This is a genomic window from Fictibacillus macauensis ZFHKF-1, from assembly GCF_000269865.1.
Classification (GTDB): domain Bacteria; phylum Bacillota; class Bacilli; order Bacillales; family Fictibacillaceae; genus Fictibacillus_C; species Fictibacillus_C macauensis.
Window position 1 is genome coordinate 173,014 of the sequence record NZ_AKKV01000019.1, and the last position, 107,684, is coordinate 280,697.

General features: G+C 41.2%; 113 protein-coding genes and 2 riboswitches (1 of these 115 running past the window's edge). Of the genes, 82 read left to right on the forward strand and 31 right to left on the reverse strand.

Features of this window, described 5'->3' with window-relative positions:
* Nucleotides 1–820, reverse strand: partial view of a polysaccharide deacetylase family protein gene (locus A374_RS02410; RefSeq protein WP_007200583.1) — the 5' portion only. Its footprint begins 11 nt before the window's first position; only the first 820 of its 831 coding nucleotides appear in the window; its start codon is at nt 818–820; the stop codon falls past the left edge of the window.
* Between the two features lie 89 nt (nt 821–909).
* Nucleotides 910–1,383, reverse strand: a complete 474-nt coding sequence (locus A374_RS02415; protein ID WP_007200584.1) for a DUF6143 family protein — start codon at nt 1,381–1,383, stop codon at nt 910–912.
* Between the two features lie 147 nt (nt 1,384–1,530).
* On the opposite strand from A374_RS02415, the gene A374_RS02420 reads away from it, so the two are divergent.
* Nucleotides 1,531–2,997 (forward strand): aldehyde dehydrogenase family protein, encoded by a 1,467-nt coding sequence (locus tag A374_RS02420; protein ID WP_007200585.1) that lies wholly within the window; start codon nt 1,531–1,533, stop codon nt 2,995–2,997.
* Between the two features lie 574 nt (nt 2,998–3,571).
* Here the strand turns inward: A374_RS02420 and A374_RS02425 are convergent.
* The 3 genes from A374_RS02425 to A374_RS02435 are packed head-to-tail and all read right to left on the reverse strand — an operon-like array spanning nt 3,572 to nt 4,980.
* Nucleotides 3,572–3,871 carry a putative quinol monooxygenase gene (locus tag A374_RS02425; RefSeq protein ID WP_007200586.1) on the reverse strand — a complete coding sequence of 100 codons (300 nt, stop codon included), beginning with the start codon at nt 3,869–3,871 and terminating at the stop codon, nt 3,572–3,574.
* A 37-nt stretch (nt 3,872–3,908) separates the two neighbouring features.
* A complete protein-coding gene (locus tag A374_RS02430; RefSeq protein WP_007200587.1) occupies nt 3,909–4,544 on the reverse strand; it encodes a nitroreductase family protein in 636 nt (211 codons plus the stop codon).
* 43 nt (nt 4,545–4,587) lie between these two features.
* Entirely contained in the window at nt 4,588–4,980 is a 393-nt protein-coding gene (locus A374_RS02435) for a MarR family winged helix-turn-helix transcriptional regulator (protein WP_050979705.1), read from the reverse strand.
* A gap of 209 nt (nt 4,981–5,189) precedes the next feature.
* Between A374_RS02435 and A374_RS02440 the strand changes: the two genes are divergently transcribed.
* The gene (locus A374_RS02440) at nt 5,190–5,603 is read left to right on the forward strand and encodes a DUF5391 family protein (protein ID WP_007200589.1); all 414 of its coding nucleotides are present in this window, start codon (nt 5,190–5,192) and stop codon (nt 5,601–5,603) included.
* An 827-nt stretch (nt 5,604–6,430) separates the two neighbouring features.
* Here the strand turns inward: A374_RS02440 and A374_RS02445 are convergent.
* Nucleotides 6,431–7,321 (reverse strand): TetR/AcrR family transcriptional regulator, encoded by an 891-nt coding sequence (locus tag A374_RS02445; RefSeq protein WP_007200590.1) that lies wholly within the window; start codon nt 7,319–7,321, stop codon nt 6,431–6,433.
* A gap of 141 nt (nt 7,322–7,462) precedes the next feature.
* Between A374_RS02445 and A374_RS02450 the strand changes: the two genes are divergently transcribed.
* The 11 genes from A374_RS02450 (at nt 7,463) to A374_RS02500 (ending at nt 20,123) form a co-directional block, all read left to right on the forward strand.
* Nucleotides 7,463–10,576 (forward strand): efflux RND transporter permease subunit, encoded by a 3,114-nt coding sequence (locus A374_RS02450; RefSeq protein ID WP_007200591.1) that lies wholly within the window; start codon nt 7,463–7,465, stop codon nt 10,574–10,576.
* Nucleotides 10,577–10,999: 423 nt separating this feature from the next.
* Nucleotides 11,000–11,218 (forward strand): hypothetical protein, encoded by a 219-nt coding sequence (locus A374_RS02455; protein ID WP_007200592.1) that lies wholly within the window; start codon nt 11,000–11,002, stop codon nt 11,216–11,218.
* A gap of 274 nt (nt 11,219–11,492) precedes the next feature.
* Nucleotides 11,493–11,598, forward strand: a riboswitch (purine riboswitch).
* A gap of 116 nt (nt 11,599–11,714) precedes the next feature.
* On the forward strand, nt 11,715–12,908 hold the full coding sequence (locus A374_RS02460) for a NupC/NupG family nucleoside CNT transporter (RefSeq protein WP_007200593.1): 1,194 nt from the start codon (nt 11,715–11,717) through the stop codon (nt 12,906–12,908).
* Between the two features lie 148 nt (nt 12,909–13,056).
* Nucleotides 13,057–13,815 carry a DUF2087 domain-containing protein gene (locus A374_RS02465; RefSeq protein WP_007200594.1) on the forward strand — a complete coding sequence of 253 codons (759 nt, stop codon included), beginning with the start codon at nt 13,057–13,059 and terminating at the stop codon, nt 13,813–13,815.
* Nucleotides 13,816–13,836: 21 nt separating this feature from the next.
* Nucleotides 13,837–14,190, forward strand: coding sequence for a GIY-YIG nuclease family protein (locus A374_RS20880; RefSeq protein ID WP_007200595.1), 354 nt, complete (start codon nt 13,837–13,839; stop codon nt 14,188–14,190).
* Between the two features lie 214 nt (nt 14,191–14,404).
* A complete protein-coding gene (locus tag A374_RS02475) occupies nt 14,405–15,007 on the forward strand; it encodes a DedA family protein (RefSeq protein ID WP_007200596.1) in 603 nt (200 codons plus the stop codon).
* A 67-nt stretch (nt 15,008–15,074) separates the two neighbouring features.
* Complete coding sequence (locus A374_RS02480; RefSeq protein WP_007200597.1) at nt 15,075–15,713, forward strand: response regulator; 639 nt, start codon at nt 15,075–15,077, stop codon at nt 15,711–15,713.
* A 6-nt stretch (nt 15,714–15,719) separates the two neighbouring features.
* Nucleotides 15,720–16,823 carry a sensor histidine kinase gene (locus A374_RS02485; RefSeq protein WP_040340249.1) on the forward strand — a complete coding sequence of 368 codons (1,104 nt, stop codon included), beginning with the start codon at nt 15,720–15,722 and terminating at the stop codon, nt 16,821–16,823.
* Between the two features lie 106 nt (nt 16,824–16,929).
* Nucleotides 16,930–17,865: an ABC transporter ATP-binding protein gene (locus tag A374_RS02490; protein WP_007200599.1), complete on the forward strand. Its 936-nt coding sequence runs from the start codon at nt 16,930–16,932 to the stop codon at nt 17,863–17,865.
* Between the two features lie 16 nt (nt 17,866–17,881).
* Nucleotides 17,882–18,976: an ABC transporter permease gene (locus tag A374_RS02495; RefSeq protein ID WP_007200600.1), complete on the forward strand. Its 1,095-nt coding sequence runs from the start codon at nt 17,882–17,884 to the stop codon at nt 18,974–18,976.
* Between the two features lies 1 nt (nt 18,977).
* A complete protein-coding gene (locus tag A374_RS02500) occupies nt 18,978–20,123 on the forward strand; it encodes an ABC transporter permease (RefSeq protein WP_007200601.1) in 1,146 nt (381 codons plus the stop codon).
* Nucleotides 20,124–20,176: 53 nt separating this feature from the next.
* On the opposite strand, the gene A374_RS02505 is transcribed toward A374_RS02500, so the two are convergent.
* From A374_RS02505 to hxlA, 3 genes are read right to left on the reverse strand one after another with little or no spacing between them, the layout of a single operon-like run.
* On the reverse strand, nt 20,177–20,887 hold the full coding sequence (locus A374_RS02505; RefSeq protein WP_007200602.1) for a 3-ketoacyl-ACP reductase: 711 nt from the start codon (nt 20,885–20,887) through the stop codon (nt 20,177–20,179).
* Nucleotides 20,888–20,943: 56 nt separating this feature from the next.
* Nucleotides 20,944–21,474 (reverse strand): 6-phospho-3-hexuloisomerase, encoded by a 531-nt coding sequence (gene hxlB, locus A374_RS02510; RefSeq protein ID WP_007200603.1) that lies wholly within the window; start codon nt 21,472–21,474, stop codon nt 20,944–20,946.
* A 5-nt stretch (nt 21,475–21,479) separates the two neighbouring features.
* Nucleotides 21,480–22,112 carry a 3-hexulose-6-phosphate synthase gene (gene hxlA, locus A374_RS02515; RefSeq protein WP_007200604.1) on the reverse strand — a complete coding sequence of 211 codons (633 nt, stop codon included), beginning with the start codon at nt 22,110–22,112 and terminating at the stop codon, nt 21,480–21,482.
* Nucleotides 22,113–22,306: 194 nt separating this feature from the next.
* Here hxlA and A374_RS02520 point away from each other — a divergent pair, with 194 nt between their 5' ends.
* The 3 genes from A374_RS02520 to A374_RS20445 are packed head-to-tail and all read left to right on the forward strand — an operon-like array spanning nt 22,307 to nt 23,800.
* Entirely contained in the window at nt 22,307–22,867 is a 561-nt protein-coding gene (locus tag A374_RS02520) for a chromate transporter (protein ID WP_007200605.1), read from the forward strand.
* Entirely contained in the window at nt 22,864–23,400 is a 537-nt protein-coding gene (locus tag A374_RS02525) for a chromate transporter (RefSeq protein WP_040340250.1), read from the forward strand. The genes A374_RS02520 and A374_RS02525 overlap by 4 nt, the downstream gene beginning before the upstream one ends.
* Nucleotides 23,401–23,410: 10 nt before the next feature.
* Nucleotides 23,411–23,800 (forward strand): hypothetical protein, encoded by a 390-nt coding sequence (locus A374_RS20445; protein ID WP_156793104.1) that lies wholly within the window; start codon nt 23,411–23,413, stop codon nt 23,798–23,800.
* 653 nt (nt 23,801–24,453) lie between these two features.
* Here A374_RS20445 and A374_RS02540 read toward each other — a convergent pair.
* Nucleotides 24,454–24,897, reverse strand: coding sequence for a threonine/serine exporter family protein (locus A374_RS02540; RefSeq protein WP_007200609.1), 444 nt, complete (start codon nt 24,895–24,897; stop codon nt 24,454–24,456).
* A gap of 16 nt (nt 24,898–24,913) precedes the next feature.
* Nucleotides 24,914–25,675 (reverse strand): threonine/serine exporter family protein, encoded by a 762-nt coding sequence (locus A374_RS02545; protein ID WP_007200610.1) that lies wholly within the window; start codon nt 25,673–25,675, stop codon nt 24,914–24,916.
* Between the two features lie 160 nt (nt 25,676–25,835).
* Between A374_RS02545 and A374_RS02550 the strand changes: the two genes are divergently transcribed.
* The 4 genes from A374_RS02550 to A374_RS02565 are packed head-to-tail and all read left to right on the forward strand — an operon-like array spanning nt 25,836 to nt 30,763.
* Nucleotides 25,836–27,305 (forward strand): spore germination protein, encoded by a 1,470-nt coding sequence (locus A374_RS02550; protein WP_007200611.1) that lies wholly within the window; start codon nt 25,836–25,838, stop codon nt 27,303–27,305.
* The gene (locus tag A374_RS02555) at nt 27,283–28,395 is read left to right on the forward strand and encodes a GerAB/ArcD/ProY family transporter (protein WP_007200612.1); all 1,113 of its coding nucleotides are present in this window, start codon (nt 27,283–27,285) and stop codon (nt 28,393–28,395) included. Before A374_RS02550 ends, A374_RS02555 begins: the two co-directional genes overlap by 23 nt.
* Entirely contained in the window at nt 28,382–29,521 is a 1,140-nt protein-coding gene (locus tag A374_RS02560) for a Ger(x)C family spore germination protein (RefSeq protein ID WP_007200613.1), read from the forward strand. The genes A374_RS02555 and A374_RS02560 overlap by 14 nt, the downstream gene beginning before the upstream one ends.
* A 30-nt stretch (nt 29,522–29,551) precedes the next feature.
* A complete protein-coding gene (locus A374_RS02565; protein ID WP_007200614.1) occupies nt 29,552–30,763 on the forward strand; it encodes a right-handed parallel beta-helix repeat-containing protein in 1,212 nt (403 codons plus the stop codon).
* Between the two features lie 50 nt (nt 30,764–30,813).
* Here the strand turns inward: A374_RS02565 and A374_RS02570 are convergent, their stop codons facing one another.
* The 3 genes from A374_RS02570 to A374_RS21245 all read right to left on the reverse strand — a co-directional run bounded on the left by A374_RS02570 (nt 30,814) and on the right by A374_RS21245 (nt 32,228).
* Nucleotides 30,814–31,059, reverse strand: a complete 246-nt coding sequence (locus A374_RS02570) for a hypothetical protein (protein WP_007200615.1) — start codon at nt 31,057–31,059, stop codon at nt 30,814–30,816.
* Nucleotides 31,060–31,791: 732 nt separating this feature from the next.
* Complete coding sequence (locus A374_RS21240; RefSeq protein WP_274517041.1) at nt 31,792–31,914, reverse strand: hypothetical protein; 123 nt, start codon at nt 31,912–31,914, stop codon at nt 31,792–31,794.
* A 182-nt stretch (nt 31,915–32,096) separates the two neighbouring features.
* Nucleotides 32,097–32,228 carry a hypothetical protein gene (locus tag A374_RS21245; protein WP_274517042.1) on the reverse strand — a complete coding sequence of 44 codons (132 nt, stop codon included), beginning with the start codon at nt 32,226–32,228 and terminating at the stop codon, nt 32,097–32,099.
* Nucleotides 32,229–32,646: 418 nt separating this feature from the next.
* Between A374_RS21245 and A374_RS02575 the strand changes: the two genes are divergently transcribed.
* From A374_RS02575 to A374_RS02600, 6 genes are all read left to right on the forward strand, one after another.
* Nucleotides 32,647–33,822, forward strand: a complete 1,176-nt coding sequence (locus A374_RS02575; RefSeq protein WP_007200616.1) for a NupC/NupG family nucleoside CNT transporter — start codon at nt 32,647–32,649, stop codon at nt 33,820–33,822.
* Nucleotides 33,823–33,907: 85 nt separating this feature from the next.
* Nucleotides 33,908–35,188, forward strand: coding sequence for an ArsB/NhaD family transporter (locus A374_RS02580; RefSeq protein WP_007200617.1), 1,281 nt, complete (start codon nt 33,908–33,910; stop codon nt 35,186–35,188).
* A 135-nt stretch (nt 35,189–35,323) separates the two neighbouring features.
* A complete protein-coding gene (locus A374_RS02585) occupies nt 35,324–36,478 on the forward strand; it encodes an acyl-CoA dehydrogenase family protein (protein ID WP_007200618.1) in 1,155 nt (384 codons plus the stop codon).
* A 120-nt stretch (nt 36,479–36,598) separates the two neighbouring features.
* The gene (locus A374_RS02590) at nt 36,599–36,919 is read left to right on the forward strand and encodes a metal-sensitive transcriptional regulator (RefSeq protein WP_007200619.1); all 321 of its coding nucleotides are present in this window, start codon (nt 36,599–36,601) and stop codon (nt 36,917–36,919) included.
* Nucleotides 36,920–36,936: 17 nt separating this feature from the next.
* On the forward strand, nt 36,937–37,146 hold the full coding sequence (gene copZ, locus A374_RS02595; protein ID WP_007200620.1) for a copper chaperone CopZ: 210 nt from the start codon (nt 36,937–36,939) through the stop codon (nt 37,144–37,146).
* A gap of 73 nt (nt 37,147–37,219) precedes the next feature.
* Nucleotides 37,220–39,640, forward strand: coding sequence for a heavy metal translocating P-type ATPase (locus A374_RS02600; RefSeq protein WP_007200621.1), 2,421 nt, complete (start codon nt 37,220–37,222; stop codon nt 39,638–39,640).
* A 532-nt stretch (nt 39,641–40,172) separates the two neighbouring features.
* Here A374_RS02600 and A374_RS02605 read toward each other — a convergent pair.
* Nucleotides 40,173–40,736, reverse strand: a complete 564-nt coding sequence (locus A374_RS02605; RefSeq protein ID WP_007200622.1) for a GNAT family N-acetyltransferase — start codon at nt 40,734–40,736, stop codon at nt 40,173–40,175.
* 95 nt (nt 40,737–40,831) lie between these two features.
* Nucleotides 40,832–41,467: a LysE family translocator gene (locus tag A374_RS02610; RefSeq protein WP_007200623.1), complete on the reverse strand. Its 636-nt coding sequence runs from the start codon at nt 41,465–41,467 to the stop codon at nt 40,832–40,834.
* A 114-nt stretch (nt 41,468–41,581) separates the two neighbouring features.
* Here A374_RS02610 and A374_RS02615 point away from each other — a divergent pair, with 114 nt between their 5' ends.
* Nucleotides 41,582–42,187 (forward strand): VOC family protein, encoded by a 606-nt coding sequence (locus tag A374_RS02615; RefSeq protein ID WP_007200624.1) that lies wholly within the window; start codon nt 41,582–41,584, stop codon nt 42,185–42,187.
* A 45-nt stretch (nt 42,188–42,232) separates the two neighbouring features.
* Here the strand turns inward: A374_RS02615 and A374_RS02620 are convergent, their stop codons facing one another.
* Entirely contained in the window at nt 42,233–43,450 is a 1,218-nt protein-coding gene (locus tag A374_RS02620; RefSeq protein ID WP_007200625.1) for a cytochrome P450, read from the reverse strand.
* 199 nt (nt 43,451–43,649) lie between these two features.
* On the opposite strand from A374_RS02620, the gene A374_RS02625 reads away from it, so the two are divergent.
* From A374_RS02625 to trpE, 3 genes are all read left to right on the forward strand, one after another.
* Nucleotides 43,650–44,432, forward strand: coding sequence for a class I SAM-dependent methyltransferase (locus tag A374_RS02625; protein WP_007200626.1), 783 nt, complete (start codon nt 43,650–43,652; stop codon nt 44,430–44,432).
* 298 nt (nt 44,433–44,730) lie between these two features.
* Nucleotides 44,731–45,234: a GNAT family N-acetyltransferase gene (locus A374_RS02630; protein WP_007200627.1), complete on the forward strand. Its 504-nt coding sequence runs from the start codon at nt 44,731–44,733 to the stop codon at nt 45,232–45,234.
* 149 nt (nt 45,235–45,383) lie between these two features.
* The gene (trpE, locus tag A374_RS02635; protein WP_007200628.1) at nt 45,384–46,892 is read left to right on the forward strand and encodes an anthranilate synthase component I; all 1,509 of its coding nucleotides are present in this window, start codon (nt 45,384–45,386) and stop codon (nt 46,890–46,892) included.
* 497 nt (nt 46,893–47,389) lie between these two features.
* Here the strand turns inward: trpE and A374_RS02640 are convergent, their stop codons facing one another.
* Complete coding sequence (locus A374_RS02640; protein ID WP_040340278.1) at nt 47,390–47,887, reverse strand: peroxiredoxin family protein; 498 nt, start codon at nt 47,885–47,887, stop codon at nt 47,390–47,392.
* Between the two features lie 147 nt (nt 47,888–48,034).
* Here A374_RS02640 and A374_RS02645 point away from each other — a divergent pair, with 147 nt between their 5' ends.
* The 3 genes from A374_RS02645 (at nt 48,035) to A374_RS02655 (ending at nt 50,603) form a co-directional block, all read left to right on the forward strand.
* Nucleotides 48,035–49,093, forward strand: a complete 1,059-nt coding sequence (locus A374_RS02645) for a M42 family metallopeptidase (protein WP_007200630.1) — start codon at nt 48,035–48,037, stop codon at nt 49,091–49,093.
* 82 nt (nt 49,094–49,175) lie between these two features.
* The gene (gene proC, locus A374_RS02650) at nt 49,176–49,976 is read left to right on the forward strand and encodes a pyrroline-5-carboxylate reductase (protein ID WP_007200631.1); all 801 of its coding nucleotides are present in this window, start codon (nt 49,176–49,178) and stop codon (nt 49,974–49,976) included.
* Nucleotides 49,977–50,009: 33 nt separating this feature from the next.
* Nucleotides 50,010–50,603 carry a DedA family protein gene (locus A374_RS02655; RefSeq protein ID WP_007200632.1) on the forward strand — a complete coding sequence of 198 codons (594 nt, stop codon included), beginning with the start codon at nt 50,010–50,012 and terminating at the stop codon, nt 50,601–50,603.
* Nucleotides 50,604–50,698: 95 nt separating this feature from the next.
* Here the strand turns inward: A374_RS02655 and A374_RS02660 are convergent, their stop codons facing one another.
* Nucleotides 50,699–52,234, reverse strand: coding sequence for an oligosaccharide flippase family protein (locus A374_RS02660; RefSeq protein WP_007200633.1), 1,536 nt, complete (start codon nt 52,232–52,234; stop codon nt 50,699–50,701).
* 208 nt (nt 52,235–52,442) lie between these two features.
* Here A374_RS02660 and A374_RS02665 point away from each other — a divergent pair, with 208 nt between their 5' ends.
* The 5 genes from A374_RS02665 to A374_RS02685 all read left to right on the forward strand — a co-directional run bounded on the left by A374_RS02665 (nt 52,443) and on the right by A374_RS02685 (nt 58,536).
* Nucleotides 52,443–53,060 (forward strand): DedA family protein, encoded by a 618-nt coding sequence (locus tag A374_RS02665; protein WP_007200634.1) that lies wholly within the window; start codon nt 52,443–52,445, stop codon nt 53,058–53,060.
* A gap of 48 nt (nt 53,061–53,108) precedes the next feature.
* Entirely contained in the window at nt 53,109–53,723 is a 615-nt protein-coding gene (locus tag A374_RS02670) for a flavin reductase family protein (protein ID WP_007200635.1), read from the forward strand.
* Between the two features lie 161 nt (nt 53,724–53,884).
* Nucleotides 53,885–55,897: a penicillin-binding transpeptidase domain-containing protein gene (locus A374_RS02675; protein WP_007200636.1), complete on the forward strand. Its 2,013-nt coding sequence runs from the start codon at nt 53,885–53,887 to the stop codon at nt 55,895–55,897.
* Nucleotides 55,898–55,984: 87 nt separating this feature from the next.
* On the forward strand, nt 55,985–56,755 hold the full coding sequence (locus A374_RS02680; protein WP_007200637.1) for a DUF4931 domain-containing protein: 771 nt from the start codon (nt 55,985–55,987) through the stop codon (nt 56,753–56,755).
* Nucleotides 56,756–56,907: 152 nt separating this feature from the next.
* Complete coding sequence (locus A374_RS02685) at nt 56,908–58,536, forward strand: long-chain fatty acid--CoA ligase (protein ID WP_007200638.1); 1,629 nt, start codon at nt 56,908–56,910, stop codon at nt 58,534–58,536.
* Nucleotides 58,537–58,588: 52 nt separating this feature from the next.
* Here A374_RS02685 and A374_RS02690 read toward each other — a convergent pair whose 3' ends face one another.
* Nucleotides 58,589–59,410: a hypothetical protein gene (locus tag A374_RS02690; RefSeq protein WP_050979700.1), complete on the reverse strand. Its 822-nt coding sequence runs from the start codon at nt 59,408–59,410 to the stop codon at nt 58,589–58,591.
* 132 nt (nt 59,411–59,542) lie between these two features.
* Between A374_RS02690 and A374_RS02695 the strand changes: the two genes are divergently transcribed.
* The gene (locus A374_RS02695; protein WP_007200640.1) at nt 59,543–60,313 is read left to right on the forward strand and encodes a hypothetical protein; all 771 of its coding nucleotides are present in this window, start codon (nt 59,543–59,545) and stop codon (nt 60,311–60,313) included.
* A 12-nt stretch (nt 60,314–60,325) separates the two neighbouring features.
* Here A374_RS02695 and A374_RS02700 read toward each other — a convergent pair whose 3' ends face one another.
* On the reverse strand, nt 60,326–61,162 hold the full coding sequence (locus A374_RS02700) for a dimethylarginine dimethylaminohydrolase family protein (RefSeq protein ID WP_007200641.1): 837 nt from the start codon (nt 61,160–61,162) through the stop codon (nt 60,326–60,328).
* A gap of 61 nt (nt 61,163–61,223) precedes the next feature.
* Nucleotides 61,224–62,834, reverse strand: coding sequence for a M20/M25/M40 family metallo-hydrolase (locus A374_RS02705; RefSeq protein WP_007200642.1), 1,611 nt, complete (start codon nt 62,832–62,834; stop codon nt 61,224–61,226).
* 195 nt (nt 62,835–63,029) lie between these two features.
* Here A374_RS02705 and A374_RS02710 point away from each other — a divergent pair, with 195 nt between their 5' ends.
* From A374_RS02710 to A374_RS02740, 7 genes are all read left to right on the forward strand, one after another.
* Nucleotides 63,030–63,728, forward strand: a complete 699-nt coding sequence (locus tag A374_RS02710; protein WP_007200643.1) for an ABC transporter ATP-binding protein — start codon at nt 63,030–63,032, stop codon at nt 63,726–63,728.
* Complete coding sequence (locus A374_RS02715) at nt 63,718–65,016, forward strand: ABC transporter permease (protein ID WP_007200644.1); 1,299 nt, start codon at nt 63,718–63,720, stop codon at nt 65,014–65,016. The genes A374_RS02710 and A374_RS02715 overlap by 11 nt, the downstream gene beginning before the upstream one ends.
* Before the next feature lie 203 nt (nt 65,017–65,219).
* Nucleotides 65,220–65,783, forward strand: a complete 564-nt coding sequence (locus A374_RS02720) for a superoxide dismutase family protein (protein ID WP_007200645.1) — start codon at nt 65,220–65,222, stop codon at nt 65,781–65,783.
* Nucleotides 65,784–65,946: 163 nt separating this feature from the next.
* The gene (locus A374_RS02725; protein ID WP_007200646.1) at nt 65,947–66,681 is read left to right on the forward strand and encodes a hypothetical protein; all 735 of its coding nucleotides are present in this window, start codon (nt 65,947–65,949) and stop codon (nt 66,679–66,681) included.
* Nucleotides 66,682–66,738: 57 nt separating this feature from the next.
* The gene (locus A374_RS02730) at nt 66,739–67,818 is read left to right on the forward strand and encodes a copper resistance D family protein (RefSeq protein ID WP_007200647.1); all 1,080 of its coding nucleotides are present in this window, start codon (nt 66,739–66,741) and stop codon (nt 67,816–67,818) included.
* 10 nt (nt 67,819–67,828) lie between these two features.
* Nucleotides 67,829–68,917: an MBL fold metallo-hydrolase gene (locus A374_RS02735; RefSeq protein ID WP_007200648.1), complete on the forward strand. Its 1,089-nt coding sequence runs from the start codon at nt 67,829–67,831 to the stop codon at nt 68,915–68,917.
* A gap of 232 nt (nt 68,918–69,149) precedes the next feature.
* Nucleotides 69,150–70,067 carry a proline dehydrogenase family protein gene (locus A374_RS02740; protein ID WP_007200649.1) on the forward strand — a complete coding sequence of 306 codons (918 nt, stop codon included), beginning with the start codon at nt 69,150–69,152 and terminating at the stop codon, nt 70,065–70,067.
* A gap of 105 nt (nt 70,068–70,172) precedes the next feature.
* Here the strand turns inward: A374_RS02740 and A374_RS20450 are convergent, their stop codons facing one another.
* A complete protein-coding gene (locus A374_RS20450) occupies nt 70,173–70,427 on the reverse strand; it encodes a hypothetical protein (RefSeq protein ID WP_156793108.1) in 255 nt (84 codons plus the stop codon).
* A gap of 183 nt (nt 70,428–70,610) precedes the next feature.
* Here A374_RS20450 and A374_RS02750 point away from each other — a divergent pair, with 183 nt between their 5' ends.
* Nucleotides 70,611–70,808: a hypothetical protein gene (locus A374_RS02750; RefSeq protein WP_007200651.1), complete on the forward strand. Its 198-nt coding sequence runs from the start codon at nt 70,611–70,613 to the stop codon at nt 70,806–70,808.
* 23 nt (nt 70,809–70,831) lie between these two features.
* On the opposite strand, the gene A374_RS02755 is transcribed toward A374_RS02750, so the two are convergent.
* Complete coding sequence (locus A374_RS02755; protein ID WP_007200652.1) at nt 70,832–71,695, reverse strand: hypothetical protein; 864 nt, start codon at nt 71,693–71,695, stop codon at nt 70,832–70,834.
* A gap of 201 nt (nt 71,696–71,896) precedes the next feature.
* On the opposite strand from A374_RS02755, the gene A374_RS02760 reads away from it, so the two are divergent.
* The 15 genes from A374_RS02760 (at nt 71,897) to amyS (ending at nt 86,111) form a co-directional block, all read left to right on the forward strand.
* Nucleotides 71,897–74,293 (forward strand): 3-hydroxyacyl-CoA dehydrogenase/enoyl-CoA hydratase family protein, encoded by a 2,397-nt coding sequence (locus tag A374_RS02760; protein WP_007200653.1) that lies wholly within the window; start codon nt 71,897–71,899, stop codon nt 74,291–74,293.
* A 14-nt stretch (nt 74,294–74,307) separates the two neighbouring features.
* Nucleotides 74,308–75,489 (forward strand): acetyl-CoA C-acetyltransferase, encoded by a 1,182-nt coding sequence (locus A374_RS02765; protein WP_007200654.1) that lies wholly within the window; start codon nt 74,308–74,310, stop codon nt 75,487–75,489.
* A gap of 22 nt (nt 75,490–75,511) precedes the next feature.
* On the forward strand, nt 75,512–77,296 hold the full coding sequence (locus A374_RS02770) for an acyl-CoA dehydrogenase family protein (RefSeq protein WP_007200655.1): 1,785 nt from the start codon (nt 75,512–75,514) through the stop codon (nt 77,294–77,296).
* Between the two features lie 175 nt (nt 77,297–77,471).
* Entirely contained in the window at nt 77,472–77,831 is a 360-nt protein-coding gene (locus A374_RS02775; RefSeq protein ID WP_007200656.1) for an arsenate reductase family protein, read from the forward strand.
* A 72-nt stretch (nt 77,832–77,903) separates the two neighbouring features.
* Complete coding sequence (gcvH, locus tag A374_RS02780; protein ID WP_007200657.1) at nt 77,904–78,290, forward strand: glycine cleavage system protein GcvH; 387 nt, start codon at nt 77,904–77,906, stop codon at nt 78,288–78,290.
* A gap of 60 nt (nt 78,291–78,350) precedes the next feature.
* The gene (locus A374_RS02785) at nt 78,351–78,569 is read left to right on the forward strand and encodes a DUF2553 family protein (RefSeq protein ID WP_007200658.1); all 219 of its coding nucleotides are present in this window, start codon (nt 78,351–78,353) and stop codon (nt 78,567–78,569) included.
* A 183-nt stretch (nt 78,570–78,752) separates the two neighbouring features.
* Nucleotides 78,753–79,091 (forward strand): toprim domain-containing protein, encoded by a 339-nt coding sequence (locus tag A374_RS02790; protein WP_007200659.1) that lies wholly within the window; start codon nt 78,753–78,755, stop codon nt 79,089–79,091.
* Nucleotides 79,092–79,169: 78 nt separating this feature from the next.
* Nucleotides 79,170–79,496 (forward strand): thioredoxin family protein, encoded by a 327-nt coding sequence (locus tag A374_RS02795; protein WP_007200660.1) that lies wholly within the window; start codon nt 79,170–79,172, stop codon nt 79,494–79,496.
* 417 nt (nt 79,497–79,913) lie between these two features.
* The gene (gene sigI / locus A374_RS02800) at nt 79,914–80,663 is read left to right on the forward strand and encodes an RNA polymerase sigma-I factor (protein WP_007200661.1); all 750 of its coding nucleotides are present in this window, start codon (nt 79,914–79,916) and stop codon (nt 80,661–80,663) included.
* Nucleotides 80,664–80,795: 132 nt separating this feature from the next.
* Nucleotides 80,796–81,119 carry an anti-sigma factor domain-containing protein gene (locus A374_RS02805; protein WP_007200662.1) on the forward strand — a complete coding sequence of 108 codons (324 nt, stop codon included), beginning with the start codon at nt 80,796–80,798 and terminating at the stop codon, nt 81,117–81,119.
* 103 nt (nt 81,120–81,222) lie between these two features.
* Complete coding sequence (locus A374_RS02810) at nt 81,223–81,522, forward strand: hypothetical protein (protein WP_007200663.1); 300 nt, start codon at nt 81,223–81,225, stop codon at nt 81,520–81,522.
* A 93-nt stretch (nt 81,523–81,615) separates the two neighbouring features.
* Nucleotides 81,616–81,724: riboswitch (SAM riboswitch) on the forward strand.
* Nucleotides 81,725–81,812: 88 nt separating this feature from the next.
* Nucleotides 81,813–82,841: a methionine ABC transporter ATP-binding protein gene (locus tag A374_RS02815; protein WP_007200664.1), complete on the forward strand. Its 1,029-nt coding sequence runs from the start codon at nt 81,813–81,815 to the stop codon at nt 82,839–82,841.
* Nucleotides 82,831–83,499: a methionine ABC transporter permease gene (locus A374_RS02820; RefSeq protein ID WP_007200665.1), complete on the forward strand. Its 669-nt coding sequence runs from the start codon at nt 82,831–82,833 to the stop codon at nt 83,497–83,499. Before A374_RS02815 ends, A374_RS02820 begins: the two co-directional genes overlap by 11 nt.
* An 18-nt stretch (nt 83,500–83,517) precedes the next feature.
* A complete protein-coding gene (gene metQ / locus A374_RS02825; RefSeq protein WP_007200666.1) occupies nt 83,518–84,336 on the forward strand; it encodes a methionine ABC transporter substrate-binding lipoprotein MetQ in 819 nt (272 codons plus the stop codon).
* A 230-nt stretch (nt 84,337–84,566) separates the two neighbouring features.
* Nucleotides 84,567–86,111: an alpha-amylase gene (gene amyS / locus A374_RS02830; RefSeq protein WP_007200667.1), complete on the forward strand. Its 1,545-nt coding sequence runs from the start codon at nt 84,567–84,569 to the stop codon at nt 86,109–86,111.
* 38 nt (nt 86,112–86,149) lie between these two features.
* On the opposite strand, the gene A374_RS02835 is transcribed toward amyS, so the two are convergent.
* Entirely contained in the window at nt 86,150–86,995 is an 846-nt protein-coding gene (locus A374_RS02835) for a metallophosphoesterase (protein ID WP_007200668.1), read from the reverse strand.
* A 143-nt stretch (nt 86,996–87,138) separates the two neighbouring features.
* On the opposite strand from A374_RS02835, the gene A374_RS02840 reads away from it, so the two are divergent.
* The 12 genes from A374_RS02840 (at nt 87,139) to A374_RS02890 (ending at nt 97,460) form a co-directional block, all read left to right on the forward strand.
* Entirely contained in the window at nt 87,139–87,495 is a 357-nt protein-coding gene (locus A374_RS02840; protein ID WP_007200669.1) for a carboxymuconolactone decarboxylase family protein, read from the forward strand.
* 221 nt (nt 87,496–87,716) lie between these two features.
* Nucleotides 87,717–87,866, forward strand: coding sequence for a YuzK family famiily protein (locus tag A374_RS21550; protein WP_007200670.1), 150 nt, complete (start codon nt 87,717–87,719; stop codon nt 87,864–87,866).
* A gap of 197 nt (nt 87,867–88,063) precedes the next feature.
* Nucleotides 88,064–88,849, forward strand: coding sequence for a Fe-S cluster assembly ATPase SufC (gene sufC, locus A374_RS02845; protein WP_007200671.1), 786 nt, complete (start codon nt 88,064–88,066; stop codon nt 88,847–88,849).
* 21 nt (nt 88,850–88,870) lie between these two features.
* Entirely contained in the window at nt 88,871–90,175 is a 1,305-nt protein-coding gene (sufD, locus tag A374_RS02850; protein WP_007200672.1) for a Fe-S cluster assembly protein SufD, read from the forward strand.
* Nucleotides 90,175–91,395: a cysteine desulfurase gene (locus A374_RS02855; RefSeq protein ID WP_007200673.1), complete on the forward strand. Its 1,221-nt coding sequence runs from the start codon at nt 90,175–90,177 to the stop codon at nt 91,393–91,395. Before sufD ends, A374_RS02855 begins: the two co-directional genes overlap by 1 nt.
* The gene (gene sufU, locus A374_RS02860) at nt 91,385–91,825 is read left to right on the forward strand and encodes a Fe-S cluster assembly sulfur transfer protein SufU (RefSeq protein WP_007200674.1); all 441 of its coding nucleotides are present in this window, start codon (nt 91,385–91,387) and stop codon (nt 91,823–91,825) included. Before A374_RS02855 ends, sufU begins: the two co-directional genes overlap by 11 nt.
* A gap of 110 nt (nt 91,826–91,935) precedes the next feature.
* Nucleotides 91,936–93,333: a Fe-S cluster assembly protein SufB gene (gene sufB / locus A374_RS02865; protein ID WP_007200675.1), complete on the forward strand. Its 1,398-nt coding sequence runs from the start codon at nt 91,936–91,938 to the stop codon at nt 93,331–93,333.
* A 78-nt stretch (nt 93,334–93,411) separates the two neighbouring features.
* The gene (locus A374_RS20885) at nt 93,412–93,564 is read left to right on the forward strand and encodes a hypothetical protein (protein WP_007200676.1); all 153 of its coding nucleotides are present in this window, start codon (nt 93,412–93,414) and stop codon (nt 93,562–93,564) included.
* Between the two features lie 161 nt (nt 93,565–93,725).
* Nucleotides 93,726–94,670 (forward strand): hypothetical protein, encoded by a 945-nt coding sequence (locus tag A374_RS02875; protein ID WP_007200677.1) that lies wholly within the window; start codon nt 93,726–93,728, stop codon nt 94,668–94,670.
* Between the two features lie 182 nt (nt 94,671–94,852).
* Entirely contained in the window at nt 94,853–95,698 is an 846-nt protein-coding gene (locus tag A374_RS02880; protein ID WP_007200678.1) for a DUF72 domain-containing protein, read from the forward strand.
* A gap of 28 nt (nt 95,699–95,726) precedes the next feature.
* Nucleotides 95,727–97,097, forward strand: coding sequence for a bifunctional metallophosphatase/5'-nucleotidase (locus tag A374_RS02885; protein WP_007200679.1), 1,371 nt, complete (start codon nt 95,727–95,729; stop codon nt 97,095–97,097).
* 60 nt (nt 97,098–97,157) lie between these two features.
* Nucleotides 97,158–97,460, forward strand: coding sequence for a YunC family protein (locus tag A374_RS02890; RefSeq protein WP_007200680.1), 303 nt, complete (start codon nt 97,158–97,160; stop codon nt 97,458–97,460).
* Nucleotides 97,461–97,550: 90 nt separating this feature from the next.
* Here A374_RS02890 and A374_RS02895 read toward each other — a convergent pair whose 3' ends face one another.
* Nucleotides 97,551–97,730 carry a hypothetical protein gene (locus A374_RS02895; protein ID WP_040340254.1) on the reverse strand — a complete coding sequence of 60 codons (180 nt, stop codon included), beginning with the start codon at nt 97,728–97,730 and terminating at the stop codon, nt 97,551–97,553.
* Between the two features lie 183 nt (nt 97,731–97,913).
* Here A374_RS02895 and A374_RS02900 point away from each other — a divergent pair, with 183 nt between their 5' ends.
* On the forward strand, nt 97,914–98,870 hold the full coding sequence (locus A374_RS02900; protein ID WP_007200681.1) for a thymidylate synthase: 957 nt from the start codon (nt 97,914–97,916) through the stop codon (nt 98,868–98,870).
* 15 nt (nt 98,871–98,885) lie between these two features.
* Nucleotides 98,886–99,365, forward strand: a complete 480-nt coding sequence (locus A374_RS02905) for a dihydrofolate reductase (protein ID WP_007200682.1) — start codon at nt 98,886–98,888, stop codon at nt 99,363–99,365.
* 51 nt (nt 99,366–99,416) lie between these two features.
* Here the strand turns inward: A374_RS02905 and A374_RS02910 are convergent, their stop codons facing one another.
* Nucleotides 99,417–100,409, reverse strand: coding sequence for a M23 family metallopeptidase (locus tag A374_RS02910; protein WP_007200683.1), 993 nt, complete (start codon nt 100,407–100,409; stop codon nt 99,417–99,419).
* 190 nt (nt 100,410–100,599) lie between these two features.
* Between A374_RS02910 and lipA the strand changes: the two genes are divergently transcribed.
* Nucleotides 100,600–101,496 carry a lipoyl synthase gene (gene lipA / locus A374_RS02915; protein ID WP_007200684.1) on the forward strand — a complete coding sequence of 299 codons (897 nt, stop codon included), beginning with the start codon at nt 100,600–100,602 and terminating at the stop codon, nt 101,494–101,496.
* A gap of 41 nt (nt 101,497–101,537) precedes the next feature.
* On the opposite strand, the gene A374_RS02920 is transcribed toward lipA, so the two are convergent.
* A complete protein-coding gene (locus tag A374_RS02920; RefSeq protein WP_007200685.1) occupies nt 101,538–102,167 on the reverse strand; it encodes a YhcN/YlaJ family sporulation lipoprotein in 630 nt (209 codons plus the stop codon).
* Nucleotides 102,168–102,276: 109 nt separating this feature from the next.
* On the opposite strand from A374_RS02920, the gene A374_RS02925 reads away from it, so the two are divergent.
* Entirely contained in the window at nt 102,277–102,552 is a 276-nt protein-coding gene (locus A374_RS02925) for a YutD family protein (protein ID WP_007200686.1), read from the forward strand.
* 35 nt (nt 102,553–102,587) lie between these two features.
* Here A374_RS02925 and A374_RS02930 read toward each other — a convergent pair whose 3' ends face one another.
* Both A374_RS02930 and A374_RS02935 read right to left on the reverse strand, forming a co-directional pair.
* Nucleotides 102,588–102,869: a hypothetical protein gene (locus A374_RS02930; RefSeq protein WP_007200687.1), complete on the reverse strand. Its 282-nt coding sequence runs from the start codon at nt 102,867–102,869 to the stop codon at nt 102,588–102,590.
* A gap of 95 nt (nt 102,870–102,964) precedes the next feature.
* Complete coding sequence (locus A374_RS02935) at nt 102,965–103,234, reverse strand: DUF3055 domain-containing protein (RefSeq protein ID WP_007200688.1); 270 nt, start codon at nt 103,232–103,234, stop codon at nt 102,965–102,967.
* Between the two features lie 127 nt (nt 103,235–103,361).
* Here A374_RS02935 and A374_RS02940 point away from each other — a divergent pair, with 127 nt between their 5' ends.
* The 3 genes from A374_RS02940 (at nt 103,362) to A374_RS02950 (ending at nt 105,348) form a co-directional block, all read left to right on the forward strand.
* Entirely contained in the window at nt 103,362–103,808 is a 447-nt protein-coding gene (locus A374_RS02940; protein ID WP_007200689.1) for a DUF86 domain-containing protein, read from the forward strand.
* 66 nt (nt 103,809–103,874) lie between these two features.
* Complete coding sequence (locus tag A374_RS02945; RefSeq protein WP_007200690.1) at nt 103,875–104,504, forward strand: helix-turn-helix transcriptional regulator; 630 nt, start codon at nt 103,875–103,877, stop codon at nt 104,502–104,504.
* 76 nt (nt 104,505–104,580) lie between these two features.
* Nucleotides 104,581–105,348 (forward strand): TIGR01457 family HAD-type hydrolase, encoded by a 768-nt coding sequence (locus A374_RS02950; RefSeq protein WP_007200691.1) that lies wholly within the window; start codon nt 104,581–104,583, stop codon nt 105,346–105,348.
* A gap of 132 nt (nt 105,349–105,480) precedes the next feature.
* Here the strand turns inward: A374_RS02950 and A374_RS02955 are convergent, their stop codons facing one another.
* Complete coding sequence (locus A374_RS02955) at nt 105,481–105,978, reverse strand: phosphatidylglycerophosphatase A family protein (RefSeq protein ID WP_007200692.1); 498 nt, start codon at nt 105,976–105,978, stop codon at nt 105,481–105,483.
* A 337-nt stretch (nt 105,979–106,315) separates the two neighbouring features.
* Between A374_RS02955 and yutH the strand changes: the two genes are divergently transcribed.
* Complete coding sequence (gene yutH, locus A374_RS02960; protein WP_007200693.1) at nt 106,316–107,341, forward strand: spore coat putative kinase YutH; 1,026 nt, start codon at nt 106,316–106,318, stop codon at nt 107,339–107,341.
* The last annotated feature ends 343 nt before the right edge of the window (nt 107,342–107,684 follow it).

Sequence of the window (107,684 nt, forward strand, 5' to 3'; positions counted from 1 at the left end):
CTTTTAGCATACCTGCAAACGCAGCTTCAGACATGCCAGGTGAAATTCGCACGCGTGGCAACGTCTGCATGCCATCTTTTTTCATAGCGATTCCTGGGTGAGTCGTAACAGCCATTTTATACCCGGTTGCCTGCGCGAGCGCAACGGTTTGGTCGGTATAGCGTCCAACTGGGTAGCTTAGCATAATCGTTTGTTGATGCATGAGTTTGTTAAAAAGTCGCTTTGAGCGAATCATTTCGTTTTTTTGACGCGCTGGTGCTAACGTATTCAGCTCTTGATGCGCCATCGTGTGACTTTGGATCGAAATGTTAGCGTCCGCCATTTGTTGAAGTTGTTGCTTCGTTAAATGATGATGCTTGCCGATTAAGTCGCCAATCATAAAGACAGTTGCTTTCATGTGGTAGCGTTTTAAGATAGGAAGCGCATCTGTAAAATTATCGCCGTAGCCATCATCAAACGTAATGAGAACTGCTTTTTTCTTTGGTTTCTTATTTTCCGTAAAAACGCGATACGCTTCTTCAGGTGATAACGTCGCATAGTCATGCGCATGCAGCCACTTCATTTGTTTGGCAAATTCCGCTTTTGGAACGCGTAAAGTATTGCCGCTTGAAATGCTGTGATACATTAAAATAGGCAGCTTCGCAGGTCCGTTCGTTGCTTGCCATGACGACGTGTCGATGGTTTTCTTAGCCGGTTCTTTTTTCTGATCGTGAATAGGCGTTGGCTTGGTCACTTTTTGTGAGTGTTGATCTTCTTGGCTGCTACAGCCTGCAAGAACAGAAGTAAGCACAAGGCCGCTAACGATTGTTTGTTTCCACATGATATTCCCTCTCTTTCTTCTTTCATTATAGCGTCCACTGTAAAAAACGCACGAAAAAACAACCGAGGAAAACCCACGGTTGCTTCACGTTACGCAATTTTCACTTCACGCCAAATATAGAATGTCGCACCTTGACTGCATGGCGTGCCGTCTAGGATGGTGTAGAGAAGCCAGCGGTTCGTTCCAGGAGGAAGTATTACAGTGTTGCCTAGTTGTACGCGTAGCGTTTGATACGGACTAACAGGCTCTGTGTCGATAACGACACCGCCTTCTAATGAAATGTTCGTTCCGTACAAAATTTTACTTTTAGGCTGCACTTTGCCGTATAAATTCATATTGCCTGGAACATAACGATCGGACTGATACAACTGCCCTTCTGGTTTGCCAAAACTGCCAGCACTTGCACTTAAAGCGGCTCCTGATAAATTATTTAATGTGACGGTTTGATAATAGACCATGACGCCAGAGTTTTTAGGATTATAGAGAACCGTGTATAAATTCCCGTTTTTATCAAACATGACAGGCTGTGTCGAGCCGATGAAGGAAATTCCTTGCTCTTGCATGCGCATTCTCCCTTTTTTAATAAATAGTCACTTTATCTTATGCAATCGATTGAAAAGCCGTTTCTAGGAAAGGAAAGAATCGCCAGTTAGACAAGCGTTCAAACGGGGTATACTTCAAAAGAATTTATACAAGGGAGTGCTTATAGTATGAATATAGATTTTTCAAAACAATTTATTAATGGTGAATGGGTAAAGGGTTCAAGCTCCAAAACGATGCAAAATTTTAACCCTTACTCTGGTGAGGAGCTCGTTACATTTACGGCAGGCTCAAAAGAAGATATTGATGAGGCGTACCAAGCGGCAGCACGCGCGCAATTGGAGTGGCAAAAAGAGTTGCCACAAAAGAAACGAGCTGTTTTAGAAAAAGCCATCATTGTAATGGAAGAAAATAAAGAAACCATTATTAATTGGATCATCAATGAATCAGGAAGCACGTTTAAAAAAGCAAGCTCCGAATTTGGGAACGCGCTGAATATTATCCGTGAAGCAGCTACGTTTCCATATCGCATGGATGGTAAAATTTCACCTTCACAAACCCCAGGTAAAGAAAACCGTGTGTATCGCAATCCACTCGGTGTCATTGGCATTATCTCGCCATGGAACTTTCCTTTTCATTTAACGATTCGTTCCATTGCCCCTGCGCTTGCTACAGGAAATGCTGTTGTTGTGAAACCAGCTACGGACACACCGGTTACAGGCGGATTAATTTTTGCAAGTATTTTTGAAGCAGCTGGATTGCCAAAAGGACTTTTAAACGTTGTGGCTGGCCGAGGCTCTGAAATTGGCGATGCGGTTGTTACACATCCGGTTCCGCGCTTAATTTCTTTTACAGGCTCAACAGAAGTCGGTCAACACATTGGTGAGTTAGCGGGTCGCGAATTGAAAAAAGCAGCGTTAGAACTTGGCGGAAACAATGTCTTTATCGCGCGTGAAGATGCGGACATTGAACAAGCTGTACAATCAGCGCTCTTCGGAAAATTTTATCATCAAGGCCAAATTTGCATGAGCATTAATCGTTTATTCGTTCATGAGAAAATTTATGATGAGTTTGCGAAACGCTATAGCGAAGAAGTTGAAAAGCTAGTGTATGGCAATCCGCAAGAGAAAACAACGCACGTTGGACCACTGATTAATGAAGACCAAGTTAAGCGCCTATTAAAAGATTTGGAAGACTCCATTGCACAAGGAGCAACGCTTGCTGTTGGTGGAAAAGCGGACGGTAATGTTCTTCAGCCAACCGTGTTAACGCACGTTACGAACGACATGCCGATTGCAGCCAATGAAATTTTCGGCCCAGTCGCAGCGCTGATCCCATTCCGAAATGAAGATGAAGTGGTGGAGATGGCAAACCACTATCCATACGGCTTAAGTGGAGCAGTTCATTCTACGAATATCGAAGCAGCGACACAGCTTGCTCATCGCATTCATACGGGTATGATTCATGTTAATGATCAACCAGTAAATGACGAGCCGCACATGCCATTTGGTGGCGAAAAGCATTCAGGTCTTGGTCGCTTTAATGGCGATTGGGTACTAGAAGAGTTCACAACCGTTAAATGGTTATCTGTTCAACATACGCCACGCGATTATAGTGGCTTTCTAGAAAATAAATAAGGTAGATGAAAATCTGAGCGATGCGTGTATAGGCATTGCTCAGATTTTTTTATTTACATCGTAAGGTCGAGAGTGTGGGAAGTGAGGATAGGTGCATTCGCGCGCAGAAGGTGGTGATTCGCGCGCAAAGGCCTAAAAATCAAGTTTAGGTGGTGTCGATCAAGTAGCTAGAGCACAATTTACATATAAAAGAGGCGGAATTACATAGAAAAAGCAATCAATTTACAGAAAAAAGGTCAAATGAAAAGGAGAAATGCGATCGTATGCAAGATGGGCGCTCGCAAAAGAGTTCCTGATTCACGCGCAAAGGTCCTATATTACGAAAAATCCACAAACGCTCAACCAGTATTTATTAACATAAAATGGTTATTATCCTTAAAAATGGACAATAAGTGATATTACTTATAATGTAGAGGGAATAGGGGGGAATGATCAATGTTGAAATCAGTTTTGGCCATATTAGTAACGATTGTCCTCGTTCTAACGGCCCTTGGAGTTCTCGGCTTTTTCGCCGAATCTAACTAACTAATGAAAAAAAGAGGGAGCGACAGCATCTGTCGTTCCCTCTTTAATATTAGCTGAGTTTAGCTTCTTCGCCAGCAAATACTTTTAATTCAAGTGGTGCTGAAAAGAATTCTTTGGCGTTCGTTACGAACTGTACGAAGTGATCGCTTTTTTCGTGAAGTGCTACAGCTTCAGCGTCGCGCCATACTTCAACCATCATAAAGGCATTTTCGTTCTCTGTGTCTTGAAAAAGGCTGTAAGAAACATTGCCTTCTTCTTTTCGAGAACCTGCAATCATAACGTTTACTTTTTCTAAATACTCTTCTTTAAATTCTGGTTTAACAAAGCTTTTTGCATGAATGATTAACATAAATGTTCATCGTCCTTTCTAGTGTATGGTCTAAAGCTTAACGCCATTGAGCAACTTTTTCAAGTGGAAGGCGTACAGAGTTATAGCCTGTTGTCGCTGCTTTACCAATTGAAATTAACATAACAGGTACATAACGGTTTTTATCCATACCGAATGCTTCCGCGATTTGATCTTTTTCATAGCCGCCGATTGGGCATGTATCATAACCATGAGCACGAGCTGCAAGCATGAATTGCATGGAAACAAGTCCACCATCGATGAGTACTGTTTCGCGGTTAACGGTTGGATCTAGTGTTGCAAAGTGCGATTGTAGTTTACCCATTTGCATATCTTTAATTTCTTGTGGCATGTAGCCAAGTTCTACAGCTTTGCTATAAATTTCTTCACCATATTCGAAGTTGTTTAAGTCACCGAATACGGCAATCATTGCAGAAGATGTTTCTACTTGAGATTGGTTGAATTTTGCAAGTGGTGCAAGTGTTGCTTTTCCTTCTGGGCTATCGATGACAAGAAAACGCCAAGGTTGCATGTTAACAGAAGATGGTGCTAATGTCGCTTCTTCAAGAATTTCTGTCATTTCTTCTTTGCTGATTTTTACCGTTGGATCGTAATGACGAATAGAACGGCGTCCTGAGATAATTTCTTGAAAATCGTTTACTTTTGTTGTATTCATGATGTGAAATCTCCTTTTTTGTATATTAATGGTGCCAACACATTTATCCTTCGATGCGATTTGCATTATCACGTATACGATGAAGCATTGCTAATAAAGTAGGTAGCTCTTCATCTGAAAACCCTTGAAGTAAGTTTGTAACGAACGTATCGCGCTCTCTCCGATAAGCGTCCATTTCGTCAATTCCCTGCTCCGTTAAGGTAACAAGTGTGACGCGATGGTCTTCTGGATTTTTGCGCCGAACGACTTTCTCTTGCGCTTCTAGCTGCTTTAAGTGACGCGTGATGGCGGCAGAATCAATATTTGCCTCTTTTTGAAGAGCAGATTGACTAATTTCGCCATGATCATAAAGCAGATGAAGAAGCTGCAGTCGAGAGGCACTCATACCCGTGCATCGTTCAAACTTTGGGCTAATTAAATGATGAAGCTCTCGCATGAGCTGGACGATGTGTGTTTTTTTTAAGCAAGTAGAATCCGACACGGTTATCGCCTCATTCTTTTCATTGACACCTCAATGATTGATACATCAACTAATATAATAGAATTAAATTTAAAAATCAAGAGAAGAGAACCTTCCTTTTCTTGGATGAAATGAATTATAATCAAAAAGTATAGAGATAAAAGTAAAAAGGGGCGGAACGTGAATTGTTTGGACAACAGCAGAAATTAGTTAGAATCACTGTTCTATCAGCATTATTATTTATAGGATCGTTTCTAGTCGTATCTATTTCACCATTACATGGCGTTATACCGCAAACGACAAAGCTTGGAAGTAACTTGATGTGGCTAACGCTAATTGTTGTGATTCTGCTTTATGTCATTCCCACACTTTGCTATTTTAAAGAAATAAAGCATACGATTGTTGTCCTTGCCTTCCTTTGTGCAGGGGGTTTTATTTGTCATGTATCGATGGGCGTAGTGGCTGTTAATACGCTTCTACTAAAGGGAATGTACTCTTCACTCCTACTGGCGGTTTCGATTGTTAGTTTATTGGCAGCCGGAGTGAACGTATGGTGGTTTAAAATTGCCTTTTATCATTCTTTCGCTGTAAAGCAGTAATGCGACCGTATTATTCTGAAAATTTTAGAACGAATTTCATAAAGAGCTCTTCCGGCAAGAAAGTCCATCATAACGCAAGCTTAATCCTCATTTATAGGTGAAACTAGCACGTTGTAGGACAATGCACCAAGGTTGCTGCAGGGATTTCTCGAATGATGAGGTAAGCTTATAGAACAAGGAACAAATGTTAGATGCATTATTCCGGAAGCCAATACCATTTTGGAATGAATGTTACGAGGACGCAGTAAAGCTGGTCCGTTTTTTGCCAACAAACCAAATGAGAATTTAGTTCATTATGTCGAACAAGGCCTGATTGAAGAGGATTTGTGTACTGGATTTATGATGTGTTCCAGGGCGAATTAGTCTCTAACAAGGTTGTGATATGACGTGCGTGGATTTATCAAAGCAAAGCAACGCGCTCAAGAAGAATACGAGTAAAATACATTTATTCTCAGCTGTATTTTATAACAAACGTTCCTAGAAGAATTGTGTGCTTTCTTCATTTAGCACCTCATCGCCGTCTTTCTTATATCGACTTCGTACAGCGAGTTTTAAAGCAAAAAGGAAAATTTTTTTAGAAGGTGGAGCGACGCTTAGCGATTAAGAGGTGTATGAAGAAGGCAGTCTACAAGGTAGACTAGGCTATTCAGAAGAAAAACGTCGAGCTGTTTTTTCGTTTTTATGTCCGTTAGAAATGCGTCCTATGAACGTAATAGACGCCACACAGCCGACATTTGGGGTATCGGGTTTTATTGTGGGTTGTTTGCGAACGAAGCGTAGTTCGCCGGGTGACTGCCAGAATGATGGTAGTCACCCGTTTTTTTTTTTTACAACAGCTCAATACCTAGGGTCTTCGCTAACTCTTTACGATGAGAATCAAGCGCTTTAACAGCTTTTAATGTCGCTAACATGCCTTGAAAAATCAAAACGTTTGGCTCTTTTTTTTCACTTTCAGCTAAAAGAACGTTTACGACGCTTTGTAGTTCTTGTCGACGAGCAGGTGGTAATGGGAGTGCATGTAGGATGTCTCTCATTTCATGTAGTTTGCTAACGACCTGATTCATGACTGAACGTTCATGTTCATAATGCAAAGTAGAAAAGAGGTGGTCAAGCTCATCGACTGCCACTAATGTTTCGATTGCTTTCTGTTTCATGTTTGCAAATAAACAATCCATACTATGTAAGACGAAATCAGCAAGGTCTTCTGGAGTTAGTAGCGATTCATCGAAAATAAAAATGCGTAAATACGAATTTTGTAAGCCTTGAAAGGAAAGAATTAAATCGCCTACATACGGTTGTGCTTCGTCTCCATAGAGTGCGAGTAAATGTTTTTTTAACCAGCGCATGGAGCGATATTGCATTTCAAGCATGACTTTACGATGTTCTTCATTATGAAGCGCATGCTGTTCTTGAAAATACATCATAATAAATTGTTTATTTTTCGTGATGAGTTCGTAAAGAGCAATCATTTGATTGCGCAACGTTTGCGCTGGTGAGGCTGGTTTTTCGGCTATTTCTTGAAATTGTGTTGCAATTTTTGCTGAAAAATACGTAATTAGCGATGAGATTAATTCTTCCTTCGATGAGAAATAATTGTAAAAAGCCCCTTTCGACATGCCAGCATGCTGCACGATTTCTTGAATAGATGTAGCATGAAAGCCTTTTGAAGCAAAAAGTGTCGCGGCAGCTTCCATTAATTCTTTTTGTTTTGGTTTCATGAACGGTGGTCCCCCCTTAATCATGGCAAAAGAGATAAGTCTTGCATGATTGGAAATGCTACTTTATATTATGTATTATGACCAATGAGTCGTAAATTATCAATATCCGACCGGTCGGTCAGATATGAAAAGGAGATTTGTATGAGCGGAATTATTCGATTTTGTTTAAAAAACAAATTTGCGGTCTGGCTGCTAACGATCTTAGTTGTCTTTTCGGGATTGTATGCAGGTTTGAATATGAAGCTAGAAACGCTACCGAATATTAATACCCCCATTGTATCTGTTTCAGCAGCTTATCCAGGGGCAACCCCTCAAGAAGTTGCAGATTCGGTGACGATTCCTCTTGAAAATAAAGTGAAAAATTTAGCGGGCGTAAAATCAGTTCGTTCCTCCTCTTTTCAAAATGTAGCCTCTCTCCAAATTGAATACAATTTTAGTAAGGATATGGAGAAAGCGAAAGATGAAGTGAAGGAAGCGTTAGCGGACATTGAACTGCCAAAAGACGTGAAAACGCCAAAAGTAACGCGCCAAACGTTAAATGATTTTCCAATCTTATCATTGAGCGTTTCCAATTCTAAGCAAAGCTTACAGGCGTTAAGTAAAACAGTAGAAGATGACCTCATTCCGTCATTAGAAGAAGTAGATGGCGTGGCGGCTGTACAAGCAGCTGGTCAAAGCGCAGATGAAGTTCAGCTGTCCTTTAAAAAGACAGCGTTGCAGCGCTACAATTTAACAGAACAAAAAGTAAAAGACTATGTAAAAGCGAGCAGCAGTTCCGTGCCACTTGGCTTGTATTCAATCGACAAAAAAGAAAAATCGATTGTGATTGATGGAAACAAGAAAACGCTCCAAGCATTGCGTGATCTTAAAATTCCATACACACCAACCCAACAGCAGCAAGCAGCCACCCCTGCGCCCTCAAGTGCACCACCAGCAGCTCAAGCAGCCGTTACCGTACCAACTGTTGCTTTAAAAGAGGTTGCTGACCTTAAAGTGGTAGGGATTACAAAGTCCATTGCACATACGAACGGTCGCCAATCGATCGGTCTACAAATTACGAAAGCGTCGGATGCAAATACGGTTAATGTCGCAGACGCAGTAACGAAAAAGCTGACGCAATTAAAAAAAGAACACGATGGATTAAAAACCGTCACTGTGTTTGATCAAGCAACACCGATTAAAGATTCTGTTTCTACCATGGTGAATAAAGCGCTAATTGGTGGCGTTTTTGCGGTTCTCATTATTTTACTGTTTCTCCGCAATTTCCGCTCAACCATTATTGCGGTTATTTCCATTCCGTTATCGTTATTAATCGCGATCTTAGTGCTCAAACAAATGGATATTTCCTTAAATATTATGACACTAGGTGCGATGACGGTCGCGATCGGCCGGGTCGTAGACGACTCGATTGTTGTCATTGAAAACATTTACCGCCGAATGGCCTTGCGCGGTGAATCGCTAAAAGGAAAAGCGTTAATTACAGCGGCAACACATGAAATGTTTATTCCGATTATGTCGTCTACGATTGTTACGATTGCCGTCTTTTTACCACTTGGCTTTGTTAGTGGCCCGGTTGGAGAGCTCTTTTTACCGTTTGCTCTAACGATTGTGTTTGCACTCGTCGCATCCCTGATCGTTGCGATTACGCTTGTGCCAGCCTTTGCCCATTCGTTATTTAAAAAAGGCTTAAAAGAAAAACACGTCACCCAACCACAAGGTGAAGCAAAACGTGGCGCCTTTACTCGTAGCTATCGACGCCTTTTAAATTGGTCGCTTCAACATAAGCTTTTATCGTTTGGCTTTGCGATTGTACTGCTTGTTGCCAGTTTATTTCTCGTCCCATTAATTGGCGTTAGCTTTTTACCGAATGACAATCAAAAGATGGTCATCGCGACGTATAGTCCAGAGCCTGGGCAAACGCGTAAGGACATCGAACAGCAAGCGAGCAAGGCAGAGCGTATGTTGCTTGATCGCAAACATGTCCAAACGATTCAATACTCGGTTGGTAGCGAAAACCCAATGAATCCTGGCAACTCCAATCAAGCATTGTTCTTTTTAAAGTATGATAGTGATACGCCGAATTTTGAAAACGAACAAAAACGTGTCATTGACGCTCTAAAGAAAACAACGAGTAAAGGTGCGTGGAAAACACAAGATTTCGGAGCAACAGGTGGAAGTAGTAAGCTTGAAATTCAAGTGTACGGAAATAAGAAAAGTGAGATCGAACCAGTCGCAAAAGACATCGAGCGTATCATGAAGCGCAATCACTCGCTGCGTAACGTCGATTCCTCACTTTCAAAAGCGTATGATGAATATACGCTGCAAATGAATCAAAAGAAATTAAGTGATCTCGGTCTTTCCGCTGGTCAAATTGGCATGGAGTTTGCGGGCGGTGGAGACGATGGCGCGCTTACAACTATTAAAAAGAACGGAAAAGACATTGATGTTGTCGTTAAGCGTAAGAAAAAAGCGTATGATGATATTGCTGATTTTACAAAAGAAAAAGTCCAAACACCAACAGGACAAAGTATCTCTTTAGATCAAGTAGCGACTGTCAAAAAAGGTAAAACAGCGAATACGATTACACGGAAAGATGACAAAATTTACGCTAGTGTTTCCGGCGATGTGATCGGAAAAGATGTGAGCGCCGTCTCGTCTGCGCTGCAAAAGAAAGTAGATGCGCTGCACGTAAAGAGTGGCACGTCTGTGAAAATGGGCGGTGTAACAGAAGACATTAATGATTCCTTTAGTCAGCTCGGACTGGCGATGCTAGCGGCTATTTGTATTGTTTACTTTGTACTTGTCGTCACTTTTGGTGGCGCGCTTGCACCATTTGCTATATTATTCTCCCTACCGTTTACGGTCATTGGAGGACTCGTAGCTCTCTATATTGCGGATGAAAGCTTAAGTATTTCCGCAATGATTGGTGCTTTAATGCTGATCGGAATCGTTGTGACGAATGCCATCGTTCTCGTCGATCGTGTCATTCATAAAGAAAATGAAGGCTATACAACACGTGAAGCGTTGTTAGAAGCGGGAACGGTGCGCTTACGTCCTATCCTAATGACGGCGCTCGCGACAATTGGTGCCTTGATCCCGCTAGCTCTCGGCTATGAAGGCGGCGGCCTTATTTCTAAAGGTCTCGGCGTGACTGTCATCGGCGGATTAACGAGCTCCACCTTGTTGACACTCATCATCGTTCCAGTCGTTTATGAATTTTTAAGCAGATGGCGCCGTAAGAAAATAGAAGAATAAGCGCGTAAGAAGAAGACAAGAAGCAAATTGTCTTCTTCTTTTTTTCTGTTATTAGTAGCATCCCTTAAAACGATAGCAAGGGGGGCGCACTATCCAAATACGCCCAAAATATGGAGGACTGATGGGAACGAATGAAGAGGTAGTAGCGTGTCTGCAGTTAATTACTCACGGAAAAAGAACGTATCCACTCATTTTACTTTTGTGGCATAGTGAAGTAGCTCATCTCGTCGAAGCATAGTAAGCTGCAAGCACTGATTACTGTAAGGAAATAAGCGGTTTGATAGCACACGCTGGGTGGAATATTCTTCAATATACGAAGAAACGTTACAAATTTTTCCTTAGGGGCAATGTTTATGAACAGAGAGCATGTTGAGTCTTTAAAAAAAAAGAGCCAAGCAACGAGAAAATAAACGAATTTTCGTATTGTTTATCGTAGTTATTGGAATTGGTGTTTTTTATTGGCCGTCGTTTTCTGGAACGCTGATTACGATTGGTAGATTCTGTGTAGGCACTCTTCTTGTTGGCTTAATGATCGATGGTGTAGTGAATAAAAAAGGATATGAGGCTAGAGGTAAAGAAAGAAATGTTTATATGGTACTAATGTTTGCAGGTTTGTTTCTCGGTATGATGAGTTTGGACTAGGTGAAAAGGGATTGAGGAGAGATGCATGTGAGCGCATCTCTTTTATGGTGTTGTAGCTGAATAATTTATTTCAAAATAGAGTTTCTTTATCAAGCATTGACTACTTCTGATAGAGAGTAGTAGTTAGTTCCTTTTAACTATTTGGTTAGAGATGAGAATAAAAGCAAAGCGTTTGCCAAACCCTATTCGGAGAACACTAGTCTAAAAAATCTTTGAAATTAAAATTTTTACAAAGAAGCATTGTAAAAAAGACATAGGTATATTAAAATGACTTTTATCCTATAAAAAAATTCCTTGTATAAGATCAGTAAAAAGATCGGTCTGATTGTCTCTACCTGGCGGCCGAAAATTGCCAGACTACAGGGAAGTGTGTTGTACATACGCAGCTCTTGTTTGTAAGCTCTTACGTATTCACGCTTTTCTGTCACAGAGATGAAAGCGGTTTACTAAAGGGCTTTTTTCAATGGAGAAAAACACATCAGGGGTGTACAACAACATGTATTTTGTAATGAATTTGTTAGGTGTTCTTGTGGTAATGGGGGTTATCTTTCTCATTTCACCAAACCGTCGCGGCATAAAGTGGAAGCCGATTGCCGTTCTTCTTGTTACTGAAGTTATTATTACTTGGTTTATGTTAGGTACGACTGTCGGAATGGCCATTATTAATAAAATGGCGGCATTCTTTACATGGTTAATATCGTGTGCAAACGCTGGAACCGCTTTCGTCTTTTCATCATCAATGGCTAATAAGCAAGTAGACTTTTTTTTCAGTGCTTTGTTGCCAATTATTTTCATTGTGACATTTTTTGATATATTAACTTATTTTGGAATATTAACATGGTTGATTAATAAAATTGGTTGGGTTATTTCTAAAATTTCTGGATTACCGAAACTTGAAAGCTTTTTTGCAATCCAAATGATGTTCTTAGGAAACACAGAAGCATTAGCAGTCATTCGTGATCAGCTGCTTGTGTTGAAAAAGCATCGCTTACTCACGTTTGGATTGATGAGTATGTCCAGTATTAGTGGATCAATTATTGGTGCTTACTTAACAATGGTACCCGCAACCTATGTTTTTGCGGCGATTCCACTCAACTGTTTAAATGCCCTATTAATTGCAAGCATGTTACATCCAGTGGACGTAACGAAAGAAGATGATGTGGTTTACGTACCACCAAAGGAAGACAAAAAAGACTTCTTCTCTACGATCTCTAACAGTATGCTCGTTGGAATTCGAATGGTTATCGTAATTGTAGCAATGGTGATTGGTTATGTTGCCTTAACGACGTGTCTTAACGGAATTTTAGGATTCATTTATTCAGGTTTAACAATTGAGAAAATCTTCTCCTTTATTTTTAGTCCATTTGCTTACTTATTTGGACTACCAGCAGCGGACGCGCAATATGTGGCGAAGCTCATGGGAATTAAACTAGCAACGAATGAATTTGTAGCGATGATGGACTTAAAAACACATCTACATTCGCTCGCTCCACATACAGTGGCAGTCGTTACAACATTCCTGTCTTCGTTTGCGAACTTCTCGACAGCAGGTATGATTTATGGAACGTACAATTCAATTTTAGGCGATGAAAAATCGGCGATTATCGGAAAAAATGTTTGGAAACTTCTCGTAAGTGGGATGGCTGTTTCACTTATGAGTGCGATGATTGTTGGTCTCTTCGTTTGGTAAAATGAAAGAGTAAGCCCACATGATGTGGGCTTTTTTTTTGCGTTTTTTTACAAATGGCGATTATATCCAGAAATAGGTTGACATTAATACAGACAAAATAATATATTGTTAGTAAATAAGCAAACGTAATTGAAAGGTGTTTGGTAAAGTGGATGTTAATGAAGAGTTTTGGAACTGTGATTTAGAAGATTTAAAACGTGGATATGTTGAGAAACAAGAGCTTTATCTTTGTGTATTGTGCGGTCATACCGTAGAAAAAGGGTTAATCTATCCTGAACAAGAGCTGCTTCTAGAAGCAGAAAAGTATATGAAATACCATATTACGAAAGAACATACATCCGTTTTTCATCACCTCATTAGTTATAACAAAAAACTAACAGGTCTTACGGATACACAAAGCCAAATGTTGCGTTATTTTTATGAAGGAAAAAGTGATGAGGAGATTAAGACAGAAATGGGTGCGGGAAGTACGTCAACCATTCGTAATCATCGTTTTGTATTAAAAGAAAAGGAGCGCCAAGCTCGAATGGCTGTAACCCTTTTTGATCTCTTAAAAGAAAAAGATCACCATGCGCCCTCTGTTCTTGTTCCCCACCAGACGGCTACGATGGTGGATGAACGTTATAACGTTACCAAGGAGGAAAGCCACAAAATGCTTAAGAAATATTTTGATGAAGAAACCAATAAGCTAAAGTATTTTCCTGCTAAAGAAAAGCAAAAGTTAGTCGTATTGCGAGAGATTGCTACCCTATTTACACCGAAACAACAGTATAGCGAAAAAGAGGTAAATGAAATCATTAAGCGCATTTATGATGATTTCGTAACGTTGCGTCGCTACTTGATTGCCTATGGCTTTTTAGATCGAAAAAAAGATGGTAGTAGCTATTGGGTGAAGTCAACCAGTTAATAAGAAAAAGGAGATGGGGTTATGGATCCAAAAAAAGAACGAAAGCAGCTGTTTAAGGAAATGGAAGTAGAGCGCGGCGTTTATACCATAAAAAACAAGCAAAATGGTAAGGTGCTCGTCGTGGCAACACGGAACTTTAAAACGATGAATGGCAAAAGATTTGAGCTGGAAAATGGCTCAAGTACGCATAAAGACTTGCAACATGATTGGCAAACGTATGGTAAAGAAGCATTTGCGTTTGATATTTGTGAAAAGCTACCAAACAACACAGATGCTGCTTTTAATGAAAAAAAAGCATTGCGCGCGCTAGAAGAAAAGTGGCTAGAAAAGCTGCAGCCGTATGGAGAGCGGGGGTATCATAAAGCGTTGGAGTAAGCAGCAGAGAGTGAATAGTAAACAACAGTCAAAACATAATGGACACGTCACTGCTTCTTTTGAAGATCGTCTTTTGAATCGCTAATATAAGGTTTACAAGAAATGAACAATAGTCACTTGAAGTAGCGTCCTCATAAGTGCCGCCTGAGGTTTGAAACCTTATGCGGCTTTTTTCGTACAGAGAGAGTAAGTAGGTATGAGGAGGCTTCTCTGTATGAAAGCGTGGCTATTAGAACAAATCGAGCAGTATGGATATGGCAGTATTTTTCTGTTTATGCTTTTAGAAAATATCTTCCCGCCAATTCCTTCCGAAGTAATTTTAACAGTGGGTGGGATGTTGACAAAAGTATCAACACTTCACATTGGCATCGTAATTCTCGTTGCGACAGCAGGCTCACTGGCAGGTGCTGTTCTATTATATAGAATTGGAATGCTTGTTTCGAAAGAACATTTTCTGAGGTGGATTGCTAAGTATGGCAAGTATGTACGTCTAACGCAAAATGATATGGAGCGAGCCTTTGCGGCTTTTCACAAGTATGGCTATTGGGCTATCTTTATTGGACGCCTACTTCCGCTCATTCGTAGTCTCATCTCGTTACCAGCAGGTATGACGCGTATGCCTTTTCTAAAATTCATCGTATTTACTACCATAGGTACATTGCTTTGGAATAGCGTGCTGATTTCGTTAGGTGCCTTGTTTGGCATCCATTGGGAACGAATCCTACATATGATGGAAACGTATTCGTTGTTTCTCTATGGAATGATGTTGCTCTTGGCTGTGTGGTGGGTCATCAAGCGTTTTAAGAAAAAAGCATAACCTCCATGGAGAAAAAGGAATTTGCAATCTCTGGGAGGAATGTAATGATAGCAAAGGAGAGGTGACTATGAAAATATCTGTCATGATTGCTGATGATAATTCCTTTATTACAGAAGGAATGAAAATTATATTAAGTAGCTATGGCTATTTTGATGTGGTTGCAACGGTGGAGGACGGACAAGCAGCTGTAGCGTACTGTAAACAGCATCCGGTTGATATCGCCCTGTTAGATGTGCGAATGCCGATTATGAATGGAGTGGAGGCAGCAAGACTGTTAACACAAGAAACGAACACAAAACCGATTATTTTAACGACGTTTGATGATGATGAGTACATCGTTGATGCCATTCGAAATGGTGCGAAAGGCTATCTATTAAAAAATACGGATCCGGAGCGCATTTGTGACGCGATTCGCAGCGTTCATCTCGGCAATACGGTTATGCAAGATGTCGTGTTAGACAAGGTGAAATCTAGCTTACAGCCTCAAAAACAAGCGGCGGGTACACCAATTGATATCAAGCTATTTACCGAGCGGGAGCGAGATATTATGGCGCTTATTGCGAAAGGCTATTCTAATAAAGCGATCGCTGGTCAATTATTCATCTCCGAAGGAACGGTGGCCAATTATATTACGTCAATCCTCTCAAAAACAAATTTAGAGCATCGGACACAGATTGCCATTTATTATTTAACAGGATCTCTTTAATAGCTCATGGAAAAATGGGTATTGTTTGTAAAAGGAATATTGCTATTTTATATCGCTGGTAATTACGTGCAAACAGAGGAGGTTCATTACTCCTGGGTTATGGTTTCTTTTTTTGTATATATCGCCTTAAATGTTGCACTGTATTTAGTCGGAAGGTTAAGTCGAATGTTCTTACTACTAGGCTCCATAATCCTTATTGTTGTAGGAAGTATACATGGCTATGCCTTACTGCTCTTGTTGTTACCGTTCTCAGTGTGTGAAGTATTCGATGGAAAAGCACCACATGTGATTGTGCTTCTCGTTGTTTCGCTGCTTCCTTTGTTTTTTTTCGATATAGAGCCTTTCCTATACAGTGCGAGTGCGGCTGGTAGTTGTCTTCTTTGGAAAATGAATACGACGTACTATTGCAAGCTAGTTGCAAACGAACAACAGCTTGATCAGCTGCGGTCCCATGTTCAACGGTTAAACGTGCAAGTGCATGAAAATGAAGAAGATCGTAAGCAATCGCAGTATATGAGTCGATTAGAGGAGCGCAATCGAATTTCGCAAGGCATTCATGATCATATTGGCCATTCCATGACAGGCGCCCTTATTCAAATGGAAGCGGCGAAGACATTAATGATGGTTGATCAGCACAAAGCGAAAGAACTGCTAGATAACGCGATTACAATTTCAAAAGAGGGCATTGAGGATATTCGTCTGACGTTAAAAAACATGAAACCGCCGATTGAACAGCTTGGTGTGCAGCGGTTAAAACAGAAACTAGACGCATTTACAAGAAACACGCATATTAAAACATCGTTCGTATTTAGTGGAAACTTAGACGTGATTTCGGCGTTGCAATGGAAAGTGATTAGTGAAAATGTAACCGAGGCGCTCACCAATGCGCTGAAATACGGCAATGTCACAGAGATTGCCGTTTCTATCACTGTCTACAATAAACTTATTAAAGTAGTGGTGAAAGATAATGGGGTAGGCGCTACGAAACTCATTAAAGGCTTAGGAATTGTCGGCATGGAAGAGCGAGCGGCTTTGCTACATGGTACGGTGATTATCGATGGCAGTGATGGTTTTTCGGTTACCTTATTACTACCTCATGAACGCTCATAAAAAAATCATGAAGTTTTTCATATGAAAAGAGTGAAGGAATGCACTGCCATTTCCTCGCTCTTTTTCATTATACTGTAACTATAATCAAACCATGAGGTGAGAGACGATGAACGTATTAGAATTAAAAAATGTAACGAAAAAATTTGGCGACTTTATCGCTGTAGATCAAATGAATTTGTTCATAAAGGAAGGCGAGATCTTTGGCTTTCTTGGCTCCAATGGGGCAGGGAAAAGCACGACGATTAACTTGATTTCTTCCTTACTACGCTTAAGTGCAGGCGACATTTATTTATTAGGAAAAAATATAGCACAGCACCGTCGTTTTGCAAAAATGAATATCGGTATTGTACCACAAGACATAGCCATTTATGAGGAACTATCAGCCTATGAAAATGTGCGTTTCTTTGCAGGCTTATACGGTTTGCGAGGAACAGAATTAAAGAAGCATAGCGAGGAAGCATTAGTCTTTGTTGGTTTAGGAGATAAAATGAATGCGCTGCCGAAAACCTTTTCTGGAGGCATGAAGCGGCGTTTGAATATTGCCTGTGCAATTGCCCATCGTCCGAAGCTTATCATTATGGATGAGCCAACGGTTGGTATCGATCCACAGTCGCGTAAATACATTTTACAATCGGTCCGCCAGTTAAATGAAATGGGCTGTACGATTATTTATACGACGCATTACATGGAAGAAGTTGAAGAGATTTGTAGCCGTATTGCGATTGTTGATCATGGCAAAATCATTGCAGAAGGAACGAAAGAGCAACTAACGAATATCATTACCGATACGAAAGAAGTATGGATTGAAGTGAAGGCAATCGGTTCTTTTGATGCAGAGGTAGTGAAGCAAATGAAAGGTGTAAACAGCGTCCGGGTGGAAGAGCACGTCGTGCAAATCATATCACAGGCCGAAGTGACGAATTTACATGAAATTCTTCATTATATGATCAGTCAGTCGTTAGAAATCGTTTCGTTAAAAGAGCAAGCACCCAACTTGGAAAGTGTGTTTCTCACATTAACAGGACGCAATTTACGAGATTAAGAGTGGAGGTTAAGAGATGAACATTATTACGATTAGTAAGCAAACCATGCTTCTCTTACTCCGCGAGCCTAAAAGTTTTTTATTCATGCTCGCGTTTCCTCTTGTCATGATGTTAATTTTAGGCTCGGCGTTAGGAAGTGCCTTTAATGAGAAAGTGGATATTGGAACGCTACGAGTCGGCTACCACGTGGAAGGCTCCCCACAAGTAAAGGCTGCGTTTACCCAATTTATGAAAGCAACAGTACAAGACGTACGTTATCAAGAGGTGACTACGACAGCTAAAGGGAAAAACGATGTAAAGCTTGGCAACCGTGACGGTTACGTGGAAGTGAACGATCAGGGCGTCCACTACTATAAAAGTGAGCAGACTACGATTCAAAGCTCCGTGATTGAAGGCATGCTTGCCGCCTTTGCTGATCGTTATCATTTGGCAAAAGAGATTGGTTTATCAGGAGTGAAAGATGAAGTTGCTAATGTAGTCAGTGAAGAATCGCTCACCGCTAAGAAAGCGCCTCGCTCAATGGATTATTATGGCGTCGTAGTAACGACGATGATTACGTTATATAGTGCGATTGGCGCTTCGTTTCTTCTGCGTGGTGAACGAACGCGTAACACAGCGATTCGTTTAGGGGTAGCGCCGATTTCAAAAGGAGAAATCTTTTTAGGAAAGATCATTGGAAGTGTTCTCATGAATAGCGGTATTATTGCTGTTCTCATGATAGTAGGTTCGCTGCTGTTTCATGTGAATTGGGGTGAGCATCTTGGCTATGTGATTCTTGTGCTACTCTCACAAATCGTTTTCGCCGTAAGCGTTGGCGTTGGCGTTAGCTATGTTGTGGCAACAGGGGAAGGAGCGCGGAGTTTACTGCTGATTCTCATCCAAGTGGCGTCGTTTTTTGGTGGCGCGTACTTCAAAATCGATCACCCAGAAGGCTTTATGAATATCCTCGTTCATTTATCGCCGCTTCAATGGGCAAATTCTGCAATCTTATCGGTTATTTATAATGATCAGCTGTCCGCCATTCTTCCTGTGATCAGCTTGAACATAGGTTTAGCGGCACTTTTTCTAACGTTTTCAGCAGTAACGTTTCGAAAACGGGAGGGTTTTTAAGATGAAAGAAATATGGTGGCTCGTTGCTACATCGTTACGCGGTATCATTAAAAATAAGAAAAAGCTTCTCGTTTATTTAGTCGTACCGGTTATTGGCGTTCTCATTGGCTTAGCGGCCTATGGCAATGACGGGCGCTCGTCGTTATCAATCGGTATCGTGAATAATGATCATGGCATACTCAGCGGTGAAACGATCTCTTACTTGAAGAAAACAAATCATCTACAACTCTCAAACATTGCGCCTGCTGCGCTGCAAAAAAAGGTAGCTAATAGTGAATTGGATGGTGCGATTATTATAGATGCGAATTTTACTCGCGATCTTCAGAGCAATAAGATCCCATCTGTAAAAATTATCTCGATTAAAGGTGCAACGGTTACAGCATTTGTAAAGCGAGCGATTAATCAACATGTTCATACACTCATGCAGTTACGGAATGCGAGTAATGGGAACAATGCTACCTTTGAAAAGCGATTAGCTCAGTACAAAGAAAGGTCCTATACACTCTCACAAACAAATGTTGAAAATGTCGGTCAAAACCATAAAATTTCGAATCAAGCAACTGGCTTTCTCTTAATGATTTTGCTAACGGCTGCAGGGGGGTTGTCTGAGCTTATTATTAAAGAACGAGAACGACGTACATTTTTACGCATTATGGCCGCACCTGTTAGTGGCCTTCAGTATGTGATTAGCAATGTACTCGTTAGTATCGTCGTAATGGTTGTGCAAATTGTTATTATGCTCTTTTTCTTAAGTACGGTATTTTCCGTATCACCGGGATTACCACTATGGGAAATGGGGGGAATTCTTTTACTGTTTTCGCTTGCGGGCATCGGTTTATCGCTTACGATTACAGCCTTTTCATCAAGCTCGACGATGGCTAGTGCCTTAAATAATCTCATTTTTGTGCCCACGTGCTTACTGGCTGGCTGCTTTTGGCCGGTAGAAGTAATGCCAAAAGCGATGCAAAAAATTGCTGATTTTCTTCCGCAGCGCTGGGTGTTAGATACATTAACACAGTTACAAAAAGGGCATTCCTTTGCTAGTATCGTTGTAAATTTAGCAGTGATTGCTGCCTTTGCGCTCGCCTTTTTCATGATTGCCTCATATAAGTTTAATCGTAATAACTCCGTTCAAAGTTATATATAAACGAAAAAAAAGGAACGACCGCGTTGCCGCGTCGTTCCTTTTGCTTATAGTGTTTAAGGATTGGTTGACCATAAGCCAGCATTTTTAATGAAAATGCGAGGGTGAAGTTTTAGTTGCGACACCATAAATTCAGCTAAGTCTTCAGGTTGCATAACTTTCTCTGGATTGCCATCTGTTAAGTCTTTCGCAAGATCCGTTGCCACGGTGCTTGGCGTCATCGCACTTACGCGAATGTTATGCTTACGAACTTCCATCATTAACGATTCTGTTAAACCGAGCACAGCAAATTTAGAAGCGCTGTATGCACTCGTAACAGGTGCACCTTTTTGACCAGCTGTAGAAGAAATGTTAATGATGTCGCCGCTCTTGCGTTCAATCATGCTAGGTAGCACAGCATGTGTGACGTTATAAACACCCATTACATTTACTTGTAAAATGTGTTCCCATTCTTCTGGTGAAAGTTCCATAAAGCCGCCGAACTTAGCAATCCCAGCATTGTTAATAAGAACATCAATGGCACCAAGTTCATTTGTAATGTGACTAACGGCTGCTGTAACTGCCTCATAATCCGTTACATCCGCTTCTGCAAGAGAAACGTTAACGCCAAACTCCTTAAGTGCTTGTGCCGTTTCTTCTAAATTGCTCATCGTACGACCGAGCAAGCCAACGGACATGCCTTCTTTGGCAAAGGCAATCGCTGTTGCGCGGCCAATACCACGCCCTGCGCCGGTAATAAGCGCTGTTTTTCCTTGTAGTGATTGCAATTTGAATCCTCCTTTAATTAGTGTTTATGTAGAACAGGGGAATTCCCCTGTTTGTACTACTCTAAATTGGCATGTGTTTGTTTCATACGCTGTTCGGTTATGGAATAACGCTCCATATAGCGAAGAACGACAGCATCAAAGAACAGCAACAGTGTTTGCTCAAAAGTGGAGCCCATCGGTTGCATAGAGGTGTCGTGTACAGGTAACGTTACAACGGCATCTGCATCATTACGCAGTGAAGAGGCTTTTGATGCCGTGACTGTAATAATTCTACCGCCACTTTCTTTTGCTTTCTTTGCCATCAGTTTCAAGCTAGCCGTTTCTCCTGATCCAGAAGCAAACACGATTACATCGTCTTTCGTAAAAGAAGGTGTGGATACATCGCCTACGGTATAGGCTTGTCGACCAAGGTGCATTAATCGCATGCAAAAAGCTTTCGCCATCAGCCCGCTACGTCCTGCCCCAGCAATGAAAATTCTTTTGCCTTCTGTAAGATGATCAATAAATGTATCAAGTTCTTCTTGAGATAGAGATCCTTTTAACTGCTGTAATTCTGAGATAATCGCATCAAACGGAGAGGTAGTCATACCAATTAACCTTGTTGAACCGCTTGTTGGATGCTTGCTGCTGTTTCTGTTGGTTGCTCGGCATTTGTAATACCACCACCAACAATCACAAGATCAGGTTTTGCTGCAATCACTTCTTTAACCGTATCGAGCTTAATACCACCCGCAACCGCTGTTTTTGCATTTTTAACAACACGTTTAATGGTTTTTAAGTCTTCAAATGGATTTTGACCTTCTGCTTGAAGATCATAACCTGTATGAACACAAATATAGTCTACGTCTAACTTGTCCAGTTCTTGTGCACGAGTCGCAATATCTTTAACGGCAATCATGTCTACAAGAATTTTTTTATTATGCTTTTTCGCTTCTTGAACGGCACCACGAATGGATTCATCTTCAGCTGCCCCAAGAATGGTAATAAGATCAGCGCCTGCTTCAGATGCTTTCATCACTTCATAGCCAGCAGCATCCATAATTTTTAAATCAGCTAATACTTTTAATTGAGGGAAGGCGTCTTTCATTTTTTTTACAGCATTAAGACCTTCGTTAATAATAACCGGTGTTCCGATTTCTACGATGTCAACGTGATCCTCGACTTTTTTAACAAATTCAACAGCTTCATCTGCAGTTAGTAAATCAATCGCAAGTTGTAATTCCATGATGTATAGACTCCCTTCGTTTAGATAAGTACTGATTATAACGAGTAAGTTTCTATTTGTGAAATAAAACGCTCAGCATTTGTCTAATTTAGTACGTAGATGGGAGACATTCAGTGCATAGATTCCCTAAATCATTTATAATGTGAAACGAATTAAGAGACTGAACATCTGAAAAAAAGAAGGATTTGATACGCTTGATTTATGTGCAATTATTTATTTCGTTTTTTCGATCGGGCATTTTAGGTTACGGCGGGGGGCCTTCAACAATTCCGCTCGTCCAAAAAGAGGTTGTTCATACGTATAAGTGGATGACGGATGAAGAGTTTGGTGATGTGCTTGCCTTAGGAAATGCGTTACCGGGGCCTATTAATACGAAGATGGCAGGCTATATCGGCTATAGAGTCGCTGGCCTTTTCGGCATGCTTGTAGCCGTCCTGGCAGCAATTTTGCCAACGATTGTTCTAATGATTGTATTATTAAGTTCGCTATTAAAAGTGAAAGATGAGCCATGGGTTCATGGTATTACCCTCGGGGTCTTACCAGTTGTTGCGGTGATGCTCGCTGTTTTAGCATGGCAATTTTTCCAGAGTGCAAAAAAAGGCTTGAGATTGAAAATAAGTCTCCTTCATATTGTCATTACGGTTGGATTGTTAGTAGGCTTAAAGCTACATCCAGCCATCTTAATTATCGTTCTATTAGGCTATGCCTTGTTGGCACCAGTGAAAAAGACGGAAAAAGAAGGTGAGCGCTCGTGATGTATTGGCATCTTTTTCTCGCATTCTTTATTCCTGGCATTCTTGGCTATGGAGGTGGACCAGCGTCTATACCGCTCATTGAAAATGAAGTTGTCGATCATTATCATTGGATGACGGTGAATCAATTTACAGAGGTATTAGCACTAGGCAATGCTTTGCCGGGTCCTATTGCTACGAAAATGGCCGGATACATTGGGTATGAGCAAGGTGGCCTTCTTGGCTCATTGCTTGCTGTAACGGCGACCGTCGCCCCTTCTTTACTTTTGATGATTGTTTTCTTACGTTTAATCTACAAATTTAAGGATTCCCCTCGTGTTAAAAAGATGACGCTTTATGTGAAGCCGACAATCGCTGTATTGCTTGGCGTGATGGCCTATGATTTTTTTGCAGAATCCCTTCATGCCTCAGGCTTATATCAAACAGTCGGTATTGCTGTTGTTGCGTGGTTTTTAATGGAGCGCTTGCGCATCTCACCAGTGTTTGTCATTGTGGCCTCTATCGTGTACGGTGCCCTTTTTCTTGGACATGCCTAACTCATAAAAAATGGCTGGATCATCAGTTTTTGGTGATGATCCAGCCATTTTTTATATCGATTGTTTTACATTCAAGATTCGCGCGCAGGAGTATTCGGTTCGCGCGCAGGAGTCCGGTTCGCGCGCGGGAGCATTCGGTTCGCGCGCAGAGGCCCCACGTTCGCGCGCAGGAGCCCCCGATTCGCGCGCAGAGGTACCACGTTCGCGCGCAGGAGCATTCGGTTCGCGCGCAGAGGCCCCACGTTCGCGCGCAGAGGCCCCACGTTCGCGCGCAGAGGTACCCCGTTCGCGCGCAGAGGTACCCCGTTCGCGCGCAGAGGCCCCACGTTCGCGCGCAGGAGCCCCCGATTCGCGCGCAAACAAGGCAAATCACCTTTCAGAGTATGTGCAAGAGATGTAAAAGAGAGCAAATTAAGATCAAGTGCTTCAAATAGACCAAAATTTGAGCAGAAATAGGTGCAAACTCTTCAATAATTTCAAAAAGAGTGGCTCGCGCGCAGAGGCCCCAGTTCGCGCGCAGAGGCCCCAGTTCGCGCGCAGAAGCCCTCGATTCGCGCGCAGAGGCTCCACGTTCGCGCGCAGGAGTCCCTGATTCGCGCGCAGAGGCCCCCGATTCGCGCGCAGAGGCTCCACGTTCGCGCGCAGGAGTCCCTGATTCGCGCGCAGAGGCCCCCGATTCGCGCGCAAACAAGGCAAATCACCTTTCAGAGTATGTGCAAGAGATGTAAAAGAGAGCAAATTAAGATCAAGTGCTTCGAATAGACCGAAATTTGAGCAGAAATAGGTGCAAACTCTTCAATAATTTCAAAAAGAGTGGCTCGCGCGCAGAGGCTCCAGTTCGCGCGCAGAAGCCCCCGGTTCGCGCGCAGAGGCCCCACGTTCGCGCGCAAAGGCCCTCGCTTCGCGCGCAACAGCCTCAAATTCACGCACAAACAAGGCCAATCACCCCAAACAACGTATGCAATGGATTAAAAAAGCAAGTAAATCGAGATTCAAGCCCTCAATGCGTCACGAAACAGCGAATCAGAGGGAATAGTGTGACCTAAGTCTTTTTTAGTGACTTTTTGTTTGACGTTGTGTTCTCAGTAACAGAGGAACAATCGTCCCTGCAAGCACGAGTCCAAAAGCGATTGCGCCACTCATGAGGAACGTTTGTGAGCCTAGTTGAATGGCTGCATTATAATCGTTCTCAACAAGCTTACGCATCGTATCGTAGGCACCACCTCCAGGAACGAGCGGAATGATCCCAGAAACACTAAAGATAATGACGGGCATACGTTGGAGGCGCGCATACACGTGACTAATGGTTGCAACAATAAAGGAAGCAAGCGCAGTCGCTAAAACGAGATCGAATTGCGAGGCTCCTGCCATCTGCTCGTAAATAACCCATCCAATCATCCCGCAGATTCCACCGGGTATGAGTGCTTTTCGAGGTACATTAAATAAAATACCAAACCCAGCAGAAGCTAAAAAACTCGTCCAAATCGCTTCAATCATAAAAAACCTCTCCTTCTTACAATGTGACAATCACAAAAGCAATGCCTGTTCCGATGGCAAAGGCCGTTAACATCGCTTCTGCACCGAGTGAAAGACCAGAAACAAGGTGACCTGCCATGAGATCGCGAACGGCATTCGTAATGAGAACACCTGGTACAAGCGGCATAACAGCACCGATGATAATTTTATCAAGCTGATTACCGACACCATAATCAACGGCAAGCTTTGCAATTAATCCGATAAAAAAGGCGGCCATTAATTCTGAGAAAAAGCGAACCGATATATAGCGTTTTACACTAACAAAAATACTATAGCCTACGCCACCTGCAACCATTGACGGAATAAAATCATGATAATTGCCTTTAAACATTAAAGTAAAACAACCACTAACAAATACGGCTGCGATAATTTGCATCCAGGCTGGGAATGCAACAGGCTCTTTTTCGATAGTATGAAGTTCTTTTAGCGCATCGACTAGTGGTAACGATTCTTGAGCCACTTTTCGTGAAAGATCGTTAACGAGCGTTACGACGTGAAGATCAGTCGCACGATTGCTAATTCGGGCAATTTTCGTATAATCTCGTAGTTCGCCTCGTTCTCGTAAAGATAAAATGATCGCCGTTGGTGTGACGAATACTTGTGCTGTTTCCGCTCCATAATTCGTCGCCAACCGCGTAATTGTATCTTCTACTCGGTACGTTTCCGCGCCGCTTTGTAACATGAGTTTACCTGCTAATAAACTTACTTCCATAATGCCTTCTATACTATGTGTGTTCATGAAATTCTCCTCTCATGAGCTGTAACAAATGACCACAATCGTTCCTATTTTACACTTTTCCTTGGCACGCGCAAACCTTAAATAAGAAGACTGTATAATTCTTCCCTCGTTCGTTTACCCTACCGTTACATAGAATGAGCGAAGGAAGAGGGAGATTGTAATGGTTCAGTCATCATCAGACATCGAAAATAATAAAGAGCGCTTACTTGAAAATCTTCATCAGCCTAGTGATTTTGCAACGAGAGCCATTACGTTTCAAGGCAAGCGCGGTTTGCTTCTGTACTTAGAATCGGTCAGCGATACGGTGAAAATTCAAAAAAGTATTCTGACCCCATTAAGCAGTAATGAAAAAGCAACCATTGAAGAAACGGTGACGAGCGCAAAAGTGGGTGTGTATACAAACATCAATGAGGCAGCAACGCGTCTGTTAAAAGGTGATTGTTTGCTTCTTATTGAAGGAGATTGCTCCATTTACGCGGCGAGCGCAGAATCGGAAGTTAGTCGGGCGCCAGAGGAACCGTTTAATGAAAAGGTCGTTCGTGGCTCTCATGATGGTTTTGTGGAAAATATGAATCAAAATATTGGGATGATTCGTAATCGGATTGAGGATACAGATCTCGTTTTTAAACAATTTTCTGTTGGCAAGAAAACGAAAACAAAAGTGGTCTTAGCTTATATGGACAGTGTGGTAAATAAAGATATTTTACAAGAAGTAGAGCGCCGAATTGAAAGTATAGCAATTGATATGATTGTAAGTCCGGGATTTATGGTGGAGTTTCTAGAAAATAAATCATTTTCGCCGTTTCCGCAATTTCTACCAACGGAGCGTCCTGACCGAGCTGCGGCTCATATTATGGATGGACGAATTGCCCTTTTATCAGAAGGCACAGCAACTTCTTTAATCTTACCGGTCACATTTATTGCTTTTTTTCAATCACCAGATGACTTTAACTCACGTATTTTATCAGGCTCGTTTTTTCGGCTGTTGCGCATGTTAAGTTTTCTAGTCGCCACAACGTTACCAGCCATTTATATTGCCATTATCGGTTTTCACTTTGAAATTCTTCCTAACGAACTTGTTTTACCTATTAAAGCTTCACTCGAAGGTATTCCGTTTCCACCGATTGTTGAAGCCTTTATTATGGTTTTTACGATTGAATTAATTCGGGAAGCGGGTGTGCGTTTGCCAACACCTATTGGACAAACGATTGGTATTGTTGGCGGTTTAGTCATTGGTGACGCGGTTGTTAATGCTGGTTTTATTTCAAATGTGATGGTGATTGTGATTGCAATTACCGCCGTTGCTTCTTTTACGGTCCCAACTTACGAAATGGGGGCCTCGATTCGTCTACTTACCTTTCCATTAATGATTGCCGCCTCGTTATTAGGTTTTCTAGGCATTGTAATGGGAATGATGATTATTTTATTGCATTTATGCAAATTAGAATCGTTTGGGACACCGTATTTTTCTCCTTTTGCGCCAATTGATTTACAAGGATTAAAAGATTCTATTATTCGTTTTCCGATATGGAAAATGAATCATCGTCCGCGCGATGTACAACCGAAAGATACTGATCAACAACAACGAACGAGAGGATGGGCAAAACGTGCGCCTAAAAAAAGACGATAGCATTACCTCTGCCCAATTTACGTTTTTTTTGCTGCAAACCCAAATCGGGGTTGGTATTTTATCAATGCCCTACAACATCCATCTGATTGCTAAAAGCGATAGTTGGGCATCTGTCATTGTTGCCGGCTGTGTGATTCAGCTTTATTTGTTTTTATTTTATCGCTTAACCGTTAAATATCCGACGTTGTCGCTATTTGATCTAGTCGAAAAGCTGTTTGGGCGCTATATCGGTCGCTTTGTTATCTTTTTGTATATCGTCTTTTTTCTATTAATGGCTGCCTCCATTTTATCGATGTTTTCACAAGTCATCTGTTTGTGGATTTTACCCCTAACCCCACGTTGGCTGCTCATTATTATTATGGGTGGTATCGGCGCGTATGCGGTTCGTGGACCGATTAAAAACCTAGCACGTTTTTTCGTATTTGTTTCCGTTTTACTCATTTTTTTCATTGTTCTTGTCGTGTATGGTTTTTTTGAAGCAGATTATTTAAATGTACTACCCATGGGGAAAGAGGGCTTTATGCCCATTGTAAAAGGGTCAGAAAAGGCGATGTATTCCATGTTAGGATTTGAAGTTTACTTAATCGTAGCACCGTTTGTAAAAGCCAAGCCTTATGAAAAATTAAAAGCCGCTACTATTTCAAACGTATCCGTCACCGCTCTTTATACATTTTTAACGTTTATGTGCATCGTCTTTTTCGGTATAAAAGAATTCGATCTCGTGCCACAACCTATTTTATATATGATTAAATCGTTCTCTTTCGAAGTACTTGAGAGAATTGATTTAGTATTTCTTTCATTTTGGATTGTTTCTGTAGCGACAACGTATATGGGTTATTTACTAGCCGCCGCTAGAGGCATGCTCGCTCTCGCAAAAACACCCAGAAAAGAACATACACCTTTTGTAAAACTAGCACTCATTCCAACCCTATTTATTGCTACGATTCCACACGGTGTTTATGAAGCAGCGACGATGTTAAATGAGATTTCACGTCTTAGTCTCATTTTTGTCTTTCTCATTCCAACGCTACTCGTCATTCGCTCATTCATGGGGAAAAAGAAGGGAGATACTTCTCATGATCATACATAAAAAAATCCTTGTTTTGTTTCTGAGTGGATTACTACCACTCTGTATGTTAACAGGCTGTTGGGATCAACGACTCATTAAAGAATCAAGACTTATCCTCGTAGCAGGTCTTGATGTATTACCGAATAATAAAATAGAAGATACAGTTATATATCCGGTTGTTAATAAAACATCGGGTTCCTCTGGTGAAGTTAAAAGCGTGATGGCATCTTCTTACGGCGTGACGACCCGTGATGCCCGCTTCCGTCTGGATAAAAAAGTATCGCAAAACTTTGATCCTTCCAAAAATCGCGTCTTTCTATTCGGAGAAAAGCTAGCGCGTCAAGATATGTATGCAAGTTTAGATGTGATATATCGCGATCCAAAAGGGGCAGTCAATGCGATGGTAGCGGTTGTGAAAGGGACAGCAAAGGATGCGCTTTCGATTAAGTCCGAAGATTCGCCGTTATTAAGCGTGTATTATCCTCAGTTATTAAGAAGCTCTAGTGAAATTGGATTGTTTAAAATTACTACTGTTCAATCAATCTGTGCTTCAATGTTCGATCCAGGCATTGATTTTGTAATGCCGTATATTAAACCAAATATGAAAACGAAGGATCGCACGAATGTGATTGGAACCGCTCTCTTTCATAAAACAAAAATGACAGGAACGCTGAATGAAAAAGAATCTCTCATGTTAATGCTTTTAAACAAAGAAAAAGCACATTATTCACGCTTTACATTTAAAATAACCAATAAACAAAAAGTAAAAGAAGAGGACTACGTTACCATTACGGTCAATAAACTGAAGAGAGATTGGTCAATTAAAATCGATAAAAATAATCATATTACGGTTCCGATTACGCTTTCGATTAATGCTGCAGTAAATGAACTGCCGAGTGATCATTTAAACAGCCATCAACGCGCCATCAAAATTGAGAAAAAAGTATCAAAAGAAATGACTCAATTAGCTAAAAAAACATTATCAAACTTGCAACAAGCAAATGCTGATATCCTTGGTGTGGGCAAACATATTCGTGCATTTCAAAATGACAAATGGATCAAATTAAACTGGGACAAAGATTACAAAAAGATTACATTTGAACCAAAAGTAAAGGTAACGATTACCCAACATGGCATAATTAACTAGTCACACACAAACATAGGAGGATCGCAGAAGATGAAATCGTTTATTAGTAAGTTTATTTGTGCACTGCTTTTAATTAGTGCATCGACATCGGTACAGGCAGAAGCGAAAGCGAATGCGAAGCCATCGTATACAATTACACCGAACACAAGTCCGATTGATAAAAGTATGAAGAAGTATAGTACGTATAATCACTATACAAAGCACTATTATGTTTTGCGTTCTTATTTAGAAAAACTGGAGAAAACAGGTGGAGGTACGTTAACGTTAAAGGCTGGAACGTATACCATTTCTAATACAGTGTATATTCCATCTCATGTAAAAATTATTTTAGATGGTGCGACGATTAAAAAAGGTGTTAAAACAGGAACAAGCCGTTTTCCAGCTTCGAAATCTATTTTCCAACTCATCGCTCCTTCAAAAGCTGCAAAACATGGTGTGTATGGAAAGTATGATGGAGAAAAGAACATCGCTATTCTTGGTAAGCATAAGGCATCCATTGATTTAGGGTACGCAGATACAACGTTTGCGATTATTGCTGGGCATAACCAAAATGTAACGATTGAAAATATTACATTCCGCAATATGCATAGTGGACATTTTATTGAAATGGATGCAACAAAAGGAGCGCTCATCAAAGGAAATCGCTTCTTAAATTCAGTAGCATCTGTAGATAAAAATAAGGAAGCGATTAACCTTGATACACCGGATCGCTCTACAAAAGGATGGAGTCAAGAATGGAGTAAATTTGACTGCACCGCAAATAAAGATATAACGATTGAAAACAATCAATTTTATAACTTAGATCGTTCAATTGGAACACACAAGTATTCTGGTGGCAGTTATCATGATCATATTGTTGTGAAGCATAATGATATTGAGAAAATGCGCGAAGACGCTATTCGCGTAATGAACTGGTCGCATGCTGAAATCTCCGATAATACCATTCATAATGTAGCAGGTGGAGAAAGTGGAAAGCGGGGTATTTTGGCAAGTGGAGCCATGGATCCAACGTTTAAAAATAATCGGTTTCAACAAGTTGGTCGTCCGATTCAATTTATGGTATGGAAAAATAGTGGACCAGGATCTCAGTATGAAGAAACAGGTAATGATTTATCAAGTGCTAACAAAAAAGCGTTAAAAACGAATGTTGTAAAACAACCCACTGAGAATTTTATTCGCATTAATAAATACTGGAATCAATTTGAGCATCCAGAGAAAATTTATGTACATGTGACACACTAAACAAAAAAGGGACTCGCTTAGGGAGTCCCTTTCTGTTTTTGTTTCTACGATTAAACGAAGAAACCGCCGCCGCCAAATCCAAATCCAGTACCATAACCAAATCCGCAACCGCCACAACCGCAACCGCGTCCGCAACCACCATAACCGCGTCCACAACCGCCGTAACCGCGTCCACAACCGCAACCGCCGTAACCGCCGCAGCCACATCCACAAGAAGAACTTGAAGAACTAGAAGAGCTAGAAGAACTAGACTCCTGACGACACCCACAACCATAACCTTTTCTAAATAAACCCATTCAAATGGCCCCCTTTTAACTTTCACCAGAAGTTGTTCTGGATAGTACATCATATGTAGAAAAGGACAAGATGTACTAGACTTGCGCCTTTAAATACTGTTTATTTTTTTAAAAAATGAAAGAGTGAATACTAGGAGAAGCGTTGTGTGAAAAAAAGAGATCCGTGCAGCGATGCACGGATCTCTTCAATACTATTTTTTATAGCCTTTACAACGTTTGTAGCACCCATGTCCATAACGACCATGACTACCATAATACCCGTGTCTTCCATAAGAACCGTACTTTTTACGACAACATTTTTTTCGTGACATTCCGAATTCCCCCTTTATTATCTAACGACGATACAAAAAGCTTCGTCAGATAATCTAGTATATGATTCTAGAACAAAAGTGGTACTAAACAAATGCGCTACTTTTTTGCGAGAAGTATATAACCGACGGCTCTCGTCTTTTAAAAATTTACTAACAGCCCCCCTAGACTAAGGGGTGAATACATTTAAAGCGTTGCACTCACTCAATAGAGATGAGAGTTTCACTTTGCCGAAGAAAACAACCGTTTCTATAGGTTTTTAAATGCAACTAGCATAGGGCAATTACAAATGAACGGGACTTCGTTATCTGTTTTTTTCTTACTATATAAATCTATCTCCACAAAAAAACCAATCATGTACTTTTTAGAGTACATGATTGGGGATTCAAATTAGCTCAGCTAAAGAGTTGGCTTTCTAGAGAATTAGTCACCACGACGCTCAACGTGACGACGGCCATGGCTTCCATATTTGTATCGGCCTTTACCGCCATAACGACCGTGACTTCCGTAATAACCATAGTTTTTACGATATTTTTTTCTAGACATGAAAATTCCCCCTTTAGATTCCAACGATGTTCCGAAGAAGAATCGCTGGATAATGTAATATATGTTGGTAGAGTTAAAAGGTACTAGTCAAGCGTATAAACAGTCGTAAAATGTATGCTTACCTAGCAATTCTCTTTAACTTGAAAAAAAGACTAAAATCTCAAAGGACTTTAGTCAAGAAGTTATACCCATTTATAGATAAGGTTATTGTAGTTTTTCTCAGATGGTTTTTCGGCAGTAGGGATCACATCAACGACGAGCATTCGATCGCCATCAATGGTTTTTTCGAAAGATTCCCCGATCCATATTTTCATTTCTTTATGCTCCCAAAATCATGTTGAAAGGCAAGAAGAGCATTTTTGGAACAAAGATCAATTTTAACGCCTTGTTTTTGAAGTTTACTAATAAGCTCCTTTAGCTTTTTTGTCATGCTTTCTCATTCCTTTATGATTAGTGTAGGGCCGACCCCTCATTTGATCTTGAGACAAGTATACAAGATATTTTCTCTTATCTACGGCTTTTGAAAAAAATCCCACAAGTGCGAAAATTGCTGTAAAGCTTTCGACATTCTATGTGAATTGTTTCATAATTCCTTTCTTTAATAGCCGTTTCCTTTTGTCTTCAAACCTACTTTGTGAAAAAAATGTCGAATGCCAGCGTTTCATTCATGTATAGGCTGTATTCTTTTAAGAAACATTAAACGTAATGTGTATAAAGAAAGGTTGAGATACCGTGAAGTACCTTGTTTTTATCGTTAGTTTGCTTGTTATTTTCCTGCTTGCTTTTCTCGTAAGTAACAATAAACGGCATATTAAATATCGTCCGATTATCGTTATGCTTGTGTTGCAGTTTATTCTTTCTTACATATTACTGAATACCTCTGCAGGTCTTATTGTGATTCGCGGTGTTTCGCAATTGTTTCAGAAGTTATTGGCCTATGCAGCGGCCGGTGTTAATTTTGTATTTGCGGGTACAGTCAATGAAGGAGCGACGCCATTTTTCTTTAATGTGCTGTTGCCGATCATTTTTATTTCTGTGCTTATTGGGATTGCGCAACATATTCGTCTTTTACCTATTATTATTTCATGGCTCGGCTGGTTGTTAAGCAAAGTAAATGGACTAGGGCGCTTAGAATCGTATAATGCAGTTGCTTCAGCTATTTTTGGGCAGTCCGAAGTATTTATTTCGGTTAAAAAACTACTCGGACACTTGCCGAAGCATCGCATGTATACGCTATGTACATCGGCTATGTCGACTGTTTCTGCCGCCATTCTTGGTGCTTATATGACCTTAATTGCTCCGAAATATGTCGTTACAGCACTCATTCTTAACTTGCTTGGGGGCTTTATTATTGCGAATATTATTAACCCTTACGAAGTGTCAAAAGAAGAAGACATTATTGAAGTTCAAGAAGAGCGGCAAACCTTTTTTGAAATGCTAGGAGAGTACATTCTTGACGGCTTTAAAGTCGCTGTCATTGTTGGCGCTATGTTAATTGGTTTTGTTGCGCTTATTGCGGGTATCAATGATGTATTTGACATCGTTTTTGGTATTAGTTTTCAACGAATGCTTGGCTATGTGTTTGCTCCGTTTGCCTTTATAACAGGTGTGCCACTTGCTGAATCCGTTCGGGCAGGGACGATTATGGCTACGAAGCTCGTATCAAATGAATTTGTAGCGATGCTCGATCTTGGCAAGATGAAGGATTTATCACAACGTAGTATTGGTATTATATCGGTGTTTCTCGTTTCTTTTGCGAACTTCTCCTCGATTGGTATTATTTCCGGGGCGGTAAAAGGTCTTCATGAAGCTAAGGGAAATGAAGTCGCAAAGTTTGGGATTAAATTGCTTTATGGCGCAACACTCGTTAGTCTTTTATCCGCATCAATCGCTGGTTTAATGTTATAATAATCGGAAAAGAGCTGTTTACTTTTATCTTAGTAAACAGCTCTTTATATAGAGAATGAGTCTTAATAGAATAGGGAGTTGTAGCATGGATCAACAAGCAATTATTGCCTTAAGTATTTTTCTGATTACATACGGATTAATCATTTCGGAAAAAGTGCATCGAACCATCGTTTCAATGCTCGGTGGTGCACTGATGGTCATGTTCGGTATTGTTAGCCAAAAATCTGCTATTCACCATATTGATTTTAATACGGTCGGTTTACTCGTTGGGATGATGATCATTGTAACGATTACAGCTGAAACGGGGTTATTTAAATTTATCGCCATTTGGGCAGCGAAAAAAATGAAAGGCTCGCCTATTAAAACGTTGATTGCGCTCGGTTTGATTACAGCTGTTGGTTCTGCGTTTTTGGACAATGTGACGACGGTTCTTCTCGTTGTGCCGGTTACATTTAGTGTAACGCGAAAGTTGAATTTAAACCCGATACCGTTTTTAATGACGGAAATTTTTGCCTCTAACATTGGTGGTACGGCAACGATGATCGGTGACCCGCCTAATATTATGATTGGGAGTGCGGTAAAAGAGCTAACATTTTTAGCGTTTATTGAAAACTTAGCTCTCATTTGTGCCCTTATTTTAGTCGTAACGATTGCGATTTTAGCGCTGTTTTACCGAAAAGGGTTAAAAACACAACCGGAATTAGTAGCACATCTTATGCAGCTTGATGAGAAAAAGGAAATTGTTGATGCTAAGCTCTTGCGTAAATGTTTACTTGTGCTTGCACTTACGATTGGAGGCTTTTTCTCTCATCAGTTTATTCATGTGGAAACAGCAACGATTTCACTAATTGGAGCCTTTCTGCTGCTGTTGTTAAGTGGAGAGAAGTATTTAGAACATGCTCTTGAAAAAGTAGAATGGCCAACGCTCTTTTTCTTTATTGGCTTGTTTGTGATTGTCGGTGGCCTTGTCGATACAGGACTGATTGCCACCGTCGCGCAAAAAGCAGTGGACTGGACCGGCGGAGATGTAACGGCAGCGACGTTTTTAATTCTATGGATGAGTGCAATTGCTTCTGCCTTTGTTGATAACATTCCATTTGTTGCTACCATGATTCCGATGATTAAGGAAATGGGTCATGCGGGTATTACGAATCTTGATCCATTATGGTGGAGCTTATCACTTGGCGCTTGTCTTGGCGGTAACGGTACGTTAATTGGCGCATCAGCCAATCTTGTTGTTGCAGGGCTTGCTAGTAAAGAAGGATATAATATCTCCTTTGTGAAATTTATGAAAATTGGCTTTCCGCTCATGATTGTTTCCATTCTTATTTCTAGTGTGTATGTGTATTTACGTTATTTAGTATAAAAGAAAAAAGCTAGCCGATGCTCTTGTGAGCGTTGTTTAGCTTTTTTTCATGGCGGGAAAAGCAGGAAGTAAGATAAAAGCGTAGAAAAACGATACACTAGATAGGCATTGTTAAAAAAGAGATGTGGTGAAGAAATGGAATTTATAACAACACAATGGCAGGAAAAATGGTTAAAAAGATTAGCGCAGCTTGGTGAACAATTTGCTAAACGAGCACCAAAGCATGATCAAGAAGGAACGTTTCCTTTTGATAACTTTAAAGACTTAAGGGAAGAAGGGTATTTAGCTTTAACGGTTCCAAAAGCATATGGTGGTCAAGAAATCACCTTGCATGATTTTATTTTATTACAAGAAGAATTGGGCCGTTATGATGGTTCGACTGCGCTTTCAGTAGGCTGGCATCTTGGCGTATTAATGGATTTACGAGAAAGCAAAGAGTGGCGTGAAGAGACGTATGAGAAGCTGTGCCGAGCCGTCGTTACAAAAGGGTCTCTTGTCAATCGCGTATCAAGTGAACGTGCTACTGGCAGTCCGACACGAGGAGGAAAGCCAGAAACGACAGCAGAACGAAAAGATGGGAACTGGGTTATTTCTGGCGTGAAAGCTTTTGCATCCATGGCACCTGCGCTTGATTATTTCATTATTACAGCTACCATCCAAGAGACAGGGGAAGTCGGTACGTTTGTCATTCCGAAAGACGTGGCTGGCTTATCTATTGAAGAAAGATGGGATACGCTTGGTATGCGAGGAACGCGTAGTGATGATCTGCATTTGGATCATGTCGTCGTTAGGGAGGATGCGTTTGTCGGGGAAGTAACGAAGCCGAAGCACCCTGTACCTAAAGGTTGGCTGTTGCACATTCCAGCCTGTTATTTAGGAATTGCGCGCGCTGCAAGAGATGAAGCGGTTGCGTTTGCAAAATCATATGCTCCTAATAGTATAGAAGGGACGATTGCAAGCTTGCCAGCCGTGCGCGATAAAATTGGTTTAATGGACCTTGAATTGTTAAAGGCTCGCCAATTTATGTACGGTGTCATTGAACGGTGGGAACAAGCACCCGATCGACGCCACGAGCTAACCGAAGCATTAGCCGCTGTTAAATATATTGCGACGAATAGCGCGCAGAAAATTGTTGATTTAGCGATGCGCGTTGAAGGTGCGCACGGTTTATTCCAAACGTCTCCGCTCCAGCGGTATTATCGTGACGTTCGTGCGGGTTTGCATAATCCGCCGATGGATGATGCTGTGATTGCGCTATTTGCTAAAAAAGCATTAGATGAAGATGAATAGGAAAGAAAAGCGGCTCATTTTGCTCGCTTTTCTTCAATTAATATAGAAAGTAGCACGTAAGATCAATCATTTGCATACCCTAGGGGGGTATGGTATTATGATGACAAAGGAGGTTGGGCAATGGATCATAAAGAACCAAAAGTTGAAGCTCACTGCTCAACAGAACGAAAAAGTCATCACTCCGAAGTAACAAAGACAGGTCTAACCACACGCCTTAATCGAATTGAAGGACAAATTCGAGGAATTAAAGGCATGATTGAACGCGATACGTATTGCGATGATGTGCTTACGCAATTAGCTGCTGTTCAATCCGCTTTAAATGGTGTTGGGAAAATCATCTTAGAAGGCCATATGAAAAGCTGTTTAGTAGAACGTATTCAAGACGGTGAGCTAGAAGTGGTGGATGAGTTATTAACAACGATAAAAAAACTAATGAAGTAAAAGGAAGGAAGATACTAATGGAAAATATTACTTTAAATGTACAGGGAATGTCTTGTGGTCATTGTGTCAAAGCTGTAGAAGGTAGCGTTGGTAAACTTGCAGGTGTTGATACAGTGAAGGTTCATCTAGAAAGTGGGACAGTAGCCATTGCTTTTGATCCAAGTAAAACGTCTCTAGATGAAATTAAAGAAACAATCGACGAGCAAGGCTACGATGTTGTAGCATAAACCAAAACGTGCAGCAATGCACGTTTTTCTACCAGTAAAATATACCCCATGGGGGTATAGGAGGGTGATCTCAATGGGGAAAGAACGTCAATTAAATGTACCGATTACGGGCATGACCTGCGCAGCCTGTGCGACACGCATTGAAAAAGGCTTAAAGAAAGTAGACGGTGTGTCAGAAGCAAATGTGAATTTAGCCCTTGAGCAATCAAGTATTTCATATGATTCTTCCATAACGACACCACAAGCTTTTCAACAAAAAATTGAAGATTTAGGCTACGGTGTTGCGTTAAATAAAGAAGAGTTTGCCGTTACGGGTATGACCTGTGCTGCGTGTGCGACACGTATTGAAAAAGGTCTTTCCAAGCTTAATGGGGTTTTTTCAGCCAACGTAAATTTAGCACTTGAAACAGCCACGGTTACGTATAATGAAAAAGACATTACACCGCGTGAGATGATGCAAAAAGTAAAAGATCTTGGCTATGAAATGACTAAGAAAGAAGGCTCAGAGGAACAAGCAACAGAAAAACGAGAGCAGGCATTGCAACGGCAATCACGCAAGTTTATCATTTCCTTGCTTTTATCGTTGCCATTACTCTGGTCAATGGTTAGTCATTTTTCCTTCACCTCTTTTATTTATGTGCCCTCACTTTTTATGAATCCATGGGCGCAGCTCGTGCTGGCAACGCCTATTCAGTTTGTTATTGGTAGTCAATTTTATGTAGGTGCTTATAAAGCGTTGCGCAACAAGTCTGCCAATATGGATGTATTAGTTGCGCTTGGGACATCAGCTGCTTATTTTTATAGCATATATTTAGCAATTCAAGCAGCGATAGCAGGCGAAGGGATGCCGGCGCTCTATTTTGAAACGTCAGCCATTTTAATTACGCTCATTTTACTCGGAAAATGGTTTGAAGCGAAAGCAAAAGGACGTTCTTCAGAAGCCATTAAAAAATTAATGAATTTACAAGCAAAGACAGCTCTTGTTGAACGGGAAGGTGTTCAACAAAGCATTCCGTTAGAAGAAGTTGTTGTAAATGACATTGTTCTTGTGAAACCAGGTGAGAAAATTCCAGTTGACGGCATCGTACTGCAAGGAACTTCTGCTGTGGATGAATCGATGCTAACGGGTGAAAGTGTGCCGATTGATAAAGCAGAAGGCGCTGAAGTAATCGGCGCAACGCTTAATAAAAACGGCTTCTTAAAAATAAAAGCAACAAAAGTAGGTCGTGAAACAGCGCTAGCGCAAATTATTAAAGTCGTAGAAGAAGCACAAGGATCAAAAGCTCCTATTCAACGATTGGCAGATCAAATCTCAGGTGTATTCGTTCCAATCGTCGTAGGGCTCGCACTTGTTACATTTCTTATATGGTTGCTTTGGGTGCAGCCGGGCGATGTTTCAAGTGCTGTTGAGAAGCTCATCGCCGTTCTAGTTATTGCTTGTCCGTGTGCGCTTGGCCTAGCAACACCTACGTCCATCATGGCCGGCTCAGGACGCTCCGCAGAATACGGCATTCTCTTTAAAGGTGGCGAACACCTTGAACGGACCCATGAAATTGATACGGTGCTGATCGATAAGACGGGAACCGTAACGAATGGTAAACCAGTGTTAACGGATGTTCTTCCTTATTCTTCTCTGTCAGAAGAACAACTGCTGAAGTTTGCAGCAACTGCTGAAAGCCAATCTGAACATCCTTTAGCGCAAGCAATCGTAGAAGGCGCAAAGGCACGTTCCTTGGCAATCGAAGCGCCAACTTCTTTCGAAGCACTTCCAGGATACGGCATTAGTGCTCACATCGAGAATGCAACTTTATTGGTGGGAACGAGAAAGCTCATGAAAGATAACAACATAGATGTCGCAGAAGGGCTTTCTGCAATGGTTGACTTAGAAGAAACAGGTAAAACAGTCATGCTCGTTGCCTATGACGGTGTTTTTGTTGGACTGATTGCTGTTGCTGATACGATAAAAGAAAACAGTAAAGAAGCGGTGGCGCGCTTAAAAGACATGGGTCTCTCAGTTATTATGGTAACAGGCGATAATGGTAAAACCGCCCATGCCATCGCTCAACAAGCGGGCATTGACACTGTAATTGCCGAAGTACTACCAGAAGGAAAAGCCGCTGAAGTTCAACGTTTACAACAAGAAGGACGTAAAGTTGCGATGGTCGGTGATGGCATTAATGATGCACCTGCCTTAGTTGCTGCTCATATTGGAATGGCGATTGGCACAGGTGCCGACGTAGCCATGGAAGCAGCAGATCTTACCCTTATTTCTGGCGATCTTAGAAGTATTGCGGATGCGATCTTTATGAGCAGAAAGACCATTGCAAATATAAAACAAAACTTATTTTGGGCCTTTGCTTATAACGCCATCGGAATCCCGATTGCAGCAGCTGGCTTCCTCGCACCATGGTTAGCAGGTGCTGCTATGGCCTTTAGTTCTGTGTCCGTTGTCTTAAATGCGCTTCGACTACAAAAAGTATCGATTAAACGATAAAAACGAGGCTGGAGCATAAAAAACGGCTTCATCATCATTACTGGTGATGAAGCCGTTTTTTTTGTTGCTTGTTATCTTAATGTAGATTGGCTTGCAATTTCCAGTCGTGAACGCACCGCCTCGATTATTTTTTCGCTTCCATGCGAACGCATGAAAAACAAGAGTATGTGCAAGGAGGACCAATGAAAAGTTAAGTCCTCAAATGCACCGGAAGTTCGAGTAGAATAGAGAGGAAACGCTTTAATAATTGCCAAAAGAGTGATTCGCGCGCAGGAGCCCCTGATTCGCGCACAAACAAGACAAAACATTCCTCAGAGCATGTGCAAGGGATAAAAAAGAGAGGAAATCAAGATCTAAGGTCTCGAATGCGCCAAAAAATTGAGTAGAAATAGCGAGCAAACAAATTAATAATTGCGAAAAGAGTGATTAACGCAAGAGAACCCGATCCGCGCGCAAACAAGACAAAACATTCCTCAGAGCATGTGCAAAGAATTCAAAAAAGAGTCAATCAAGATTCAAGCCCTTTAAAGTGTCACAAAACAGAGTCAGTAGTGTGTCTCAAGTCCTTTTTTTGTGAAATGCATGTTTCATTAGGCGCCGTCGCAAAAAGATAGACGGGCCTATTGCCGATTGTGAGTTCTTTTTCTAGAATCATCCCTATTTTTTTAGCCACTTTTTGCGAAGCGATGTTAGCAGGCTGAATGAGCGAAATGAAGCGTTGTTTTTGAACATGCATCTCGCCATAATTACGCAGCGCTAAAGCGGCTTCCGTTGCATAGCCTTTACCCCAATACTCTTTCGCGATCCAATAACCTATTTCAAATTCCTCTACGCCATGAATTATTTGAGGGACAATTCCGGCATGTCCGACGGAAACGCCGTCTTCTTTTCGAACGAGTACCATCAGCCCCAAGTGAGTGCTCCTGTTATAGGTTTGATAAATCCAGTCTAAAAATTTTTTAGCTCCTATGCGGTCTCTTGGATGCCCATCCCCAATGTATGTAACCATTTCAGGGTTCCCTACCAAGGAATATAGAAAATCAAAATCTTCATCTTGATAGTGTCGAAATAATAATGCATCTGACTGGATGTTCACGATGAATCCTCCTTAGCGGTTTTGTAGTACTGGTTATTTCTGTTAACTAGTATTTAGGATAGCAAAGCACCATCGGAGCGTCTACCGTTAATGGTCTAAAAAAACAAGTGAAAGATGGATAAGCTATTGGTGATGAGCATTTTTATGCCATAGCCAATAAAAACGAAAGCAAAACTAAATTCTACCCAGTGCTGAATTCGTTGAACTACCTGTCGTAAAGCAGCGAGACCGAGGATAGGCAAAATCGTCACATACCATATAGAGTTTCCGATGAGAAAAACAGCAGGTAAAAGCAACGGATCTTCTGCTAATTGCAGCGGTGTCATAAACGAAGGGAAAATACTAATGAAAAATAAGCTTACTTTTGGATTGAGTAAGTTACTCCAAAGCCCCCGTGTATACGCTGTTTTAAAAGAGAGTGTTTCTCTTTGTCCATCAAAAGAATAGTAGCGTTTGCGAAAAAAGAGCGTGTAAAGACTGCGACACCCAAGCTGAAGTAAGTAGCATGCCCCTCCTAGGGATACTAGTAAAAATAAAATAAACGATTCACGGATGAGTGCGGATAAGCCGAGAATGGAGAGTGCTAAATGAAGAAGAAAGCCTGTACGATTCCCAAGCAGGGTCATATATCCATAGCGTGTCCCAAGAGTCAGGGTGTGCTTTGACATTAAAAAGAAATCCGGTCCAGGTGAGACGGCAAGAGCCAGTCCTAGTAAGAAAAAAGAAGTCATCTCATTCTTCCTTTTTTGTTTTTCCTATATGTATGTCCGATAAATAGGTTTCAGACGAAAAAGAAATACGATACGATAGAGAAGTAAGCAAAGATGCAGGCAGGAGTGGACACTTTGAAATTATTTCACTATCATTTCTGGACGGATAAAGTAGAAGAGACCGAACAGTTTTATCGCAAGCTTGGCTTTACGGTCATTGGCCGCCACGCCATGGGGAAAGGCACGATCGTTACGTATCATCCGCCTCTCGATTGGAACGATTTTCGCGAAGAATCCCCACTGTTTCGAATAATAGAAGTAGGTAATGGCGAGGTGCGTATTACGTTTGGAGCGGGAAAAGCGTCACTTTTCGATCATATTGGTTTTCTCGTAAACGCAGATGAGCTGCATAAACTATGTAATCGTGCGGAGGTACTCGGTTGGAAAGTAGCCCGTGGCGAGAGGCGTACGTTTATACATACACCGTACCGTTTTAAATTAGAGCTTCAACTACGGCATGACCTTGTTCAAGAAACAGACATCGCTCTTCGGGCAGTAACCCTAGAAGTGAATGATGATGAGGTAGAACAACAATTAAGACGCCTTTTTAATGGAGAGTTACCAGCAGTAAACATTACAAAAGGAGAACGTGTTCACTTAAAAGAAGTTCATTTTCAAGGATTGAGCGTGCAAGAAAACGATCCTAATGGGGTAAAACTCAAGGGCGAAGAAGCGGAATAAAAAAAGAAGTCTCTTTCCAATGACGAGGAAAGAGACTTTTTGGCGTTAAAGAATGGTTACTTTAAATTCTTTTAAGCCATATACAAACGCACTTTCAATGGGCTCAAGTGTAAAGGAAGCAGCACGTTTGAAGGAAGGAAAGCGTTTGATCCATTCTTCAAGAATAACTTCTGCTTCTAGGCGAGCTAGCGGTGCACCAAGACAAAAGTGAATGCCTTTACCGAATGCTAAGTGGAGATTTGGTTTGCGATCAATGATAAATTGCTGACTGTTCGGGAATTGTTGTTCATCGCGGTTGGCAGAACCAATCCAAGGTACGATGAAATCACCGGCTTTTAACGAGTGACCGTGTAAATCCATATCCTCTTTTACAACGCGCCCCATTGCTTGTACGGGAGAGCGATAGCGCAGCACTTCTTCAATCGTCAGCGGTAATGTTGCTAGCGGATTCTCCTTAATGCGTTCGTACGCCTCAGGAAATTCTGTGAAGCAATAAAAGGCATTGCTAATTAAATTTGTAGTTGTCTCGTTTCCAGCAATTAGCAGTAAAATACAAAAGCCAATCAGTTCATCTTCTGTTAACGTTACACCTTGCTCTTCTGCTTGGAGGAGCACAGAAATAATATCTTCGCCAGGTGTTTCTCGTTTGAGGGCAATCATTTCTTTAAAATAGTGAAAGAGTTCCTTGTTTACACGTTCTTGTTGTTCCATTAGAGCAGAAATTGTTTCTGGCTTGTTATCTTTTGGACCAGCTACAACCCAATCAGACCATTCTTTAAATTTCTCTTGATCTTCAATCGGAACACCTAATATTTCTGAAATAACAATAACAGGTAAAGGATAGGAAAGTTGTTCAACGATATCGACTTCGCTTTTAGGATCAATTTTATCTAGCAACATAGTGGCAATGCGAGCAATGCGTGGTTTCCAATGTTTCATTACTTTAGGTGTAAAGGCACGATTTACGAGGGCGCGCATACTTGTATGTTTTGGTGGATCAATGCCAATCAGGCTACGTTCAAGCGGTGTTTTTTCACTGTCCGCTTTTTTTTGCGAACGGTCGGATGAAAACAAGTCTTTATTTTCAAGGACCATTTTTGACGTTGCATAATCAAAAACATCCCATGCTTCGCGTTCAGAATCCCAGCGGATTGGTGACTCTTTCCTCATTTTTTCATACCATTTAAAAGGTTCATAGCGATCTTCTTTTGTTAAAAGAGCAGATACTTGGCGCATCGTTGGCCGACGTTTCGTAGTACTCACAGAAATAGCCTCCCTCCAAATTTTGGTGATACATCCAAAGCATAATACTAGATAGTGGAAATAACAAAGATTAGCCTATTTTTTTCAAGGAAAACATGCTTAAGTATTAGTTTTACTTATGAACAATAGAGGGAAATTCCTATTTTTCACATTATTTATTTTTGCATATGATAGGCATATAGAGCATGGAGGTGGGAAAATGAATCATAAAAAAGATGTGAAAAAGCAATTTGGACAACAAGCTGATCACTACGTAACGAGCACGGTTCATGCAAATGGTCAAGATCTTGCGCAAATGGTAAACATTGCACGGCCGCAAGCCTCACAAACGGTACTTGATGTGGCGACGGGAGGAGGCCATGTGGCAAAGGCATTTTCTCCAAAAGTAAAAAAAGTGATTGCATTAGATTTAACGAAGAAAATGCTACAAGCTGCGCAACACTTTGTATGCGACACAAGTGGATGTACGAATGTTGAGTTTGTACTTGGAGATGCTGAACACTTGCCATTTGCCGATGAGACGTTTGATATCGTTACTTGCCGCATTGCTGCGCATCATTTTCCGAATGTAAACGCTTTTTTACATGAAGCTCATCGTGTGCTTCGTCCCGGGGGACAGCTGCTTCTCATTGATAATATAGCGCCAGAGCGGATGGAAGATGCTACGCTGTATAACGAAATTGAAAAGATGCGTGATTTCAGTCATTACCGAGCATGGCCTGTTTCTGAGTGGCATGAAATGACGAAGCAAGCAGGGCTGTGTGTGGAAACGTCGTTCGTGTTTGCGAAGCACCTAAATTTCCGAAGCTGGTGTGAACGAATGGGATTAGAAACCGATGCAATGGATGCGATCATGGTGAAAATGAAAGAAGCGCCTAAGACATGGAAGCGAGCATTTGACGTGCAAGAGCAGAATCAGCAAATCACTCGATTTACAGTGAACACACTATTCCTGCAAGCAAGAAAGGATTTGAGACGATGACTTTAAACTTTCATGACAAGCGTTATCAAACATCTTATCAAACATGAGACGATGATGCGACATTGGGTGACAGCTGCTCCTTTTCGTGCACTTGATATCGGGTGGTGCTAAACACGTTACCGGAATTGATTTTTCTCAAGACATGATAGAAGCGGCAAGTGAGTGGCTAAAGAGGGGATAGTGGAATTTCAAATATAATAGGTGAAACAGAATGCCAAGATCAGGGTTCGGACGGTGTGGATGACTGAGAAAGCGGACATTCGACAATTTCCGGGGAAATAATAAGGAGTGAGATGGAGTGGACATTCGCCGTGCTACAGAAAAAGATGCTGCAGGCATTGCAGCTGTGCAAGTATTAACGTGGCAAGATACGTATCAAGGCATTGTAGCTGATGCGTATTTGCAAGAAATGTCGATTGTGAAACGAGAAAAAAAGTGGAAGAAACTCTTAGTAGAACAGAATGATATTGTGTACGTTGCTGTTGATAACGAGCGCATTATTGGCTTTATTTCTGGAGGTAGGAGTCGCTCACCACAAACAATCGATGAGGGAGAATTGTATGCCATCTACATTTTGCCACACTATCAAAAACGTGGAATAGGGTCTTTATTAATGAACCATCTGATTCAAGATTTACAGCACGTGTATGCTGTCATGTTAATTTGGGTTTTGCAAGATAATCCTTCAAAACGTGCTTATGAAAAGCTAGGTGCGGTCAAAGAATATGAACGATGGTTAACGATTGGAGAGCAATCATTAAAAGCGGAAGGATACGTACTAAAAGTAGGGAGGAATAGTTGACAGTTTTCCGACGGTTCGTTATATTGAAACTTAAATTGTAAGCATGAGGTTAAGAGCTGAGTAGAGAGTAGAGCGTAATACAAAGAGCAGAGAAGAGCAGAGATTAGCAAAGCTAATTTCGTCTCTTAATTTGAAGGGATGAGTTTAGAATGATGAAACCTAGCTTAGAAGAAGTGAAGATGCTAGCGAAGGAGTATAACTTAATTCCAGTTAGCATGGAAGTGATGGGTGATGTTCATACCGTCATTGAATTATACAAAACATATCATGACGAAGCATATTCGTTTTTACTAGAAAGTGTGGAGGGTGGTCAACAATGGGCTCGCTATTCCTACATTGGAAAAAATCCATTTATGATCGTTTCCTGTAAAGAAGGAACGACTTCCGTCCTACGTAATCAGAAACAAGAGGTGCACCAAGGTCACCCAATTGATGTTTTAAAAACGCTCCTTAACGCTTATAAAAGTCCCCAACAAGAAGATTTACCTCCATTTACAGGTGGTGCTGTCGGTTATTTTGGTTACGATATCCTACAATATTTTCAACAGATTCCACCACATGCAACCAATCAAAAAAATACAGATGAATTGAAGTTTTTATTTGTGGATGAATTGATTGTGTTTGATCATTTTAAGCATTCTATTCAATTCGTAAGCAATGTTCATATACCAGAAGGTGCTAGCGATCAAGAGATTGAATCCGCTTATGAAGCGGCTCGGCAGGTGATCAACGAAACGATGGATCACATCAATTCAGCAAAAATGAACCATTATCCAAGCGATTTACAACCCATGATCCCACAAGAGGTTCAGTTAGAGAATATACGCTCCAACATGAGCAAAGAAGAATTTTTTGACATGGTTCACAAAGCGAAAGACTATATTGCTGCGGGTGATATCTTTCAAGTTGTTTTATCGCAATGCTTTGAAATGGACGTGACAGCAGATCCGTTAGACGTTTATCGAGTGCTACGGGTGTTAAATCCATCGGCCTATATGTACGTGTTGAAAATGCCAGATGAAGTCATCGTTGGTTCGTCACCTGAATTGCTCGTTAAAGTAGATGGAGATGAAGTGCGAACGCGTCCGATAGCCGGAACGCGACCACGTGGTATGACACCGTTAGAAGATGAGCAGCTAGCACAAGAGTTACTAGCAGACCAAAAAGAAGTGGCAGAGCATTTGATGTTAGTTGATTTAGGACGAAATGACATCGGTCGTGTCTCAGCATACGGAAGTGTTGATGTGGCTAGCTTTATGAAAATTGAAAAATATTCACATGTGATGCACATCGTCTCCGATGTAGTAGGAACATTGCGTAGTGACCAAGATTTCTTTGACGCGCTCGTCTCATGCATGCCTGCTGGGACGTTATCAGGAGCTCCAAAAGTACGAGCTATGCAAATTATTGCGGAACTAGAAAAAGAAGCACGAGGGCCATACGGTGGCGCAATTGGTTACTTATCTTTTTCCGGAAATATGGATTCTTGTATTACGATTCGGACCATTTTATTTAAACATGGAAAAGCTTATATTCAAGCAGGTGCAGGGATTGTAGCCGACTCTGTAGCGCAAAGTGAGTACGAAGAAACGTTCAATAAGGCAAAAGCCCTTTTAAAAGCCATTCAGACGGCAGAAGCTATGCAAGTATCACTATAAAAGAAGAGACTGAGACACAACACTTCCTCTGTCTCGTGGCGCACGCGAGGAATAGACTTGATTGTGCGCGAATCGGAACTTTACTCTTTTCGCCATCATTGAAGAGCTTTTACGTTATTTCTTCTCATTTTTGAGCGCATTTACGAGATCATCTCTTCATTTTTGCTATTTTTCATCCCTTACCTACGTTGTAGGAAGCAATTTACCTAGTCTGCGCGCGAATCGAAGGCTCCTGCGCGCGAACGGACCTGGTCTGCGCGCGAATCGGGGGTTCCTGCGCGCGAACGGACTTGGTCTGCGCGCGTATGGACGGCCCGCGCGCGTTTACAAAGTGCTCTCTACGCCATTTTTGGTGCATTCGATGGCTACTTATATACAGCAAGACAATCTAAAATCAAACGAACGAGCGACATAAAAAAATGGCTTCATCACCGAAACGGATGATGAAGCCATTTTTTATGTGCTAAGGCTGTTTATGTCCTATCCTCTTTTATTTCTTATAATGTTTTTTGAATATATTTAATCGTTTTGCGTAAGTCTTCGGCAGAAGGTCGACCGAAAGGACCAGTTTGTACGGAAATATGAAGGATACGCTTCTCAGGGTCAATGAGGAAAACGCCTGGTTCACCATGATGACCGTGATCTTCATATAATGTATCTTCATGTGTATAAACACCGAAAGCTTTTAGTGCTTCTTCTTTTTCATCATGTAATACTGGGAAACTAATGTGATGATTTTCTTTCAGCTTTTGAAGATTTTCTGGTTGATCTGTAGAAATCGCCATCACATGTGTATTTAACTCTTTGAATACGTGCAAATTTTCTTGCAAGTCTTGAAGCTGCTCGTTACAAACCGGGCACCATTCACCACGGAAAAAGACGAGTAGATGGAAACGGTTATCATCCTTTAAATGATCATGTAGATGAAAGGGTTTATTGTCACTCGTTTGTGCTGTAAAGTTAGGAGCTTGATCTCCAAGTTGTAATTGTGTCATATGCATTGCTGCTACTACTTTGTATAGTAACAGCTTCACCTCGCTTTCATAATTTCTTACTCTACTATTCCTCAAATTTTTTCATTTCAAACATTGTAATAAATATAGATATAATGTCTCATCCTAAGAAGCGAGGATGGTGAGTGTATGAAGCTATTAAAAGAATTAACCGAAGCAAATGGTGCCCCAGGATATGAGGGAGCCATTCGGAAAATTATGAAGCGAGAAATGGAACAAGCAAAAGCAACTATTGTCACCGATCATATAGGTAGTGTGTTTGCGCAGAAGATTGGTGATGAAAATGGACCTAAAGTAATGCTAGCGGGTCATCTGGATGAAGTTGCCTTCATGGTGAGTGAAATAACGAATAACGGGTATTTGCGATTTGTTCCGCTCGGAGGTTGGTGGGACCAAGTATTATTATCACAACGCGTTCACGTGATGGCAAAAACAAAAACGTATACGGGCGTCATAGGTTCGAAACCTCCGCACATTTTAAGGCCAGAAGAACGAAATAAAGTGTATCCGATGCGAGAAATGTTTATTGATATTGGTGCTCATAGTGATCAAGAGGTAGAGGAATGGGGTGTTCGCGTTGGTGATCCGATTATGCCCATTTGTCCCTTTGAAATCCTTCCTGATGGTGATACGATTTTAGCCAAGGCACTAGATAATCGCGTAGGCTGTTATTTAGCACTTTCTGTACTTGCGAACTTACAAAAGTGCGATCACCCGAATGTTGTTTTTTGTGGAGCGACCGTTCAAGAAGAAGTAGGCTTGCGTGGAGCAGCAACTGCGCCGTCGATTATTGAGCCCGAGGTGGCGATTGCCATGGATGTAGGAATTGCTCAAGATGGACCGAGTGACAATGGAAATAAAGCAAAGCTTGGTTCTGGTCCACTTATTACGTTTTTAGATTCATCGATGATTCCGCATATCGGCTTGCGCGATTTTGTCATTGAGGTTGCCAATGCCGAACAAATTCCGTATCAAGTAGATGTATTACTTGGCGGTGGGACAGATGCGGGGCGATTCCATTTGTTTAAAAAAGGGGTTCCTTCCCTCGTAGTAGGGGTAGCTGCTCGCTATATTCATAGCCACGTATCCATGATTAGTAAACGCGATTTAGAGCAAGCAAGTGCACTGTTAACAGCTGTAGTGAAACGATTAAATAAAAAAGAAACAAGCTCATTCATAGATTTTTAAGAAAATTACGTTACAATAGAGAAAAAGGTGTTCATGAGTAATCGAGCGCCTTTCTTTTCATTTTATTTAGACGAGGTGTGCGATGAAAAGAACCTATTTATTTATTGGAGCCGGTCGCATGGCAGCTGCCATGGTCAAAGGTTTAAAGGCCTCATGCGACGATCAGGTTACAATTTATGCTGCTAATTCAGGCAATAAAGAAAGGCTTGAAATCTTCTGTACCGCCTATCAACTTTTCCCTGTGGTAGAAAATTGGACAGATTACATAACGAAAGTGGACACGATCGTTCTAGCCATGCCACCTTCGCAACAACAAGATATTCTACAGCAGTTGGCCCCTTTCGTAACAACGCAGCTTATTATTTCTGTAGCGGCAGGTAAAGGATTACGCGAGATGCAAAAGTACCTTCCTGACCAAACAGCGGTTGCTTGGGTCATGCCCAATACGGCTGCTCAAATCGGACAATCCATGTCTCTTTATACAACGTCTACGATATCAGAAGCGCAAAAAAGTGCATTACACGTATTATTAGAGAGCATAGGGGAAGCTAAAGAATGCAGTGAAGAACAAATTCATACGCTAACTGCAATTACAGGAAGTGCTCCAGCGTTTGTATATGAATTTGCCATGAGTTTAATGGATGCAGCAGGTAATGCTCAGTTAGCTGAAGAAGAATTACAAGAACTCGTTGCACAAATGATTTACGGAGCGGCCATGATGCTTAAAAGTTCATCGTCACCAGCAGAATTACGAGAGGCCGTTACTACTCCTGGAGGGGCAACAGCAGCGGGGCTGGATGTTCTTTACGCAAAGAACTTTCAGAAGGTCATTCATGAGGCAATCCAAGCGACATCTGAGCGAGCACGGATACTCGGAAACTAAGGACGATTGATGTTCTAAAAAAAGAGGAGTTCTATGAGTAAAGATATTTTATCATTTATTGTTCATTATCAGTATATTGGTATCTTTTTAGCACTGTGTTTAGGGATTATTGGGCTTCCCATTCCAGATGAAGTATTGTTAACGTTTTCTGGTTATTTAATCTCGCAAGGAAAAATGGAGTTTTTTCTAGCACTGTTGTTTGCTTTTGCAGGCGCAGTATCCGGTATAACCTTAAGTTATGTGTTAGGTAAAAAGCTAGGCTTACCATTCCTACGAAAATTCGGTCCTAAAATTGGCATACATGAGGATAAAATAGAAGTCACCCAAAAGTATTTTCAAAAGTATGGAAATATCGTGTTACTGATCGGATATTTTATTCCCGGTGTGCGTCATTTATCGGCGTATGTGGCCGGCATATCAGATATGAGCTGGCGTAAGTTTATGTTTTATGCGTATTCGGGAGGTCTGATTTGGGCATCTTTTTTCTTAATCTTAGGCAAGTCGCTTGGAGCGAAGTGGAAGTTAGTAGAGGAATATGCCCGTGAATTTGGTTTATATGCCTTGCTAATTGCTGCTGTTATTGCACTCGTCATATGGCTCATTTATCGAAAAAAACAAAAACGTTAAAAGCATGGCAGAGAATAGTCTTCTCAAGCCATGCTTTTTACATGAATTTCTGTGATCTTACGAGATGTGTAAAATATAAAGCTTTCCAAAAAATATTATTTTTCATGCTTATAAAACAACCGAGTCAGATAAAACGAACTAAGCTTTAAAATATAGTAAGAGCAGAAAAAGAAAGTGCAGGCTGCAAGAATAAGTAGTAATACGGGTGACGTAACATCATAGTGCGTAACGTGTAATAGCTGACAAAAACCTACTGTTAAACTACCAGCTAGCACAAAAAATAAATAATCAAGCAGTTTTGGACGAAAGGATATTTCTTCTATAATCGTGTGGTAGTGCAAAAAAGAAAGCAAGACGCCACTAAAGTTCACAGCGATAATGACCCCGTGAATGCCAAAGGATGTTTGTGTGGCTAACGAAATAATTAATACGATTGAAAGAAGATTAACCCAAATCGTATGTGAAAATACGTCGCGCGCCCGTCCTAATCCGAAAAGAATGGCTTGTAAGGGGGCTAGTAAATAGTGAAAAAGAATAAACGGAGCAAGCAACATGAGAAATTCACCAGCTTGCGGAGAATGATAAAATAATTCAGTGAGCTCATCTGCGAAAAAATACATTAAAATGGAGCACGGAATGCCATACATAAACGTAATGGAAAAAGCTTGCTGAATGCGTTGATGAAGTGCATAATTGTCTTGCTTCGCGCGCGCTTCTGCGATCGAGGGAACGAGTGCTACATACAACGAATGACCGATAAAGCCAGGAAAATAACCAATGGTCATGGCAAAGGCTGTAAGCATGCCATATTGTTTGGTAGCAACAGAAGCAGTAATGCCAGCAAAAATAAGGCTTTGTGTAATGATCATCGGATTAACGGCGGCGCTAAGTGCATTTAAAATCCGAACGCCCGTTGTTGGTAAGCTAACATGAAATAGTTTTTTTAGAATAACGCGCCGCTTAACGAGCGGTACCTCAACGCGTTCCTCAGAGAAGGAGTTTCCTTGTCGTTCCCCGAATAAGAAAGAGGCCGAGAAAAAGAGCAGCGAAACAAGCTCTCCAACCCCAATTCCGATGACAGCAGCGACAACCCGGAAAGCTAATGGCAAATGAGATAACCCTGTGAAAATATAAAAAATAAAGCTTAGTTGGGCTGTTTTTTCTAATAATTGCGCAATAGCGATCGGCTTCATTTTTTGTAAGCCGCTAAAGTAACCTTTCAAAATAGACGTTGTTCCGATGACGGGAACAATTGGAATTAAAGCAAGCAATGGATAGGCGAGTCGAACATCAACAGCGTGTAAGTGTACAAGCAAAAAGGTAATGCCAGCAGCGATCGTAGCAAGCAGCAGACTCAAGGCTAAAATGACGTGAAAAGAGACGGTAACGATCCGAAGCCGCTGTTTATGACTGTGTGCCTCTTCCTCAGCGAGCACTTTTGAAAGTGCTGTGGGAAATTCTAGGGCGGCAATCGTTATTAAGAGCCCAGCAATCGGAAGCACCATCATATAGTAACCCATGCCTTCACTGCCAAGTGAGCGTGCTAATAAAATACTTACAACAAACTCGACAACCTTTGTATACAGCATCGCAAATGATAATATTAATGTTCCTTTTAGAAATTTTCCCATAGTTTCACCCTTATCGACTCCTTGTCTTCTACCAGTATATGAGGACAGGTTGGAAGTAGAAGAAGCAAATACAGAAGAAAAGTCAATGAGAAACGAGGCATAATTTTGTTAAATATTGATTAAATATTATAAAAATATGTAAAAAAAGCAATACAAATGAAAGTGTTTCCGTTAGAATGAAAGCATATTCTAAAATAGTTGGTGTTGTATGGAAAACTTTGTATTAGATATGTTTAATCAGTATGGCTATGTAGCCTTGTTCTTTTTATTGGCATTAGGAATCATTGGATTACCTGTGCCTGATGAATTTTTATTAACGTTCTCTGGTTATGTCGTTTACACAGGAGAAATTTCCTTTACACTTACATTTTGTACGGCTTTTTTAGGAACGGCAACGGGAAGCACGATTAATTACTGGCTCGGACGTCGGTATGGTCTGCCACTCCTTTTAAAGTTCGGTCCGAAAATTCATATTTCAGCAAAGAAAATAGAATTAACGCAACGGTACTTTCAACGATTTGGTAAACCGCTGATTGCTTTTGGCTATTTCATTCCTGGGGTGCGTCATTTAACCGCTTATTTTGCCGGAATGTCTGGTATTTCGTATCGAACGTTTGCCATGTATGCTTATGGAGGTGCGGTTTTTTGGGCGATGCTCTTTATTTCACTCGGTCGCATGGTCGGAGCGAACTGGTATTTAGTCACGAGCATCGTTCATAAAGTAAGCTTATGGGCGATTCCTGTTCTCGTTGTGATTGCAATTGGAGTAATTATCTACTATATAAAAGTAAAAAATAAAAAATCCTATAATATGATAAAAAATTAGCGATTGTTGCCGAAATAGTGTACAAACATAGTAAAAGGAGTTTTTAGAATGAAAGCAATCGATCCTACTACGTTATCAAGTAAAGACAACTATAAATTTTTAATTGGAAGTATCATTCCTCGTCCGATTGCATTTGTAACGACCATTACCGAAGAGGGTGTGGTTAATGCGGCGCCCTTTAGTTTTTTTAACATTGTAAGTGCATCGCCGCCACTTTTAGCTGTCTCGGTTCAGCGCGCAGGAGGAACACAAAAAGATACGGCTCGCAATGCTATTTCGCAACGTGAATTCGTTGTTCACATTTCTGCCGAACACTATGTAGAGGCGATTAATGAAACAGCGGCAGCTCTACCTCCTCATGAAAGTGAGGTAGCGCGCGCGGGGTTAACGACGGTACCGAGTACCGTTGTTAGCGTTCCGGGTATTAAGGAAGCGAGCATTCGCATGGAATGTGTGTTAGAGCAAGCCCTGCCCCTCGGTGAGAGTGAAGATGGAGAGCCAGCCTGTGACTTGCTCATTGGTAAAGTTGTACACTATCATATTACTGAAGAACTATATAAGGACGGAAAAATTGATCCACATGCGCTGAAACCAGTAAGCCGCTTAGCAGGCAATGATTATGCTAAACTTGGAGAGATTTTCACCATTGAACGACCTAGCTAATAGAGGAGCCCGTAAGAATAAGCACATTCTTACGGGTTTTTTCTTTTCTATCTAAAAAACAAGTCGGTGTGTTCCGATACAGAGTAAGAAAGGATTTTAATGAAACATTTCATTATTTCAAATAAATGGATTAAAATAAAGAAGAAGGGGAGGTCGTTTTTTTGAAGCGTGTTGTGGTTGGTGGTTGTTTTTTGTTTGTGTTTCTTTTTTTAGTGAGTTGTAGTGAACGAAAAGAAGCAGAATCGACAATGGAACGATATCTATCGTATTGGCAAGACATGAAATTTGAAAAAATGTATTCTATGCTTGATGAGCGCAGTCAACAAAAAATATCACAAAAGGCTTTTGTACAGCGTTATCGTGTTATGTATAACGAAATGAAGGCGCATCATCTGAAGCTTACACCTATTATTCCGGATGAAGATCCAGCTGAAGACGAACAAGGATACACGGTGTATCGCTATTCTATGAAAATGAACGGTCTTGCAGGAGAATTTACATATAAGAATGACTTGAAAATCATTAAAGAAGAAGGAGAGGACGGAGAAGAGTGGCGGATGGCTTGGGATGAAGCACAGCTCTTACCGCAAATGCAAAAAGGTGATCGTGTCAAGGTAGAGGTGATGAAAGGAAGACGTGGAGAAATTAGAGATCGCAATGGAAATGCAATGGCTGTGAACGGAACAGCTGCGCAAGTTGGTGTGATTCCAAAGGAATTTTCTTCTTCACAACAGATGGAAGCTTTAGCGAAAACGCTGGGCATGACAGTAAAAGATATTAACGCTGCTCTTCATGCACAATGGGTTCAACCTGACTTTTTTGTTCCGCTTAAAGTGCTGGCAGAACGAGATCAGGCGGTTAGAGAAGCAACTGCTATCAAGGGGGTCACAGTACGCTCCGTTGATACAAGAATCTATCCTTTTAAAGAGGTGGCGGCGCATCTCACGGGTTACGTTCAGCCTTTAACAGAAGCGGAACGAACGAAATTAGCGGACCAAGGCTATGAAGGAACAGATGTAATTGGACGAACAGGCTTAGAACGGATGTATGAAAAGCAATTAAAGGGAACAGATGGGGGAACGATTCGGCTCGTTGACAGTGCTGGTAACGAACGGAAAATGATCGCCAAAAAAGAGTCTGTGGACGGTAGCAGTGTTAACTTAACCATTGACATGTTCTTACAGCAATATTTGTATAAACAAATGGAAAACGATATGGGAACAGCGACAGCACTTCATCCGAAAAATGGTGAGGTCTTAGCGTTAATTAGCGCTCCAGCCTATGATCCTAATGATTTTGTGCGCGGTTTAGATCCCGAGAAGTATAAAGCGCTCCAAAAAAATCCAAAGAACATCTTGTATAATCGCTTTGCTGCCACCTATGCTCCAGGATCCACTTTAAAGCCAATTACCGCGGCCATTGGGTTGGAAAAAAAGGCCTTTGATCCTCGCAAAGAAAAAAAGATTGACGGGAAAAAGTGGCAAAAGAAAAGCTGGGGAAGTAAGTACGTGACGCGGGTGGCTACGCCTTCAGCTGTTGATTTAAATACCGCCATGCTTTTTTCTGATAATATTTATTTTGCGCAACTGGCACTAGACATTGGAGCTGAAGAATTTGTGAAAGGCGCAACGTCTTTTGGATTCAATACGGCACTACCTTTTGAGGTTCCTTTATCAACCTCTTCGATAAAAAACAGTGATGTCCCTTCTGAAGAACTATTAGCGGATACAGGGTATGGGCAAGGACGGGTGCAATCGAACATACTCCAATTAAGTTTGGCGTATACCGCATTTGTAAACGAGGGAAGCATTGTTAAACCGCAGCTTCTGTTGCAAAAAAAGCGACAACCAACTTACTGGAAAGAGAAAACAATCTCGAAGGAGACGGCGTCAACCGTTCGCCAAGCTCTCGTAAAAGTTGTAGAGCATCCAAAAGGAACAGCGCATCGGCCTGTTCTTGCTGATTTACCGCTGGCAGGAAAAACAGGCACAGCGGAATTGAAGTCACAAGCCGGTGAAAAAGGCAAGGAGAATGGTTGGTTTATCGCCTTTAATGAAAAGAAGCCAACCTTATTAATTGCCATGATGATTGAAAACGCCCAAAATAGAGGTGGAAGTCATTATGTTGTACCTAAAGTAAAAGATGCGTTTCATTTTTATTTAAAAGAAAAATAGCCAGACAACCTCTTCTGAAAAAAGGGAGAGGTTTTTCGCTTTTGAAATCGAACATAAAATAATGAACAAAGAAAAGGGGGGATAGCTATGCAAACTCATCTTCTTTTTAATATGCAAATGGGTACACAAAAGCCGGAAAGTATTCGAAATACAGAAACAAAATGCCCCTTTTGTGAAGTGGAAAGTTTACGTAACATTATCGACCAAAAAGGGGAGATCATTTGGCTTGAAAATAAATATCCGGTGTTGTCTGATGCTTATCAAACGGTGCTCATTGAAACATCGGAATGTTTTTCCGAGCTGTCAAACTATGAAAGCCATCATTTATATACTCTTCTATCCTTTGGCTTAGAGGCATGGGAATCGTTGTTACAGCAAAAAAAGTATGCATCCGTGTTATTTTTCAAAAATCATGGTCCGTATTCAGGAGGAACGTTACGTCATCCACATATGCAAATTATCGGATTGAAGAAGGCAGACTATCGTGAGCATCTGGCTCCGTATCATTTTGAAGGGATAACGATTGCCGAAGAAGACGGAATTGTCCTGAATTTATCAACAAAACCGAAAATGGGCTTTTATGAATGGAATATCGTGATGAGCGATCGTTCCAAAGAAAAAGAACTAGCTCATTATATTCAGTTTACAGTTCGCTATTTATTAAATGGCTTCAATAAAAAATGCAATAGCTATAATTTGTTTTTTTATCAATTAGACGGGGTAATTGCCGCCAAAATTATTCCCAGGTTTGCCACTTCTCCGCTATTTGTTGGCTATTCTTTACCTCAAGTTGCCAACAATATTGGGGAGATTGCCGAAGACATGAAAATGATTTTCCTTTCAAAAGATAAAAGATAAATAGGTTAAATTTAGCGTTATGAAAAAGAATTTGCGAATTTTGACAAAAATAAAGGAAAAATGTTTAGAAATGTGGAATACAGTAGGTGCGGGGTTTATTGTTTTTTGCAGACGTTTCATAGGCGACTATTTTAAGGAGGAGTTATAACACGATGATGAACATTCCTTTTAGAGTGACAGCGATGATGGAGCATGCAGAAATGTTTTTTCCAAAGAAAACGGTGATTAGCCGAACCGCCTCTGGTGTTCAAACACTAACCTATCGAGAAATCGGCCAACGTACGAGAAGATTAAGCAGTGCATTGAAGAAATTAGGGGTGCAAAAAGGCGACAAGATTGGAACGCTTGCCTGGAATCATCATCGTCATCTTGAAGCGTATTTCGGTATTCCTGGGGCAGAAGCGGTGCTTCATACGATTAACTTCCGACTCTCACCAGAACATGTGGCCTATATTATTAATCATGCCGAAGATCAAGTGTTGATGATTGATCAAGATATTTTACCGCTTGTTGAAGGGTTGAAAGACCACTTACCAGGTGTTAAAGCGTTCATTCTTATGACGGATGAAAAGGAATTGCCAGTATCATCTCTTTCGCCACTGTATCACTATGAAGCGTTACTTGCTGAAGGTGATCCGACGTTTGCTTTTAATCGTGACATTGATGAAAACGATCCGGTTGGTATGTGTTATACGTCAGCAACTACAGGTAATCCAAAAGGGGTAATGTATTCCAATCGTGGAATAGCACTTCATAGTCTTGCATTGGGACACGTTGATGGTGGTAGTGTTTCTGAATCTGATATTTGTATGCCAGTTGTGCCGATGTTCCATGTGAATGCGTGGGGGCTGCCATTTGCTGGTGTATGGTTTGGAACGACGCTTGTCTTACCAGGACCGCAGTTTACACCGAAAATTTTAGCGGAGATGATTGAAACGTATCGCGTGACAATTTCCGGTGGTGTCCCAACCATCTGGCTCGGTCTATTGAAAGAGCTTGAGGAAAACACGTATGATATGTCCAGTTTGCGCTTCTTATTATGTGGAGGTGCCGCCGCGCCTAAAGGCATGATTCGAGCGTTTGAACAAAAGCATAACATTCCTTTTGCCCATGCGTATGGTATGACAGAAACGAGTCCACTTGTGATGATTACGCGGATCAAAAGCTACCAACAAGATTTAGACGATGAAGCAAAACTCGATATTAGAGCGAAGCAAGGGTATGTCATTCCTGGCGTAGAAATGAAAGTTCAAGGCGCAAATGGAGACATCCAGTGGGACAACCAAGAAATGGGCGAACTACTGTTGCGTTCGAATTGGGTAGCTGATTCGTATTATAAGCAAGAGGATCAAAGTGCCTTTGCCGATGGGTGGTTGCATACGGGGGATGTTGTAACGGTTGATGAAGAAGGCGTTGTGAAAATTGTCGATCGAACGAAAGACTTAATTAAAAGCGGAGGCGAGTGGATTTCTTCTGTTGATATTGAAAACGCTCTCATATCTCATCCTGAAGTATATGAAGCCGCTGTTGTGGCCATGCCGCATCCAAAGTGGACGGAGCGACCTATTGCTTGTGTTGTATTAAAAGATGCCTCGAAAAGCACTGTAACAAAAGAGGAAATTCTTGAGTTTTTAGCACCGCAATTTGCAAAATTCTGGCTTCCTGATGATGTGTTATTTATGGAAGAAATTCCGAAAACATCAGTTGGAAAATTTTTAAAACGAGCACTTCGAGATCAAGTAAAAACGTATTACGATCAAATGGAACCAACGCAATCATAAAAAGCATAAAAAAACGCTGTCCCTGGGCGGGTGACAGCGTTTTTTTTTATGCTTATTTTAATGCAACGTCAGTCACTTGCCACGGTGCGGTAGCTTTTGCTTTTTCCACCGTAACGCTGTACGTGTTTTTAATCTGTCCGCCATGCTGTGGATACAGAACAGTTTTCACATCATAGGTGGCTGTTAAATCACTTTGAACACTATGCTTCTTTTTCACTACTTCATAGCGAAAGCCAGCAAGTTGTTTGCCAAGAGGTAACACAGAGATTTTTTGTGTTACAACTGGTGCTGCAAGATCAGGATCTCCCTCTTTTATGGAGGCGAATAACATCGTAATCACTTCTTCAGGAGAGGCTTTCCGTGCATAAGCGAAAAGCGATCCACCGGCTTTTCTAATCATTAGCTGATGCGAAGGATCTTCATGCTTAGATTTATGGGTTGTACTTTGGGAGAAGTGAATGCAAAAGTGACCGGGAAAACCATTTTGTAGTGCACCTTGCCCATGTGGCATACCGTTCATAGAAGCAGCGAGCCAGCGTTCATTCTTTTGAATTAAAATGGCGCGCCTTTTCCAGCTCCACTTCCCATCGTAGAGCTGTTTCATAATCTTCGTATCCCGAACGGTTAGCGGTTGCACGTCAGCGTGCGAGCTGCCAGCACGACGTTGAACATTGAAAGATAAACCTGTTTTCCAATCCGTTACGGTGAATTTACTTCCCCTAGGTAAGATCTCTTGGGCCTCCCGCCAAGGAAGAATGACCCCCTTGCTTGGCACGTTGCTCAAAGGGTATAAAATATCTTGCCCTGCATAGGATGAGGTAGGATCCATAAGCATAATAAGTAGTACTATGCTCCCACTTAATAATCGTTTCACGATGCGAACGTCCCTTCCAATTTTTGATCTCTTTTACTATGCCTAACTTGATCAAAAATATGCTCTTATCACCGTTTGTATGGGTGCCCCATATTATAATGTACATCGTCTGGTTCAAGGGGGTTTCGTAGTGTGATTTATATTGGAGGAAAACCATTCACAACAGCTGAAGAACTACCAAGTTATGCCCAAATGTCTGGGATGCAAAAAGAAATTGCCAAAAAAATATGGCAGAGCAATGAAACGTTTTTCTATGATCATAACCGTCAATTTCAGTTTGAAGTAATTTTGCGAAGTAACACTGTAACTGCCGCACTGGCACTAAAGAAATCTGGCGCTAATTTTGCTACGTTCCGTACAGCTAGCGCTAATAAAGACTACTGGATTGTTACAGGTTATGGGGGCTTACTCATGCGATCGGATGTCAATCCCTCGGACGCTGTTGCTGATATTTTCAATCATGGTAGTCAGTATGGATTTGAATGTACAACATCGATGATGGTCATTCTTTATAAAGCCATTCTCGATACGATTGGTGTGCAGCGCTTTAATCAATTATTTCGTGGTTTATTGCTGTATAGTACCGAGCATGATGAAGATTTACAGTTAACAGCCGTTACACAAGGAGAGTCGATACCGGGGGATCTTCGGTATATTGCCAATCCGGATTTTCATCCTTCAACGCCACAGTGGCAAGGAGAAAACATCATTATGTTAACGGATGGACAATTATTTGGTCACGGTGTCGGTTTAGGCACGTTACCTGAATTTATTGCCATCTTAAATCGTTTTCGCTATCCAGGAGCAGCCACATCTGCGTATTTGACAGCGCAAATTATTCGTCCGAATTTCCGAAGAATGGCAGAGTACGTTTCTCATCCAATTCGTCGTTTACTCGTATAAAAAAACCAGTTCTTAGTGAACTGGTTTCTTTCGATCAAGCGGTAATGTACAGCAGCGAAAAGCACCACCGGACTTAATAATTTCAGATAAATCAACCTCGATCACATGGTAGCCATGATCACGTAGTTTTTGATTGATTTTCTTATTGGCTGGTAAAGCGAATACCGTTTTATTTCCAATCGATAATACGTTCGTTCCTAATGAAAATTGTTCATCTTCTTCAATTGTAATCGTATGAAAGTGGGACGATAAGAATTGCTGTTCCTCTTGAGCAAACGCCTCCGGAAACAGAATCGCTTCATGAGGTGATAATATATTAAAAACACAATCCAAATGCAAATACTTACCGTTAAAAGGAACAGGATGGATATGATAAGTCGGTTCGAGTTGCTGAAGATGGGCGATCGCGTCCTTCGTTGTTCGATCGCTAACACCAATGTAGATCGCGTCGTGACCGAGAACAACATCGCCACCCTCAATGCTGTCGCTTTGTAAATCGTGAATGGAAATATGTTCTTCATTAAGCCACTCTTTTAGAACTTGCTCTTCTCCTTGCCGAATACGGCGTCCCATCTCCGAAATATATAACGTATTACCTATGGTAAAGCCAATATCACGTGTGAATACTTGTTCTGGATATTCTTGGAGTGAAGGTAGAAAATGGACAGAAATTCCAAGGTTCTCAAGTTGATCGGTAAATTGCTTATGCTGAAACATCGCGCGTTCAATATCAATATTTTCTTTCGCGAAATGGCGTTGGGTTTCGTTAATGACTTCACGAATCTCCATGAATTTCGGTTTACATAAAATAACATCTTCTAATGCGTCATATTCACTATAGCAACTCATGAGTAAAGTCCTCCTCAGATTATCTTCTTCTCTTAGTGTGTCAGAAGAGTGAGTGTGACATTCATCCTTTTAAGAGCGTTTCAATTGTATAGGCAATGAGTGCATGTGTTTTCATAAATGATGAAACGTTCAATCGTTCTGTCCATTTATGGGCATCACGTCCTAGCGGTCCCACGTTCATAACCGGCATGGTTAACTGTTTCATCTCTTCTAAAGGCAGTTGATAGCGGGTAGTAAACAACGGCATGTTTGTAAGGAGTGGCGTTAACTCCTCTAACTCATACTGTAAGCCAACGTAGCTTAAATCAGATAATCCTGCAAAATAATGTTGTGTTTGCAAGGAAAGTGCTAACTGATTTTTTGCATAATCTCTTACAGCTGCTGTTGTTTTTGTAATGAGCTGATCATGCGAAGAGCAAATAGCTGGATAAAAAGGTGGTGCGTAAAACAGAACAATCATCGGTGCTTGTTGCTTGCATAAACTTGCTAAATCATAAACAATCTGAATGGTAAGTTCACGGTCATCACTTGAATGGTAGCGTTGTTGCAACTGCTCTTGACGTTGTGCTAAAAATTCTTTGCTGTAGAGTGTTAGCGCATGCTCATAAAGTTCATGAACGGTATAAACTGAAATGGTAAAATCGGGTATCGAACACGGTTGAAGTGCTTGGTAAGCACGTGCGCGTTGTCTGTATAACTGTTCAAGGTCAGAGGCCGTTTGCTCTGCAATTTGCAGCAATTGTTGTGTTACTTCGTGAAGTGGGCGCTCTAAAAGCAAAAGGTTAAAAAGCGTTGCTGCTGCATGGGGAATTTGGACGGAATAATGATCTTTTAAATCTTTTTGCAATAAATTAGTAGGCGGAGGTATAACTTCATCGTCAAATTGTTCGCAAAAAGAAACGTTAAGCTCCATAGCTGTCGTAAGCATCGAGGCCATTAAATTACCGTTTAAGCCAAGAAAAGGCTCGCCTACATGGGTTTCTTGTCCATAGCATAAAAAGCCAGGAAGGACTTTTCCAACGCTGCCTGTATACATATAATGATGAGGATCACCGGGATACCGGGTAAAAGCAGGCTCACCATTTAAGCAAGCTTTATAGCGCAATTGATGACGCTCTTGTAGCATATTTAATACCCCGACAGCGGCAATCATTCCTTTGGAGTTTACCTCTTCATCGGGGACTGAAAGCATAAGAATATTTCCTGGGAAGTTTCCACTGCACGCTTTCTCAATCATTGAGAGATGGAGAGCAACGCCAGCTTTCATATCCATAATTCCGCGACCAAACAACCATTCTTCATTTAGCTCCTCTTTTATAGGAGAGGGAATAGCCTCACTGTTGTAAAAGTGGTGAGTGAGTTCATCGGGGGAAAAAGCAAGGTGCTGTAGCTCTCCGAAATCGTCTACACCTACAACATCAAAATGACTTAATAAAACAATCGTCTCTTTTGAAGGGTCTTGCTGGACGAGTGCAGTAAAAATTTTTCTGCCATCTCCAGTATCATGAAGAGAAGCATGTTCTTTATGTTGCTGGAAATACGGAAGATCTTGCACGTTATCATATAAAAATTCAGCCAGTGTAATTTCCGCACTGTAATTGGTAATACTTGGAATTTGCACAAGCTGTTTTAGAAGCCCTGTGAGTCCTTCTTTATGTTGCCAGCGTTCCATTTCAACATCCTTCTTTCTATTAGCAAGTCTGTACATAAAATTAACGTACACTATTCTATTTCTTAAGAAAGTCTGAAGAACCTTCTTTTCTTTGCTACCATTTCTTAAGAATGTCTGAAGAAATCGTGGGAATCGTTGACAATTGATAGCGCCCATTATACGTTTACACTTGTAAAAAACAGAGGGGGTTACCAGTTGATTACGGTAAAACAGTTAGAACATGAATTTCGCATCGGGAAAAAAGGAAAAGAAACCATCGTTCCTGTACTGCGGGACGTAAACCTCACCGTCAATGCAGGAGAAATTGTTGCGGTTGTCGGACGAAGTGGTTCAGGGAAATCAACATTACTTAATTTAATTAGTGGCTATATAGCACCTGTTCAAGGGAAAATTATGATTAATGGAACGGATGTAACAGGCATGAGCGAAGGCGAGTGGGCTGACTTTCGCTTAGAAAATATCGGCTTTATCTTTCAGAGTTTTCAGCTCATACCAACGATGACCGCTTTTGAAAATGTACAGTTGCCCCTTGTTTTTAAAGGCGTAAAAGAAGTTGACCGAAAAATTCAAACAGAAACGATGTTAAAGAAGGTAGGCTTATGGGAGTTTAAGGATCATTATCCAGGTGAGCTTTCAGGCGGACAGCAGCAACGTGTTAGTATTGCTCGTGCGCTCATTGTTCATCCACCGCTTATTTTAGCAGACGAGCCAACAGGTAGCTTAGATAGTGAAAATGAACGAGCGTTACTTTCCTTTATTCAACAACTGAATCGTGAGGAGAATATTACCTTTCTAATCATTACACACGATGAAGAGGTAGCCAATATTGCTCATCGAAAAATCACAATCAGTGATGGACGTTTAGTAGAAGGAAGTGACACAGATGAGATTTAAAGATCGCTTAGCATTTGTACTGAGCAATATGAAAAAAAATCGGATGCGCGTCTTTATGACCGTGCTCGCCTCAACGATGGGTTGTGCCTTCTTAATTGTGCTTGCTTCGGTTGGGTTTGGTGTCCAGAAGACAGCAGTTGAGGATATTACGGGAGGGCGCTTACTTACTCAAATTGATACTTTTACTACAAGTGAAGAGAAGCCTTTTATAAAGAAAGATATCGATATGATGAAAGAAATCGATCATGTGAAAGCCGTGACCTCACGTCAACGTATTCAAAACGAAGGTAACGTTTCACTTGATGGCTATAGTAAAGATTTATTTGAAGTGTTTGTCCCTGATTTTAAAGATGAACAAAAAGCGGGCTTAGAATTAAGTAAAGGACGCTTTCCACAAGCGGCCAATGAGGTAGTCGTCGGCTATCATTATGGTGAAAATCTATCGAAAGTGCAAAAAAACAAAAAGGAAATAACGTATAAAGCGTCTCTCTATCATAAGACGTTAACGTTAACAATCAAACAAAAAGAAGGTAAAAAAACAAAAAAGAAAACCATCGCCCTTAAGGTGGTCGGTGTTGGAGAAAAGCCACCTAAACGTGTTCAAGAAGGTCAAGAATTGTTTTTAACAAAAGACGTATTGCAAACCATTGAAGCATTTACAAAAACACCGAAAGGCATGAGCAAGAGTGACATCGATCCAAAACATCCGCAACCGTATAATACGTATGACGACGTTAAAGTATATGCCGATGATGCGGAAAATGTAGAAAGTATTGAAAAAGAATTGAAAAAGAAAGAATACGTAGCTTCATCACGTCTTGATTCGTTAAAGGAAATTAATTTTGTTTTCTTGTTCATAAAGATTGGTTTAATTGTTGTTGGTACCGTGGCTGTGCTAATCGCTTCTATTGGGATCTTTAATACGATGACGATGGCGGTTACCGAGCGTACGCAAGACATTGGGATTATGAAAGCCATTGGTGCTCATCCGCGCTCGATTAAACAAATTTTCTTATTAGAAAGTGTCATCATTGGTGGGTTAGGAGCGGTGCTAGGAACGATTATTTCGTATCTCTTTAGCTTTGCTGCCAATGCACTTTTGCCGGTTATTATTTCGACGTTCTTTCAAACAAAAGTACCTGATGATTTTTATTTCTCGTATATCCCACTTTCACTTCCGCTTATAAGCTTTGCTATCTGTTTTGGTGTTACATTGCTTTCAGGGATGCGTCCAGCAAGGCGCGCTACAAAAATCGATGTATTACGGGCATTACGCCGCGATGTGTAATGGCAAATGCTTGCGGAGTCTTCTTTTTTTACAGTATTCTATAGCATGAGACCATGACCGATGCGGTCGCTAGTTAGCTCCATGAATGTAGCCTGTAGATGGAAACAGTCGTTATTTTAGAGGGATTTCTGAATAAAACGTTTAAAACTCCTTCCAGTCGGTCATGACTTATAAGAGCGATGCAATTGAAGGAGGAAATAGGAATGAAAAAGATGAACATGGCACTGCTTTGTGCTAGTGTAAGTGTTGCTTTAGCAGGATGTGGCTCGCAAGAAGATCACAAGTCAAAAGACGCAACGAGCATGAAAGATATAAAGCCAATGACCGTCGACATCGTCGATGCTAAAGGAAAGAAGGCAGGGTCAGCACATTTAAAACAAGTAGCTGAAGGTGTTCAAGTGAAGCTACATGCCAAAGGATTAATACCTGGCCAACATGGTGTTCATTTTCATGAAATGGGTGTATGTGAAGCGCCGAAATTCGAATCAGCTGGCAAGCATTTTAATACGACCCATAAACAGCATGGCTTTGATAATCCAAAGGGCCCGCATGTGGGTGATTTGCAAAATATATCAGCCAATGAAAATGGTGACGCTAAAGGCGATTTCATTGCTACTATGGTTACGCTTGCTCCAGGGAAAAGCAATTCTCTCGTGAAAAAAGGCGGAACATCCCTTGTGATTCATGCGAATGCAGATGATTATAAAACCGATCCTTCTGGTAACTCAGGCGATCGCATGATGTGTGGCGTGATTAAAGAAAAATAAGTGTAATGAAAAAGGAGTAGAGAGGTTTTGTCTCTCTAGTCCTTTTTTTTACAGCCTTCATCCTATAGTAGAATGATTTGTCGTTGACGCATTGTTTGTTTACAATACAGATAGTGGTAGTTAGGGAGAACTTGCTCATAGAAAGGAAGTTAGGTGGAAATCCATGAAGTCGATAGATGATCGCATAAAAAATAGAAATAGCTGGTTTAAAATATTAATTATTAGCTTATTTACGATGGTACTTATGTTTAAAGTAGCAACAGCGAAGTTTTCATTTAACTTTTCTGATTTATTGTCTTTTATTCTCGGTATATTTGCTATTGCAATTTCGGTCTTATTTTATACGAAAGTAAATGAAATAGTGGCAACGCTAGGGGAGCTTACGCCTTCGTTACGTAAGAAAAAGAAGGTGGCGTCATTACCAAGTGTTGATCGCGAAGAAGCGCACAAAACGCTACGTGAGCATCAAGAACAGTTGCAACATATTAAACAAGTGCAAGCTGAAGTAAAAGAAAAGTTAGTCAGCGCGCGGGAGTGGGAACAAGACGATCAGCGCAATTATATTGACTATTTATTGCAAAAAGAAAAGGAGGCAACGGTATTAGAACAGAAGATGAACGAGCTTCGTCACCTCCTTGGAGAGACTGGGGAATTCCCGCTTTCTTCGGGACAAGAGCGGATCACCTCTCTTAATGAACTAGCAAATGTGCTAGGCAAAGATGTCATCTTAAGCGCAACTTTTGATGAGTTAAGTGAACACGTTAAAATTATTTCAAGTTCGATTAGCCCAACGTTACAAGAAGGTATGATTGATTCTGGGTATATTGATGCTGATTTTCAAATGACGCGAAAAGGCTTAAAAGAATTAAGAAGTACAGCTAAAAAGTTAAAAAGGTAAAAAACAGGCTCCAGCTTGGGGCTTGTTTTTTCCGTATGTACATAAGGGGGACGACCTGTGACGATCTTAGCAAAAGCATGCACTTATTTTCTCTTTTCTTTTATCATCGGAACGGTTGTGATCAGCCTTGTCCCGATGCGCTACCGTCCGAGCCTATCTTATTCTAAAAAGTGGCTCGTACGTGCGCTCGTTCTCTTTTTGTTGCTTTCATTTGTTCCTGTACTACAGCTAGCGCTCTCTGTAGGAGAAGATGTAGGCATTTGGCAGGCGCTTAATGCTATTTTATTTACGTTTGCAATCGGAAAAGGATGGTTGTTTCTCGTTTTATTTACGAGTGTATTAATCGGGGTAGTTTCCTTTGGTAACATGGCTACTGATCGCTTTTTAGCAGGAATTGCAACGGTTCTTTGCTTAATGATCGTCGGTGCAGTCGGCTATTCTTCACACGCGGCATCGCTATCACCACAACAAGGTTTTATAGCGCAAAGTCTTCATTTTTTTGCTGTTACAAGCTGGCCGGGGATCTTGTTTGTTGTGAGCTGGTGCTCGCAAGGAAAAGAAGGATTACCTGCCTTTTTCCGTTGGTTTACACCGTTTGCTCTCGTATGTCTAGGTGTAACCGTTGGTGCAGGCATTTGGTTAATGTCATGGATTACACCACAGTATGTGAATGCGTGGATGATGAATTACGGTCAACTCTTACTAATGAAACATATTTTACTCGTAGTCGTCGTTTTTTACGCGCTCGTTAATACGGTGTTTGTAAGAGCTAAGCTAAAGAATGATACGTTTTCGCCCTTTCCGTGGTTGCGAGCTGAAAGCCTCGTGCTCATCGTCATCTTTTTCGTTACAGGAGCGATGAGCGAACAAGAACCGCCTCATCATGGAGAAAAGCTGATGACCGATGAAAAGCCATCTCCGCTATTTTCACAGTTTGCGTCGGTTGTACCAGTTGCTGGCAAGGCGCTTTCCTTACAGTGGAATGTCGAAATGGGCTTGTTTATGTTGTTAAGTGGTGTGTTTTTCGTGCTCTGTTATCAAGCTATGAAAAAAGATGTTCATTATGCTTTCGTGCTCTTGCTATCGCTCTGTGCTGGCGTATTATTGTATGTAAGTATGATGACTGCCGTTCATTAAGGAGGTATGTATGGTGATTGGACTATGGATTGCAGTTTTGTTGCTTCTCTTATTTGGATGGTGGAGCACGTATCGACCGTTTGGGAAGCGCCCTTCCAAAGATCGGAGCGCTCACTTTGAACGTTTACCCTATTATAAGGACGGTCGCTTTTTTAACGAAGAAGATGTTCCGCACAAAACGAGTTTAGCAGTGCAATTTTCTATTTTAAAAGAGTTTCTAAAAAAAGATGAAACACGCAAACCAAGTGAGCCACTTCCGATGGATTTGCCCGATTTTTCCCGCTTACAAGACAACGGGATTAAAGTGATTTGGTTTGGCCACTCTGCCTTTTATTTCGAAATGGCAGGTAAAACGTTTCTTGTAGATCCAATGTTTGGCCGCGCGCCCTCACCCTTTCAGCTTTTTGGAGGCAAACGCTATAGCCATACGCTTCCGTTTCAGTGGAGAGAGCTCCCGGCTGTAGATGTGATTATTCTTTCGCATGATCATTATGATCATTTAGATTATCGTTCTGTGCAGTTGTTAAAAGAAAAGACAAAGCACTGGCTTGTCCCCGCGGGTGTTGGCAGCCATTTAGAGAGATGGGGAATTTCATCACAAATCATTACCGAACGGTGTTGGTGGGAGCAATTGGAGTGGGAAGGTCTTACCTTGATCTGTACGCCTTCTCGTCACTTTTCTGGGCGGAATATCCACGATCGTAATAAAACACTATGGTGTTCGTGGGTAGTGATTTCAGAACAGCAGCGTTTTTTCTATAGTGGTGATGGTGGCTATGGGGCGCATTTTAAGCAAATTGGACAACGTTATGGTCCCTTTGATATTGCCATGATGGAATGCGGGCAGTATGATGAACGTTGGAAAACGGTACATATGTTACCTGAAGAAACAGTGACCGCTTGTTTAGATGTTAAGGGAGCGCGGCTTATTCCTGTTCATTGGGGCGCATTTACCTTATCGCTGCATGCTTGGCAGGATCCAATTGAACGCGTCACGAAAGCGGCTGAACGTCACCATGTACCGCTCATTACACCAAAAATTGGTGAAGCATGTGTGGTTGGCAAGCACGAGCCACATGAAGCGTGGTGGCAAACATAACGATAAAGGTCTCTCTAAAGAGGCCTTTTTTTGATCCAAAGAAAGGAATCTCGCATATAGTAGAGAGAGAGAAGTATAGTTTTTCTTTCGACAAGAAATGTCGAAATTTTTTTAATAATCTATTTCTGTGAAAAAAGTGGTATGATAAAAGCGCATACATTAAAGCGCATACATCATTGAAAGTTCAGATAATTCACATAGTGAAATACTGAGCTATAGGGGGAAAAGGATTATGGAACAGTTGATGAGGGATTTCTTTCTGTTTCTAGCAAAAAACAAAACAATGACAAAGCTCGCCAAAAAATATGGTTTACGTTTTGGGGCAAGTCGTTTTGTGGCAGGTGCTTCGCTAGATAGTTCAATTGCGGCGATTCGCAAATTAAATAGTAATGGCATGCCAGTAACAATCGATCATCTAGGCGAGTTTGTGGATAACGAACTAGAAGCGTTAGAAATGACGGAACATTGTATCGAGGCAATTCAAGCAATTGCTAAAGAAGGGGTAAACTCACAGCTATCGTTAAAACTAACGTCCATGGGTCTTGATATTAGTGACGAGCTTGTCATGGCAAACATGCGCAAGATTATGGAAGCGGCTACAAAGCACAACGTTTTCGTCACAATTGATATGGAGGACCACTCCCGTTGCGAAAAAACAATCGCTATTTTTAAACAACTTAAAAGCGAATTTCCAAATATCTCAACAGTCATCCAAGCGTATCTTTATCGTTCTTTAGATGACGTGAAAGACTTAAATGAATATCATCCGAATTTACGTCTCGTAAAAGGTGCTTACAAAGAACCTGCCGAAGTGGCGTTTCCAGAAAAGACCGATGTGGATGCTAACTATAAAAAACTCATTGAAACGCATTTATTAAATGGAAATTATACGGCCATTGCTACGCATGACGATGAGATTATTGCGTTTGTAAAAGAGTTTGTGAAAAACAATAATATTCCATTGGACCAATTTGAATTTCAAATGCTCTATGGCATTAAAGTAGATCGTCAAGAACAGCTCATGCAAGAAGGCTATAAAATGCGCATTTATGTACCTTATGGAAACGATTGGTACGGTTACTTTATGCGCCGTTTAGCAGAGCGCCCAGCAAACGTTATGTTTGTTTTAAAAGGTGTGTTCGGAAAATAACAAAGCAACGAGGCTGGGACATAAACAGCCTTCGCACATAAAAAATGGCTTCATCATCCGTTTCGGTGATCAAGCCATTTTTTCATGTCGCTCGTTTGTTTTATTTTAGATTATCTTGCGTATATAAGCAGCCATAGAATGCATGCACCAAAAATTGGAGTAAACGCCCACAGGAAGTCCATTCGCGCGCAGGAGGCTTCGATTCGCGCGCAGACCAGGTCCGTTCGCGCGCAGACGAGGTTCGTTCGCGCGCAGGAGCCCTTGATTCGCGCGCAGACGAGGTCCGTTCGCGCGCAGGAGCCTCCGATTCGCGCGCAGACGAGGTTCGTTCGCGCGCAGGAGCCCTTGATTCGCGCACAACCAAGTCAATTCCCCGCAGATGCTACGAAACAGAGGAAGTATTGTGTCCCAACTATAGCCTTTCATAGTGTCGCGCACAAGATCGAAGTGTTGATTTAAAAGGTTTTCGTCTCTTTTTGTTGTAAAGCTGTAAAGTCTAGCATATAATTTGAAGAAACTACCAAAATAGAGAGGCGTGTATTTATGGATGCAGATTTTTTAATTCCAGCGATTGGTGGCATTGTCGCGTTAGTTGCTGCCATTTGGTATTACGCGGCCATCGGTACGAGAATCTCGTCGCAAGAAAAAGAAGCCGGACGTGACCTTACGTATGAGACGAATCCGTTTACAGGTGATGCTGGCGTATCAAATGAAAGTAGTACAACAAAAGGAACTTCCTAGTATTTTAGTTAGGAGGTTCTTTTTTATGGATTAACCTCTCGCCAGAGTGTGACGAGTTGGGCAGCTATATCGTCTATGAGCTTTTGCTCTTTAAAATAATTCAAGTGAGCTAGCGGAGACCAGGATGTTAGAAGGTTCCCACAATTAATTTGCACATCCTTTTTCACCATTTTCTTATACACATCATTTAATGATTGTAGCGGAAAGGCGATAACATCATCTTGATCATAATAATTCAGCCAGCTACCTGATTGAATGTGAGGATAATGGTTTGCAAGCGCAGGAGAAGGAACCGAAATTGGGCGATCTAGCTCTTCATAACGTAACGTCCATAGCGAAAGCGGTGAACCCATCGTATAAAAGTTTACGAGCGTTTCGCCATTTTCAAGCGGTGTATTAGAGCGAATGGCACTAAGAGGAGGAGGAAGTTGTTGTCGTAAATATTGCAAATCATAAAAGTAATTGCTAGCAATAATTGTTCCAAGACTGTGAGATATAACAGTTAACGGTGCACTATCACCAGCCTTATCTCGCAAGTGTTGAAGACCGCGTGCTACTACTTCGTGTATGCGTTCATAGTTCGGATTACTGTGAGGATGAGATGCAGGTTGATAGGCGATAGCATCGCCAAGGAAGCGAATGACAAACTCTCGTAACGACCGGTAATGTAGCTTTGGAGCAGGCGCTAATGATTGCCATAAATCCTCTTCACGCGATTGCAAAACATCACCCCAAAAGACAGGCATGCATTCTAAAAGTGGTGTGTGTGGATGAGATTCATCCAATTGCTCGTGAAACGAACGTGTTAAGGATGTAATAAAGTCATCAGCATATGTTTCGTCTTGATTGCCGATGCCGTGCAGGATGAGAATAGCGAGTTTGATCAAGACAATCCCCTCCGTAATTTAACCAGTATTTCCCTCTATTTTACTACGAAAGATACAATTCTTAAAAGAGAGAAAATTCTTGGTTGTCAAAATTATTAAAATGGATTATGATGGGTATAGAACTAAATAGTAAAAACAGTCATTTATTTTTTGCCTTAAAAATGAATGAGCATTCATTCAATAGTCGGAGGAGGAAAAGATATGGCCATTTCCATTCAAAAGGCTGCAGTACTCGGGTCTGGTGTGATGGGGGCAGGTATTGCTGCACATCTAGCCAATGTAGGGATTCCTACGTTGCTTCTCGATATGGTCCCACGAGAATTAACAGACGCTGAAAAAGCAAAGGGTATTACAGAAGATCATCCCCTGTTTCGTAACCGTTTAACGAACGAAGCAAAAGCGCGCATGTTAAAACAAAAGCCAGCGCCGCTCACTGTAAAGAGTAACTTAGACTTAATTTCTACAGGTAACTTTACAGATGACATGGAGAAATTAAAAGACGTTGATTGGATCATTGAAGTCGTTGTTGAACGCCTTGATGTAAAACAACAAATTTTTGAGCAAGTGGAAAAGTATCGCAAGCACGATTCCATCGTAAGCTCGAATACATCAGGTATTTCCATCAATGCGATGGCAATGAATCGTTCTGAAAACTTTAAAGCGAATTTCTTAGGAACGCACTTTTTTAACCCACCACGTTATTTGAAATTGCTCGAGTTGATTCCAACGCAGGATACAAATCCTGAAATCGTAGCCTTTATGAAAACGTTTGGTGAAGATGTACTAGGTAAGGGCGTTGTTCTTGCCAAAGATACACCGAACTTTATTGCGAACCGAATCGGTACATACGGTCTCATGATTACGGTTCAAGAGATGATGAAGCAAGGCTACAGTGTTGGTGAAGTCGATTCTGTAACAGGACCACTCATCGGTCGTCCGAAAAGTGCAACGTTCCGAACACTGGATGTTGTTGGTCTCGATACATTCGTTCACGTAGCGAAAAACGTCTATGATCAAGTAGAAGGCAAAGAAAAAGAAATTTTTGATATCCCGCCATTCTTAAAAGAAATGGTTGATAAAGGCTGGATGGGAAGCAAATCTGGTCAAGGCTTTTATTTAAAACAAAAATCGGCAAAGGGTGCAGAAATTCTAGAGTTAAACCCAGAGACGATGGAATATAAACCGGTTCAAAAATTAAAAAGTGCTGCCGTTGCGCAAGCAAAACAATTGAAAACAACAGAGCAAAAAGTGAAAGCGCTTTTATATAGTAAAGACCGCGTAGGTGAAATGCTTTGGTCCATTATTAAACCAGTGCTTCTCTACTCTGCAGAAAAGTGTTATGAAATTGCTGATGATATTCATGCGATCGACCAAGCGATGAAATGGGGCTTTGGTTGGGAGCACGGACCGTTTGAGATTTGGGATGCGATTGGCGTTCAAGAATCCGTTAGCCGCATGAAAGAAGAAGGCGAAACGATTCCAGCATGGATCACAACGTTCCTTGAAGAAGGAAACACGTCGTTCTACAGCAAAGACAATGGCAACATTTCCTATTACCACCTCGGGCAATATGTGGCGGTCGTTGAAAATAAAAAGAACATTCACCTTTCTCTCTTAAAAGAAAAAGGAAATGTGATTGATAAAAATAGTGGCGCAAGTTTAATCGACCTTGGCGATGGCGTAGCGTGTCTAGAGTTTACGTCGCCAAACAACGCGCTTGGCTCTGACATTATTGCAATGCTGCATAAAGGGTTAGATGAAGTTGATAAGAACTACGAAGGACTTGTCATCGGAAATCAAGGGAAAAACTTCTGTGTTGGCGCAAACTTAATGTTAATTCTTATGGAAGCGCAAGATGATAACTTCTTTGAACTTGATATGATGGTTCGTCAATTCCAACAAGCGATGGCACGTATTCGTTACAGTGCGAAGCCAGTTGTTGCAGCGAACTTCGGAATGACGCTTGGTGGTGGTGTTGAAATTTCATTGCCAGCTGCAGAAGTTCAAATGTCGCAGGAAACGTATATGGGTCTTGTTGAAGTTGGTGTTGGTCTCATTCCGGGCGGCGGCGGAAACAAAGAGCTACTGCTTCGTCAAATGGAACGTTTACCAAAAGGAGTCGCGTTCGATCATCAAGCGGTTGTCAATAACGTATTCGAAACGATTGCAATGGCAAAAGTGTCAACATCAGCACATGAAGCAGCAAAACTTGGCTATCTTCGTCCGCAAGACGGGGTGTCTGTCAACGGTGACCACCTCTTACACGATGCGAAACAACGCGTGTTAGGTCTTGCGAAAAAAGGGTATGTTGCACCGAAACCTACGAAAATTCCAGTTGTCGGTGAAGCAGGTTATGCGACGCTTTCACTTGGAATTGAAACGATGGGCTTTGGCGGTTACATTTCTGAACACGATAAGAAAATTGCGAAAAAACTTGCTTTCGTCTTAGCGGGCGGTCGCGTACCAGCAGGCACACTCGTAGATGAACAATATTTACTCGATCTTGAGCGTGAAGCATTCTTAAGTCTTGCAGGAGAAGCAAAATCTCAAGCAAGAATGCAACACATGTTAACGAAAGGCAAACCGTTACGTAACTAAAGGAGGGGAAACGTATGCTTAGAGATGCTGTCATTGTTGCAGGTGCGCGTACACCTGTCGGAAAAGCAAAAAAAGGATCATTTGCACAAATGCGTTCAGATGAACTCGCTGCGATTACGATTAAAGAAACTTTAAAACGCGCGGGTGGTTATGATGGTCCGATCGATGATTTAATTATGGGCTGTGCTATTCCAGAAGCAGAACAAGGTATGAACATGGCGCGGTTGATCGGTGCACGAGCAGGACTTCCTAATACGGTTCCTGCCATTACAATCAATCGTTTCTGTTCATCAGGTCTACAAAGTATTGCGTATGGTGCCGAGAAAATTATGCTCGGTCATGCAGAAGCTGTGCTAGCAGGTGGCGCTGAATCAATGAGTTTACTGCCGATGGAAGGACATAACATTCGTCCGAATCCAGAGCTTGTTGAAACCGTTCCTCAATACTATATGGGCATGGGGTATACAGCAGAAGAAGTAGCGCGTCGTTTTGGCGTATCGCGTGAAGACCAAGATGCGTTTGCTGTTCGCAGTCATATGAATGCAGCGCGCGCAATTCAAGAAGGACGTTTCAAAGACGAAATCGTTCCGGTTCCTGTTATTCGTCGCACACTTGGCTCAGATCATAAAGTCAAAGAAACAGAATTTCTTGTGGATACGGACGAAGGCGTTCGTGCGAACACATCAATGGAAGGTTTAGCAAAACTACGTCCGGTCTTTTCAGTAAAAGGTTCGGTGACAGCAGGTAACGCATCACAAACGAGTGATGGCGCTGCATCCGTTCTTTTAATGGATCGTGAAAAAGCGTTGGCAGAAGGCCTCTCACCACTGTTGAAGTTTAGAAGCTTTGCAGTAGCAGGTGTCGCGCCAGAAATTATGGGCGTAGGTCCAGTCGCGGCTATTCCGAAAGCGCTTAAATTAGCGGGTCTAGAATTATCTGACATTGGATTGTTTGAGTTGAATGAAGCATTTGCATCGCAAGCGGTGCAAGTGATGCGTGAACTGAAGCTTCCAGAAGATAAAGTAAATGTCAATGGTGGCGCGATTGCTCTTGGACATCCGCTTGGCTGTTCAGGCGCAAAACTAACGCTAACATTGCTTCATGAAATGAAACGTCGCGGCGAGCAATTTGGTGTTGTCACGATGTGTATCGGTGGCGGAATGGGCGCTGCTGGTGTCTTTGAACTTGTAGGTTAATTTCAATTAGGAGGGAATTAGCATGTCAAATACAATGGAAAAAGTTTTTAAAGGCGGAAGCTTTTTAATTGAGGATATTGAAGCAGCAGATATGTTTACACCGGAGGATTTCACAGAAGAGCATTTAATGATTGCGAAAACAACAGAAGATTACGTGTTGAAAGAAGTTGTACCACAGCTTGATAAATTAGAAGATCATCAGTTTGATGTTTCTGTAGACCTTCTCAAAAAAGCGGGCGATCTTGGCCTTCTTGGTGTTGATGTACCGGAAGAATACGGCGGTTTAGGACTTGATAAAATTTCTTCTTCCTTGATTACAGAAAAGTTTGCGCGCGCGCGTGGTTTCTCGATTAGCCATGGAGCACACGTAGGTATTGGTTCATTGCCAATCGTTCTTTTCGGTAACGAAGACCAAAAGCAACGCTACTTACCCGATCTAGCATCTGGTGCAAGACTTGCGGCGTATGCACTAACAGAGCCAGGATCAGGTTCAGATGCACTTGGTGCGAAAACGACGGCAAAGTTAAATGCTGAAGGCACGCACTACGTATTAAATGGTGAAAAACAATGGATTACAAACTCGGCATTTGCTGACGTATTCGTTGTATATGCTAAAGTAGACGGCGAGCATTTCTCAGCATTTATCGTGGAACGTAACTATAAAGGTGTATCAACTGGACCAGAAGAAAAGAAAATGGGGATTAAATCTTCCTCTACACGTACATTGATTCTTGAAGATGTTCACGTTCCTAAAGAAAATCTTCTTGGCGAAATCGGTCGTGGTCATGTAATCGCCTTTAACATTCTAAACATCGGTCGCTATAAATTAGCAATTGGCTGTATGGGTGGAGCAAAACGCAGCATTGAAGTGTCTGCAAAATATGCAAATGAGCGTCAGCAGTTTAAGAAAAGTATTGGTTCGTTCCCACTGATTCAAGAAAAGCTTGCAAACATGGCTTCGCAAACGTATGCAGCAGAAAGCTCTGTATACCGTACAGCTGGCTTGTTCGAATCTCGTCTAGGTCAATTAAGCGAAGAAGAGCAAAAAGACGGTTTACAAATCGGAAAATCCATTGCAGAATACGCAATTGAATGTTCTCTTAATAAATTCTTCGCTTCAGAAGTACTTGCATATGTAGCAGATGAAGCGGTTCAAATTCACGGAGGCTACGGCTTCATGAGTGAATATGAAGTAGAAGGCGCGTACCGCGATGCACGTATTCACCGTATTTTCGAAGGAACAAATGAAATTAACCGCTTGCTTGTACCAGGTACACTCGTTCGTAAAGCGATGAAAGGTGAGCTTCCACTCGTTGAAAAAGCAACCGCTCTTCAAAACGAACTAATGATGATGATGCCACAAGAAATAGGTACAGAGGCACTCGATCAAGAGAAATACCTCGTAAGTATGGCGAAAAAAGTCATCCTTATGGTTGCAGGTCTTGTTGTTCAAAAGTACGGTCAAAAACTTGAAAATGAGCAAGAAGTACTAGCGAACCTTGCAGATATGATTAGTGAGCTATATGCGATGGAATCAACGGTTCTTCGTACAGAAAAAGCGTTTAATCGCACTGGGGCAGAGCGCCATACACAAAAATTGTTGATGACAGAAGTATTCTGTCAAGAAGCCTTTAACCGTATTGAAGCACATGCAAAAGAGTCGATTATTGCTGTAGAAGAAGGCGATACACTTCGTATGATGTTATCAGCTCTTCGCAAATTAACGCGTCATACACCAATTAATGTTATTAAGAAAAAACGTGAAATTGCAACGGTAGTATTAGAAGAAGAACGTTACGTTCTATAAGCAACCGCAAAAAAACAATAAACCCCGCCCAAGTATTTAAAACTCTCTCGCATGACCTCGGTGTAAAACGCCGAGGTCATTTTTACACTTGAAAAAGAAAGCGCTTTTTTGTTTGGTTTTAGGTTTACCTGGCTACACTATTTTGTGGTACTATGGAAGAGAAGAGGTGAAAGAAATGAGCATCACGTTTTATCAATATCCAAAGTGCGGGACGTGTCAAAAAGCAAAGAAATGGTTAGAAGCGAACCATATTACGTTTGAATCCGTACATATTGTGGAAAATCCTCCTTCAAAAGAGGAATTACAGCAGCTCGTTGCTTTAAGTGGTCTAGACATGAAGAAGTTCTTTAATACGAGCGGTATGAAATATCGCGAGTTAGGCTTAAAGGACAAACTAAAAAGTGCAAGTGAAGATGAAATGTTAGACTGGTTAGCTTCTGATGGGATGCTAATTAAGCGACCAATCGTAACAGATGGAGAAAACGTTACCGTTGGATTTAAAGAAGAAACATTTGAACAGCAGTGGAAAAAGTAAAATAGTTGCTTAACTATAATAAATTTAATATTATAGTTATTATAAATTATAGAAAGCTGGAGGGATCACACAATGAATTTTCCAAAAGATTTACGTTATTCTGAAGAACATGAGTGGGTAAAAGTTGAAGAGGGCAATACAGTAAGAATTGGGATTACTGATTTTGCACAAGACGAGCTAGGCGATATCGTATTTGTGGAGCTTCCAGAAGTAGGCGATGACATTTCCGCAGACGAGCCATTTGGTAGCGTTGAATCTGTAAAAACAGTGTCTGAGCTTTACGCACCAATCTCAGGTAAAGTCGTTGCTATTAACGAAGACCTAGATGATAGCCCAGAGCTTGTTAATGAATCTGCTTACGAAAAAGCTTGGATGATCGTCGTTGAAGTATCTGATACGGCAGAAATCGATAAGTTAATGACAGCAGAGCAATATGAGGAAATGACAAAAGAGGACTAAACATTTTTCCGACGGCATAAGAATTGAACAGTATATTCTATGCGGAAGGAAGTGGCATCCTTGGATCAATCCTTGAAGAAGCATGATATTACGTCAAAAGTATATGGCAAAATGGAAGCCGGGCATCTTGCTTTCTTTCATTGTGGAAAACGAATTGGGCGTATGCACTTCACGGATCAAGGAACGCACTATGCTATGATGGAAGGATTCGTCTTTGAAGGCGATAAATTTTATCAATTATACAAGAATGTTATAATCGACTCTAAGGCGCGTACATAACTAGCCTTCGTTACGAGATCTCCATTATCTGTAGATGATGGGGGTCTTTTTTATTTTTTTTAAATTTATTAACAAATGGTGGAGGATTCTAATAAAATAAAGGGTATTATAGTTAATAACTTCGAAATGTCCCTAAAAATGAGTTCGTATTCCTTGTTTCAGTTCATATAGGAGAGATGAAGGATGGATAAAGTTATTATTGTTGAAGGCAAATCGGATAAAGAAAAGCTCATTTCTATTTTAAAGGAGCCTGTTGATATTATTTGTACAAATGGCACACTTGGATTTTCAAAGTTAGAAGAGCTTGCTATTGAGATAGAGGATCGCGATGTGTATATTTTAGTGGATGCAGATGAAGCGGGAGCAAAATTGCGTAAGATGCTTCAAAGAGAACTACCGAATGCCGAACATTTGTATACGCATAAAATGTACCGTGAAGTAGCCAAAACCCCGCTTATGTATTTAGCGAATATTCTTTTGGGCGCTCGTTTTCTTGTGAAAAAAGAATGCTTAGGATCATGAACGCTCCCCTCTTTTTGGATTATGTGCTCACAATCGTGTAAAATGGAGAGAAAGAGAACAACTACATGGAGTGGGATTATGAAGCACATAGCGAGAGAAGAAATCGGGCAACTCATTCAACAATCCAATGAAGAAACAGTCGCTTTATATATACAAACACCGCTTTGCGGCACATGTAAGGTAGGCAAGCGCATGGTTGATCTTGCGCTTACGGTATATGAAGCAGAACATCCATCACCGCAACTCGGTGCTTGTAACTTAAATGAAGTGCCAGAGCTTGCTGAAACGTACAGCATTACGAGTGTACCGTGTTTGCTTTTTATTAAAAGAGGCATTGCCGTTAAACAAATGTACGCGATGAAATCGGTCGATTATTTGTATGAAAACATGAAAAATTACTTTTAAAAGCCTGAAATTCGGGCTTTTATTTTTTTAGGGGGTATTTTTTAAAAGGAAATGATGGGTGTAGTGGTAAAATGAAACAGAAATATGTTAAAGGGTTTACAGCATGAAAAAGCTGGAATTTACATAACAATACGTAGATTAAGGCACGTATTGCAAGAATTGTGCCTATCACTTTCGAAAACGTTCTAACAAAAGAGATAATTGTTATTTATAAATCATGACAAAAAGATTACAATTGTTATAAGAAGCGTAATATTGTTATACAACTGTATCCTACAAAACAGCAAATCAATGGTATAAATGTATAGGAGAGCTTGATTATTGTTTGCTCCTATTAGCAATTGGGTATAAAGACCTGAAGAGAGAATTTATACCTACATTAGCGAAAATAACAACCTGGATTCAAGAGGTGAATTTATGTCTACTACATTTGTACCGAACATGCCAAACCATACGACATTAGGAAATATTGAAGATAAAGTAATGAAAATTCAAAAAGGTAATCAAGATTCCCTGCGAAATGAATTGATTGAAGCGTATCAGCCATTCATTAAAAAAGTAACCTCCAAAGTGTGTAGTCAATATATTGACCGTACGATGGATGAGTTTAGCGTCGGATTATATGCCTTTAACGAAGCGATTGATCAATATCAAGAAGGCCAAGGAAGCCGTTTCTTATCGTTTGCTGATATGGTTATTCGTCGTCGTGTCATTGACTTTATTCGTAAAGAAGTAAGGCAAAATCGCTTAATCTATTTGCAGCCTGATGAAGAAGATGAAGAAGGTCGCATTGAAGATAGCTATGCAGAACAAAAAGCAGCGATGGATCACTATGAAGAGAAGATCCAAGCAGAAAACCGCGTATATGAAATTGAAGAATATCAAAAGCTTCTTAAAGATTTTGGTTTGAACTTCAAAGTATTAAGTAAACACTGTCCGAAGCATGTAGATGCACGTGAAAATGCAAAAGAAATTGCACGTCTTCTTGTCGAAAATAAAGAATGGTCCTCATTTTTGATGGAAAAAAAGCAACTTCCAATAAAAGATTTACTAAACATGGTCTCTTGCAGTCGTAAAACGATAGAGAGAAATCGAAAGTATATAATAGCGGTATCGCTAATCTACTTAGGTGACTTTAAAGCGTTAAAGTCTTATATTCAGCCTTAATCAAGGGGAAGTTAAACGGTTGTAATTAATTGGAAGCTTGTATCATCTATTTCTTATCCTATTTTTTCTTCGCTTCCGGCCATTAATTACGATACGAAGCAGATCCTTCGCCTAGCAGGAGGGATATGTGGAATGCAACATGGTATTTTATTGGAAGTTAAGAAAGGAAAGGCAACTCTTTTAACAAAGGATGGTTGCTTTGTAACGGTGAAAGTTCCGCGTGGAGCTCATCCGGTCGTCGGTATGGAATATAAAATTTCAAGAGAAAGAAGCCGATTTTGTAAAGTGTTCTTGCCTTCTCTTTCAATCTTATTAGGGGCATTGCTTATATACGTCATTCTATCTGGAATGATTCCATTCGGTCGTAACGAAGCACCTGTTGCGGCCGTTCCCCATTTCTCCTTACAAGCTGTTCAAACAGTAATGATGCACGCTGGAATTCTTCACGTTGCGTGAAATCCGTCGTTCATAGAAGGAAACTGTCGAACAGTTCATCAAGGAATTATATGTTTTCTCCCGAACTTTAGTAGTAATGACTATTGTGAGGGGGATTTTTTTTATGGACAATCATGATTGGGCAACAAAGCTACAATCAACTCCGTGCCTCCAGCCGCTTTTAAATCGCGATTTAGTGCAAATTACGTGCCATAATGAGACATTACATGTAACCTTTATGAATAAGCTAACGCATAAGAAGCGTCTGATCTCCATTTCCGGAAAGCACACAGACTTGCTTGCCCTTTTAAACGGTCACTGTCGCCTTGGGACATTGATTACAGAGCAACGCGTCGTCTATGAAGGATCTTATCGAGATCAGCTTAAAACGGAATCTCTGCTCTATTTAAATCATGAACGATAAAACAGAAAATTTGTTGACATGGTCATACTTCAATGATATGATTCATATCATATTTGAGAAGTTTTATTTCAAAAGTAACCAAAAATCAAATAACACTTATCACGAGTGGTGGAGGGACTGGCCCGATGAAACCCGGCAACCGTTAAGCTTTTGCTTAAAATGGTGCCAATTCCTGCAAAGCAATGTCTTTGGGAGATGAGTTGACTGACATATAAATTTCTTTATGTCCTTCTGCTCATGATAAGCAGAAGGGCATTTTTTATTACACAGAGGGAAAGGAAGCATTCACGTTGATTACATTAAACGCAGTTCGTAAAGTCTTTCAAACGAGAAATGGACCTGTTCAAGCTGTCGATGATATATCGTTACGCATCGAACAAGGTGAGATCTTCGGCATTATCGGTTATAGTGGTGCCGGTAAAAGTACACTCATTCGCATGTTAAATATGCTAGAGCGTCCAAGTACAGGTACGGTTAGTGTAGCTGGGCAGGATTTAGCGGCTTTAAGCAACAAGGCGTTACGCAAAGCGCGCCAAGAAATTAGTATGATTTTTCAACACTTTAACTTGTTATGGTCGCGTACGGTAGCGGAGAATATATCTTTTCCGTTAGAGATTGCTGGCGTATCAAAAGAAGAGCGTAAGAAAAGAGTCGCAGAATTAATTACACTCGTCGGTCTTGAAGGGAGAGGCGACTCTTACCCATCTCAGCTAAGTGGTGGGCAAAAGCAACGTGTCGGGATCGCGCGAGCGCTTGCGAACAATCCAAAAGTTTTACTATGTGATGAAGCCACTTCTGCACTTGATCCGAAAACAACGGATAGCATCTTAAACCTCTTAGTTGAAATTAATAAAAAGCTCGGTTTAACGATCGTATTAATTACGCATGAAATGAACGTCATTCGTAAAATTTGTCATCGAGTAGCGGTGATGGAAAACGGTAAAGTTGTTGAGCAAGGTCCTGTATTAGAACTATTTAAGCGACCGAAGCAACTCATTACAAAAGACTTCTTAAAGCAAGTCGTTGAGCCGGAAGAAACGACCGATATGATTAAGCAATTGGCTAAAGCGAAGCCTGAAAGCAAAATTATTCAACTGAAATTCATTGGTGGGCATGCAGAAGAACCAATCATTACAAGTGTTATTCGTTCCTTTGATGTGTCTGTAAACATCTTGCAAGGTAATGTGTCACAAACACAAAATGGACCGTATGGCACGCTATTCATTCAGCTACAAGGGGAATACTCAGAAATAGAGCGTGCGGTAGCCTTTATGCATGAGCAGCAAGTCGAAGTGGAGGTGATGGCATATGCTGACTAATTTATTTCCGCATGTTGAGTGGGATGCCATCTTAGATGCCACGTATGAAACGCTTTATATGTCGGCCGTTACGATTTTGGCGACATTTATTCTCGGTCTGATTCTCGGACTCGTTCTCTTTTTAACAGGAAAAGGAAACATGTGGCAAAATCGCTTTTTTAATGGCATTATTGCAGCGGTCATTAACGTGTTTCGTTCCATTCCCTTTATTATTTTAATTATTCTGTTGCTGCCATTTACGAATGCGATTGTAGGTGACATTATTGGTGCAGATGCTGCTCTCCCGGCACTCATTATCGGGGCGGCACCGTTTTATGCGCGCATGGTTGAAATTGGCCTTCGTGAAGTGGATCGTGGTGTTATTGAAGCCGCGCGATCTATGGGAGCAGGCGCAGGGCAAATTATTTTTAAAGTATTAATACCAGAAAGTTTACCAGCCTTAATTTCGGGCATAACGGTCACTGGGATCGCCATTATCGGCTATACCGCAATGGCGGGTATTGTTGGCGCAGGTGGACTTGGTAATATGGCCTATTTACAAGGATTCCAACGAGATCAAACGGATGTTACGTTCGTAGCGACCGTCATCATACTAGTGATTGTGTTTGTGATCCAAATTATTGGAGATACTGTTACACGTCGCTTAGATAAACGCTAACTAATAGGAGGAATGAGAGTGAAGAAGGTAGTAACGATTGCATTGGTATTATTGTTAACAGCAGCACTTGCTGCGTGTGGCGGCAGTAAAGATGGTAAGATTGCAGATGATAAGATTAAAGTAGGTGCTTCTAACGTCCCTCATGCGGAAATTTTAGAAGCTGCCAAACCACTGCTAAAGAAAAAAGGAATTGATCTAGAAATTACAACGTTCCAAGATTATGTTTTACCTAACAAAGCACTTGCACAAAAGAAAATTGATGCTAACTATTTTCAACACATTCCATATTTAGAACAAGCGATGAAAGATCATAAAGATTATAAATTCGTCAATGCAGGGAAAATTCACCTTGAACCGATGGGTGTGTATTCTAAAAAATACAAATCGTTAAAAGAATTACCAGAAGGTGCAACCGTCATTATGAGCAATAATATTGCTGAACAAGGTCGCATGCTCATGTTGCTTGAAAAAGGTGGGCTCATTAAGCTTAAAGCGGGTAAAGGTGTAAAAGCAACGTTAAAAGATGTTGCCGAAAATCCGAAGCATATTAAATTTAAAGCAAATGTGGATCCAGGCTTATTGCCAAAAGTGTACAAAAACGAGTCTGGCGATGCGGTTATCATTAATACGAACTATGCAATTGATGCGGGCTTAACACCGAAAAAAGATGCAATTGTATTAGAAGGTTCAGAATCACCATTTGCGAATATTATTACTGTTCGTAAAGGCGATCAAAAGGCAAAAGCGGTTAAAGCACTTGTTGAAGTGTTACACTCTAAAGAAATTCAAGATTTCATTAAAGATAAATACAAAGGTGCTGTATTACCTGCGAAATAAGCCGTTGAAGAAAAGCTTACATCTACGTGATGTAGGCTTTTTTTGCTGATTTAGGAAAATTAACCAGATCAGTAGGGGAATAGACCTGCCGTAAAGTAGCCCCATTAAGAGACGAGAACTATTGTACTGTTTTATTTTTGCCGTATTTAAGGAACATGCTCTATATACAGCGAAGATTGTGCTTTTGTATAGTATGATGTAATCGCTTTATCACCAAGGAGGAACTCAGGATGAAGAACACTTCGAAATGGATGGTGTCGGCATGCGCATTGGCGCTAACGTTTGCACTACCACTATCAAGTAACACTGCACAGGCAGCCGCCAAACAAAATGGAACGATGATGCAATACTTTGAATGGTACATACCTAATGATGGTCAACAATGGAACCGTCTAAAAGACGATGCGAACCATCTAGCGGACATTGGCATATCCGCAGTCTGGATTCCCCCAGCATACAAAGGAACCTCACAAGAAGATGTGGGCTATGGTGCCTATGACTTATACGATTTAGGGGAATTTAATCAAAAAGGAACGGTTCGTACGAAATACGGTACGAAAGAACAGCTGCAAGCAGCCGTCTCCGCACTTCACGGCAAAGGAGTTAACGTTTATGGTGATGTGGTTATGAATCATAAAGGCGGCGCTGATCGTACGGAAGAAGTGAATGCAGTAGAGGTGAACCCTGATAATCGCAATCAAGAAACGTCAGGTGAATACAAAATTAAGGCGTGGACGGGCTTTGATTTTGACGGTCGAAAAGGAAAGTACAGCGATTTTAAATGGGGCTGGCAACATTTTAACGGCACAGATTGGGATGAAGAGAAGAAGATAAAGCGTATTTATAAATTTCGCAGTACGGGAAAAGCATGGGATGAAGAAGTGTCTCACGAGTTTGGCAATTACGATTACTTAATGTATGCCGATATCGATTATGATCATCCTGACGTTGTAAAGGAAATGAAAAAATGGGGCAATTGGTACGCAAAAGAATTGAATTTAGATGGCTTTCGAATGGATGCGGTGAAGCATATAAAATTTTCCTTCTTAAAAGATTGGGTGAATGACGTTCGCTCCCAATCTGGCAAGGAAATGTTTACCGTCGCTGAATATTGGCAAAATGATCTAGGGGCCATTGAAAACTACTTAAATAAAACCGGCAATCAATCTGCTTTTGATGTGCCATTACACTATCAATTTCAAGCAGCTTCCTCTTCCAATGGCAACTTTGATATGGGGAAATTAGGAGAAGGAACGCTTGTGAAAAGCCGTCCTGACAAAGCGGTAACCTTTGTCGAAAATCATGATACACAGCCAGGGCAAGCACTAGAATCCTCGGTACAAGCTTGGTTTAAGCCACAAGCATATACGTATATTTTAACGAGAGACGCTGGCTATCCGGACGTTTTTTACGGCGATCTTTATGGTACGAAAGGTTCTTCAGGTCGAGAAGTACCTGCGCTACAAAAAAAGCTTGAACCGCTATTAAAAGTACGGAAAGAGTTAGCGTATGGTAAACAACACGATTATTTTGATGATCATAATATAGTCGGCTGGACGCGTGAAGGTGACAGCGAGCATGGCAAGTCAGGACTCGCTTCTGTCATTACAGATGGTAAAGGCGGCACAAAGAAAATGTTTGTTGGTACTCAACATGCTAAGCAAGAATGGTATGACATAACCGGCAATGCTACAAAGACAGTTACGATTGATGGAGACGGTAACGGTGAGTTTTCAGTTGGCGATGGCTCGTATGCTGTCTATGTACAAAAGTAAAGCTAGCAGCCCCCTCCGTTATTGAAGGGGGCTTTTTACTATGATCCTTGAACGAGCGTAAGAACCGTGATTTCTGGACGACACGCGAAGCGCACAGGAAGATGTGTCGTGCCGAGGCCGCGATTCGTATATAAAAACTTTGGCTCTGATGGATGTTGATAAAGGCCACTATGAAAGGCTTTTCCAAGTTTGGATGTTACGAGTGGACCGTAAAATGGTACACATACTTGCCCACCGTGACTATGGCCGGAAAGCTGAAGACTAATGTTATACTTCATGCTTACTTTAAAATAATCAGGTTCATGAGCAAGCAAGATGGTGCAGCTTTCATCGGGAATGCCGTCCAAGGCTTTTTCAATGTCGGCGGTACCTTCAAGATAGTCATCTAGTCCGGCAAGATAGAGAGTATCTTCGCCGCGGTCGATGTGTGTATGCTCGTTCACTAAACATGTAAACTGCGCTTCTTGTAATAACGAAATTCGCTCATCGTCTGGTGCTAAATAGTCGTGATTTCCCCAAACGGCAAATTTTCCGTAAGGTGCAGAAAGCTCCTGAAAATAAGGAATGCATTTCCTCGCCGCTTTAATGGAGCGAGCTGAATTAATAAAGTCACCTGTAAAAACAATAAGATCAGGTTTTTGTGCTGAAATGGCTGCAACAATCTTTTTAACATGACGAGCTTTCACTTGATAGCCAATATGCAAATCACTGATATGTACGATGGTAAAAGAGTGAAAGGCTTTCGGTAATATTGGAAGCGGCACGGTCACTTTCTTTATGTCATACCAATGCGGCTCGATGCACGTAGCATAAACGAGTGCTGCTCCCGCAACACCTGCTAGTGCCCCGGTGGCTATTCCGCCTTTACGCCATGATGAATTCATACGATGTTTGCTCCTTTCCCTTTTCTTCTATCAGTATATTCTTATTGTGAAAAAGAAGTAAGAAATAAGTGTCGTTTTCGGATAAAAACATACCTCGGCGTCATACTAAAGAAGATCATTACAATCGTAGGAGGAAACCAATCATGGAACAACAATCAACCAATGCGCATTTAATTCGCTATAAAGAAGGACTTGGGAAATATACAGAGCATATGCCAGAGCTTGCGCATTCCTTTAATGAATTTACACGCAATTGTTTTAAAGCAGGCGAAGTGAGTGAAAAGCAAAAGCAATTGATTGCACTGGGCATTAGCATTTATTCACAAGATGAATATTGCATCATTTATCATACAAAAGGTAGCCTTGATCAAGGTGCAACCCCGAATGAAGTGTTAGAAACGGTAGGAGTGGCAGCAGCCTTTGGTGGCGGGGCAGCCATGAGCCAAGGAGTGACGCTCGTTCAAGAATGTATCGAGCAATTTAATAAACCGATGCATTAATGAGATCGTGCTCTCTCTTGGAGCATGTAGGAGGAAAGAGGAGGATCTATCGCCTATTTATTCCACTTACTGCTGTAGGAAGATGACGCTTGTTATATGGTGCTGTATGCCAATTGCTGGTGAGCTTGTCCTTCTGTTACGATACAAGAGTTGTAGCGTTCAAGCAAAAACGGAAAGGATGATTCATTATTCACCAGATTAAAACGAATCATACAGCGGAAATGGAGAAAGCGCTTCATAAAGCACACGGCATTGGGTTTGCAGAGTACGAGCGAAGTCTCACCAAGCGAATTGACGTTGAAGTAGAACGCCAAAAAGAGTATGTAAAAAGCTTAGAAATATCACATGAAATGCAGCGGAAAATTTTATAGTATAATAAAGAAAGAATCAGCATTCGACAAAAGGAGTGCTGATTTTTTATTTCAATACGGTCTACCGGTTGAAGATAAAATAAATTTGTTATAATATTAGAATGAGAATAAATTGAGAATGGGAATAGGAAACGATTTTCATTCTTGTTCACATTAACAATATATTTCACGAGAAATATGAGATGGAGGTCATTTTTATGTCTACACCAAATTTAAAGATTGAAAACCTACGTGTTTCGATTGAAGACAAAGAAATCATCAAAGGTCTGAACCTTGAAATAAATGGTGGCGAAATCCACGCAATCATGGGGCCAAACGGTACAGGGAAATCAACGCTTTCCTCTGCACTTATGGGACATCCGAAATACGAAGTAACAGAAGGTACGGCAACAATGAACGGTGAAGATCTACTTGATATGGAAGTAGACGAGCGTGCGAAGTCTGGTCTCTTCTTGGCAATGCAATACCCAAGTGAAGTAAGCGGTATTACGAACGCAGATTTCCTACGTTCAGCAGTTAACGCACGTCGTGAAGAAGGCGATGAAGTTTCTCTTATGAAATTTATTCGTGAGCTTGATAAAAAAATGGACGTTCTTGAAATGGATAACGCGTTTGCACACCGTTATTTAAATGAAGGATTCTCTGGTGGAGAAAAGAAACGTAATGAAATCCTTCAATTAATGATGATTCAACCGAAAATTGCGATTCTTGATGAAATCGATTCAGGTCTTGATATCGATGCATTGAAAGTCGTTGCAAAAGGTGTAAATGAAATGAGAAGCAATGACTTTGGTTGCTTAATCATCACGCATTACCAACGTCTACTAAACTACATTACACCTGATAAAGTACACGTAATGATGCAAGGACGTATTGTGAAATCTGGCGGCCCTGAATTGGCTCAGCGTCTTGAAGCTGAAGGCTATGACTGGATTAAAGAAGAGCTTGGAATCGAAGACGAAACTGTAGGCCAAGAAGCGTAAGCAAGTTAGGAGGGTTTGTCCATGTCAGTAGAAACTTCTTTTAAATATGACAAAGAATACGTAACAAAGTTCTCACAAAGCCGTCAAGAACCACAATGGCTGTTAGAGCTTCGTGTAAAGGCAGCAGAGCTTGTGAATCAGCTTCCAATGCCAAAACCAGATAAAACAAAAATCGATAAATGGAACCTTACAGAATTTAACCACGTGAGTGCAGCAAATGTTACAGCAGGTGGAGAGCTTCCTGAGAAGGTTCAAGCGTTAATGCCAGAAGGAGAGCAAGCTGGTAACTTGCTTGTTATCCAAAATGGCCAAACGGTTCATGTATCCCTTACTGAAGAGCTTGCTGCTCAAGGTGTGATTTTTACGGATCTTGCGACAGCAGTTGAAAAGCATGGTGAGCTTGTACAAGCATACTTCATGAAAGAGGGCGTTGCTGTTGATGAGCATAAGCTTACAGCACTTCATGCAGCGCTAGTAAGCAATGGCGCCTTCCTATACGTTCCAAAAAACGTTGAAGTAAGTGCACCACTGCAAGCGATTTACTACAGCGACGATGCAAGCGTTGGACTTGTGAATCATGTGATTATCGCAGCAGAAGATAACAGCTCTGTCACGTATGTAGAAAACTATCTTTCTACAACAGGTGAAGAAGAAGCGGTTGCGAATATCGTTTCAGAAGTATTTGCTGGTGCTGGTGCGAAAGTTGTGTACGGAGCGGTTGATAATCTTGCAAAAGGAACAACAACGTACGTAAACCGTCGTGGTCGTGTTGGGCGTGATGCACGCATTGAGTGGGCGCTCGGTCAGCTAAATGACGGCAACACGGTATCTGATAACACCACACACCTTGTCGGTGATGGTTCGTTTGCTGATACAAAAACAGTGAACATCGGTAAAGAAAACCAAAAGCAAAATTTCGTAGCACAAATTTTCCATCATGGTAAAAATTCAGAAGGCTACATCTTAACACACGGTGTGATGAAAGATGAAGCTACCTCTATTTTTAACGGCATTACAAAAATTGAGTACGGCGCAACGAAATCAAATGGTGAGCAAACAGAACGCGTGTTAATGCTTAGTGAAAAAGCACGTGGCGATGCGAATCCAATTCTATTGATTGATGAAGATGACGTGACAGCAGGACACGCCGCTTCCGTTGGTCGTATTGATCCGATTCAATTATTCTACTTAATGAGTCGCGGAATTTCTAAGGCAGAAGCAGAACGCTTAATCATTCACGGGTTCTTAGGACCAGTTGTGAAAGAAATGCCATTAGAATCTGTGAAAAACCGTTTAGTAGAGGTTATTGAAAGGAAAGTTAGATAATGAACGCACATGAAGTAAGAAAGCTGTTTCCAATCCTGCATCAGGAAGTCAATGGAAAACCGCTTGTTTACTTAGATAGCGGTGCGACTTCCCAAAAGCCAGCTTCCGTTATTGAGGCGGTTGACGCGTATTATCGTGGCTACAACTCGAACGTTCATCGGGGCGTGCATACGCTCGGAACGCGAGCGACGGATGGGTATGAAGGGGCGCGCGAGAAAGTGCGAGCGTTCATTAACGCCAAATCAACACAAGAAATCATTTTTACAAGAGGGACAACAACGTCCATTAATACAGTTGCTGCTAGCTACGGACTTACGAACGTAAGTGAAGGTGACGAAATTGTCATTACGCCAATGGAGCATCATAGTAACATTATCCCTTGGCAACAAGTGGCGAAGAAAACGGGTGCCACGTTAAAGTACATTCCGCTTCAAGCAGACGGTACGATTGCGCTTGCTGATGTGGAAGAAACGATTACCGAACGTACGAAAATCGTATCTGTGATGCACGTTTCTAACGTGCTTGGTACGATTAATCCGGTGAAAGAAATTGCGGCAATTGCGCATCGCCATGGCGCGATTATGGTCGTCGATGGTGCGCAAAGTACCCCTCATATGAAGGTGGACGTTCAAGATTTAGATTGTGACTTTTTTGCTTTTTCTTCTCATAAAATGTGCGGTCCAACAGGAATCGGTGTACTTTATGGAAAAAAAGCATTGCTAAATGCAATGGAGCCGGTTGAATTCGGTGGAGAGATGATCGACTTTGTTGATTTATACGAATCCACGTGGAAAGAACTACCTTGGAAATTTGAAGGTGGTACACCGATTATTGCAGGTGCAATTGGTCTTGGAGCAGCGATTGATTTCCTCGAGGAGATCGGTCTGGATGAGATTGAAAAGCATGAGCATGAATTGGCACACTATGCGATGGAGCAATTATCAGAAGTAGACGGCATTACCATTTACGGACCGAAAGAACGTGCTGGTATTATTACGTTTAACATTGACGATGTTCATCCGCATGATGTTGCGACCGTGTTGGATGCAGAAGGAATTGCGGTTCGCGCCGGTCATCACTGTGCACAGCCATTGATGAAATGGCTCAATGTCTCAGCGACAGCGCGCGCAAGCTTTTATTTATACAACACGAAAGAAGAGATCGATACTTTTGTTAAAGGATTGGTCACAACAAAGGAGTATTTCGGCCATGTCTTCTAATTTAGATCAGCTTTATCGTCAGGTCATTATGGATCATTACAAAAACCCTCGTAACAAAGGGACACTTGCAGATGATGCTGTAACGATTAACATGAATAACCCGACGTGTGGGGATCGCATTCAACTTCATTTGAAAGTAGAAGACGGAAAAATTGCAGAGGCGAAATTTGACGGCGAAGGCTGTTCCATTTCACTTGCTTCTGCTAGCATGATGACGCAATCGGTTAAAGGATTGTCCGTCGATGATGCGATTAAGCTTGCTCATGTGTTTTATGAGATGATGCTTGGTAAAGAATATGATGAAGAGGCGCTTGATCTTGGTGATATTGAAGCACTACAAGGCGTTTCTAAGTTCCCTGCACGCATTAAATGTGCGACACTAGCTTGGAAAGCAATGGAAAAGGGTGTCGGACAAAACGAAGCAGAGTAATAGGGAGGAAGACGAAGGGTTCGTCTCCTTGTTTTCCTATTGTGCTATGCTACAATAAGAATGATCGTGCTCTTGCACTACGGGTAGATCCTTTAAGGAGGTTTTTAACGATGGCTAAAAAAATGCCAGAAATCGGCGAATACAAATATGGTTTTCGCGATAAAGACGTTTCCATTTTCCGTTCAAAACGCGGATTAACGAAAGAAGTAGTAGAAGAAATCTCCAATATGAAAAACGAACCAGAGTGGATGCTTGACTTCCGTTTGAAATCTTTGGAGCAATTTTATAAAATGCCAATGCCTCAATGGGGCGGTAACTTAAAAGACTTAAACTTCGATGATATTACGTACTATGTAAAACCATCTGAGAAGTCTGAAAAGTCATGGGATGAAGTACCACCGGAAATTAAAGCAACGTTTGATAAGCTTGGTATTCCGGAAGCTGAGCAAAAATACCTTGCGGGTGTTTCTGCGCAATATGAGTCTGAAGTTGTGTATCACAACATGAAAGAAGACTTAAGCGATCTTGGTATTTTATTTACAGATACAGATACGGCGCTTAAAGAGCACGAAGAGATTTTCAAACAATACTTCGGCACAATTATTCCGCCGACTGATAACAAGTTTGCTGCACTTAACTCGGCTGTATGGTCTGGTGGCTCCTTCATTTACGTACCAAAAGGTGTGAAATGTGATACGCCACTTCAAGCTTACTTCCGTATTAACTCTGAAAACATGGGTCAATTCGAACGTACGCTGATCATTGCGGATGAAGATAGCTCTGTTCACTACGTAGAAGGTTGTACAGCTCCTGTTTATTCAACTAACTCACTTCATAGTGCGGTTGTTGAAATCATCGTTAAGAAAAACGCCTATGCGCGTTACACAACGATTCAAAACTGGGCAAACAACATTTATAACCTTGTTACAAAACGTGCGGTAGCTGAAGAAAATGCAACGATGGAATGGGTAGATGGCAACATCGGTTCCCGTCTAACGATGAAATATCCAGCGGTTATTATGAAAGGCCGTGGCGCAAAAGGGACGATTCTTTCCATTGCGATTGCAGGGAAAGGTCAACACCAAGATGCAGGTGCGAAAGTTGTTCACCTTGCACCAGATTGCTCATCTACCATCGTATCTAAATCAATTTCTAAGCATGGTGGTAAAGTAACGTATCGTGGGATTTCTCACTTTGGACGTCGTTCAGAAGGCTCTAAATCCAATATTAAATGTGATACATTGATTATGGATAACCAGTCTACATCTGATACAATTCCATACAATGAAATCTTAAATAACAATATTACACTTGAACATGAAGCAACGGTTTCTAAAGTATCTGAAGATCAATTGTTCTACTTAATGAGCCGTGGTATTTCAGAACAAGAAGCAACAGAAATGATCGTAATGGGCTTCATCGAGCCATTTACGAAAGAACTACCGATGGAATATGCGGTAGAAATGAACCGTCTCATCAAGTTCGAGATGGAAGGTTCAATCGGTTAAGACCGTATGCAGAAGGCGAACTTTTTATAGTTCGTCTTCTTCTATTTTGGTAGACGATATGTAAAGTAGGTGGGAAACGTGGGTAAATATCAATTAGATCAAAAAGGTAAAGTAGCTGTGGCAAAATATCATGAAAAAAATCAACCTGTTAAAGGTGATAAAAAGGAACGCCTTGAAAAAATGCGTGCAGCATATTTGAACAAAAAGCAAAAACAAGCAGAGCAAAAATAGTGTTCTGTACTAACCCGAAGAACAGCTTTTAATCAGAGCTTGTTTCTTCGGGTTTTTAGTTGCAGGAAAAAAGTAGTCTATAGCGGAATAGTACAATGAATAAGCAGCATGGCATTCGACGTAATCTGTGAGAAAACGAATGATGCTAAAGGGGAGATCGTATGGGTGCAAATTTCATAAAAGAAGGCTTTAAACGAGCAATAGCATTTATACCAACATCAGCACGACCGCTTGAAAAAGCACGGTTTCACTATTTATTTGCAGGTGGAAGTAATCAAGAAGTTATTTCTGCTTTAAAAACGTATCAAAATGAGGACGGTGGCTTTGGTCATGGTATTGAACCTGACTTTAGGATGCCGCTGTCCTCGCCGATGGCGACTTGGGCAGCAGCTCAGCTTTTATATGAATGTGGTGCGACAGCACAAGATCACATCATACAAACGATGAAACGCTATTTGCTCGCAACAATTGATGAAGAAACCGGCATGTGGCCTACGGTGTTACCACAAAACAATGAGTATCCGCATGCGCCGTGGTGGCATTGGTCGCCCGATGCGCAAGCGCAATGGATGTTTAACCCTAGCGTGGAATTAGCAGCTTATTTAGTTCATTGGTCAAAAGCGGACAGTTCCGAGGCAGAAGTAGGTTGGCAAATCATCCATAAAGCTGTTCAGTCGCTAATGAAGCGAGATACGATGGATTTTCATGAAGTCAATAACTATCAGCAGTTTTTACGCATCATATCCCCTCATCTTGCAACATTCGAAAGAGAGAGTCCCTATTCCTTAGAAGAAGTTTCACAGAAAATCATAAGGCTAGCTAAGAAGTGTGTCGATCTTAATCCAACCACGTGGAACGAAGGCTATAAACCGTTGCCGTTAGATTTTATCGATCGTCCTGACCATCCTTTATGTACTGTGTTTGGTTCACTCGTGGAGGAGAACTTTTCATTTTATCGTGAACAAATGAATACAGAAGGTGTTTGGGACATTTCATGGAGCTGGGGAAATGGTGAAGAGGACGCTGAACAGGCAAGACGCGAATGGCAAGGCATTCTTGCCATCAATCGCTATAAAAAGTATCAAGCATTTGGGTATTTGGCGTAAAGCAGTGATAGTGAAAACCCCCTCTTTCAATGGAAGAGGGGGTTTTACAACGTGCATGCGGGAGCTCATTTGAAAGTACTGTTCCTGTTCTTCTTTTGTTATAATACTAGAATATATACATAACGGCGGTTTAGTTTACTTTCCGTAATGACAGGTATAGACTTCTAAAGAGAGGTGTTTTTATGATATCAATCGGTGTAACTGGCTGGGGCGATCATGATTCGCTATATCAAGCAGGAACACGGTCGACAGATAAATTAAGAACATACAGCAGTTATTTTCCCGTTGTGGAGGTTGATTCGTCTTTTTATGCAATTCAACCACAGCGAAATTACGAGAAATGGATCAAAGAAACACCTGATAATTTTTCTTTTATCGTCAAGGCGTATCAAGGCATGACGGGCCATGCACGAAGTGAGGTACCGTTTTCTTCGCATAAAGAAATGTTTGATGCCTTTAAAGAGTCGCTGCAACCGTTGTTGGACGCGCATAAGCTCAAAGCCGTCCTCTTTCAATATCCACCGTGGTTTCAATGTACGAAAGAAAATGTACAAATACTACGTACGACGCGTCAAATCATGGGAGATTTACCACTTGCCTTAGAGTTTCGTAATCAGACGTGGTTTACGGAGGAGCGTAGAGAGGCGACACTATCCTTTATGAAAAGTGAAGGGTGGATTCATACGGTGTGTGATGAGCCCCAAGCAGGACAGGGCTCTGTACCAATCGTAGCGGCAACGACATCAAAAGAAATGGCACTCGTGCGCTTACACGGACGAAACGTGCATGGATGGGTCAATCAAGGACAGCCTAATTGGCGTGATGTTCGTTATTTATATCGTTATAATGAAAAAGAATTGTTACAATGGCAACAGTATGTGGAACAATTACAGAAAGAAACGAAAGACGTGGTCGTTCTTTTTAATAACAATTCAGGTGGCGATGCGGCAGATAATGCCCGCTCCTTCATTTCCATGCTTCAGATTGAATATGATGGACTATCGCCACGACAAATGAACTTATTTTAAGAAACCCCGTTAGCAAGTGAGGACTCCTATGACAAAAACAGTAACTATCTATCATACGAATGACATTCATAGTCATTTTGAAAATTGGCCAATAATCGTTCAAAACATTCATCAAGCAAGAGAAGAAGCCGAGCAAGCTGGGTCTTCTTTTCTTTATTTCGATTGTGGAGATTTTTTAGATCGAGCGCATCCGCTAACAGAAGGAACGCTCGGAACAGGCAATACGGAGCTCTTAAATGGAGCCGCTGTTGATGCGGTCACGATCGGCAATAACGAGGGCATTACCCTCACGAAAGAGGAGCTTAACCAGCTGTATGATAAGGCGTCGTTTCCGATTCTTGTTAGCAATCTGTTTCAAGAAGATGGCACGCGACCCGCATGGGCACAGCCGACGAAAATCTTTCATACAAACGGTTTAAAAATTGGTGTCACAGGGGTTACGGTTAGCTATCCTGATTTCTATGGATCGTTAAATTGGAAGGTGACGGATCCCTTTAGTGAGCTCTCCACCATTTTGCCTAATCTTCGCGCAACGTGTGATCTTGTCATCGTACTGTCTCATTTAGGGTTACGTGATGATGAAAAGATGGCAGCGATGTTTGACGGCATCGACGTAATTCTTGGTGCTCATACACATCACGTTTTGCCCCAAGGGAAGACCGTTGGCACCACACTGATTGCGCAAACGGGAAAATACGGACAATATGTAGGTGCCGTAACACTCGATATAAATGAGACAACGCTACAAAAAAAAGCTACGCTTATTGCGTTAGACAACTTAGAACGCGACCCTAGCACGGTTGCGCTCCTAGCTCAGCAAGAACAGCGGGGTCAAGAACAATTGCAAGAAGTTATTACGGTTCTAGAAGAGCCATTAACAGTGTCGTGGACAGCGCCTTGTCATTTCTCACAACTTATGGCTGATGCTTTGAGCGAATGGTGTGAAGAGCCGATCGCAATGATCAATGCAGGTGTGCTTCTGCAAGGGTTGCCAGCAGGCCCTGTTACAAAAGGGGATTTACATCGCATCTGCCCACATCCCATTAATCCTTGTATCGTTTCATTATCTGGTCGTGAGCTGCAGGAAACGATTAGCATCGGACTAAGTGAAGAAATGATGACAAAAGAAGTGAAAGGCTTTGGCTTTCGAGGGGTTATGATGGGAAGGCTCGTTTTTACGGGTATTGAGGTAGATGAAGCATTGTTACAAACAGAGCCTGACCGCAGCATTACTGTACGTGGTAAAGCGTTACAGCCTGAGGCTACGTATCAGGTGGCGCTTTTAGATATGTTTACTTTTGGTAAGTTATTTCCAGCCGTTGCACAAAGTCATATGAAACAATTTTTATTGCCAGAAACGCTACGTGACTTGCTAGCTTGGAAGCTACAAAAAAGATAAGCAGGGCATTTCACCCCTTTTTTCCTTTTGTCATAGTATGGTGAAAAGGAGAGGGAGTCTATGGTGAAAGAGTATCCTGTCATCATTGAAGGTAGATCGTTTACAGCGGTATCTGTGGAGCTGCCTAAAACAACGTTGTTAGCTGTTTATAATGACAAAGGCTACATTATGTGTGGTGCTCTTGATGTGGCATTGTTAAATAAACAGCTAGGCAGCCGAAAGATTGTTGCTGGGCGCGCCACGGGCGTGCGAACAATTGAAGAATTAATGGAGGCGCCGCTTGAATCGGTAACGACAGAGGCGGAGGCACTCGGCATTTATAAAGGCTTACAAGGCAAGCAAGCACTTCTCTTAATGCTCTAACGAGAAAAACGAACGTTATGTGGCACATGGTTACGTCTACCAAAAAAGGTAACCGTCATGGCATCCACACATCCGTTCGTTTTTCTGTTATTATTTATAACGACGTTTCGTTACAGCTAAAGAGAAGAAATTTACGAGTAACACGTACGTAAGCATCATAATGCGTTCGGTATTCTGTAAATAAATATAAACAAGTAGTAAATAGGATCCTGTGATCAAACAAGCTACTTGTAAGCAGTACATACCTGTAAGAAACTTCCGGAAATCCAAGGACATCCCCCCTGTATTTCAATCAAAAGTTAACCTCAAAGATAGTATAGCAACGTTTGATCAAAAAGGGGATACATTTCATCAATTGTAATAAATTTGATATAAAAATTTAGTTATTACCAATTGAAGAGGAATCATCTTAAAAAACAAGAACTACTTAACAGCGGGAAAGGAGGTTCGCTTATGAATCAAGCGGATCACACATATTTACAGCTATGTCGTTACATTTTAGAAAATGGTACAAAAAAAGAAGATCGAACAGGAACAGGTACACTTAGCATTTTTGGGTATCAAATGCGCTTTAATTTACAAGAAGGTTTTCCTTTACTAACCACAAAGCGAGTGCCTTTTCGTTTAATTGCGAGTGAGTTGTTATGGTTTTTAAAAGGAGATACGAACGTACGCTATTTACTGCAACACAATAATCACATTTGGGATGAATGGGGCTTTCAAAAATGGGTCACTTCCTCTGATTATGATGGACCTGACATGACGAATTTTGGTCTTCGCAGTCAAGAAGATGAGGCTTTTAAAGCGATTTATGAAGCGCAAATGCAACGTTACCAAGAAAAAGTTCTTCATGATGATGACTTTGCGGCACTTTATGGTGACTTAGGCAATGTATATGGCAAGCAATGGCGGAGTTGGGAAGGCGCCAATGGCCAAACGTATGACCAAATTCAATACATCATTCAAGAAATAAAACGAAATCCAGACTCAAGGCGATTAGTATGTTCCGCTTGGAGTGCCTCTGACCTAGAGCATCAACAACTGCCTCCGTGTCATTATGCGTTTCAATTTTACGTTGTAGATGGGAAATTAAGCTGTATGTTTAATATGCGGTCAAACGACGTTTTCCTTGGGTTGCCATTTAACATTGCTTCCTATGCACTGTTAACGCATTTAATTGCTCATGAGTGTCAATTGGACGTTGGCGAGCTGATTTATACGGGTGCGGATGTACACATTTATAGCAATCATATTGAGCAAGTTCAAACGCAACTAACACGTGATCCAAAAAAATTGCCCACACTCACAATAAAGCCAGGAGTTGCCTCCATTTTTGACGTTGAACTGGATGATCTTCAGTTAAACGATTATGACCCGCATCCAACGATTAAAGCAAGTGTTGCTGTCTAAAGGGGAGTTGAGCGTATGATTACATTTGTTGTAGCGATGGATCAAGAGGGGCTGATTGGAGTAGATAATGAGCTTCCATGGCATTTGCCAGCTGATTTACAGCATTTTAAAAAAGTAACAATGGGCAAACCCATTGTTATGGGACGAAAAACGTATGAATCCATTGGACGGCCCTTACCTGGGCGTGAGAATATTGTTATGACTCGGCAACCATCTTATCACATTCCGGGCTGTACGATCGTTCATACGCTAAAAGAGGTGTTAGAGCGAGACGAAGAGGTGTGTGTTATTGGTGGTGCCCATTTATTTCAGCAATTTATGCCCTATGTAGATGAAATGTATATTACGGAAATAGAAGAAACGTTTGAAGGGGATACATACTTTCCTGAGTTTGCTCCGTCACAATGGGAATTGTTGAGTGAACAGCAAGGAATTACTGATGAAAAAAATGTGTATCCTCACCGTTTTTTACACTATAAAAAGAAACAGCGATAAAGAAAAAGTTCCCATTCTAAGCGCAGAGTGCGCATAGGTTGGGAACTTTTCTTATTTTTTCAGGCGTTCTTGTCGTTCCCACACCTTTAACGAGGGATACGGATCAAAGGCCCACTCTGTATACCCGTTATCACGATACATTCCATAATGTAGATGTGGCGGGAATTTCCCAGATGTTCCTGGGGGACCGTAGCCGCTAGAGCCGACATACCCGACAATTGTGCCAGGCTTAACGATATCGCCTTTTTGTATGTCTTTATGGAAACTAGAAAGGTGAGCGTAGTAATGATAAATATTGTTAATATCTCGAATGCCAATGCGCCAGCCGCCAAAGCGATTCCAGCCTTTTGTTTCAACAACCCCATAGGAAGCTGCTTTAACAGGAACACCGTAATCAGCAAAAATATCAGTGCCTTCATGGATGCGACGCCCTCCATATCCTCTACGAGCTCCCCAAGTATCTCGATAGCTATAGTTGGCGTGAAGAGGAACGACGAAAGAATGATCATGAAGCGCAACAGTTCCATACGTCTTATACACACTTGCATTTTGCATAATCATGCTGACGGCCTTATCTCGTTTATAATAATTCCATAAGCCAATTGCAACGTTTTCTTTGTCAAAGCCATAAGGCATGAGTTTCTTGGCAAAGGAATACAGAAGATCTTCATCATCATCGGGATTTGCGATGCCGTCATTGTTGCCATCAAGACCCACGCCACCGAACAGCATAATGGATTGTGGATTGCGATCGGTAAGCACTGGATTAAGAGGACCTACCCATTGTAATCCAGAAAAATATATACCGATGACACCAGTGGGTTTGCCTTTTTCTCTGCTCGTTAACCGGATACTACGCTCATATTGATCAACTCCTGCGTAATAGTACCACGGAATCGAGGTAACAGTTTCCATTTTTTTGTACAGTGCGAGGCGCTGCACATCGGTCGGGCTATAGGTTCGTTGTTGCGCTAACGAACGGTGAGGATGTTGAGCGCACAACGATCCGAGCAAAAGGATCATAACGATACACTTTTTTAACATGGTGAAGCCACTCCTTTTTCACTGCATTCATATCTTTAGTTTGGTTTACAATGCGTTTTTCATAGGAGAAAAATGATGGAAATATTCGTGATTGGAGTTTTCGCTTCAGTTATGTTAAAGTTTTTAATGTATCTCTATTTTTAGTATACAGAGAAACTGTATATAGGAAGATGAATTGGAGTGAGCTGGATTGGCTAATAAGGAAGAACACATTCGTAAGCCGGAATGGCTGAAAATAAAACTAAACACAAACGATAACTACAAGGGCCTCAAGAAAATGATGCGCGAGAAAAAGTTACATACTGTTTGTGAAGAGGCACGATGCCCGAATATTCATGAATGTTGGGCTGTAAGGAAAACGGCTACATTTATGATTTTAGGGGACGTTTGTACACGTGCTTGCCGTTTTTGTGCGGTAAAAACAGGTTTACCAACTGAACTTGACCTACAAGAACCAGAACGCGTTGCTGAATCTGTTGAGCAAATGGGCTTAAAGCACGTGGTTATTACAGCAGTAGCTCGTGATGATTTAAAAGACGGAGGAGCAACTGTTTTTGCGGAAACTGTTCGTGCAATTCGTCGTCGCAATCCGTTTTGTTCAATTGAAGTATTGCCATCTGACATGATGGGTGTTGAAGAAAATCTGCAAACATTAATGGATGCGAAGCCAGATATTATGAACCATAATATTGAAACGGTTCGTAGCTTAACGCCACGTGTACGTGCGCGAGCAACGTATGATCGTACGCTTGAGTTCCTTCGTCGTGCAAAAGAAATGAATGCAGCAATCCCAACCAAATCAAGCATCATGATTGGTTTAGGGGAAACGTGGGAAGAAATTATTGAAACATTTGATGATCTTCGTGCAAATAATGTTGACATCGTAACAGTAGGTCAATATTTACAACCAACGAAAAAACATTTAAAAGTTAAAAAATATTACCATCCTGATGAATTTGCTGAATTGCGTAAAATCGCACTAAGCAAAGGATTTAAACATTGTGAAGCAGGACCACTCGTTCGTTCGTCTTATCATGCAGACGAGCAAGTGAATGCAGCTGCAAAAGCAACACAAGCACAAGCATAAAGAAACAAAGCCGGACTTCCGTGAGGAAAATCCGGCTTTTCTTATTTCATCATCTGCTCGTTTGTTTTTTCGCCTTTCGTTTCCCCATTTGGATTTTCACCAGGGCTCACATCATGTCCTTGAGGCGCTTTTTTCATTTGAGAAATAAGTCGTCCAATGGCACCATCAACGTTTTCGGTATGATTTTGAATGGATTTATATTGCCCAAGCTTACCAATCATTCCTGGTTGATCGGAAACGTACACGTGGTAATAACGAGGGACAACAGAAAAGGCAGCTTTTTTAACATTATCGGCCATGTACACTCGATTTTTGTTGCTTGTTTTGTAGGCCATAAACACTTCTTCATCTGTTACAAATACGGCAACGTCCAATACATTAGGATAGCGAATCGCATTGTCCGCGATAATTTCAGCAAGACGTTGACGGTTAATGGTTGCTAATTTATGAGATGGTAGTGGTTTTTTATTATCGCCTTTATATTCGTGGCGCACAAAGCCAAAGTGACCATCCATTCCATCTGGAGAAAGTTTGTTTTGAGGCGTGCCGTTTTTATAGCTAACATTGGAAAAACGGTAGCCTTTTTCTTCTTTTTGTGAAGCATCACGGTTACATCCTCCCAATAGGAGCGCTATGGCACAGCTTGCTGTAAGTAAGATTTTTTTGTTCATTGTAATCACCTCCTACCCTTAGGGTGACCGTTTCTGTGCTTTTTTTCTCATGAAATTGTTGGCTGTAAATGAAAAAGACGTGGTAAAATAAAGGAAGAGAGGTGAAATCATGATTTGTATTGGAGATTTATGCTACGAAATACTTGAAAACAATAAAGAGGCGTTTAACGAAGAACAATTTAAAGCGCGCTTTAGTGAAATCCTACATAAATACGATTATATTGTTGGTGATATCGGCTACGAGCAATTACGTCTTCGTGGTTTCTTTGAAGATAGCCATGATAAAGCGACGTATGATACAAAAATAAGCACATTGCCTGAATACGTTTACGAATATTGTAATTTTGGTTGTCCGTATTTTGTCTTGAAAAAAGTGCGATCATAAGAAAAACCGGGGTGTGATTTCCCCGGTTATCGTTCTTATTGAACGTCATCATACGGTGCTTCTTGATCCTCGCTCGGATCGTCATGTGTCGGATGAGCACCGGGATATTGACGTGCCATGCCTGCGTGCAGCGTTTTATTTTCATAATTAAAGGCGCTGTAACTGCGTTGATTCGGTTCCCATGGTGTAGATTTCCCGAGCTTTACGACAAGGGGAGATCCATAAGGCCCTTCTGGAAAGTCTTCAGGTAACACATAACGGCGCCCTGTCTCCACGTTAGAAAAGTCAGTGTACGTTTCTTCGTCTTTATCGTACAACAAGATCAGTCCTTTCAGGCATTGAATTTAAGGATGGTAACCATCCTGTCTTTACTGTGCCCAGTTTCCCAATACAAGTTGTATAATTTTTTTTATCAAAACGTTTCATATAAAAATTCTCTAAGCTCTTGGGCATCGCGTTCGCTCAATTGAAAGGCATGCTCTAAATAGCCTTCTTCATTTAAATCATCTTCCCCAATTATAGCAAAACGATTGCCTTGAATATCAAGGACTAAGCTTTTTCCGTAATAGCGATCGCTCTTAATAATCGCTAAGTCAAAGCGCGCTTCTTCTCCCATAAAACTTACAAATCGTGTTTTCGTGTCCACGGTATCATCATATAGAAAAAAACGTTCATTACTCACGGTTTTTTCCTCCTTTACGTTACAATAGAATGTCCTCATTTATCATAGCATGGCAATGGAATGATTCCTAATAATTTTGTGATTTGTGATACACTAGAACTGATATTGCAGAAAGCAGGGTGTGAATATGTATTTTGTAGATCGAACAAAAATAGAACAAACATTAGTTCATATGGAAAATCTTTTGAAAGCGGTTGAATCGCTTAAAGAATGTACAAGTACAATCGAACAATTAGCTTTAGAGCGTGCCACTCATATTGTGATTGAGAGCATGATGGATGTCGGGAATGCAATTATTGATGGATTTATTATGCGTGATCCTGGCAGCTATGAAGACATTTTAGATATCTTTTGGGATGAAAAAGTGCTGACAGAAAGTGAAGCAGCCTCCTTAAAGCAAGTAGTTAGCTTGCGAAAAATGCTCGTGCAACAGTTTATTGACGTAGATCATGCACATCTTCAAGAGGTGCTTACAAAGCAAGCATCAGCGCTATCTACGTTTTCAAGCAGTGTGCGCCGTTATTTAGAAAAAGAGCTAGGACCAGTCAGTGCCTTCTTACCTGAAAACCATTAATAAGAAGCGATATATTATACTTTTATAATAAAGTACTGTACAATGTGGGCAGGAAGGTGATGTTTGATGGCAATGGCTAAAAACACCTCTACCCGTTCAGTGATTGTACAAATGCTTAAACGCCAAAAAGATTTAACGGTAACGCAGATGGCAGGTGAATTAGGCGTAACCGAAATGGCAGTGCGCCGACATTTGCATGCCCTTGAAAAAGATGCGTTAATTGAAGCAACGCTTGTTCGTCAGCCGATGGGACGTCCACTTAGTGTGTATCGTCTATCAGAAGAAGCGGAGGAACAATTTCCGCGCAACTATGCAGGGCTTACGTTAGAATTTATGCAAGATTTTCAAGATATCGCGGGTAATGATGTGGTCGATGATTTATTTGCTCGTCGTGAAAGCCGCTTATATGAACAATACGCTCCACGAATGGCTCATACTACGTTTGAAGATCAAGTAGCTGAACTGACCGCAATTGTGAATGAAGCAGGTTATATGGCTGAATGGGAAAAAACAGACGCACATTATGAAATAAAAGAATTTAACTGCCCGATTGCAAAAGTGGCAGATCACTATGAACAAGCTTGTCATTGTGAACTTTCTCTTTTTAAGAAGCTCTTAGGAACGACTCGCGTTGAGCGAACCGAATGCTTAGCAAAAGGTGGTTCATGTTGTAAGTATAGAATAGCAGCAGAATAAGACGGTAATGGAAAACGCGGCTTCTTAATTGAAGTCGCGTTTTAGTATCATGAATGAAAAAAAGGAGTGATTCCTGTTGAAAACATACAACGGTTATTTAATTGATTTAGACGGAACAATGTATCGAGGAACAGAACGAATTCTAGAAGCGGTCCAGTTCGTCCAAGCACTCAATGTGCGTAATATTCCATACTTGTTCGTCACGAACAATTCTTCTAAAACAAAAAAACAAGTTGCTGATGTGCTAGCTTCCTTTGAAATTCCGGCTAGTGAAGAGCATGTGTACACAACAAGCATGGCCACAGCCAACTACTTGGAGCGCTTAAAGAAGCAAGCCTCTGTATACTGTATTGGTGAAGCGGGTATTCAAGAGGCGCTACAAGAAAAGGGCTTTACGTTCACAGAAGAGCGTCCAGACTTTGTTGTCGTTGGAATCGACCGATCCATCACATATGAAAAATTAGCTAAAGCATGCTTAGCTGTCCGTGCTGGAGCAACATTGATCTCGACAAATGGTGATATTGCATTACCAACGGAACGTGGCCTATTACCTGGTAATGGCTCTTTAACGTCTGTTATTAGCGTTTCTACAGAAACAAAACCAACGTTCATCGGTAAACCAGAGCCCATTATTATGGAAATGGCTTTAGAGCAACTTGGAACGAAAAAAGAAGAAACACTAATGGTTGGTGATAATTACCAAACCGATATTCTAGCTGGGATTACGTCAGGCATGGATACGCTGCTCGTCCATACCGGTGTTACGACGAAAGAGCACTTACAGCACATTGAAGTGCAGCCAACCTATACGGTAAATGGGCTAGATGAATGGAAGTTGAAATAGAAAATCCTACGTTCTCATCCTTACAAAAGGGTGAGGGCTTTTTTTTTGGGATCGTTTAAAACACCACAATGGGTACGCGTTAAAGGGAGTGATAGCGAATAATTTTCTGAGCGCTTCCACACTAAAGAATATTTATTCGGAATTAGCGGCTCGATGGGCAAGGCGACTAGACGCTGCAGCTGCAATGGCACCAACAATATCATCAAGAAATGTATGCACTTTTCCTGTTGATTTATCATTCAATTTCTCAAGAATACCAGGTTTTTGTTTGTCAATAAAGCCGTAGTTCGTAAAGCCAATCGAACCATAAATGTTAACGATAGAAAGCGCAATGACTTCATCAATGCCATACAGACTTTCATCATTAGCTAGTATATCTTGTAGGGGACCGTCAATCAGCTTTCTTTCTGCCATTAAATCAAGCTGAATGCCTGTTAAGATGGCATTTTGTACTTCACGCTTTGCGAGGACACGTTCCACATTTTCGAGGCAAACAGATAATTCTAAATGAGGATGATAAGGTACTTGGAGAAAGTAGACGAGTTCCGCGATATCTTTTAACGTTACACCGCGTTCGCTTAACATGCGCATAGCGGTGTCGTGAATGTTGACGATTTTTTTCTCTTTCATAGAATTCTCCTTTAATGATGCATTTTAGTGTGCTATAGAATGGGGAGCATCTCTTTACTAACATTTCCAATCCTGCATAAAAAATAACCATCACTCCAAAACGTATGCTTATTCTACTGTTTAATGGTAGCAAATAAGAATGTATTTGGCGTGTAGTGGAAAAGGACTCCTCTCTGATCTTTGGAGAATAAGACAGTTTACCGTGGGCTTTCTGCTATAGTGGTCGTCAAAGTATATGTGCTTATCGCTAAGATATGAGTTGTCGGCAAGTTTTGTTAACGAAACGGGCTATTAGGTCATAGACTATAATTATTGAATAAAGCAGGGGTGGAGCGCCATGTTTGAACGTGATATCTTTCACCATTATCAGCTATATTGTGAAAACAAATGTACCATTCATAATTACCGTTACTTTGAATCAAATGGTGATCAATTTGTAGTCGTGCCGAAGAAGAAAATGACAATTGATCGCATTGAAGAGCTTCTTTATTATGGAGATTACTTACAGTATCGAGGCGAAAGAGGGGTAGCGGAGCTTTGTCCTACCTTAACAAATATGCCAAATGCGCATGTGGATGGGGAGCCAGTATTGTTGTACCGGTTGGCACCATGGGAAGATACGCGTGAAGAGCGACGTGAACTTGGAGAGGAGCTTGCACTGTTTCACCGTAATGGCAAAGGTGTACCATTGCCTCCCTATCCGACAGAAAGTATTTTATTTGGAAACTGGGCACCACTTTGGATGGAGCGGGTTGACCGTGCGCGTGAACAATATCATAAAGTATTTTTGAAGCCGGTTAAAACGGAATTTGATCAATTATTTTTAACCACCTTTCCGTATTATGAAGGAATATCGGAAAATGCGATTCAATATATCATCGATTATGAAATGGAAGATGCTCCGCGTGAGGAGTTTGTGCCAACCATTTGTCATGATCGGTTTCAAGTGACCTCATGGTTGCAGCGAGATAATGATTATGTAAAGTTGCCGACTGGTTGGGTCGTTGATCATCCTGTTCGCGATTTGGCAGAGTGGATTCGCTCCCTTGTATTTCAACCGTCTTTTGAACCAACAGCCATTGTTTCGTTTTTAGATGAGTATGAAAAAGTGACGCCCTTAAATCGCGAAAATTGGCGGTTGCTTTATGGTCGTTTGCTGTTTCCTGTTTGGTATTATGACTTTTTGGAAACGCATTATGAAAATGAATATGATTTTGGGAAAAAAGCAAGTGAACGTGCGTTTTTATCGTGCTTGCAGTTAGAAGAGCAAAATGAGGCGTTTTTGCGGTCATTTTTCCCGATGATTGGCTTGCGTGCCGAAGAACATTATATACCGCTTGTTGATTGGTTAACCCCTCTCTAAGCATAGAAACTTGGAATTCACTATTTCCTCTGTTTTGTGACGCGTGCGAGATTGACGTGGTTGCGCGCGATTAACTGTGGTCTCCGCGCCAACTGGGAATCTTGTGCGCTTTACTCTTTTTTCTATCATTGAAGAGCTTTTACGCTATTTTTTCTCATTTTTGAGCGCATTTACGAGAGGATCTCTTCATTTTCTCTATTTTCATCCTTTGCCTACGTTGTTGGAAGCAATTTACCTAATCTGCGCGCGAATCGAGGGCCCCTGCGCGCGAACGGACCTGGTCTGCGCGCGAATCGAGGGCCCCTGCGCGCGAACGGACCTGGTCTGCGCGCGAATCGAGGGC

Excerpts from the sequence above, each read along its gene's own strand:
- A374_RS02880 (WP_007200678.1), top strand. The coding sequence starts at position 94,853 with ATGATATCAATCGGTGTAACTGGCTGGGGCGATCATGATTCGCTATAT.
- A374_RS02480 (WP_007200597.1), top strand. The coding sequence starts at position 15,075 with ATGAAAATATCTGTCATGATTGCTGATGATAATTCCTTTATTACAGAA.
- A374_RS02420 (WP_007200585.1), top strand. The coding sequence starts at position 1,531 with ATGAATATAGATTTTTCAAAACAATTTATTAATGGTGAATGGGTAAAG.
- A374_RS02590 (WP_007200619.1), top strand. The coding sequence starts at position 36,599 with ATGGATCATAAAGAACCAAAAGTTGAAGCTCACTGCTCAACAGAACGA.
- A374_RS02720 (WP_007200645.1), top strand. The coding sequence starts at position 65,220 with ATGAAAAAGATGAACATGGCACTGCTTTGTGCTAGTGTAAGTGTTGCT.
- A374_RS02955 (WP_007200692.1), bottom strand. The coding sequence starts at position 105,978 with ATGAAAGAGAAAAAAATCGTCAACATTCACGACACCGCTATGCGCATG.
- A374_RS02625 (WP_007200626.1), top strand. The coding sequence starts at position 43,650 with ATGAATCATAAAAAAGATGTGAAAAAGCAATTTGGACAACAAGCTGAT.
- A374_RS21240 (WP_274517041.1), bottom strand. The coding sequence starts at position 31,914 with ATGTCTAGAAAAAAATATCGTAAAAACTATGGTTATTACGGAAGTCAC.
- A374_RS02750 (WP_007200651.1), top strand. The coding sequence starts at position 70,611 with ATGGATGCAGATTTTTTAATTCCAGCGATTGGTGGCATTGTCGCGTTA.
- A374_RS02910 (WP_007200683.1), bottom strand. The coding sequence starts at position 100,409 with ATGTTAAAAAAGTGTATCGTTATGATCCTTTTGCTCGGATCGTTGTGC.
- A374_RS02740 (WP_007200649.1), top strand. The coding sequence starts at position 69,150 with ATGGAACAGTTGATGAGGGATTTCTTTCTGTTTCTAGCAAAAAACAAA.
- trpE (WP_007200628.1), top strand. The coding sequence starts at position 45,384 with ATGATGAAACCTAGCTTAGAAGAAGTGAAGATGCTAGCGAAGGAGTAT.
- A374_RS02585 (WP_007200618.1), top strand. The coding sequence starts at position 35,324 with ATGGAATTTATAACAACACAATGGCAGGAAAAATGGTTAAAAAGATTA.
- A374_RS02775 (WP_007200656.1), top strand. The coding sequence starts at position 77,472 with ATGAGCATCACGTTTTATCAATATCCAAAGTGCGGGACGTGTCAAAAA.
- A374_RS02835 (WP_007200668.1), bottom strand. The coding sequence starts at position 86,995 with ATGAATTCATCATGGCGTAAAGGCGGAATAGCCACCGGGGCACTAGCA.
- A374_RS02475 (WP_007200596.1), top strand. The coding sequence starts at position 14,405 with ATGAAAGCGTGGCTATTAGAACAAATCGAGCAGTATGGATATGGCAGT.
- A374_RS02700 (WP_007200641.1), bottom strand. The coding sequence starts at position 61,162 with ATGAGTTGCTATAGTGAATATGACGCATTAGAAGATGTTATTTTATGT.
- A374_RS02540 (WP_007200609.1), bottom strand. The coding sequence starts at position 24,897 with ATGATTGAAGCGATTTGGACGAGTTTTTTAGCTTCTGCTGGGTTTGGT.
- A374_RS02435 (WP_050979705.1), bottom strand. The coding sequence starts at position 4,980 with ATGCGAGAGCTTCATCATTTAATTAGCCCAAAGTTTGAACGATGCACG.
- A374_RS02665 (WP_007200634.1), top strand. The coding sequence starts at position 52,443 with ATGGAAAACTTTGTATTAGATATGTTTAATCAGTATGGCTATGTAGCC.
- A374_RS20445 (WP_156793104.1), top strand. The coding sequence starts at position 23,411 with ATGGCTGGATCATCAGTTTTTGGTGATGATCCAGCCATTTTTTATATC.
- A374_RS02905 (WP_007200682.1), top strand. The coding sequence starts at position 98,886 with ATGATTACATTTGTTGTAGCGATGGATCAAGAGGGGCTGATTGGAGTA.
- sufD (WP_007200672.1), top strand. The coding sequence starts at position 88,871 with ATGTCAGTAGAAACTTCTTTTAAATATGACAAAGAATACGTAACAAAG.
- A374_RS02725 (WP_007200646.1), top strand. The coding sequence starts at position 65,947 with ATGAAGTCGATAGATGATCGCATAAAAAATAGAAATAGCTGGTTTAAA.
- A374_RS02660 (WP_007200633.1), bottom strand. The coding sequence starts at position 52,234 with ATGGGAAAATTTCTAAAAGGAACATTAATATTATCATTTGCGATGCTG.
- sufU (WP_007200674.1), top strand. The coding sequence starts at position 91,385 with ATGTCTTCTAATTTAGATCAGCTTTATCGTCAGGTCATTATGGATCAT.
- A374_RS02685 (WP_007200638.1), top strand. The coding sequence starts at position 56,908 with ATGATGAACATTCCTTTTAGAGTGACAGCGATGATGGAGCATGCAGAA.
- hxlA (WP_007200604.1), bottom strand. The coding sequence starts at position 22,112 with ATGGAATTACAACTTGCGATTGATTTACTAACTGCAGATGAAGCTGTT.
- A374_RS02485 (WP_040340249.1), top strand. The coding sequence starts at position 15,720 with ATGGAAAAATGGGTATTGTTTGTAAAAGGAATATTGCTATTTTATATC.
- A374_RS02560 (WP_007200613.1), top strand. The coding sequence starts at position 28,382 with ATGATCATACATAAAAAAATCCTTGTTTTGTTTCTGAGTGGATTACTA.
- A374_RS02940 (WP_007200689.1), top strand. The coding sequence starts at position 103,362 with ATGTATTTTGTAGATCGAACAAAAATAGAACAAACATTAGTTCATATG.
- A374_RS02765 (WP_007200654.1), top strand. The coding sequence starts at position 74,308 with ATGCTTAGAGATGCTGTCATTGTTGCAGGTGCGCGTACACCTGTCGGA.
- A374_RS20880 (WP_007200595.1), top strand. The coding sequence starts at position 13,837 with ATGGATCCAAAAAAAGAACGAAAGCAGCTGTTTAAGGAAATGGAAGTA.
- A374_RS02805 (WP_007200662.1), top strand. The coding sequence starts at position 80,796 with ATGCAACATGGTATTTTATTGGAAGTTAAGAAAGGAAAGGCAACTCTT.
- A374_RS02565 (WP_007200614.1), top strand. The coding sequence starts at position 29,552 with ATGAAATCGTTTATTAGTAAGTTTATTTGTGCACTGCTTTTAATTAGT.
- A374_RS02890 (WP_007200680.1), top strand. The coding sequence starts at position 97,158 with ATGGTGAAAGAGTATCCTGTCATCATTGAAGGTAGATCGTTTACAGCG.
- A374_RS02425 (WP_007200586.1), bottom strand. The coding sequence starts at position 3,871 with ATGTTAATCATTCATGCAAAAAGCTTTGTTAAACCAGAATTTAAAGAA.
- A374_RS02820 (WP_007200665.1), top strand. The coding sequence starts at position 82,831 with ATGCTGACTAATTTATTTCCGCATGTTGAGTGGGATGCCATCTTAGAT.
- hxlB (WP_007200603.1), bottom strand. The coding sequence starts at position 21,474 with ATGACTACCTCTCCGTTTGATGCGATTATCTCAGAATTACAGCAGTTA.
- sufC (WP_007200671.1), top strand. The coding sequence starts at position 88,064 with ATGTCTACACCAAATTTAAAGATTGAAAACCTACGTGTTTCGATTGAA.
- A374_RS02450 (WP_007200591.1), top strand. The coding sequence starts at position 7,463 with ATGAGCGGAATTATTCGATTTTGTTTAAAAAACAAATTTGCGGTCTGG.
- gcvH (WP_007200657.1), top strand. The coding sequence starts at position 77,904 with ATGAATTTTCCAAAAGATTTACGTTATTCTGAAGAACATGAGTGGGTA.
- yutH (WP_007200693.1), top strand. The coding sequence starts at position 106,316 with ATGTTTGAACGTGATATCTTTCACCATTATCAGCTATATTGTGAAAAC.
- A374_RS02580 (WP_007200617.1), top strand. The coding sequence starts at position 33,908 with ATGGATCAACAAGCAATTATTGCCTTAAGTATTTTTCTGATTACATAC.
- A374_RS02705 (WP_007200642.1), bottom strand. The coding sequence starts at position 62,834 with ATGGAACGCTGGCAACATAAAGAAGGACTCACAGGGCTTCTAAAACAG.
- A374_RS02550 (WP_007200611.1), top strand. The coding sequence starts at position 25,836 with ATGGTTCAGTCATCATCAGACATCGAAAATAATAAAGAGCGCTTACTT.
- A374_RS02655 (WP_007200632.1), top strand. The coding sequence starts at position 50,010 with ATGAGTAAAGATATTTTATCATTTATTGTTCATTATCAGTATATTGGT.
- A374_RS02875 (WP_007200677.1), top strand. The coding sequence starts at position 93,726 with ATGGGTGCAAATTTCATAAAAGAAGGCTTTAAACGAGCAATAGCATTT.
- copZ (WP_007200620.1), top strand. The coding sequence starts at position 36,937 with ATGGAAAATATTACTTTAAATGTACAGGGAATGTCTTGTGGTCATTGT.
- proC (WP_007200631.1), top strand. The coding sequence starts at position 49,176 with ATGAAAAGAACCTATTTATTTATTGGAGCCGGTCGCATGGCAGCTGCC.
- A374_RS02415 (WP_007200584.1), bottom strand. The coding sequence starts at position 1,383 with ATGCAAGAGCAAGGAATTTCCTTCATCGGCTCGACACAGCCTGTCATG.
- A374_RS02610 (WP_007200623.1), bottom strand. The coding sequence starts at position 41,467 with ATGACTTCTTTTTTCTTACTAGGACTGGCTCTTGCCGTCTCACCTGGA.
- A374_RS02840 (WP_007200669.1), top strand. The coding sequence starts at position 87,139 with ATGGAACAACAATCAACCAATGCGCATTTAATTCGCTATAAAGAAGGA.
- A374_RS02490 (WP_007200599.1), top strand. The coding sequence starts at position 16,930 with ATGAACGTATTAGAATTAAAAAATGTAACGAAAAAATTTGGCGACTTT.
- A374_RS02500 (WP_007200601.1), top strand. The coding sequence starts at position 18,978 with ATGAAAGAAATATGGTGGCTCGTTGCTACATCGTTACGCGGTATCATT.
- A374_RS02645 (WP_007200630.1), top strand. The coding sequence starts at position 48,035 with ATGAAGCTATTAAAAGAATTAACCGAAGCAAATGGTGCCCCAGGATAT.
- A374_RS02640 (WP_040340278.1), bottom strand. The coding sequence starts at position 47,887 with ATGACACAATTACAACTTGGAGATCAAGCTCCTAACTTTACAGCACAA.
- A374_RS02920 (WP_007200685.1), bottom strand. The coding sequence starts at position 102,167 with ATGAACAAAAAAATCTTACTTACAGCAAGCTGTGCCATAGCGCTCCTA.
- A374_RS02770 (WP_007200655.1), top strand. The coding sequence starts at position 75,512 with ATGTCAAATACAATGGAAAAAGTTTTTAAAGGCGGAAGCTTTTTAATT.
- A374_RS02945 (WP_007200690.1), top strand. The coding sequence starts at position 103,875 with ATGGCAATGGCTAAAAACACCTCTACCCGTTCAGTGATTGTACAAATG.
- A374_RS21245 (WP_274517042.1), bottom strand. The coding sequence starts at position 32,228 with ATGAAAATATGGATCGGGGAATCTTTCGAAAAAACCATTGATGGCGAT.
- A374_RS02545 (WP_007200610.1), bottom strand. The coding sequence starts at position 25,675 with ATGAACACACATAGTATAGAAGGCATTATGGAAGTAAGTTTATTAGCA.
- A374_RS02810 (WP_007200663.1), top strand. The coding sequence starts at position 81,223 with ATGGACAATCATGATTGGGCAACAAAGCTACAATCAACTCCGTGCCTC.
- A374_RS02460 (WP_007200593.1), top strand. The coding sequence starts at position 11,715 with ATGTATTTTGTAATGAATTTGTTAGGTGTTCTTGTGGTAATGGGGGTT.
- A374_RS02445 (WP_007200590.1), bottom strand. The coding sequence starts at position 7,321 with ATGAAACCAAAACAAAAAGAATTAATGGAAGCTGCCGCGACACTTTTT.
- A374_RS02795 (WP_007200660.1), top strand. The coding sequence starts at position 79,170 with ATGAAGCACATAGCGAGAGAAGAAATCGGGCAACTCATTCAACAATCC.
- A374_RS02715 (WP_007200644.1), top strand. The coding sequence starts at position 63,718 with ATGAGATTTAAAGATCGCTTAGCATTTGTACTGAGCAATATGAAAAAA.
- A374_RS02855 (WP_007200673.1), top strand. The coding sequence starts at position 90,175 with ATGAACGCACATGAAGTAAGAAAGCTGTTTCCAATCCTGCATCAGGAA.
- A374_RS02790 (WP_007200659.1), top strand. The coding sequence starts at position 78,753 with ATGGATAAAGTTATTATTGTTGAAGGCAAATCGGATAAAGAAAAGCTC.
- A374_RS02885 (WP_007200679.1), top strand. The coding sequence starts at position 95,727 with ATGACAAAAACAGTAACTATCTATCATACGAATGACATTCATAGTCAT.
- amyS (WP_007200667.1), top strand. The coding sequence starts at position 84,567 with ATGAAGAACACTTCGAAATGGATGGTGTCGGCATGCGCATTGGCGCTA.
- A374_RS02495 (WP_007200600.1), top strand. The coding sequence starts at position 17,882 with ATGAACATTATTACGATTAGTAAGCAAACCATGCTTCTCTTACTCCGC.
- A374_RS02430 (WP_007200587.1), bottom strand. The coding sequence starts at position 4,544 with ATGAATACAACAAAAGTAAACGATTTTCAAGAAATTATCTCAGGACGC.
- A374_RS02570 (WP_007200615.1), bottom strand. The coding sequence starts at position 31,059 with ATGGGTTTATTTAGAAAAGGTTATGGTTGTGGGTGTCGTCAGGAGTCT.
- sufB (WP_007200675.1), top strand. The coding sequence starts at position 91,936 with ATGGCTAAAAAAATGCCAGAAATCGGCGAATACAAATATGGTTTTCGC.
- A374_RS02925 (WP_007200686.1), top strand. The coding sequence starts at position 102,277 with ATGATTTGTATTGGAGATTTATGCTACGAAATACTTGAAAACAATAAA.
- A374_RS02900 (WP_007200681.1), top strand. The coding sequence starts at position 97,914 with ATGAATCAAGCGGATCACACATATTTACAGCTATGTCGTTACATTTTA.
- A374_RS02600 (WP_007200621.1), top strand. The coding sequence starts at position 37,220 with ATGGGGAAAGAACGTCAATTAAATGTACCGATTACGGGCATGACCTGC.
- A374_RS21550 (WP_007200670.1), top strand. The coding sequence starts at position 87,717 with ATGGAGAAAGCGCTTCATAAAGCACACGGCATTGGGTTTGCAGAGTAC.
- A374_RS02735 (WP_007200648.1), top strand. The coding sequence starts at position 67,829 with ATGGTGATTGGACTATGGATTGCAGTTTTGTTGCTTCTCTTATTTGGA.
- sigI (WP_007200661.1), top strand. The coding sequence starts at position 79,914 with ATGTCTACTACATTTGTACCGAACATGCCAAACCATACGACATTAGGA.
- A374_RS02680 (WP_007200637.1), top strand. The coding sequence starts at position 55,985 with ATGCAAACTCATCTTCTTTTTAATATGCAAATGGGTACACAAAAGCCG.
- A374_RS02670 (WP_007200635.1), top strand. The coding sequence starts at position 53,109 with ATGAAAGCAATCGATCCTACTACGTTATCAAGTAAAGACAACTATAAA.
- A374_RS02760 (WP_007200653.1), top strand. The coding sequence starts at position 71,897 with ATGGCCATTTCCATTCAAAAGGCTGCAGTACTCGGGTCTGGTGTGATG.